Genomic DNA, 115,343 nt, shown 5'->3' with positions numbered 1-115,343 from the left:
CCGGCCGCCCTGTGACCGCATCGGCGGAAGACCTCACTCCGCCCGACGTGGCGTGACACTTTAGGCACGCACCAAGATCACGTCACAAGGTCCCGATCAGTACCTGACCGAAAGATGACCAAGGAGGATCAGTGAAGGAGGTGTGTTAATCCTGTGGGTACCTGCGGCGGGACTGTGGCGACTCTCTGGACTCGATCGCTGGAGGTTGACCGGAACATGCGCCCTCATCCCTCCCATCCTGTTCCGCTCCGCCGGCGCCGCACTCCGCGCGATGTGTCGAGGAGGCCTCACTGTGCAAAAGCGTGAGCATCCTGGGGCCAACTGTCTCCATGCCGCTCAACTGAGCGCCTGGATGACGTTTGCGTGTCCTCTGCTCAGAGTTTGGGGGAATGGGGGGGCCGAGCGGGGCGCGCCTGCTACCGCAGGCCGTCGACGAACGCCTGCCAGGCGTGGGTGCCGACCGTGACGACCGGGCCGGACGGGTTCTTGCTGTCGCGCACCGGGACGGCACCGGCGGGGCAGCCGTCGGCGACCTCGACGCAGTCACCGCCGGTGTTTCCGCTGTAGCTGGACTTACGCCACTGGGTATTCCTCAGGCTCGGAACCGTGTCCATAGCGTTCCTCCATCACGCGGATGATCAGTTCCGCCGAATCCTCCACGGAGAGGGCGGCGGCCTGCAAGCGAGCGTAACGGAGTGCTGCCTCCCTGATGGTCTCGGGATTGGCCGTCATATGGCCGGAGATGAGGTCTTCCGTGTAGACGATGTCCGGGGCATCGTCGAAGCGGAGGAAGTTGAACGAACCAGCGAGGCTCGCGTGGGCTCCCACCTCGTTCGGCAGCACCTGCACGTGCATCCAGCGGTGGCCGGCGAACTCCAACAGCCGGGCCAGTTGTCGCCGCATGACCTCGGGGCCGCCGATCGGTCGGTGCAGTACCGCCTCGTCCAGCACCACCCAGGCCAGCGGCGGCTGTTCGCGCTCCAGGACGCGCTGGCGCTCCATCCGGGCAGCCACCAGGCCTTCCAGGTCGTCCGGCATTCCGGTGGCGAGCACCGCCCGCGCATACTCCTCCGTCTGCAGCAGCCCGTACACCAACTGCGCCTGATACGTGGAGATGTACGCCGCCTTCGCCTCCATCTCCGCGTACGGCTGGAACCACGTGGGGAGTTGGCTGCGCAGGACCAGGCCGATCAGGCGGGAGAAGAGGCCGTCCGTGCCGAGCGCGGCATCCACGCGCTCGGAGAAGTCGCGGGTCGGGACCTTCTTCGTGGTCTCGATCTGGCCGACGAGGGAGCCGGTGCAGAAGATGATGTCGCCGAGCTGGCCCTGCTTCAGACCGTGGGCCTCGCGCTGGCGGCGCAGTTCCCAGCCGTAGTAGTCGAGCGGGGACGCGGTCGGGTCGAGGGACTGGATGTTGGCCACGGCGGCACCTCACTCCGGACTACGGTCGGCAACGTCTCGCGACGTTCGTTTCTGTGCGTAGTCGAGCGTATGCAGGGCGTCGCAGCATTGTGGTGTGAATCACGCAACTGGTCCGCAGGTGACGGACATCGAGAGTCAGTACCACGCCGAGTTCGCCATGGGCGCGCACTCGGCCCGGCATCTGCGCCGCGTCCTGCGGCTGTACCTCGTCCGCTCGGGCCTGTCCGACGTGACCGACGCCGCCGAGCTGGCGCTCACGGAGCTGGTCGCCAACGTCGTACGGCACGTGCCGGGGCGGCGGTGCCGTGTCTGCTTCCTCATTCAGCCCGGCGGAGTGCGGGTGGAGGTCACCGACGGCTGTCCGGAGCTGCCGGCCCGGGCAGCCGCCGACGCGCTGAGCGACGGCGGGCGCGGGCTGGTGATCGTCGCGGCAGTGACCGACCGCTGGGGCGTCGTCCCGCACGCCGGTGGACAGGGCAAGACCGTGTGGTTCGAGTGCCTCAGCCGCGCGGCTCCGCGAGCACCGCGTCCGTGAAGGGCGGCCACGCCTCGGTCGCCCACGGTCCGAAGGCCCGGTCGGTCAGGGCCACGCAGGCCACACCCGCGTCGGGGTCGATCCACAGGAACGTGCCCGACTGGCCGAAGTGGCCGAAGGTGCGGGGCGAGGACGCGGCGCCCGTCCAGTGCGGGGCCTTTGCGTCCCGGATCTCGAAGCCGAGGCCCCAGTCGTTCGGGTTCTGATGGCCGTAGCCCGGCAGGACGCCCTTCGTGCCCGGGTACTGGACCGTCATCGCCTCGGCGACCGTGCGCGGGTCCAGCAGCCGCGGTGCCTGCACCTCGGCGGCGAAGCGGAGCAGGTCCTCGACCGTGGAGACGCCGTCCTTCGCCGGGGAGCCCTCGAGGGTGGTGGCCGTCATCCCCAGCGGCTCCAGGACCGCCTGCCGCGCGTACTCGGCGAACGGGATGTCCGCCGCCTTCGCGATGTGATCGCCGAGCTGCTCGAAACCGGCGTTGGAGTACAGCCGGCGCTCCCCGGGCGGGGCGGTCACCCGGTGCTCGTCGAAGGCCAGCCCCGAGGTGTGCGCGAGCAGGTGGCGGACCGTCGAGCCGGGCGGCCCGGCGGGTTCGTCCAGCTCGATCGCGCCCTCCTCGTACGCGACGAGCGCTGCGTACGCCGCGAGCGGCTTGGTGACCGAGGCGAGGGGGAAGCGGTGTCCGACCGGGCCGTGGGTGCCCAGGATCGTGCCGTCGGCGCGTACGACGCCCGCCGCGGCGGTGGGAACCGGCCAGTTCTCGATCAACGCGAGGCTCTTCAACGACATGCCGTCGAGCCTAAGCGCTCACAACGTCAGCTCCAGCAACGGGTCCGGCTTGGGCCGGAAGCCCAGCGAGGCGTACAGCGGCTCGGCCTGCGTGGACGCGGTGAGGCGGACCCGCCGGGCGCCGTGCTCGCGGAACCACTCCAGCAGGGCATCCATGCAGGCGCGCGCGTACCCGCGGCGGCGCGCGTCCGGGTCGGTGGCGACACTGAACACGTAGCCGTCGACGCCGAGCGGATTGTGCGCACCGCCGATGCGGTAGTCCAGCGTGCCGACCACCAGCGCCGCAAGCGCCCCCGGACGCTCCGGATGGTCCACGACGAACGCGGCGAAGGTGCCGTCCGGCTCGGCCAGCCGGCCGCGGAGCACGGGCAGGGACTCGGCGTGCCACTCGGTGGACGAGTCGGAGCGGGCCAGCGAATCGATCATCACCTGACGCAGACGCAGCACTTCCTCCGCGTCCTCGGGCAGCGCACGGCGTACGTGGGTCATGCCGGGCATGCTAATCGGCCGGGGTGCCTGCCCTCCCGCCGTTTTCCCGCCGCGCACGCTTGCCTGGAGTGCACTCCAAGGTCATAGCGTGGGGGGCATGACGGTGATGCAGACCACGGCCGGGACCCTTCGGCCGAACGCCACCAGAACAGACATCTGCTCCGCCCCGCCCCCGCGCCACCCGCGCCCCGACGGGCAGGACCGCTACACCATCAGCGAGGTCGTCGCCCTCACCGGACTGACGGCCCACACGCTGCGCTGGTACGAGCGCATCGGCCTGATGTCCCACATCGACCGCTCGCACACCGGGCAGCGCCGCTACAGCAACCGCGACCTGGACTGGCTCGACTTCGTCGGCAGGCTGCGCATGACCGGCATGCCCGTCGCCGACATGGTCCGGTACGCGGAGCTGGTGCGCGAGGGCGAGAGCACTTATCCCGACCGGCGGGAACTCCTGGAGTCCACGCGCCGCGACGTGCTGACGCGGATCGCCGAGCTCCAGGACACCCTCGCCGTGCTCGACCGGAAGATCAGCTTCTACGGGGACGCCGGACGCGCCCGTGAAGGGGAGAGGACCCGATGACGGACAGGACGACCGACGGCAGGCTCCCGGCGACGCGGCTCGGCGACGGCGGCCCGGAGGTGGGTGTCCAGGGCCTCGGCTGCATGGGCATGAGCTTCGGATACGGCCCGTCCGACGCCGACGCGTCGCGGGCGACCCTGGAACGGGCGCTGGAGCTGGGCGTCACGCTCTACGACACGGCCGACGCGTACGGCGCCGGTGAGAACGAGCGGTTCCTCGCGCCCTTCTTCAAGGCCCACCGCGACGAGGTCGTCATCGCGACCAAGTTCGCCCTGTCCATCCCGCCGGACGACCCGACGAAGCGGATCATCCGCAACGACCCGCCCTACATCCGCCAGGCGGTCGAGGCGAGCCTGCGCCGCCTGGACGTCGACGTGATCGACCTCTACTACATGCACCGGCGCGACGTGAACGTGCCGATCGAGGAGACCGTCGCCGTCATGGCCGGCCTCGTCCGCGAGGGCAAGGTCAAGCACCTGGGGCTGAGCGAGGTGACGGGGGAGGAGCTGCGGGCCGCGCAGGCGGTGCATCCGATCGCCGCCGTGCAGTCGGAGTGGTCGCTGTTCAGCCGGGACATCGAGACGGGCGTGGTGCCGGCGGCGCGCGAGCTGGGCGTGGCCCTGGTGCCGTACTCGCCGCTCGGCAGGGGCTTCCTCACCGGCGCCTTCGTCAACGCCGACCAGGACCTCACGGCCGGTGACTTCCGCCGTCAGCAGCCCCGCTTCACCGGCGACAACGCGGCGGCCAACGCGGCCCTCCTCGCCCCGGTCCGCACGGTCGCCGAGGCCCACGGTGCCACACTCGGCCAGATCGCCCTGGCCTGGACCCAGCAGCGGGCGCAGGTGCACGGTCTGCCCGTCGTGCCCATCCCGGGTACGCGAAGGCCGGCGCGGGTGGAGGAGAACACGGCCGCGACGGGGATCGTCCTGACGGAGGACCAACTCGCCCTGCTGGAGCCGATCGCGGGAAAGGTGGCGGGCGACCGTTACGCGGACATGACGTTCACTTCCGCCGGACGGGAGTAGGGGGGCGCCCCGGGAACCGGCTCGGCGGACGCGTCACAGCTCCGCCAGCAGCTCCGCCTTCTTCGAGGAGAACTCCTCGTCCGTCACCAGCCCCTGCTGGTGCAGTTCCCCCAGGTGCCGGATCCGCTCGGCGATGTCCGCGGGATCCCGCCGCGGTGCCGGCACCGGCACGGGCACCGCGGAGCCGGCACCGCGGCCCCGCACCGCCGCCAGCACCGCCGCCGCGAACGGCAGTGACTCGTGCACGGGCCCGTACCCGAGCCCGAACACGACCGCCGCCGGATCCTGGTCGGCCTGCGGAGCGACGGGCGCCCCGACCCGGGGGAGCAGCCTCAGGTACCCCTCGAACGCCTCGGGGGACCGCCACTCGACGCCGCCGAGATCGGCGACCGGGAAACTCTGGTCGCCGGCCTTCCACTTCGCGGACGACGCCCCCGTCCAGAACCACCGGAAGGTCACCGACGTGCCGTCGAAGGACGCCTTCCCGTCGTACGCCTTGAACTGCAGCGGCGCCTCGGGTGCCGCCACCAGGAACCGCTCGGTCCTGCCGGACTCGCCGAGCAGCCCCCGCAGCTCGTCGGCGTAGTACTCGGCGAGCGTCTCCCGCTCGGCGGGCAGCACCAGCCGGTACGGGTCGCCGCCCTCCTTCAGCTGCCCGGCGGCCGCTTCCATCAGCGGATCGGCGCCCGGGCGCGGTTCGACGCGCAGCACGACGGTGCCCCGCTTCCCGGGCGTGAGCGTCACCCCGGCGATGGCTTCCAGGGGCACCCGGCGTTCCCCCAGGGCCTGGAAAAGCTTGGGTGTCCGAATCCCCCGTTCGTAGCGGATGAGCACGGAGTCGGACTCGAACTCCCAGGCGGCATGAAATCCGGCCAGTACGTCACCCATGCGGCTCATCGTATGCGGCACGAGCTCTTCCGTCCCCTCCCCGCGCAAACCGGAGTTTCTGCTCCTCTACGCGCGTCCGACCGTCGCCGTGCCGGGCAAACCCACCCGGCATGTGTCGTTCTCGTCGGCGCAGGCGACCGTGTGGTATGCGCCAACGCCGATCTCCGCGAAGTTCCGCAGGCTCTCGGTGCCCGGTACGAAGTAGCCGGCGTGTCCTTCGGCGCCCCGCGCCGACAGCACCCGTGCCCCGAAGGCCGCGGACACCGGGTCGGCGCCGTGCCCGAGCCCGCCCACCTCCAGGTTCGGTACGTCCTGGATCCAGTCGTCGGCGTCCCGCATCGCCCACACGCGGGCGGAGGTGTCCAGGCGGGAGGCGTTCTCCGCCCGCATGCCGGGGCTGCCGGCCACCGCTATGTCGGTCACCCGGCCGGGCAGCGTGTCGGCGGCGAGGCCGCACACCACCGAGCCGTAGCTGTGGCAGAACAGGGAGACGGGGGCCCGGCCGGGCAGCGCCCGCACCAGCGCGTTCAGCCGGACGGCGCCGCGTTCGGCGCGGGTCGCGGTGGCCGCCTCCATGCCGAGGCCGCTGGGAGAGGTGTAGTCGGCCCAGGCGATCACGGCCGTGCGGGTGCCCGGGCTCACCGCGCGTTCGGCCGCGTACAGCGACTTGGCCATGCCGACCGGTGCCGTGTACGCGCGTTCGGTGCGCTGGAAGGTGAGCAGCTCGGTGTCCACGCCGGGCACGACGACGGACACGCGCTCGGCGCGGTCCAGGTTCCCGAACACCTCGGCGACCCTGCCCGAGCCCGCCGGGTCGAAGGCGAGGATGCGGCGGTCGGGGTCGAGCAGGGACTCGTAGCGGTGCATGCGGCGGCCCGCCTCGCGCTGCCCGGACAGGGACAGACGCTTGTCGTGCATGCGCTGCCGTTCGACCGTGCGCGCCGTGCGGAGCGCGGCGCGGTTGGCGACGTAGCGCAGCTCGACGGGGGCGCCGTTCATGTTGCCGACGGCGAGGGGGTAGCGGCGGGCGAGGCTCGTGCGCTGCCGTTCGGTGAGCGAGGCGAAGAAGCGGGCCAGCCGGGCGGGGGCCGCCTGCGCGTCCGGCAGCCGGCGCCCGTCGATCCGGCCGTGCTCCCAGGCCGCGACCGACGCTTCGAGGGCCGTGGGACCCCGCTGGTTGCGCAGGGCGGTCCAGCCGGTGGTCGCCAGCATCACGAACACCACGGCCAGGGCGAGCAGGGCGCGCCAGGCGTTGAGCTGTGGGGAGGTGTCGAAGGAAGTCACTGGGAGGACACACTAGGAGAACGGGACGGTCTCGCGTGAACCAAGTGACACGGATCACGTTTTGGTCAGGCGTTGCGGGGTTCTTTCCGCCCGGCCGGTCCCGGCGTGTCGCTCCGCCAGTTCCCGGTGAGCGCGGGTTCCACCTGGTCGAGGTAGGCGGCGGTCAGGTCGCGCAGCGCCCCGAGAGTGGCGTCGTCCCGTGCCGACCAGATGCGTTCCGTCACCCGCATCACCGCGCCGAAGACGGCCACGACCACCCGGGGCCGCGGATCCGCGTTCACGTCGAGGCCCTCCCGGTCGGCGACGACGCGGGCGATCTCCTCCTCCAGCTCCGTCGCGCGCCGCAGGTGGGCGGCGAGCAGCGCGGGCGTCGACTCGATGACCCGGTAGAAGCGCATGTGCAGCTCGAGCGGGATCAGCTGCTCGATGGTCTCGCCTATGGTGCTCCAGCTCTCCACGAGGGCCTGGCGCAGCGCGTCCAGCGGTGCCTCGCCGGGCGGACGGCGGCGTACCGCCTCGACGAAGCGCAACTCCGCGAGCCGCGCCACGAAGAACGCCGCCTCCTCCTTGCTGGCGAAGTAGCGGAAGAAGGTGCGCTGCGAGACATCGGCCGCCTCGGCGATGTCGTCGACGGTCGTCTCCTCGTAGCCCCGCTCGGCGAAGAGTTCGAGGGCCGAACGCAGCAGCGTGTCCCGGGTGCGCTGTTTTTTGCGTTCGCGCAGCCCCGGCGGGGGAGCGGTGTCCGCCGACTTCAACAGATTGCTCCTCGCGTGTCGCCCCGTCGTCGTTCGTTTTCGCAGCTCAGGCTATAGGGAGATGTCGTGTCAGTGACTGACTCGTGAATTGGTTTGTCAACTGTCAGTGACTGTCATTAGCCTCGAACGCATGACTAGTCAGACCACCATCGACAAGACGGGGTCCGGCGACGGGGGCGTACCGTCCGGCCCGTCCGGCTCCGCGCCGGCCACCGGGCTGCGCGGCCATCCGTGGCTCACCCTGATCACCGTTGCCGTGGGAGTCATGATGGTGGCCCTCGACGGCACCATCGTGGCCATCGCCAACCCGGCGATCGCGGAGGACCTGAAGGCCAGCTTCGCCGACGTCCAGTGGATCACCAACGCCTACTTCCTCGCCCTCGCGGTCTCCCTGATCACCGCGGGCAAGCTCGGTGACCGCTTCGGGCACCGGCAGACCTTCCTCATCGGTGTGGTCGGCTTCGCCGCCGCCTCCGGGGCCATCGGCCTGTCCGACAGCATCCCGCTGGTCGTCAGCTTCCGTGTGCTCCAGGGTCTGTTCGGCGCGCTGCTGATGCCGGCCGCGCTCGGCCTGCTGCGGGCCACCTTCCCGGCCGAGAAGCTCAACATGGCCATCGGTATCTGGGGCATGGTCATCGGCGCCTCCACCGCGGGTGGCCCGATCCTCGGTGGTGTGCTCGTCGAGCACGTCAACTGGCAGTCCGTCTTCTTCATCAACGTGCCGGTGGGCGTCATCGCCGTCGTCCTCGGTGTCATGATCCTGCTGGACCACCGCGCCGAGAACGCCCCGCGCTCCTTCGACCTCCTGGGCATCGCGCTGCTGTCCACCGCCATGTTCTGCCTGGTCTGGGCGCTGATCAAGGCCCCCGAGTGGGGCTGGGGCGACGGCACGACGTGGCTGTTCCTCGTGGCGTCCGTCGTGGGCTTCGCCCTGTTCGCCTTCTGGGAGACGAAGGTGGCGGAGCCGCTGATCCCGCTGGGGCTGTTCCGTTCCGTCGCACTGTCCGCGGGTGTCGTCCTCATGGTCCTGATGGCGATCGCCTTCCTGGGCGGGCTGTTCTTCGTGACGTTCTACCTCCAGAACGTGCACGGCTTGAGCCCGATCGACGCCGGCCTGCACCTGCTGCCGCTCACCGGCATGATGATCGTCGGCTCGCCGCTCGCCGGCGCGGTGATCACCAAGGTCGGCCCGCGCATCCCGCTCGCGGGCGGCATGGCGTTCACCGCGCTCGCCATGTACGGCATGTCCACGCTGGAGAAGGACACCGGCAGCGGCATCATGTCGGTCTGGTTCGCCCTGCTGGGCCTCGGCCTCGCGCCCGTCATGGTCGGCGCCACCGAGGTCATCGTCGGCAACGCGCCGATGGAGCTGTCGGGTGTCGCCGGTGGCCTCCAGCAGTCGGCGATGCAGATCGGCGGAAGCCTCGGCACGGCCGTGCTGGGCGCCGTGATGGCCTCCAAGGTCGACAACGACCTGCCCGGCAACTGGGCCGACGCCGGCCTTCCGAAGCTGCCCCCGGAGCAGCTGGGCCAGGCCTCCGAGGCGGTCCAGGTCGGTGTCGCGCCGGTGGCCAAGGGCACGCCCGAGACGCTGGCCGCGAAGATCACGGACGTCGCGCACGACACCTTCATCTCCGGCATGAGTCTGGCGTCGCTGGTCGCCGCCGGCGTCGCGGCCGTGGCCGTGCTGGTCGCCTTCCTCACCAAGCGCGGTGAGAACGCGGAGGCCGGCGCCGGCATGGGGCACGTCTGACCGGGCCCCCGGCCCTGTTCGCCTATCAGGGTGACAGAGTCGGGGAACCCCTCCCTCCGGCGGACATCTCAGGTCACAGTGGGTCAAGTCCTCCGCAGGGCACGGGGGTGAGGCGCTGCGGCGCGCTGCTGGAGGGGGGCAGCGCGCAGGCAGTGCGTGTACGGCAGGCATAGGAGCCTGCGCGGGGGTACCCGAACTCCATGAGGAGTTCCGGGAGTTGATGATGGCGAGCTTCGGACGGGGATCGCGCGGGCACCCCCGCTCACGTGGCCGGACGTGGTCACGGACCGGGCCGGACCGCGCGACGCTCGCGGTCGTCGGAGTCGTCTGCGCGGTCGCCGGGTTCCTGGTGCTGGGGATCATCCTCGGCCCCGTGGCGATCGTCTGCGGGTGGCTCGCCATGGGCCGTACCTGGGCGGGCCCCCGCCCGGTACCGGCCGTGGTCGCCCTCACCCTGGGCGCCGTCGACACCCTCCTGGCCGTCATCCGGCTCACCGGAGCACCTCCGGCCCACGGCCTGTTCTGACCGCCCCGGTCCACGGCCTGTTCTGACCGTCCTGGCCCACGGCCTGTTCTGACCGTCCTGGCCCACGGCCTGTTCTGACCGCCCTGGCCCACGGCCTGTTCTGACCGTCCTGGCCCACGGCCTGCTCAGACCGTCCCCGGCCGGCTCCGCGCGCGAACCGCGGGCTTGGTTGCCTCCCCGGCGCCTGAAGGGCCGACCTGGAAGGTACCTCCAAGGGCGGCAAGGGCGGCAAGGGCGGACACCGGACACGGGCGCTGCGGCGGCCCTCTCGGCGCCGGGCCGCGCCCTCATCCCGCCGAGCCCTGACGCGCTCCGTGTCTTGGGTGGTGTCCTGTCGCCGCGTGGGCGGGGTCCCCCTCTCCGACGAGCCCCGCCGCTTCCGCTCCTCCCCGTGCACCGCGCCCCGCGGCCCGCCGTCGTCGTCGTGAACGGTCACCGCACCGCGTCACCCGACGCCCGGATGTTCGCCCGAGCCACCGTAAGAGGTGGACCGGGAACCGGCAGCGGAGGCAGGGCCCCGGGAAACGGCAGGGGCGGTGGGGGCCCCGGCCCCCACCGCCCCTCGGTGATCGCACCCGCTCCCGGGTCGGCCCGCCGCACGCCGCGGACATCGCCTGCCGCCTGGCCCGGCGATGTCCGCGGCACACGGCCACGCGTACGCGCTACGCGTCCCCGCCCGCGACACCGGGATCCGCCGCCGCCACGTCCAGCAGCCGGTACCGGTCGATGGCCTGCTTCAGCACCGACCGGTCGACCTTGCCCTCGCGGGCCAGCTCGCTCAGCACCGCGACCACGATCGACTCCGCGTCGATGTGGAAGAACCGCCGTGCGGCACCCCGCGTGTCCGCGAAGCCCCACCCGTCGGCCCCCAGCGACTGGTACGTCCCCGGCACCCACCGCGCGATCTGGTCCGGAACCGACCGCATCCAGTCGGACACCGCGACGAACGGCCCCTGCGCGCCGGCCAGCTTCCGGGTCACGTACGGCACCTGCTGCTCCTCCTCGGGGTGCAGCAGGTTGTGCTCCTCGCACGCCACGGCCTCGCGCCGCAGCTCGTTCCAGGAGGTCGCCGACCAGACGTCGGCCCGTACGTTCCACTCCTCGGCGAGGATCCGCTGCGCCTGGACCGCCCACGGCACCGCGACCCCGGACGCCAAGATCTGCGCCGGGATCGAGCCGCCCGTGCCCTCGCTGAAGCGGTGGACGCCCTTGAGGATGCCCTCGACGTCCACGTTCTCCGGCTCGGCGGGGTGCCGGATCGGCTCGTTGTAGACGGTGAGGTAGTAGAAGACGTCCTCGCCGTGCGGGTGCCGCTCGTCCCCGCCGTACATCCGGCGCAGGCCGTCCTGGACGATGTGCGCGATCTCGAAGCCGAACGCGGGGTCGTACGCCACGCACGCCGGGTTCGTCGAGGCCAGCAACTGCGAGTGGCCGTCCGCGTGCTGAAGGCCCTCCCCGGTCAGCGTCGTACGGCCCGCGGTCGCGCCCAGCACGAATCCGCGCGCCAACTGGTCGCCCATCTGCCAGAACTGGTCACCGGTGCGCTGGAAACCGAACATCGAGTAGAAGACGTAGACCGGGATGAGCGGCTCGCCGTGCGTGGCGTACGCCGAGCCGGCCGCGACCAGCGACGCCGTGCAGCCGGCCTCGGAGATGCCGTCGTGCAGCATCTGCCCGGTCGGCGCCTCCTTGTAGGCGAGCAGCAGATCCCGGTCCACGGACTCGTACTGCTGACCGAGCGGATTGTAGATCTTCGCGCTCGGGAAGAACGAGTCCATGCCGAACGTGCGGTACTCGTCCGGCGCGATCAATACGAACCGCCTGCCGATCTCCTTGTCCCGCATGAGGTCCTTCAGCAGCCGCACAAAAGCCATCGTCGTCGCGATGGACTGCTGACCCGACCCCTTCTTCACGGTCGCGTACGCCTTGTCGTCAGGCAGTGCGAGCGGCTTCGACCGCACGACGCGGGTCGGGACGTAGCCGCCGAGACCGAGGCGGCGGTCGTGCATGTACTGCATCTCCTCGGTGTCCCGGCCGGGGTGGTAGTACGGCGGCGGGCCGGACTCCAGCTCCTTGTCGGAGATCGGCAGGTGCAGCCGGTCGCGGAAGCGCTTGAGGTCGTCGACCGTCAGCTTCTTCATCTGGTGCGTGGCGTTGCGGCCCTCGAAGTTCGGGCCCAGCGTCCAGCCCTTGACGGTCTTGGCGAGGATGACCGTCGGCTGGCCCTTGTGCTCCAGGGCCGCCTTGTACGCCGCGTAGATCTTCCGGTGGTCGTGACCGCCACGGCCCAGGTGCAGGATCTGGTCGTCGGTCATGTTCTCGACCATCGCGCGCAGCCGGTGGTCGTCGCCGAAGAAGTGCTCGCGGATGTAGGCGCCGGACTCGGTGGCGTACGTCTGGAACTGGCCGTCCGGCGTGGTGTTCATCCGGTTGACGAGCACGCCGTCGCGGTCCTGGGCGAGCAGCGGGTCCCAGGTGCGGTCCCACACCAGCTTGATGACGTTCCAGCCGGCGCCCCGGAAGACCGACTCCAGCTCCTGGATGATCTTCCCGTTGCCGCGCACCGGGCCGTCGAGGCGCTGGAGGTTGCAGTTGACCACGAAGGTCAGGTTGTCCAGGCCCTCGCGGGCCGCGATGGACAGCTGGCCCAGCGACTCCGGCTCGTCCATCTCGCCGTCGCCGAGGTAGGCCCACACGTGCGAGCGCGACGTGTCCGCGATACCGCGCGCGTGCATGTAGCGGTTCATCCGCGCCTGGTAGATCGCGCCGATCGGGCCGAGGCCCATCGAGACCGTCGGGAACTCCCAGAAACCCGGCATCGACCGCGGGTGCGGATACGACGACAGGGCGTAGGGCGCCTTCGACTTCTCCTGCCGGAACCCGTCCAGGTGCTCCTCGCTGAGCCGGTCCAGCAGGTACGCGCGCGCGTAGATGCCCGGTGAGGCGTGCCCCTGGAAGAAGACCTGGTCGCCGCCGTCGCCCTCGTCCTTGCCGCGGAAGAAGTGGTTGAAGCCCACGTCGTACAGCGAGGCGGAGGAGGCGAAGGTCGCGATGTGGCCGCCGACGCCGATGCCGGGCCGCTGCGCGCGTGAGACCATCACGGCGGCGTTCCAGCGCGTGGCGTTGAGGATCTTGCGCTCGATCTCCTCGTTGCCGGGGAAGAACGGCTCGCTCTTGGTCGGGATGGTGTTGACGTAGTCCGTGCTGCGCATCTCGGGAACGGCCACGCGCTTCTCGCGAGCCCGCTCGATCAGCCGCAGCATCAGGTAGCGGGCACGCTCCCGGCCGCGCTCGTCGACGGCGGCGTCGAGGGAGTCGAGCCACTCCTGGGTTTCCTCGGGGTCGAAGTCAGGAACCTGACTCGGAAGGCCGCCAATGATGATCGGATTGCGATCGGATGCGGAAGCCACGCTGTTCCTTCGCTGTCAGAGGGCTGATTTGTCCGGGTGTCTGCGCCGATTCCCCATCGTGTACCTCGCGGGGGCAAACGTCATCTGTACCGTGGGGTAACCGGTTCCTCCGTAGGGGCCGGGGGCACGTTCATTCGGATCTCGTACCCACGCATGGTTCCCAAATACGCAAACGGGGCAGAAAGGTGTGGTGTACGTCACCTTGGGTCCGGACGGCATGGCTGGAGTTGCGGCGACACCGCCCGGATCGTCACCGTTTCGACGGTCCCGGCCGCCGGGTACTTGCGCGATCCGTCCCGCCCGTGTGGACTACGGCCAGGCTTCGCGCACGCGCGTGGCTGAGACTCCCCAGGCCCTGGACGGGTCCGGGGGCACCCCCCATTCCAAGACACGATCAGGAGGCAACCCGTGAGCGCGACCGCGGACCACGCGGAGGAGCGGACGAACCCTGCCGCCAGGCTGGGTTTCCAGCCCGGGCAGGTGGTCCAGGAGATCGGCTACGACGACGACGTCGACCAGGAGCTCCGCGAGGCCATTGAGAGCGCCGTCGAGGGCGAGCTGGTGGACGAGGACTACGAGGACGTGGCCGACGCCGTCGTGCTCTGGTTCCGTGACGACGACGGCGACCTGACGGATGCGCTGGTGGATGCCACCACGTACATCGAAGAGGGCGGGGCGATCCTGCTCCTCACGCCGAAGACCGGCCGTCCGGGGTACGTCGAGGCCAGCGACATTTCGGAAGCCTCGACGACGGCGGGGCTGACGGCGGCCAAGAGCGTCAGCGTCGGGAAGGACTGGAGCGGCAGCCGGCTGGCGACGCCCAAGGCCGCCAAGTCCAAGCGGTAGCCGACAGGCTCCGTACCATCCGGACCTCGGACGGACCGACCGCCGTCGGCCCGTCCGGGGCTCCGTGACGGCCCCTGCGTAGGGTGTTTCCAGCGAACCACCTGCGAAGGGACGAACAGGACATGACGATCCAGGTCGGCGACACGGCACCCGACTTCGCACTCAAGGACAACCACGGCGCGACCGTCCGGCTGTCCGACTTCCGCGGGCGGAAGAACGTCGTGCTGCTCTTCTACCCGTTCGCCTTCACCGGCGTGTGCACCGGCGAGCTGTGCGAGGTGCGCGACAACCTGCCCCAGTTCGCCGACCGCGACACCCAGGTGCTCGCCGTCTCCAACGACTCCATCCACACCCTGCGCGTCTTCGCCGAGCAGGAGGGCCTGGAGTACCCGCTGCTCTCCGACTTCTGGCCGCACGGCAACGTCTCGCGCGCCTACGGCGTCTTCGACGAGGACAAGGGCTGCGCCGTCCGCGGCACCTTCATCATCGACCAGGAGGGCGTCGTGCGCTGGACCGTCGTCAACGGCCTGCCGGACGCCCGCGACCTGACCGAGTACGTGAAGGCGCTCGACACCCTGTGAGGTGTCGGCCGCAGGGCCTGCGGGGGGCGGGAACCCGTCACTAGGATCGAATCGTTGATCCGACATCCGCGCACTACGGGGCATCCCGCCCCCGGACACCAATGGAGGACTCGTGGGAGTCAGCCTCAGCAAGGGCGGCAACGTTTCGCTGACCAAGGAGGCCCCCGGCCTGACCGCGGTCATCGTCGGTCTGGGGTGGGACGTCCGCACCACGACCGGTACCGACTTCGACCTCGACGCCAGCGCGCTGCTGCTGAACAGCAGCGGCAAGGTCGCCAGCGACGCGCACTTCATCTTCTTCAACAACCTGAAGAGCCCGGACGGCTCGGTCGAGCACACCGGCGACAACCTCACCGGTGAGGGCGAGGGCGACGACGAGCAGCTCAAGATCAACCTCGCCGGCGTCCCCGCCGACGTCGAGAAGATCGTCTTCCCGGTCTCGATCTACGACGCCGAGAACCGCCAGCAGTCCTTCGGCCAGGTGCGCAACGCTTTCATCCGCGTCGTCAACCAGGCCGGCGGCGCCGAGATCGCCCGTTACGACCTGAGCGAGGACGCCTCCACGGAGACGGCCATGGTCTTCGGCGAGCTGTACCGGCACGGCGCCGAGTGGAAGTTCCGCGCCATCGGCCAGGGCTACGCCTCCGGCCTGCGCGGCATCGCCCAGGACTTCGGCGTGAACGTCTGAGTCGTCAAAGCTCCCGAGGCCGCGGCCTCGATCGTCCGGCGCCGCACGGTTTACGTGCGGCGCCGGACGCGCAGGAAACCCAGGGACCATCACCGGGGAGGACCATCACCATGGGCGTCACGCTTGCCAAGGGAGGAAACGTCTCCCTGTCCAAGGCCGCACCGAACCTCACACAGGTACTGGTCGGACTCGGCTGGGACGCGCGTTCCACGACCGGAGCACCCTTCGACCTGGACGCCAGCGCGCTGGTGTGCAGCGGCGGCCGGGTGCTCGGCGACGATTGGTTCGTCTTCTACAACCAGCTCACGAGCCCGGACGGCTCCGTCGAGCACACCGGCGACAACCTCACGGGCGAGGGCGACGGTGACGACGAGTCGCTGCTGGTCGACCTCTCCAAGGTGCCTGCTCACTGCGACAAGATCGTCTTTCCGGTCTCCATCCACATGGCCGACGAGCGCGGGCAGACGTTCGGGCAGGTCAGCAACGCCTTCATCCGCGTCGTGAACCAGGCCGACGGCCAGGAACTCGCCCGTTACGACCTCAGCGAAGACGCCTCCACCGAGACGGCGATGATCTTCGGTGAGCTCTACCGCTACCAGGGCGAGTGGAAGTTCCGTGCGGTGGGGCAGGGGTACGCGTCGGGGCTCCGGGGCATCGCTCTAGACTTCGGAGTCAACGTTTCGTAAAGCCGAGTACGGCGCGGGGGAGCCCCGTACACACACGATTGGGTAGCCAGTGCTTCTGAAAACCTTCGGCTGGTCGTTCGCGGTCACCGCGCTCGGCCTGGTCGCGGCGGTCTTCTACGGGGGGTGGAGCGCCTTCGGCCTCGTGGCGATCCTCTCCATCATGGAGATCTCGCTGTCCTTCGACAACGCGGTGGTCAACGCCGGGATCCTGAAGAAGATGAATGCCTTCTGGCAGAAGATCTTCCTCACCATCGGCATTCTCATCGCCGTCTTCGGTATGCGCCTGGTGTTCCCGGTCGTGATCGTGGCGATCAGCGCCCAGCTCGGACCGATCGAGGCCGTCGACCTCGCGCTCACCGACAAGGACCGCTATCAGGAGCTGGTGACGGACGCCCACCCGTCGATCGCCGCCTTCGGTGGCATGTTCCTCCTGATGATCTTCCTCGACTTCATCTTCGAGGACCGGGACATCAAGTGGCTGGGCTGGCTGGAGCGTCCGCTGGCCAAGCTCGGCAAGGTCGACATGCTGTCGGTCTGCATCGCCCTGATCGTGCTGCTCGTCTCCGCGATGACCTTCGCCACGCAGGCCCACCTGCACGCCGGTCATGCCGACAAGGCCGAGACGGTCCTGATCGCCGGCGTCGCGGGTCTGATCACGTACTTGATCGTCGGCGGTCTCTCCGGCTACTTCGAGGACAAGCTCGAAGAGGAGGAGGAACGCGAGCACGAGGCGGAGGAGAAGGCCGAACGCGAGGGCAAGCCCAAGTCGGCGATCGCGCTGGCCGGCAAGGCCGCGTTCTTCATGTTCCTCTACCTGGAGGTCCTGGACGCGTCGTTCTCCTTCGACGGCGTCATCGGCGCCTTCGCCATCACCAACGACATCGTCCTGATGGCCCTCGGCCTCGGCATCGGCGCCATGTACGTCCGGTCCCTGACCGTCTACCTGGTCCGCGAGGGCACCCTGGACGACTACGTCTACCTGGAGCACGGCGCCCACTACGCCATCGGCGCCCTCGCCGTGATCCTCCTCGTCACCATCCGGTACGAGATCAACGAGTTCATCACCGGCCTCATCGGTGTGTTCCTGATCGGCTGGTCCTTCTGGTCCTCCGTGCGCCGCAACAAGCGACTCGCCGCGGCCGGGGGACCGGGCGACGGAGAGAAGGCGGAGGTCTCCTCCGGGGTGTGAGACCCTGATGATCCCGGGCCGGTGCGCCCCCGGTGCGCCTGCGCCACCGGTGTGAACCGGCCCCAGGTGAGGGAACGCTCTGTGCGGGGCGGCCGACGAGGACGACTCCTCGGGGCCGCCCCGTCGGCGGTGACGGGAACGTGGGGGCGGGAATGGGTTTCTTGGACGGGCTGTGGCGCGGCCGGGAGAGCGAGTTCGACTCGGGCAGCGCGGCCACCAACTCCATCCAGCTGACCAAACGGCACAGCCAGGTGTCCCTGACCAAGCAGGGCGCGGCCACCGGTCACCTGCGGGTCAACCTCAGCTGGCGGATGCGGACCTCGGACATCATGGGCACGCAGCGGGAGAGCCTGCTGCGTCACCCCTTCAAGGCGCTCAAGCCCCCCGAGGTCATGGGCCACAGCCAGAGCATGGTCAACGTCGACCTCGACCTCGGCTGCCTCTACGAACTCCAGGACGGCACCCGCGGCGTCGTCCAGCCGCTCGGCGGCTTCCTGGGCGACGTCAACGGCCCGCCGTACGTCAAGCTCAGCGGTGACGACCGGTTCGGCTCGGCCTCCGGTGAGACGATCTACGTCAACCTCGACCACCGGGACGCCATCAAACGCCTGCTGCTCTTCGCCTACATCTACGACCAGACCCCCGCCTTCGACCGGACGCACGCCATCGTGACGCTCTACCCGAGCAACGGCCCCCGCATCGAGATAGGCCTCGACGAGCGCCATCCGCAGGCCCGGTCCTGCGCCGTGGTGATGATCGAGAACATCAAGGGCGAGATCTTCGTCCGCCGCGAGGTGAAGTTCGTGTACGGCTTCCAGGGCGAGCTGGACCGGCTCTACGGGTGGGGCCTGCAGTGGGGCCGGGGGCACAAGAGCAAGGCGGAGCGCTGAGGCCCCGCCCCGTGCCGCCGAGAGCGTGTCCGTGCCGCTGAGTGCGTGCCCGTGCCGCCGAGAGCGTGTCCGTGCCCCTGAGTGCGTGCCCGTACTGTCGAGACCGTGCCCGTGCCGTCGGGGCGCCTACCGCCCGATGAACTGCGGCCCCTGCGGCGGCAGCCGGAAGTCCGGGTCGGGTGCCCCGGTGACCAGCTGCGGATAGCCGTAGCCGGACTGGCCGCCGGTGACCCCCGCGGCGGCCGGCGCCTGCGGATACCCGTCCGCGGGCCGGCCGGCGGGCTGCGGATAGCCGTAGGCGGGCTGGTTCGTCGGCGGCTGCTGCGGATAGCCGTACGCGGGCTGTGCCGGTACCCCCGTCGGCTGTTCCGGCGGCAGCGGGCGGGAGGCCTCCGGCGGGAGGGGCTGGACGGTCGTCGGCTGTTCCGGGTCGACCGTCGGCGGGGAGGACACGAACTGCGCGGACGTGGGCGGGGACGGCTGGGGCCGAGGGGTCGCCAAGGGATCGTCCGCCCCCTCGGACTCGTCCACCGAGATGCCGAAGTCGGTCGCCAGGCCCTTCAGCCCGTTCGAGTAGCCCTCGCCCAGCGCCCGGAACTTCCAGCCCTCCCCGCGCCGGTACAGCTCACCGCAGATCAGCGCCGTCTCCTGGCCCGTTTCGGGCTTGACGTCGAAGTACGCCAGCGGTTCCGCGTCGGCGGCCGCGGCGTCGTGCAGCAGGATGCGCAGCGACCGGACCCGGTCGAAGGTGACGCCGTCCGCCGACGCGACCAGCAGGATCCGGCCCACCGAGGCCTCGACCCCGGAGAGGTCTGTCTGGATCGTGTCGGTCAGATCCTCGGCGACCCGCTTCTTCCCGAGCCGCCAGACCTGCCCCGAGGGGTGGCGGGGCTGGTTGTAGAAGACGAAATCCTCGTCGGAACGCACACGGTCGTCCGGTCCCAGCAGTAGCGCGGAGGCGTCGACGTCGGGTACCCCCTGCCCGGGTGTCCAGCGCAGCACGGCGCGTACCGTGGTGGCTTGCAGCGGGACGTTCGACCCCTTCAGCATCGCGTGCGTCATGCCGTCATCCTGCCTTCTCGGTCCTGGTCACGACAACGCGGGGGCGGGTACTCGGGCCGTCTCCGCTCACCCCGGGTCGCCGCCGCCGACACGGCCGGGTTACCTGGAATTCATGCCCGGTGGGAACCTCCGACATGGATGCGTACGTACTATTACCGGCCACCTTTGGACAGCTCACAGGTCGCCCAGATACCACGGGGGAGTTTGAATGCGTCATTTCGGGCAGATCGCTGCCGACGTGCGGAAGCGCCTCTTCCACCAGGAACCCTGCGTCTTCACGGCGGACTCCCCGGCCAGACTGCTGTCCGCGGCCCTGGGCGCCACGCTCTACAGCCCGGCCACCCGGCCGAGACTCGCCGACGACATCCTCAAGCAGGGCGCGCGTGGTGTGGTGTCGATGGTGCTCTGCCTGGAGGACTCGATCGACGACGCCGACGTGCCGGCCGGCGAGGAGAACCTCGTCCGCCGGCTCACGGAGCTGACGGAACGTTCCGGCGTCGATGTCCCCCTGCTGTTCGTCCGGGTCCGCACCCCCGAGCAGATACCCGACCTCGTACGGCGCCTCGGTCCCGCCGTGCGGCTGCTGTCCGGGTTCGTGCTGCCGAAGTTCACCGAGGAACGCGGCATGCCCTTCCTGGAGGCGCTCGCCGCCGCCGAGGCCACCAGCGGCCGCAGGCTCTTCGCCATGCCCGTGCTGGAGTCGCCGGAACTGCTGTACCGGGAGTCCCGCGTGCAGACGCTGGAGGGCATCTTCCGGGCGGTGGACAAGTACCGCGACCGTGTGCTCGCCCTGCGCCTCGGCGTGACGGACTTCTGTTCCTCCTACGGGCTGCGCAGGGGCCCCGACATGACGGCGTACGACGTCCAGATCGTCGCCTCCGTGATCGCCGACGTGGTGAACATGCTCGCCCGCGCCGACGGCACCGGCTTCACGGTGACCGGACCGGTGTGGGAGTACTTCCGCGTCCAGGAGCGGATGTTCAAACCGCAACTGCGGCAGAGCCCCTTCCTGGAAGGGCAGGCCGTCGAACTGCGCCAGAAACTGATCGAGCACTCGATGGACGGACTGCTGCGGGAGATCTCCCTGGACCGCGCCAACGGCCTGCTGGGCAAGACCTGCATCCACCCCTCCCACGTGCTCCCCGTGCACGCGCTGTCCGTGGTCAGCCACGAGGAGTTCAGCGACGCCCAGGACATCCTGCGGCCCGAACGCGGCGGCGGGGGTGTGCTGAGGTCGGCGTACACCAACAAGATGAACGAAGTGAAGCCGCACCGCGCCTGGGCCGAGCGGACGCTGCTGCGCGCCGAGGTCTTCGGCGTGGCGAACGAGGACGTCGGCTTCGTGGAACTGCTCGCCGCCGGCCTGTCCGACTGAACGCAAGGAATCCATGACCGACGCAAGGGCCCACGCCGTGGTGGACAACGGAAGGCACGAGTACATGACCGAGAGGGCGCACGCCGAAGGGCGCGCCGGAGTCTGGTCCGGCAGCTGGGTCGCCGAGCGGCTCGGTGTCGAACTCGTCGGCGACGAGACGCTGACCGGCCTGCTGGGGCTCGCCCTGCGCCGCAACCCCAAGCGGGCGCACCTGCTCGTCTCCAACGTGCTCGGCAAGCACGTCCCGCAGTCGCCCTCCGTCGTGTACGGCCACGGCGTCGCCCTCGGCCGCCGCGTCCGCGACCTGCTGGGCGCCGACGCGGCCGAGAACGCGGTCGTCCTCGGCTACGCGGAGACGGCCACCGGCCTCGGCCACTCGGTCGCCGACGGCCTGGGCCCCGCCCCCTACCTGCACTCCACCCGCCGTCCGGTCGCCGGGGTCGCCCGGGCGGGCGGCTTCGAGGAGTCCCACTCGCACGCCACTTCCCACCTCCTGCTGCCCGAGGACCCGGAGCTGCTGGCCGGCGAGGGACCGCTGGTCCTCGTCGACGACGAGTTCTCCACCGGCAACACGGTGCTCAACACCGTCCGCGCCCTGCACGAGCGCTACCCCCGCAAACGGTACGTCGTGGTGGCCCTGGTCGACATGCGCTCGCCCGCCGACGCCGGCCGGCTGGAGGACTTCGCCCGGGAGATCGGCGCCCGCGTGGACCTGGTGACGGCCGCCTCGGGCACGGTCCGACTGCCGGAGGGCGTACTGGAGAAGGGGCAGGAACTGGTCGCCCGGTACGAGGCGCGTGCCGCTGAGCCGGGCCGGGAAGGTGCGGGTGCGGGTGCGGGTGTCGACGTGGGTGCGGGTGCGGGTGCCGTTGCCGGCGTCGGTGCTGGTGCCCACGGTTCCGGCGGCGTGGTGGCCGGGCCCGCGGGGGGCGCGGGGGGTGCCGCCGGTGTGCGGGGTGGCGTCCACGTGGCTGGCTCTGAGGGCGCGGCCGACGTGCCGGGTGCCGTCCATGCTCCCGGCTCCGGTGGCGCTGCCGTCGGCGCCACCGCGCCTGCGCCGGAGCGCCCGGGGGCGCTCGAGCGGGATGCCGCCGGTCCCGAAGTGCCCGTCGCGACCACCCCCGGCTCCGTCCGGCGCGTCGGCCTGGACTGGCCGGACGGAGTTCCCGACGGCGGACGGCACGGGTTCACGGCCGCGCAGCGGGAGCGCCTGGAGCGCGCCCTGCCCGGCATGGCAGGGCGGATCGCCGCGGCGCTGCCCGTGGGTGCCCGCCGGGTACTCGTCCTCGGCTTCGAGGAACTGATGTACGCCCCACTGCGCCTGGCCCACGCGCTCGAGCAGACCGTCGGCGCCGACGTGCGCTACTCCACCACCACCCGCTCGCCCGTCCTCGCGGTCGACGACCCCGGCTACGCGATACGCACCCGCCTGGTCTTCCCCGCGCACGACGACCCGGCCGACGGCCCCGGCGAGCGCTACGCCTACAACGTCGCCGGCGCCGGATTCGACACCGTCGTCGCCGTCGTCGACTCGGCCGCCGACACCCCAGCCCTGCACACGCCCGGCGGACTGATGGACCAGCTCACCGCGCACGTCCCGCACGTCCTGCTCGCGGTCGTCCCGTCGTACGTGCCCGGGCCTCCCGGGTCCCCGCACGCCCCCGAAAGGCCCCCGATGCTGCCCGAGCCCCTGCGCGGTCCCACCTTCTCCTCGTACGCCCCCGACGAGGTCGGATGGCTGCTCCAGGACCTCTCGGAGGTGACGCTCGAGGCGCCGACCGAGGAGCGCGAGGAGGCGATCCAGAGCGGCGGCGCGCACTACGCCGAGTCGCTGCCCGTGGAGTACCAGCCCAGCGAGCAGTACCAGGAGCTGTTCCACGCCGCGCTGGAGACGTCCGCCGCCCGGCTGGCCCGCGCCGTCGGCGCCGTCACCGAGATCGTGCTCACCGAACGGTCGCCGCGTCCCGTCCTGGTCTCCCTCGCCCGCGCGGGCACTCCCGTCGGCATCCTGATGCGCCGCTGGGCGCAGTTCCGTCATGGCCTCGAACTCCCTCACTACGCGGTGTCGATCGTCCGGGGCCGCGGCATCGACGCCAACGCGCTGCGCTGGCTGGCCGACCACCACGACCCCGCCGACGTCGTCTTCGTCGACGGCTGGACCGGCAAGGGCGCCATCACCCGTGAACTCGCCGCCGCGCTGCGCGACTTCGAGGCCTCCGACGGCGTCACCGGCTTCGACCCGGAGATCGCCGTACTGGCCGACCCGGGCTCCTGCGTACGTACCTATGGCACCCGCGACGACTTCCTCATCCCCTCCGCCTGCCTCAACTCCACCGTCTCCGGCCTGATATCGCGCACCGTGCTCCGCGCCGACCTGGTCGGCCCGCACGACTTCCACGGCGCGAAGTTCTACCGCGAACTCGCCGGCTCCGACCTCTCCCCGGCCTTCCTCGACGCCGTCGCCGCCCGCTTCCCGGAGGTCACCGACACGGTCGACGCCCAGGCCGAAGAGCTCCTGGCCGCCGATCGCACCCCCACCTGGGAGGGCTGGGCCGCCGTCGAGCGCATCAGCGAGGAGTACGGCATCCACGACGTGAACCTCGTCAAACCCGGCGTCGGCGAGACGACCCGCGTGATGCTGCGCCGCGTCCCGTGGAAGGTGCTGGCCCGGGCCGGCGCGGGCGCCGACCTCGACCACGTACGCCTGCTGGCCGAACAGCGGGGCGTACCCGTCGAGGAAGTCGCGGACCTGCCCTACACCTGCGTCGGGCTGATCCACCCCCAGTACACGCGGGGCGCGACCGGCGCCGACGGCAAGGCGGTGGCGCCGTGATGCCGGTGCTCGTCGCGAGCGACCTCGATCGCACGCTCATCTACTCCGCCGCCGCCCTCGGACTGACCATGCCCGACGCGCAGGCCCCCCGGCTGCTGTGCGTGGAGGTCTACGAGAGCAGACCCCTCTCCTACATGACGGAGACGGCAGCCGGGCTGCTGACGGACCTCGGCGACTCCGCGGTCTTCGTACCGACCACCACCCGGACCCGCGAGCAGTACCAGCGCATCAACCTCCCCGGCCCGCCCCCGAAGTACGCGATCTGCGCCAACGGTGGCCACCTGCTGGTGGACGGTGTATCCGATCCCGACTGGCACGCACGGGTGACCGCCCGACTGGCCGACGAGTGCGCCTCGCTGGCCGAGGTCCGCGACCACCTGGCGCGGACCGCCGACCCACTGTGGGTGCGCAAGCACCGGGTCGCCGAGGACCTCTTCGCCTACCTCGTGGTCGAGCGCGAACTGCTGCCCGAGGACTGGGTGAAGGAACTCGCGGTGTGGGCCGAGAACCGCGGCTGGACCGTGTCCCTCCAGGGCCGCAAGATCTACGCCGTCCCCAAGCCGCTCACCAAGAGCGCCGCGGTGTACGAGGTGGCCCGCCGCACCGGCGCGGACCTCACCCTCGCCGCCGGTGACTCCCTCCTCGACGCCGACCTGCTGCTCGCCGCCCACCGGGGCTGGCGCCCCGGCCACGGCGAACTTGCCGACTCCGGCTGGACGGCGCCCGCGATCAGCGCCTTGTCCGAGCGCGGCGTGCTGGCGGGTGAGCGGATCCTGCGAGAGTTCCTGCGTGCGGTGAATCCGGCTCGCTGACCCCGCCGTCGTCCGGATCCCCGGCACCGCCACCGGTGCCGGGACGGCCGTCGTCGTCACCGGCCGGCGGCTGTATGCCCAGCTCCCCGTCGCGTCGGCGGCCCCGCCTGCGATGGCCGGCTCCCGGCCGCAGCAGACGCATCCCGATGAAGACGAGCAGCGCCAGGGCGGCAAGCGCGAGAACCACCTTCGAATAGGCGGAGACTATGTGGGAGACCTCGGACCAGTTGTCCCCCAGCGCGTAGCCCGCGACTACGAACGCGGTGTTCCAGATCGCGCTGCCCAGCGTGGTCAGGGCGAGGAAGACGGGCAGCCGCATCCGTTCGACACCCGCCGGTACGGAGATCAGGCTGCGGAAGATCGGGATCATCCGGCCGAAGAACACGGCCTTGGTCCCGTGCTTGAGGAACCACGCCTCCGTCTTCTCTATGTCGGACACCTTCACCAGCGGCAGTCTCGCCGCTATCGCCACCGTGCGGTCCCGGCCGAGCAGGGCGCCGACCCCGTACAGGGCGAGCGCGCCGATCACCGAACCCGCCGTCGTCCACAGCAGGACGGCGATCAGGTCCATCCGGCCGGAGCTCGCCGCGAACCCGGCGAGCGGCAGGATCACCTCGCTCGGCAGTGGAGGAAACAGGTTCTCCAGAGCGATGGCGAGGCCGGCGCCGGGTGCGCCGAGCGTGTCCATGAGGTCGTTGATCCACTGCGGTGCCGCACCGCTGTCCGCGGCAGGCTGCGCTGCGATGGCTGTCATGACGACCACGCTAGAAAATCGCAGCTGAAGAGGCCCTGAGGAAGACCGCACGTCCGACTGCGGTGTCCCGCAGGCCACAATTGCGGTTTTCCGCAGTGTGTGCCGCCGCCGCTCCCGACTAGCCTCGCGATCATGCGAGACATGGCGCGACGCGTAGTGCGGTGCGGGGTGGGCCTGATCATGGGGACCGCCACGGCCGCCGTCGAGCTGCTCTTCGTCCTGCTGGCCGGTGTGGCCCTGCTGCCGGTGGCGGCCTGGCCGTCCGGACGCCGTGCCGTACTGCGCCCGGTCCTCGCGGGGGCGCGGATACTGGCGGAGCTGGAGCGGGGCCGGCTGGGGATGTGGCTCGGCCTTCGTGTCCCGCCCGCGTACGAGGACGCGCGGGCGCTGCGGTACGTGGTCTGCCACTGGGCCCTGGGCGTCCTGGGCGGCGTGGTGATGCTGACGGCCGCGATCGGCCTGGGATACGGCACCTTCGGGATATACGGCTGGCTCCTGCTGGAGGACATACGTGACCCCGGTTCGTTCGTCCTGGGCAGTCTGGGCGGCTTCTTCCTCGTGTTCCTCGCCGTGCAGGGAATATTCGGCGTGGTCGGACTGGAGGGGCAGCTGGTGCGTCATTTCCTCGGCCCTCGCCATCAGGAGGAGCTGGAGCGGCGGATCGCCGAGTTGGCCGCCAGCCGCGCGGCGGTGGTCGACGCGGTGAACGACGAACGGCGACGCATCGAGCGGGACCTGCACGACGGTGTGCAGCAGCGTCTCGTCGCCCTCGGCATGCTGCTCGGCCGGGCCCGCCGCAGTCAGGACGCCGACCGCCGGGACCGGCTGCTGGGCCAGGCCCATGACGAGAGCCGCCGTGCCCTGGACGAACTGCGCGAGGTGGCCTGGCGGATCTATCCGACGACGCTGGACGAGGCGGGGCTGCGCGCGGCGCTGGAGACCGTGGCCGAGCGGGCGTCCGTGCCGGTCGGAGTGGAGTACGACCTTGCCGAGGAACCCGACCAGGCCGTCGCGACCGTCGCGTACTTCGTGGTCTGCGAGGCGGTCACGAACGCGGTCAAGCACGCGGCGCCGACCCGTATAAGCGTCGCCGTCAGAGCGGAGGAAGAACGAATGTATGTGAGCGTCCAGGACGACGGCTGCGGCGGGGCGAATCCCGCCGGCAGCGGACTGTTCGGGCTCGCCCGACGCGTCGCCGCCCTCGACGGCAGCCTCAGCGTGGTCAGTCCGCCGGGCGGGCCCACCCTCGTGGCCGCGGAGCTGCCATGCGGGTGATCCTCGCCGAGGACTCGACCCTGTTGAGGGAGGGGCTGGTGCGGCTGCTGGCGGAGGAGGGCCACGACGTGCTCGCGGCCGTCGGCAACGGGGAGCTGCTGCTGAAGGCGGTCGCCGAAGACCAGCCGGACGTGGTCGTCGCAGATGTCCGGATGCCGCCCACACACACGGACGAGGGGCTGCGCGCGGCCCTGGAGATACGCGAGCGCTGGCCGGAGGTCGGGGTGCTGGTGCTCTCGCAGTACGTCGAGAAGCGGTACGCGACCGAGCTGCTCACCGGGGAGACGGAAGGCGTCGGGTATCTGCTCAAGGACCGGGTGGTCCAGGTCGACGAGTTCCTGGATGCGCTGGAGCGGGTGGCCGCCGGACGCGCCGCATTCGACCCGGAGGTCGTCCGTCAGCTGCTCGGCCGTACGACGCACACCGACCTGCTCGCCCGGCTCACCGTCCGGGAGCAGGACGTGCTGGCGGAGATGGCGCAGGGCCACACCAACGCGGCGATCGCGCGCCGGCTGCACATCTCGCAGAGCGCGGTGGAGAAACACACCAACGCGATCTTCGACAAGCTGGAACTGACCGGAGGTGAGGGCTATTCACGCAGAGTGCTGGCGGTGCTGCGCTACCTGGGCAGTTGACGGGAGCTGAAGGAACCGAGCAGGGCACCGGGTACCCCGGCGCTCCCGCACCGGGCCTCGCCTCCGCACGGGGCAGTGCTTCCGCACCGGGCCGTGCTTCCGCACCGGGCCGTGCTCCCGTGCCGGGCAAGGTTTCCGCGCCGGGCTGTGCCCCTGCGCTGGCCAGTGCCCCTGCGCTGGTCAGTGCTCACGCTCGCGTGGGGCCGCGTCCCCCACCCGGCCGCGTCCTCGCACGTCGTCAGGGTCGGCCGCAGCGAGGCCGGCGGCAGCGTCTCAGCCGCAGCAGCCCCCGCCGCAACAACCGCCCCCGCCACCGCCGCCCGGCGAAGGAGCCGGGGCGGAGGCCGAGCCGCCGACGGCGACCGTCGACAGCAGCTTCACCGTGTCGTCGTGGCCCACCGGACAGGCGGCGGGAGCGGAGGACTCGGCCATGGGCCGACTCAGTTCGAAGGTGTCGCCGCAGCTCCGGCAGCGGTACTCGTAGCGAGGCATGCCCACAGGTTAACCGGCACGGTCGCCGATGGGCCCGGCCGCGGCGAACCCGTTGCCCTCGGCGCCGCCCCTTCCGCCCCTGCTGATCAGGGCATCGATCCGGTGATCAGCGGACTCCTGATCAGCGAACCCGGTGGCCGGCGGAGCCCGTGGTCAGCGATCTCGGTGGCCGGCGGAACCCGTGGTCAGCGGACCCTGTGATCAGCGGGCCCGTTGATCAGCGGGCCCGTTGATCAGTGACCGGCCCCGCGTTCCTCACGGATGCGGGTGACCACGTGGTTCACCGTCTGCCGGACCGCGTCCGTCTCCGTCAGGAAGTGCCAGTAGTCGGGGTGCCGGCCCTCCAGCGTGGTGATCGCCCGTTCCAGCCGGGCCACGGCGTCGTCCAGTGGGCGGGCGTGCCGCGGGTCGGGGGTGTTGCGGCCGGCCATGGCCAGGCGCTGGGCGTCGCGGATCGCAAAGCGAGTCCGCTCGATCTCCTGCTGAGGGTCCTTCTGCACGGCGTTCAGCCGGTGCAGCCTGTCGCCGGCGCCGGAGACGGCCTCGTCGGTGGCGTTCAGCAGTGCTCGTACCGTCGAGAGGAGGGCGGTGGCGTCGGGCCAGCGCTGTTCGTCGCGGGCGGTCCGTGCCTCGGCCAGCTTCCGCTCGGCCTGCCGGACCGAGTCGGCGGCCTGCTCCGGCACCTGCTGGAGATCCTGCCAGCAGGCGGCCGTGAACCGCCGCCGCAGCTCGCTCAGCACCGGTTCGACCTGCTCGGTACGGGTGGTCAGGGCCTGGGCGCGGGTGCGCAGGGAGACCAGGCGGCGGTCGATCTCGGTGGCGCGTTCCGGCAGCCGTTCGGCCTCGGCACGGACCGACTCGGCCTCGCGGGTGACCCGTTCGGCCCGCTCCAGGGTCTGGGGCACACCGTGCTGTCCGGCGCCCTGGTTCAGCCGGGTCAGCTCCGGACCGAGGGCGGCGAGCCGGGCGGCGAGGTCGTCCGCCTTCAGCCCGGCCCCCCGCGCGACGTCCAGGGCGTTGGAGGCGGCGAGCAGGGTCTGCCGGGCGCGTTCGACGGCGGGCGCCAGCCGGGCCAGCTGGGTCTCGGCCTTGCCGAGCAGGGGGCCGAGGCCTTCGGCGAAGCGGTCCAGTTCCCGCTTGACCCGGCCCAGCTCGTCCTTCGCGGCGGTCAGTTCGGTGCGGGCGCGGGAGGCGGCCGACGCCTCCAGATCGTCCCGGTCCAGGTCATGGGCGTCGACGGCGCCGATGTACTGGTGGCTGACCTCGTCGATGCGCCGGCCGAGCGCCTCGAAGTCGGTGACCGCGCGCCGGGCGGCGGGGGAGGCGTCGACAGCCGCGATCGTCTCGATCGAGATCCGCAGGTCCCGCTGGGCGGTGTCCAGCTCGTAGAAGGCGGCCGCCGCGTCGTCCTTCGCGGCCTGTGCCTCCGCCCGCTGGCTCTCGGCCCGCCCGCCGAACCAGCGCCGGGTGCCACCCCCGGCGAACGCGGCGGGCAGCGCGAACGCGGCCAGCAGCGGCAGGCCCACGAGGGTGAGCGCGTCACGGACCGCGCCGGACGGGCGGCGGCGGTGGGACCGGTGCGCCATGCGCTGCGCGCGCGGCACCATCGGCGAGTACGGCTGCGATGGTGTCGCCGTCACATCCCTCTCCCGTGTCGTCCGTCCTGCCCGGGTTCATTCTCCCACCCGTAAGGGACGAACACACGGGCCGATCAGTTCGCGGTTCGGACCGTGACTTTGCCGTCGCCGGTCCGGGCGTTCACCACGTGGGCGCTGCTGTCGTCCCGCGGCACCGACACGTCGACCGCGCCGTCACCGGTACTGGTCGCCACCTTGTAGGTGGCCCGGGGCAGCGTGATGCTGACGGAGCCGTCACCGCTGCGGGACTCCACCAGGTCGGGGACGGTGCCGAGTTCGAGCCTGACCGAGCCGTCGTTGGTGTGCGCGCTCACCCGGCGCGAGGAGACCTCCGCGCGCACGGAACCGTCGGCGGTGCGCAGCTCCAGCGGCCCGGTGGAGTCGGTGACGCGCACGGATCCGTCGCGGGTACGGATGTCCAACGCGTCCCGGAACCCCCGCGCCCGTACGCTGCCGTCCCCGTCCCTGACCTTGACGGCCACGCCCCGCGGCACCTCGACGCGGTGTCTGGCCGCGCAGTCGGCGACGACGCCGGAGCAGTCCATCCGCAGCACCAGCCGGTCGTCCTCCATCTTCCAGGTCACCTCGGGCTCCGAGCCGACGACGACCGAGCCCTTGAACCACCGGGTGACCTGGACCTTGCCCGACGTGTGCTCGTCCGCGGCGACGATCTCCAGGGCGGAGTCGTCGGAGTCGACGGTGAGCGTGCGCCCGTCGAGGGCGAAGGACCGGTGCTCGGGTGCCTTGTCGTCCGACGCGGAGGCACAGGCGCTGAGCCCCGCGACGAGGACGGCGACGACGCCGGCGGCGGCGAAGGCGCGGACGGGGACGGTACGGGCGGCCATGGAGATCTCCCCTGGAACGGACGACGAGGCTCTCCGACCGTACGGAGCAGCGGCCCGCGCGGGGATCCGGGCCACTACCGGATCGAAGGTGGGGTTAACCCCCGGTGCGGGCGCTGCGCGGCAACTCGTTTGCCGGGCAGTGCCCCCGGCCATGTAGGCTGTCCACTCGTCCTGGGTGCGTAGCTCAGGGGTAGAGCGCCTGCCTTACAAGCAGGATGTCGGCGGTTCGAAACCGTCCGCGCCCACCAGGACCGGTGCCGTCGGCATCGGTGCGAGAGGCCCCCGGAGAATCTCCGGGGGCCTCTCGCGTGCGGTCGTCCGGGATCTCCCTAGGATGAGGTCCGTGAGAAGTCCCGAGCCGCACGTCCAGCGACCGCCCGCGCGGTTGCGGTGGGCCGTGTGCGTGCTCGGGCTGGTGGCCGGGCTGGTGGGCATGCACGGGTTGGCACCCGGAGGGGGGCTCCCGGAGTCCTCCGCCCATCACTCCCACGCGACGTCCGCGTCATCGGCGCCGTCCGCGTCATCGGCGCCGTCCGCGCCGTCCGCGCCGTCCGCGCCGGTGGCGGCCGACACGGCGCACGCCGGGTGCCCGCGGGACGACGGTTCCTGCGGTGGCGGACACCTCCAGCACGCCGACGGAGTGTGCGCGTCCGGTGCGGTGAGCGACGGGCCGGTGCTGCCCGCGCTCGTTGCCGACCCGGTCCCCACCGTCGTGTGCGACGGCGTCGGGCGCGCGTACGCGGCCGCCGCACCGGACGGTGCGCGGGCGCCGCCCTCCCTGGCCGAACTCCAGCTCCTGCGGATATAGACACCGCCCCCGCGCCGCGCTGCCCGAGCGTGACGCGGTGCACCGGCATGTCGATCACCCCCCTCGGAGCAGGAGTTCACGCATGAACAGCATTCGTACCCTGGCACGCCGTTCCGCCCTGGTGGCGGCGACGGTCACCGCCGCGTTCGTCCTCGCCGCCTGCGGCGGCGACGGCGGGAGCGGTCACGAGGGCCCGCACAGCTCGGCGCCCGCGAGCGCCGCTGCGGGCCAGGTGACGCACAACGCCCAGGACGTCGCCTTCGCGCAGGGCATGATCCCGCACCACCGGCAGGCGGTGGAGATGGCGCGCCTGGTCGCCGGACGGTCCGCTTCGGCCGAGGTCGAGGACCTGGCCGCACGCATCGAGAAGGCGCAGGACCCGGAGATCACCACCATGACCGGCTGGCTGAAGGCCTGGGGCGAGGAGGTGCCGGAGTCGATGCCCGGCATGGACCACTCGGCGCACTCCGGCATGCCCGGGATGATGGACGGCCAGGACATGACGGAGCTGGAGAAGGCATCCGGCACGGCGTTCGACAGGATGTTCCTGACCATGATGGTCGAGCACCACGAGGGCGCCGTGGAGATGGCCGGGACCGAGAAGGCCAAGGGCCGCTACGCCCCCGCCAAGGCACTGGCCGACGACATCGTCACCGGGCAGAGGGCCGAGATCAGCGAGATGAACAAGCTCCTCGGCAAGGACTGACCCGCCTCACCGGTCCGCACGGACCCTGCCCGGGTGACGCCCCTCAGGCATCCTCGGGCGGGGTCTCCCCGGCCGGGGCCTCATGGGCGTGTTTCAGTGCCGAGCGGGCGTCCACCTGGTCGGGACCGGTCATCCGCGACCAGTAGCGATGGGTGCTGACGAACACGGCGAGCTCGCGCTCGCGCTGCCGGAGCTTCTCCACCTCGGCCTGCTCGTCCGCCGACCAGCCGGGCGAGGCCGGGCGCTCGACCTTGCGCCAGCCGTTGTCGTCGCTGAATCCGTCGAGTGGCTCGACGGACCAGGGAAGCCTCTTCAGCAGGGCCGACAACTCGGCCCGGACCTGATGCAGTTCCTCCTGACCGGCGAGGAGATCACTGGGAAAATCATAGGTCGTAGCCACGCCTCAATGATACGCCTGTTCGATTTTGAGGCGCGCGTTCCCCGAGGGGTTCACGCGAAAGGGTGGCTCCGCCGCCGGGGTCGACCGTCAGACCCCTGGCCTACCGTGAACAGCATGGACGGAGTGGACGTGCGGGCCGGCCGGGGCGGGGAGCGGGTGCGCCCGGTGCCCCGGGCGGACGGGGGTCCACGGTCCTTGCACAGGGCCGACGGCAGGGCCGACTGCCCCGGGACGGCCTTCGAACATCCGAAGGGCCGCCGGCTGCGAACGAGCGCTTGGCGGGTGGACCTGGAGAGGGGAGACTGACGTCATGTGCCGCAGCATCAAGACACTGCGCCCGCCGGTGCTGGCCGAGGAGGTCACCGAGGACGAGATCAGGGCCGCCGCCCTGCAGTACGTGCGCAAGGTGTCCGGCTTCCGTGCGCCCGCCGCGCACAACCGGGAGGTCTTCGAGCAGGCCGTGGAGGCCGTCGCCGGAGCCACCGCCGACCTGCTGGCCGGCCTGGAGATACGGGGAGGCGCCGGCGCCCGCCGGGCCTCGTGACACCCGACGGGGCGACGTGCGCCGACGTGGTGCCGGAGTACGCCGCCCTCGGCGGGACGAGCTGCGCGACCGTGTCGCCGTGGCCGTGCGCACCCCGTTCGCCGCGTTGGCCGAGCCGGTCATGAGGGGTGCTTCTCGCCTGTTCAGAGACTGCGGGCGGTGACGTCGCCGTAGGCGGTGGTCGCGTGGATGGTCAGGTCGGCGTCGGCACCGTCGGCGTTCTTGAGGGCGTTGTGGATCCGGCCGTAGGTGGTGCCGGCGTCCAGGGAGGCGGAGACTCCGCGGGCGGCGCCCACCGAGATCTCGCCGGACTCGGTGCGCAGCGTGACCGCGCCGCGCACGGCCTCGGTGATGCGGAGGTCGCCCTTCTGGGTGCTGATCTCCGCGGGACCGCCCAGGCGGCCGACCGAGATGTCCCCGGCCTGGAGGGCGAGGCGGGCGCTCGCGGCCTCGTCGAGCTTGACCGAGCCGTGCGCGCCCTCGAAGGTGACATCGCCGAGCCGTCCGACGCCCCGGATCTCGGCGTCGGCCGTCTTCGCCTCGACGTGGGAGCCGGCGGGCAGCTGGACGGTCACCTCGACGGATCCGGAGGGACCGAAGGCCTGGTTCTTCGCCGCCGGGGTGTCGATCCGCAGGACGCCGTCGGCGTACACGGCCCTGGTCTGCTCCGCCGCCTTCACGTCGCGGCTCTTCGAGGCGTTCGCCGGGAGGATCTCCACCACGGTGTCGGCCCGGTCGGCGGCGATGAACCGGATGCGTCCCGCGGGGATGTCGAGGACGGCGGAGACCGGGGCGGGGGTGTCGAACTTCTGCATCGTGCTCTCCTTCGGGCCGTTGTTTCTGACATGGGAAACGCTACGTTGCGTTCAACTGGCTGACAACATGCTTGTTGCGTATTGCTGGCATCAATGCAGGTCATAGCGATTAAAGTGTTGCAATGGAGTGCGGTTTAATGCAACGACTCCCGCCTCGTGCATTGCAATGAGCTGTAGGTGAACGCTATGCTGGACCGCCATTGACCATGAAGGAGGCCGCGATGCCGGGCGGCAGGCTCACCCAGCAGGAACGCCAGCAGATCGCACTCGGGCTGGCCGACGGCCTCGCCTACGCGGAGATCGCCCGCCGGCTCGACCGTCCGACCTCGACTATCACCCGTGAGGTGATGCGCAACGGCGGCCCCACCGCCTACCGGGCCGACCTGGCCCACCGCGCCACCGAACGCCGCACCCAGCGGCGCGTGCAGACCGCGCGCCAGGGGGCGCAGGCGTCCCCGCAGCCCCATGGGCGCGATGCGGAGGCCGTGCGCGAGTACGAGGAGGCGTTCACCACCGTCTTCATGCAGGCGGGCACGCCCAAGATGATGTCCCGGGTGCTGGCCTGCCTCTACACCACCGACGCGGGCAGCCTCACCGCGTCCGAGCTCGTCCAGCGCCTCCAGGTCAGCCCGGCGTCGATCTCCAAGGCGGTCGCGTTCCTCGAGAGCCAGGGCCTCGTCCGCCGGGAGCGCGACGAACGCCGCCGCGACCGCTACGTCGTCGACGACGACGTCTGGTACCAGTCGATGATGGCCAGCGCCCGGTCCCTCGCCCAGGTCATCGAGACCGCACGGCAGGGCGTCGGCATCCTCGGCCCCGACACCCCGGCCGCCGCCCGCCTCGAGAACATCGCCCGTTTCCTGGACTTCGTCACCGAGAGCACCGTCCGCGCCGCGGAGCAGGGCCGCGAGGTCCTCCACACGAAACTCGCGGCGGTCCCGGGCGGCACTGTCGCCCCCCGTTCGGACTGAGCCGCCGCCGGCGCGGCCGACGGGCGTGTGCGCACACCGCGAAGGCCTCTGCGATGCCCACGACATGCCCCCGCGAAGCCCACGCCCCGCCTCTACGAAGCCGCCGCCCCGCCTCTACGAAGCCGCCGACAGACCCAGCGGAGCCCCGACTGGGGGACCGTACGAAGCCTCCGACAACCCCCTGTGAAACCCTCGACAGGCTCTCCGGAAACCCCCGACAGGCTTTCCGGAACCCCCGACAGGCTCCACGACGCCTCCGACAGGCCCTACGAAGCCTCCGTGGTCCGCGGCTGGCGGCGCATCAGGTACGCCGCCACCGTCCCGGCGCCGAACAGCGCCACCAGCGATACCGCCGACGCCAGCCAGGTCGCGCCCAGCCACTGGCCGCCGAAGTAGCCGAGGGCGACGCTGTAGGCGGCCCAGGCCAGTCCGGCGAGGGCCGACCAGGGAAGGAACTCGCGGACCCGGCGGTGGGCGGCGCCGGCGACGAGGGAGACGACCGACCGGCCGGCCGGGGCGAAACGGGCGAGCACGACGAGGGCGCCGCCGCCACGCGCCAGGGCGCCGCCGAGACGTTCCTGCGCCGTGGTCAGCCGGCGGGAACGGGCGATCGCGCGGTCCAGGCGGGGCCCGCCGCGCCAGGCGAGGCGGTAGACCGCCAGGTCGCCGAGGACGGACGCGGTCGCCGCGCACAGTGTCAGCACCAGGATGTCGGGGACGTCCTGCGGGACCCGCCCGGCAGCCGCCGCGCCGGAGCCCGCTGCCGCCGCGGTGGCGGCCGTGATCACCAGGACGCCGCTCGGCAGCACCGGCAGGAAGATGTCGAGGAGGACCGAGACGGCCACCAGTACATAGATCCACGGACTGCTGACCAGGGAGCCGATGCTCCCGAGACCCTCTCCCACCACAACTCCCCGTTACTCCCCCGTGGGCCGGGCCTTGCCGCGAGACGCGGGGACGGCAGGAGCGGCCGGTGACAGCCATACAGCGTACGCCTGGGGTGTGACAGAGGGTTCACAGGGGGCTCGAGTGCTCGGTACGCGGTGTTCACCCGGACAGCGGTGCCCCTCCCCGGGCGGAGGGGCACCGCTGTCCGGGGGAGGGGCACCGCTGTCGGTGGGAGAGGCGCCGCTGTCAGGGAGGAGCGGGGCGCCGCCGCGGTCGGCTCAGGCCGCGACCGGCGTCTGCCGTTCCGCGGCGGTCTTCTCCTGCTCGGACGCGCGCCGGGCGAACAGGCGGTCCAGGCCGAAGGCGCCGGAGCCGGTGAAGGCCAGCAGCAGGAAGGCCCAGCAGAACATCGCGGAGGCCTCGCCACCGTTCTCCATCGGCCACAGGGCCTCCGGCTGGTGCACCTTGAAGTACGCGTAGGCCATGGAGCCCGAGGAGATGACCGCGGCGGCGCGGGTGCCGAGGCCCAGCATGACGAGGCTGCCGCCGACCAACTGGATCACGGCCGCGTACCAGCCCGGCCAGGTGCCCGCGTCGATCGTGCCGCCGCTACCGGAGGCGCCTCCGAGGACGCCGAAGAGGGAGGCGGCGCCGTGGCAGGCGAAGAGCAGGCCGACGACTATGCGGAACAGGCCGAGGGCGTAGGGCTGGGCGCTGTCGAGGCGTCCGGACATGTGGGGGGTGCTCCTTCGGTCGGACCGGCCGGCGGGCCGGTGGGGACGGGAACCGAGTGGGGTGCCCACGTTAGGTGAGCCTAACGATTGCTTGCAAGTTCAACATTTGGCCATGGCGTGGCGCGTGGTAGCTCGCCTCCTGTGGCCGCTGCCACAGGTGGGAGCGCTCCCATGCCCGGCCGGAGGCCCTTGAACGTGACTCAATTCATACTCGGGCCGTTCGGCCGCTTACGCCAGCTCCCGGTCCGTGATCATCCGCAGCACGGTCGTGCCGTCGCGGTCCGCCCGCGCCTGCTCCAGGCGCAGCCGGGCCGAGCGCCCCCGCAGGGTCAGCGTCATGATCTGGTTGCCGAACCAGGGGCCTCCGGTCTTGCGCCAGCGGACCGGCGGTGGCGCACAGCGTCCGTGCCGGGCGATGCGCCGCCCGAGGGCACGCGCGGGGGCGCTCCAGCCGAAGCGGAAGCCGAGGCGGATCGAGAGCGGCACCGAGTTGTGGACGGGGGAGCAGGTGAGCTGCGCCACCCGGGCGTCGGGCGCGCGGCCCGGCCAGGACGGCTCGGCCACGTAGGCGTGGTGGACGTCGCCCGACAGCACGCTCACCGTGGCGGGCGCCCCGGGCCCCGTACCGGCCTCGGCGATCAGGCCGGCGAGGGCGTCGAAGGAGGACGGGAAGGCGGACCAGTGCTCCAGGTCGGCCCGCTGCCTGATCCGCTCCCCGAGCCGGGCCCAGCGCGCGCCCCGTTCGCCGCCGCACAGCGCGGCGTTCCACGTCTCGACGTCGTGCACCAGGTGGGGCAGCAGCCAGGGCAGGGAGGTACCGATGAGCAGGTGGTCGTAGGAGTCCCGCCCCTCCAGGATCTGCTCGCGCAGCCAGGCGGCCTCGCCCGGGTCGAGCATCGCGCGGCGGTCCTCGTCCAGAACGCGCGCCGCGCGGGAGTCCACCATCAGCAGCCGTACGCGGCCGAAGTCGCGGCGGTAGCTCCAGCGGACGGCGGCCGGGTCGGCGTCCGCCCGCGCGGCGAACGCACGCAGCGCGTCGGTGCCGTCGGGGGTCTCGCGGACGGCGGCGTAGAGGGGGTCGGCGGCCAGCTCGTCCGGGGAGAGGTTGCCCAGTTGCTGGTACACCCAGTAGGACATCAGCCCGCTCAGCAGCCGTTCCCGCCACCAGGGCGTGGCCCGCATGCCGGCCAGCCAGGCGGCGGAGGTGTTCCAGTCGTCGATGACGTCGTGGTCGTCGAAGATCATGCAGCTGGGCACGGTGGACAGCAGCCAGCGCACCTCGGGGTCGAGCCAGGACTCGTAGTAGAGGCGGGTGTACTCCTCGTAGTCGGCGACCTGGTCGCCGGGAGGTTCCTTCAGGTCGCGGCGGCCGGCGATCCAGTGGCGCGTGGCGTCGGAGGTCTCGTCGGCGTACACCTGGTCGCCGAGCAGGAGCAGCACGTCGGGGCGCGCGCCCCGCGGGTTGGCCGCGATGCGTGCGGAGAGGGTGTCCAGCGCGTCCGGGCCCACCCGGTCCTTCCCGCCGGCGGGCGGCGCGGCCCAGCGGCAGGAGCCGAAGGCGACGCGCACGCCCTCGTGCTCCGGGCGTGTGGCGATCACCGAGGGCGGGAAGCGCGAATCGGGCGGCGGCCACACACGGGTGCCGTCGAGGAGCACCTCGTACTCCGTGGCCGTGCCGGGTGTCAGGCCGCTCACCGGGACCAGGGCGTAGTGGTGGCCCGCGATGTGGAAGGTGCGGGTCGTGCCGCGGCTGCCGTCGGCACAGCGCACCTCGGCGGCGCAGGGCCGGTCCGTCTCGACCCAGACGGTCGCGCGGGAGCCGTCGGTGTACCTCAGCAGTGGTCCCAGGCGCAGTCCGGCCATGGTGATCCCCTCCTCCGTCGCCCCGTACGGTACGGAACGACGGAGGCCGGCGGGGAGGCTCCGCGCCGAACGCGTGCGGGGCGGGGCGTCAGCAGCTCGCGAGGTGGTTCTGCAGCGCCGACTTCTCGGCGGAGTCGACGGAGAGGCCGTAGTAGTACTTCACCTGGACCCAGGCGCGGACGTACGTGCAGCGGTAGGCGGTGCGCGAGGGCATCCAGGTGGCCGGGTCCTGGTCGCCCTTGGCCTGGTTGACGTTGTCGGTGACCGCGATGAGCTGGGGGCGGGTCAGGTCGTTGGCGAAGGCCTGGCGCCGCGAGGTCGTCCAGGAGCCGGCGCCGGAGTCCCAGGCCTCGGCGAGCGGGACGAGGTGGTCGATGTCGACGTCGGAGGCGGCGGACCAGGTGGCGCCGTCGTAGGGGGAGTACCAGCTGCCGCTGGTGGCGGCGCAGGAGGAGTCGGTGACGACGCCGGAGCCGTCGCGCTTGAGGACGGTCTCGCGGGTGTTGCAGGAGCCCGACTGCGTGATCCAGTGCGGGAAGAGGTCGCGGTCGTAGCCGGTGCGGTTCTCGGTGGCCACGGTGAGGGAGGCGAGGTAGGTGCGGGCGGTGGCGGCGCTGACCGGGGTGGGGAGGGCGGCGGAGGCGGCCGGGCCGTTGAGGAGCCCGGCGGAGGCTATGAGTCCGGTGAACGCGGCGAGGAAACCGAGCCGTCGACGCGCGTAGAACTTCGGCATGCGAACTCCCGTTGGCTGTGGGGGTGTTGGGACGCGGGCAGGGGAATGCTCGCGACGCCGCATGGCGTACAGGTGTGCGGCCGGTAAGAAGTTAGTGACGTGTGCATGGCACGTCTACAGGTGTGACCGCAAGTGCGACGGGGCGTTCGTCCCTCGGTGCCGTCCGGGGGTTCGCGTACTATGGACGGCGCAGAAGGGGAGTAGCTCTTCGCCGGACCGTCGACATACTGCTCAGCTCGTCTGAGCCGGCGCCCGGAGGCAGGCCTCGCACGCGGGGCCGGCCAGCGAGACCTTCGGCAAGCAGTGCACGCCCGCGCCCTACGGCGGGGGCGACCGTGTGCTGCCGTGCCGAGGTGTCCGCAGCGCAGGACCAGCACTCTCGGCGGGGCGGCCCCGACCGATAGAGGAACCCTTGATCAGCCTGACCGTGACGGCAGTCGTCTTCGGCGTCGTCTTCCTCGCCGAACTGCCGGACAAGACCGCGCTCGCCGGCCTCGTCCTCGGCACCCGTTACCGGGCCTCGTACGTCTTCGCCGGCGTGGCCGCCGCGTTCGCGCTGCACGTCGTGCTCGCGGTCGCGGCCGGCAGTGTGCTGACGCTGCTGCCGCAGCAGATCGTGCACGCGCTCACCGGTGTGCTGTTCCTGGGCGGCGCCGCCGTGCTGCTCATGAAGAAGGACGACGAGGACGAGGAGATCCGCAAGCCGGAGGACCAGTCCTTCTGGAAGGTCTCCGGGGCGGGCTTCATGCTCATCCTGGTCGCCGAGTTCGGTGACCTGACGCAGATCATGACGGCCAACCTCGCGGCCCGCTACGACGATCCGCTCTCCGTCGGCCTGGGCGCGGTGCTCGCGCTGTGGGCGGTGGCCGGGCTCGGCATCGTCGGCGGCAAGGCCCTGATGAAGCGGGTGCCGCTGCGGCTGATCACGAAGGTCGCGGCACTGCTCATGCTGGGCCTCGGCGTGTGGAGTCTGTGGGAGGCGGTCGCCGGCTGAGCGGCGCGGCCGGCGCGTCCGCCGCGCGGGCCGGGCGGTGGGCGGACCGGACCGTGGGTGAGCCGGACCGTGGGTGAGCCGAACGGTTCGTGAACGTTCGGGTGGGGCGGTGGCGCGATGCCCCTTCTGTTTTGTACCGTGGATGAACAAAGTGGCCCCCGCCCGTTCTCCCTGACCGGCGGGCGGGGCCGCCTTGTTCCCTCCCGCGTCTTGGAGTCTGCCGATGACGGCCACCACCGTTCTCACCGCCCGTGCCCTGCTGCTCGACATGGACGGCACCCTCGTCAACTCGGACGCCGCCGTCGAGCGCGTCTGGCGGCGCTGGGCCGGCCGGCACGGGCTGGACGGCGACGAGGTCATGAAGGTCGTCCACGGGCGGCAGGGGTACGCCTCGATGGCGCTGCTGCTGCCGGACCGGCCCATGGAGCAGAACCACGCCGACAACGCGCGCATGCTCGCCGAGGAGACCGCCGACACCGAGGGCGTCGTCGCGATCCCCGGGGCGCCGGAGTTCCTCGCCTCGCTGCGTGGGCTGCCGCACGCCCTGGTGACCTCGGCCGACGTCCCGCTGTCCACCGCGCGGATGGCCGCCGCCGGTCTCGCCCTGCCCGACGTCCGCGTCACCGCCGAGTCCGTCGGCGCCAGCAAGCCCGATCCCGAGGGCTTCCTCAAGGGCGCCGCCGAACTGGGCGTCGCCCCGGCCGACTGCATCGCCTTCGAGGACTCCGGCGCCGGCATCACGGCCGCGCGCGCCGCCGGGATGCGCGTCGTGGGGATCGGCCCGCGAGCCGGTGAGCACGGGCCGGACGTGGTCGTCGAGGACCTGACACGGGTCCGCGTGGAAGCCGGCGCGGACGGAGCGCTGCGGCTGCACATCGGCTGACGGGGGCCGGAGCCGGGGGCGAACCCGCCGGCGGCTGCCGTAGCGGGGGCGAGCCCGCCGACGGCTGCCCTGGTCGGGGGTGAGCCCCGTCGGCGCCCGCCGTGCGCGTGGCCGCTCCTGCCCTGTGGGGCCTGGCGCGGCGCGCCTCCGCGCCGACGGCGCCGGTGTGCGTGCCCCGGGGAGCCGCGCCTCCGGCGGCCGGGCCCGGGACCGTGGCCCTCCTGCCCTCTCCTGCCCGGGCCCTCGGTCCACGGCATCGGCGCCCGCGCCCTGCCTACGACCCCCGTGTCTCCGACTCCAGTTGGCGGCGGGTGGCCGGGCCGTACACGCCGAGTTCGTCCGAGCTGATGCCGCGGGACCACTGGTAGGTGCGGACCGACTCCTCGACCTGGTGGGTGTAGGTGCCGTCGATGGCGCCGTTGTAGAGCCACACCCTGGCCAGGCGCTGCTGGAGGTCGGCGACCGCGGGTCCGCGGTCGCCGCGTTGCAGCGCGGCGCCGTCGTCGGGGCCGAGGTCCTCCCCGTCGGTCTCCTCCGCCGGGTCGGTGGTCGGTGTCGTCGTCGGGCTCTGCGTCGGCTCGGCCGACCGGGACGGCGTGGGCGACGCGTTCGACGCCGACGGGGACGGCGAGGCCGACGGACTCGCACTGGGGGACGCGGAAGCGGAGGCGGAGCCGGAGGCGGACGGCGACGCGGAGGTCGGCGGGGCGGACGTAGGGCTCGGCGTGGGTGACGTCGAGGTCTTGGTGGCCGACGGGTCCGGCACGCTCGCCCTGACCTCGTCCGGCAGCGCCCCGTCCCGCGACGGGGACTCGTAGGAGAACAGACCGCTCGCGAATCCGGCCACGCCCACCACGACCACGACCGCCCCCGCGGCACTGAGCAGTACACCCCGGCGCCGTCCGCGCGGCGGACGCCCGCCGCCACCGTCCGGGCCGGGTCCCCCGGGCGTGGCCGGTCCCACGGGGCCGGAGGAGGTGGCGGCCGAGGTCTCGAACAGGCGCAGGTCGTGCGCGCTGGGCGGGCCCGCCGAGGGCGCCAGGGGCGTGGGCAGCACCGTGGTGGCCTCCGTGGCGACGGGCAGCACCGTGGTGGCCTCCGTGGCGGCGGGCAGCACCGTGGTCGCTTCCGTGGCGGCACCGTCGGGCGGCTCGGCGCCGACGGCGCGCAGGGTCATGGTGGCGTCCGGGTCGGGTGTGGGCGCGGACGCCGGGGCGCCGGACGTCGGGGCGCCGGACGTCGGTGTGCCGGGCGCCGGCGACGCGGACGGTGGGGTACCGGGCTCGCCGGTCCCGTCCAGCTCCACGTACGGTCGTATGCGCAGCGGGTCGAAGTCCTCCGCCGCGGCCGCCTGTGCCGTGCGCGCGTCGCGCAGGGCCTCGGACGCCCGTGCGCCACAGGCGCAGGAGGGCGTGTTGTCCGCCCCCCTGGCCGTTCCGCACTCCGGGCACGGGTGCCCCGGGGCCGCCCCTTGCGGCTCCTGCGACGGCTCCTTCTGCTGCTCCACGCGTTCGTCCCTCCCCTCGCGACGCCTCGCGACTCCCCTCGCGAACTCCAGAGATTATGCAGATTTTCTCCATACTCCCGCGCGTACGCCCCCGGAACACCGGCTTCCTCCAGGACTGAACGGGCCATATCCGGACACACCCACCAAGGTGGAGAGGTGTGCGACGGCACTGCTGAGACACCGTGGGAGGTTTCGATGGCACCACGCGAGACGACGGAGCCGGCGCGGCCCGCGGAGCAGGGACGCAGGGGCGAGGGACAGGAGCAGGTCGCCGGTGGAGTGCTCGTCTCGATCGGAGCCCTGCTCCTCGGCATGCTGCTCGCCGCCCTCGACCAGACCATCGTGTCGACGGCGCTGCCCACCATCGTCAGCGACCTGGGCGGCCTGGAGCACCTGTCCTGGGTGGTCACCGCGTACCTGCTGGCCGCGACCGCCGCGACCCCGCTGTGGGGCAAGCTCGGCGACCAGTACGGGCGCAAGAAGCTGTTCCAGGCGGCCATCGGGATCTTCCTGGTCGGCTCGGCGCTGTGCGGCGTGGCACAGAGCATGCCCGGGCTGATCGCCTTCCGCGCCCTGCAGGGCCTGGGCGGCGGTGGCCTCATGGTGCTGTCGATGGCGATCGTCGGCGACCTGGTCCCACCCCGTGAACGCGGTCGGTACCAAGGGCTGTTCGGCGCGGTCTTCGGCGCGACCAGCGTGCTCGGGCCGCTGCTCGGCGGAGTCTTCACCGAGCATCTGAGCTGGCGCTGGGTCTTCTACGTCAACCTGCCCGTCGGTGTCGTCGCCCTCGCCGTGATCGCCGCGGTCCTGCACATCCCGCGCCGGGCCACCCGGCACACCATCGACTACCTCGGCACCCTCCTCATCGCCTCCGTCGCCACCTGCCTGGTGCTGGTGGCCTCGCTCGGCGGCACGACCTGGGCCTGGGGTTCACCGCAGATCATCGGCCTGGCGGCGCTGGGGGGCGTCCTCGCCGTCGTGTTCGTGGCCGTCGAGCGCCGGGCCGCGGAGCCCGTCCTGCCCCTCAAGCTCTTCCGCGTCCGCACCTTCACGCTCTCCGCCGTCATCAGTTTCATCGTCGGCTTCGCGATGTTCGGCGCGCTGACCTACCTGCCGACGTACCTCCAGGTCGTGCAGGGTGTCAGCCCGACCCTGTCCGGTGTGCACATGCTGCCGATGGTGGTCGGCGTGCTGCTGGCGTCGACCGGCTCCGGGCAGATCGTCAGCCGCACCGGCCGCTGGAAGGTGTTCCCCGTCCTGGGGACCGCCGTCACCGCGCTGGGCCTGCTCCTGCTGCACCGGCTCGACGAGAACAGCTCGACCGCCGAGACGAGCGCGTACTTCTTCGTCTTCGGCCTGGGCCTCGGCCTGGTGATGCAGGTCCTCGTCCTCATCGTGCAGAACGCGGTCCCGTACGAGGACCTCGGCGTCGCCACCTCCGGCGCGACCTTCTTCCGCTCCATCGGCGCGGCCTTCGGCGTCGCCGTCTTCGGCACGGTCTTCGCGGGCCGCCTCGGCGACCGGCTCGCCGACGCGCTGCGGGGCGAACGGCTCCCGCCCGGCGTCTCCGCCGAGACCCTGAAGGCCGACCCGGGCGGCATCGGAGCCCTGCCGCCCGCGCTGCGCCCCGAGGCGCTGCACGCCTACGCCACCTCCATCACCGACGTCTTCCTGTACGGCGCCCCGGTCGTCCTCCTCGGCTTCGTGCTGGCCTGGTTCCTCAAGGAGGACCGGCTGCGCGGCTCCGTCACGGCACCGGACGGCACGCAGACCCTCGCCAGCAACCCGGTGGAGCGCTCCTCGCACGACGAGGTGTGCCGCGCGCTGTCCGTGCTGGGCACCCGCGAGGGCCGCCGGGAGATCTACCGGCGGATCACCGCGCGGGCGGGCTACGACCTGCTGCCGGCGTCGAGCTGGATGCTGCTGCGGGTCCGGAGGTACGGCCGGGTCGAGCCGGCCGTCCTCGCCGAGCGCGGTCCGGTCCCGCTGACCACCCTCATGGCCGCCGCCCGCCAGGTGGAGGAACGGCAGCTCGCCGTCCGTGAGGGCCCCGACCTGGTCCTGACCGACCGGGGGCGGGAGGTCGCCGAGCGGCTGGCGCGGGCCCGGGAGGACTCCCTGGCCGAGCTGCTGGGCGACTGGTGGGGTCCGGACCGCCCGACCGACCTGACGCGGCTCGTGAAGGAGCTCACCGGCGAGCTGTGCGGCTCGGAGCGGGAGCGCCCGCGCGATCAGCGCGCACCGGTACGGGTCTGAGCCCCGCCGGACTCGCCCCAGCCGGATCCCTCCGTCGGACCCGCCTCAGCTGGATCCCTCCGTCGGACCCGCCTCAGCCGGTCCCCCCTCCGGACCCGCCTCAGCCGGTCCCCTCGCCGGACCCGCACGACCAGCCGCGTCCCGCCGGACCCGCCCGAGCCGGTCCCCCGCCGGACCCGCGCGACCAGCCGCGTCCCGCCGGACGCGCCGGGCCCGCCCGGGCCAGGGAGTCAGGCGGCGCGCGTGAGCGGCCTCACGAACCAGTGCTCGGCGTAGGGGGCCTCCTTGTACGCCTCGGTCTCCGTGTAACCGAGGCGCGCGTACAGGGCGCGGGCCTCGACGAGGTCGCCGCGCGTGTCGAGGACCATCCGCGAGGCCCCGAGCGCCCGTGCCGCGTCCTCGGCGGCCCGCACGAGCAGCGCGGCGCCGCCCCGGCCGCGCATCCCCGGGTCCAGGAACACCCGGGTGAGCTCGGCGGTGGTGGCGTCCAGCAGCCGCACGCCCGCAGTGCCGGCAGGTTCGGCGCCGTAGCGGGCGACCAGCAACTGTCCCCGGGGCGGCACGAGGTCGGCGCCGGAGTGGGCGGCGATCTCCCGCTCCAGCTCGTCCGGGTCGGTGGACCGCCCCTCGTGCAGCAGGTACCAGCGGTCGCTGACCTCCGTGTAGTACGCGCGCCAGAGGGCGGCGGCGACGGGGGAGTCGTACGGTTCCGGGGCGACGGTCCAGGTCATGACGGGCATTGTCGGGACGGACCGGCCCGGTGCGCGAGCGTATTTTCCCATCGCTGTGCCGCCGGTGCGCGCCGCGCGCCGTTTGAGGGCGGACTCCGGGGCAACCCGAACGGCGAACCGGCCCGCTCGGAAAGCCGGCAGGCCGAGAACCCGGAAGGCACTCATGTCCACTGGCGTGATCATCGCTTTGATCGTGGTCGTGGCGGTCGTGCTCGTCGTCGCGGCCGTCCTCGCCCTGCGCGCACGGGGCTCCCAGCACGGCGGAAACCTGAAACGGCGCTTCGGGCCCGAGTACGACCGGGCCGTGGCCCGGCACGACGGCGACACCAAGGCCGCCGAGCGCGAGCTGGCCGGGCGTGTGGAGCGGCACGGGGCGCTGCGCGAGAGGCCACTGGAACCGGCCGAGCGCGAGCGTTTCGAGGCGCGCTGGACCGCGGCCCAGGAGCGCTTCGTCGACTCCCCGCGGGAGGCGGTCGGCGAGGCGGACCGGCTGCTCGCGGAGCTGGCCGCCGCCCGGGGCTTCCCGGACGGCGCGCAGTACGAGGAGCAGCTCGCGGCGCTGTCCGTGCACCACGCCCACCACGTCGAGGGCTACCGGCGCGTGCACCGCGTGACCCACGCGCGCGTGGACGGGGCACAGGACAGCGGCGCGGGGACGGAGGAGATGCGCGCGTCCATGGTGGAGGCCCGCGCGCTGTTCGAGGACCTGGTGCGTCCGGACCGCCATGACGGCGGCCGGCACCGTGCCGGGACGCACGGCGCCGGTCCGGCGCCGGCCCGCGCGCACCACACGTGGTCGTTCCACAAGAGCCGGCCGAAGGAGAGTTGAGGCAGATGTCCGAGGCGAACCGGCAGCCCGGCGGCATCCCCGTCGAGCGAGAGGGGCAGACACCGGACGCCCGCGGCGAGACGGCCCTGGGCACCGGCCCGGGTCCGGCGGGCGGCGCGGACCATGCGTCCCGTGCGGGCGGCGCGGCACGTGCGCCCGGGACGGGCGGCGAGACGGCGGCGGGCGCGGGCGCGGCGCCGGGCATCGGCCAGTGGGCCGGCACCGGCCCGACGGGCGGCACCGGCACGGGCCCGGCGCCCGGCACGGCCCCGGCGGGCGGCGCGGGATGGGCGCCCGGTACGGGCGGCGGGACGGCACCGGGCACCGGCCCGGCAGCCGCTCCGGGCCCGGCGGGGGCTCCGCACCCGGCGCCCGGCACGGCCCCGGCGGGCGGCGCGGGACGGGCGCCCGGTACGGGCGGCGAGACATCGGTGGGCGGGGGCCCGGCACCGGGAACCGGCCAAGGAGCCGGTACAGGCCCGACGGGCGGCACCGGCCCCGCACCCGGCGCGGAGCCGGCGCGCGGTGCAGGACCCGGGGCCGGCGGCAAGCCGGTGTCCGGGGAGCGGGACGGGGCGGCGGTGGGCGCCGGGACGCTTCTCCCGAGTGAGGAGTGCGGCGAGCTGGGGCAGCGGCTGCAGCACGCGGTGGTGGGGTTCGTCGACGCGCCCCGGGCCTCCGTCGAGGAGGCCGACCGTGTCCTGGAGGAGATCACCACCCGCTTCACGGACGCCGTGACGCGCCGACGCCGCGACCTGCGCACGTCCTGGCAGAACACCGGCGACGACAACCGGGCGACCAGCACCGACACCGAACAACTCCGCCTCGCCCTGCGGGACTACCGCGAGCTGGCGGACCGTCTGATGCGCCTGTGACGCGCGGACGTCACCGATCCGCCCGGCGCTCCCGCCACTGCCGTACGACCTCTTCGACGTCGTAGGGCTTCAGACCCAGCGGGGGGCCGGGCGGCGGCTTGAACATGACGTCGCGGATCTTGACGTTGATCTCCTCGACGATCCTGCGGACGATCCGCTCCGACGGAGCCTTCGCCGCCGCCTCCAGGGCGTCCTCCGCCTCCTTGCGCAGCGCCAGCGTGGGCGGCAGCACGGAGAAGCCCTCGCGGGCCATCTTCCGCTTGATCCACCACAGCTCGTCGTACGTGCTGTCCACCTCGCTCGGGAGGGGCTTGCCCGCGCCGGGCAACTGGTCGAACTCGCCGCGCGCGTCCGCATCGCGGATCTGCTTGTCGACCCAGGACTCGAAGTCGACGCCGGGTGGCTTTCGCTCGGTCATGGACCCATTGTGCCGGACATCACCGCACCGCCCGATCTATCATGCGGCGGCGGTATGCCGACGAGGGACGTCTCTGAAGGAGCGCACGTGCTCGAACTCACCATGGCCGCCGTCACCGCGGCGGACGCGGGCGCCACGGCCGGCATGCAGATGGCCGAGGCGCCCAGCGAGCCGGGCGCGGCGGTGCGGGTGGGCCGGGACAGGTCCGTGTGCCGGCTGGTGACGCCGGACGACTGGCTGTTCGTCTCCCGGGTCCACCTGGAGTTCCGGTGCGGCCCCGACGGCACGTGGCAGGTGACGTGGTTGCGGGGCTCGCAGCCGGACCCGGCCTCCGACGTGCGGCTCGTGACGGGCGCGCACGCGCGGTCCCTGCCCTACGGCGGCATCACGCCGCTGCCGAGGGGCGGCAGCGGCGAGATCGTGGTGCAGGACCGCACGGGGCCGCGCAGCGTCAACGTCGGCTTCCACCACGAGGTGTGAGACGCGGGGGCCGGGACGCGCGCCGTCACGGACGGGGGCCGGTCAGGCCAGCACCCGCGCCGTCACGGACGGGGGCCGGTCAGGCCAGCACCCGCGCCGTCACGGACGGGGGCCGGTCAGGCCAGCACCCGCGCCAGCGCGAACCCGTCGTACCCCTTGCCGCCGACCGTCTGTACGGCCGTACCGCTGAGCCGGGGGTGGCTGCCGATCAGCTCGATGGCGGCGCGGGTGCCCCGCACGTCGTCCTCGGCGCTGTCGGGGTCGGCCACCCGGCCGCCGCGGACCACGTTGTCGATGACGATGAGGCTGCCGGTGCTGGTGAGTTTCAGGGCCCACTCGATGTAGTGCGGGTTGTTGACCTTGTCGGCGTCGATGAAGACCAGGTCGAACGGCGGTGGGTTCTCGTCGGCGAGCTCCGGCAGCGTCTCCAGGGCAGGGCCCACGCGTACGTCGACGAGGGTGTCGAGTCCGGCGCGGGCGATGTTGCGGGTGGCGACCTCGGCGTGCCGGACGCTGTGTTCCAGCGTGACCAGGCGGCCGTCGGCGGGCAGGGCACGGGCCAGCCAGATGGTGCTGTAACCGCCGAGGGTGCCGATCTCCAGGATGGTGCGGGCGCCCTGGACCTGGGCGAGGAGCTGGAGGAGTTTGCCCTGGTTGGCGGTGACGTTCACCCGTGGCAGCCCGGCGGCGTCACTGTCCCGCAGGGCGGCCTCCAGCGGGTCGTCGTTCGGGCTGAGGTGGCTGATGAGATAGGCGTCGACGTCGTCCCAGAGCCGCGACTCGCTCATGCCGGGGGCCTCCCGTGTGCGTCGTTAGGTTTTCTAAGTAGATGCGCTAACGAAGATAGCCCCGGGGCGGTGACGTGTCAGTGGATCCGAGGGGTGTGTTGGTGTGTCCCCCGCCGAAGGGGGCGGCGGGGGACACCGTTCGGATCCACGGGCACCGTCCGCTCGGCCGGGAGGCGGCGTCCGTCCTCAGGCCTCCACGGCCGGAGCGGAGCCCGGCAGCGGCCGGCCCGCGGACTCGCTCATGAACCACACCGCCACGCCGCCGACCACGGCCGCGGCCATCATGTAGTAGGCGGGCATCATCATGTCGCCCGTCGCCCCGATCAGCGCCGTCACCACCAGCGGCGTCGTCCCGCCGAACAGCGACACCGACACGTTGAAGCCGATCGACAGCGACCCGTAGCGCACCCGTGTCGGGAACAGCGCCGGCAGCGCGGACGGCATCGACGCCGTGAAGCAGACCAGCAGCAGCCCCAGCGCCGCCATGCCCAGCGCCACCGCCACCAGGCTGCCCTGGCGGATCAGCAGCAGCGCCGGGACGGACAGCAGCAGGAAGCCCGCGCAGCCAGCCGCGATCACCGGCCGCCGTCCGACCCGGTCGGTCAGCGCGCCGGCGAACGGCTGCACGATCATCATCAGCGCCATCACGGCCAGCACGACCAGCAGCCCGTGCGTCTCGTCGTACTTCAGCTCGCTCGTCAGATAGCTCGGCATGTACGACAGCAGCATGTAGTCGGTGACGTTGAAGACCAGCACCAGGCCGACGCAGAGCAGCAGCGTCTTCCACTGTCCGGCGACCATCTCGCGCAGCGGCACCTTCGGCCGGTCCGCCTCCGCCTTCTCGACCTCGGCCGCGAACGCCGGCGTCTCCTCCAGGCGCATCCGCAGGTACAGCCCGATGATGCCCATCGGTCCCGCGATCAGGAACGGGATCCGCCACCCCCACGACGTCAGGTCGCCGTCGGACAGCAGCGCCGTCATCAGGGTCACCAGTCCGGCGCCGCCGATGTAGCCGGCCAGCGTGCCGAACTCGAGCCAGCTCCCGAGGAAACCGCGCCGCTTGTCCGGCGCGTACTCGGCGATGAAGGTGGACGCGCCCGCGTACTCACCACCGGTGGAGAAGCCCTGCACCAGTCGCGCGACCAGCAGCAGGACCGGCGCCCAGACGCCGATCGTCGCGTACGAGGGGATCAGCCCGATGGCGAACGTACCCGCCGCCATCATGATCATCGTGAGGGCGAGGACCTTCTGCCGGCCGACGCGGTCGCCCAGCGGACCGAAGACCATGCCGCCGAGCGGCCGGACCAGGAACGCCGCGGCGAAGGCGCCGAACGTGGACAGGAGCTGGGCGGTCGGGTTGCCCGAGGGGAAGAAGACCTTGCCCAGCGTCACGGCGATGTAGCTGTAGACGCCGAAGTCGAACCACTCCATCGCGTTGCCCAGCGCCGCGGCCTTCACGGCACGCTTGACGAGCGCGGGGTCGGTGGCGGTGGGAGCGGCGCCGGACGCGGCCGAGGGGGCCGGTGCCGGAGACGGCGACCGGTTCGTGCGGGACGGGTGAGCGGCGACGGGGGCAGCCGACAAAACTTCGCTCGCCTACTTTCGACGGGGGCAGGGACACCACGACCCGCACGGCGGCACTGTCGCCGGGCCGGAAAAAGACCCGCGACACACGCCGCAGGCCGAAAAGCGACCATAGGCGCTGATGCGCCGCTTACGCCCGGTACGCCTGTCGTCGCACAGTGCACCAAAACGGCGCGCACGCAGGGACGTCTGCGGGTCGCGGTGCGCGTTTTCCGGCCATGACCTGTGATCCTTCTCGCTCCCACGGGAGGCGCCCGGACGGCTCCCGCACTATCGTCGTCCGAACGACCGTCGAACGGATGCCGAACGAATAGTCGAACGTATGGTCGAGTGAAGGGCCGGCCGGGCGGCCTGGCGGTCGGAAAATACGGGGCAAAGCGGGCGCCGGTCAGGTGGAACGAGGGTTGCCTGCGTCTGCCTCCGGGGGTGGTGCGAGCCTCGTAGGGTTCGCAAGGACAGCACTCCGCGTACACCGGCGCGGGACGAGCGGGGCGGGAGGCCGACGAGGCGTGGCGAATGCGGAGCACAGTGGGCGACCGGCGGAGGCTTTCGGAGCCCCCGCCGTCGATGCGACCAGAGCGCGGCTGCGCCTCACGCGGCTCGGCCTGTGGGCGGTCGCCGCCATCCTCGGCGTGCGGCAGCTGGCCACGGTCCTCGGCACCCCGAGCGGGGAACGGCTGACGGACCTGGAGACCTGGGTCGGGGAACACGGCGTCCTGCACGTGGAGGGGTCCCTGTACGACTCCACGCAGTTCACCGGCACCCCGTTCGTCGGCCTGGTCCTCAAACCCTTCACCCGCGCCGCCGAGCACGCCCTCGGCTGGGGCTGGACCTTCGGCTCACTGCTGCTGGTCGTCGCCCTCGGCCTGGTGGCCGCCCGCGCCCTGCCCCGGCCGGTGGGACGCCGTACCGCGCTGCTGGCGGCGCCCGTGGCCGTCAGCCTGCTCATGCTGTCGCTGCCGGTGCGCAACGCGCTGTGGCTCGGCCAGACCAGCATCATCCCGGTGCTCCTCGTCCTGCTGGGCTGCTTCGCCGTACGCGGTGCGCACAGGGACCGGATCGGGGGCGCGCTGATCGGCGTCGCCGCCGCGTTCCAGCCGACCGTGCTCCTCTTCGTCCCCCTGCTGTGGTTCACCGACCGCCGGCGGGCCGCCGTGTCCACGGGCGTCACGTTCCTCGCCTGCACCGCCCTCGCCTGGGCGGCCATGGCACAGGACTCCTACACCTACTGGGTCCACCACATGGCCGGCGTGGGCCTGGGCGGCGAGGCCGACGACCTCGCCAACCAGTCGCTGCACGGCGCCCTGCTGCGGATCGGCCTCTCCGGCCCCCTGGAGACCGCGCTCTTCCTCGTCCTCGGCACGGCCGTCGCGGTGCTCGCCCTGCGCCGCGCCGTGCGCTACGCCCGCGACGGCCAGCTGCTGCTCGCGGTCGCCGTCACCGGCTGCGCGGCCGTCGTGGTGTCGCCGGCCACCTGGCAGCACCAGCTGCTGTGGGTGCTGCCCGCCGTGGTCGGCCGGGTCGGCAAGCGCGCCTCCGACCGGTACGTGTGGCCGGTCGCCGTCGTCCTGGTGATGACGCTGCCCGCGAAGATGATGCTGCCGGACATGGCGTCCCTCTACCCGCTGCGCGACAACGTCGTGCTGCTCGCGGCGCTGGCCGCCGCCGTGGCGGTGCCCTTCCTGCCCCGGACCTCGCCGTACTTCGACACCCCGGTCCCCACGAGCTACGCGGCCCCGGTCCCGGCCCGCTTCAAGCGCGTCCCGCTGCTGCCCTTCCTGCGCCGGGTCCTCACCCGCCCCAACCTCCTCCTCGAGCTCCTGCTCATCCGGGTCACCTACGCCGCCTACTCCCAGGTTCGCCTGGCGGCGACCGGCGGCAGCAACTCGGCCGGGCGGGCCCGGGCCGAGGAGCACGGCCGGCAGATCCTCGACATCGAGCGCTTCCTGCACATCGACATCGAGCACGCGATCAACCACGCGGTGGTCGGGGTCGGCTGGCTGCGGGGCTTCTTCGACTTCTACTACACGTCGTTCCACTTCGCCGTCCCGCTGACGGTCCTCGGCATCCTGTACTGGCGCCGCCCGGTCGACTACCGCTGGGCCCGCGCGTCCCTCGGCTTCGCCACGCTGCTGGCCCTGGTCGGGTTCTGGCTGTACCCGCTGGCCCCGCCGCGGCTGATGCCGGGGCTCGGGATCATCGACACGGTGCACGGAGTGCAGGACTTCTCGAAGCCGGACTACGGCACGCTGACGCACCTGACCAACCAGTACGCGGCGATGCCGTCGCTGCACTTCGGCTGGTCGCTGTGGTGCGGGCTGGCGATCGCGATCATCGCGCCGAAGGTGTGGATGAAGGCCCTGGGCCTCCTCCACCCCCTCTTCACCGTCGCGGCGATCGTGGCGACCGGCAACCACTGGGTGCTGGACGCGGTGGGGGGCGCGGCCGTGGTCGTGGCGGGCTTCGGCCTCACCTACCTGTTCCAGGGCCCAAGGGCCCGGACGACGACCGCGGCGACCGCGGCCCCCGGCACGGCGGAGGGCGCGGCGGAAACCCCGGCCGGGGCGGCCAGGACAGGCCACTCCGTGGCCGGGGCCCCGGGTGGGGTGGTCAGGGTTCCGGCGTCGTCGGCCGGTGCTTCGGCCCGGTCGTCGGCCGACGGGGCCGGGTCCGGGGCGGATGCGACGGGGACGCCGGCCGGGGCGGTCCCGCGCCCGGGCGACGTGGCCCAGGGCCCGGCCGGGGCGGCCCGGGGCCAAGCCTCCGGGGCGCAGGGCCCGGTCGGGGAGGTCAGGAAGGGGCGGCCGTTGGCCAAGCCTCCGGCCCAGGCGGCCAGGAACCGGGCCGGGGCGGCCGAGGCGTCGGCCAGGACCCCCGCCGAGGTCCCCGCCGAGGTCACGGACCAGGCCCCGTCCGGGGGCACGCCCGCCGCCCCGGGAGCGGACGTCAGCAGTGATCCCGCGCCGTCGGCGAAGGGCCGTACCGGGAGCTGATCCGGTACTCGCCCGGCGCCGGGACGGTCAGCCGTGTGAACTCGCCGTCGCGGGTGAGGCACCCGCCGTCGGTGCGCAGCCACGGCGACCAGGCGACCCGCACGGTCACCGGTCCGGGCCGGTCCGCGCGCAGGACCAGGTCGGTGCTGGTGGTCGTCACGACGGTGCCGGGCGCGGAGACGAGCGGTACGGCGTCCCGCACCCGGTACACCTGCCAGTGCTCGTCCTGCCAGACGGGCTCCAGCCAGTCGGGCCGCAGGTCCGGGTCCCGCACGAGCGCCGCCTCCTCCTCGGCGGGGCCGTCCGGCCTGCCGAGGGGCAGGACGACGAAGCCGACCGCCCAGCGGTCCAGCCAGGCCCGGTACGTGGCCGCGGAGAAGGTGCCGTCGTAGAAGAGGCGCCCGCGTTCCACGTCGAGCTGCCGGTTCCAGCCGCGGGCCATGTTGACGTGCGGGGCGAGCCCGACGGCCTCCCGGTGGTTGCGGGCGGGCACGACCTCCACCCGCGTGCGATCGGCACCGAGTCCGTCCAGCGCCCGCACGACACCCTCCGTCTCGGCGGCCCAGGCGGGCACGACGGTGGACACCCTCAGATCGTCGACGGTCTTCTTCCCCACCCACCCGACGGAGTACACGAGCGCGACGACCAGCAGACCGCACACGAGCCGCCGCAGCCGGGGCGCCGTGAGCCAGGACGGTGCGAACCGGGGCAGCGGGGGGTGGGGCCCGGTGAGCCCGGGAGCGCCGAGCAGCGCCGCGAGCAGCACGGCGGGCGCGAACAGCTCCGCGAACCGCTCGACGTTCGTGCCGACCGGCGAGGCAATGAGGTACGTCAGCACGGTCCCGACGGCGTAGACGGCCCCGCTCCACCGGGCGATCCGCCATGTGCGCGGCGCCAGCACGGCGACGGCGAGGCCCAGCAGGGCCGGCGGCCATATTCGGTCCGCCGCCATGGGCTGCTCCCCGGTGAAGGGGAACAGCAGCGTGGTCAGCCCGACGACGGCGGCGGGCGGTACGAGGAGCACGAGGGCGCGCCCCCAGTCCCGTACGAGCAGGAACGCGGCCCCGACGACGGCCAGGAACAGTCCGGCGACCGGCGAGGCCATGGTGGCGAGCGCGGAGTAGGCGGCGGCGAGGAACAGCCGCCTCTCGCGGGTGAGCAGCACGCAGGCGGCCAGGGCGAAGGCGACGCCGAGCGCGAAGGTCGTGCGCCCCGAGGCGACGTTGCACCACAGGGCGAGGGAGGCGAGCAGCGCGGGCCACAGCGGTGTGCGCACGCCGGCCCGCACGGTCAGCACGGCCGCCAGCCAGGAGGCGGCCAGCCCGGACACCACGGTGACCGTGCGCACGCCGAGCGCGGCCATGAGGTACGGCGAGATCACGCTGTAGTTGGCGGTGTGCATCCCGCCGTACCAGAACAGCCCGTAGGCCGAGGAGCCGTGCCGGGAGGCGAAGTGCGCCCACGCGTCCTGCGCGGCGAGATCACCGCCACCGGTGGCGAGAAACGCCCACCACACCGCGTACAGCGGCACGGTGGGCAGCGTGGCGAGCAGGGGCACGCGATACCGGTGCCCGAAGGCACGCAGGGCGTCGCTCGGCCGTCTGTCCGTACGCCGTTCTGGCCGGGGGACGGTGACTTCGGCAGGGACCACGGTCGGGGCTTCCGTTCGGGTTCGTAGGGCGTGCCCGGCGTGGACACACGTGCGAAGACGATAGAACGAACGGAAACGTTGACCGTGGCCGGCCGTCGCTCAGCCGCCGAGGAGGCCCGGCCGAGGAGGTCCGGCCGAGGAGGTCCGGCCGAGGAGGTCCGGCCGAGGAGGGACGTGACGGCGCCGAGGTCGAGAACGCGCTCACTTACGATGGCGGGGATGACCGCGGGGTGGACCACCCTCCGCCGCAGGGAAGGGGCGGGAGCCGATGAGCCTTCGTCAGTACGAGTACGCCCTGGCCGTTGCCGAGGCGGGCTCGGTGACCGCGGCGGCGGAGCTGCTGCACGTCGCCCAGCCGTCGGTGTCCCAGCAGATTCGCGGCCTGGAGCGGGAACTCGGCGTGCAGCTGTTCGCCCGTACCCCGACGGGACTGGTGCCCACCGTGGTCGGCCGTGCGTTCCTGCGGGAGGCGGAGGTCGCGGTGAACGCGGCGCGGAGGGCGAGGGCGACGGCGCGGGCCGGTGCCGACGAGCTGGTGGGCGAGCTGGTGGTCGCGGTGCAGATGGGCTTCGGCACCCAGCAGCTTCCGGGCGCGCTGGGCGCGCTGCGTCGCCGCTTCCCGCGGCTGGAGGTCACCGTCTTCGAGGAGCCGAGCTCCGCCGAGCTGGACCGGCTGTGCCGCCGGGGTGTGCTGGACCTCGCCCTGATGGCGGCGTGCGAGCAGAGTCCGGACCACGCCCACCACCTCGGCGACGAGGAGTTCGGTGTGGTGCTGGGCGCCGGGCACCGGCAGCTCGCCGCGGACCGGGTCGCGCTGGGCGACCTGGCGGGGGAGCCGTGGGTGAGGTTCGACCGCGACAGCGCGCTCGACAGCGTGCTGCTGCACGTGCTGCGGGAGGGCGCTCTGTCCCCGACGACGGCCGGCCGGGTGTCCCAGACGGCGACGGCCGTGCGCTGGGCCGCCCAGGGGCTGGGGGTGACGCTCGTACCGGCCTCCGCGGTGCCCCACGGGTACGAGCACCTCGTTCGCCCGGTGTTCCCGGCCGTGTCCCAGCCCGTCATCGCCGTGGTCCGGCAGGGCGCGGGCCCGGCGGAGACGGCCCTGCTCGAACTCCTGCGCAAGGAGACCTGGTCCCGGCCCGCCTCCTTCTCGCCGGTTTCCTGACGGACGGGAAGGAGCCGGGTGCCGCCGCCGGGTCAGAGCTGGGTGGCGCCGCCGTCCACGGGGAGCTCGACGCCGGTGGTGTAGGTCGCGTCGAAGGCGAGGAAGGCGGCGGCCCCGGCGATCTCGTCGGGGGTGCCGAAACGCCGCATGGGATTGTCCGCGATCCGCTCCGCCTTGAACTGCTCGGCGGCCTCCGCCGTCATCGTCTGCTCCAGAGCGCCCGTGTCGACGGGGCCGGGGCTGACCGCGTTGACGCGGATGCCGCGCGGAAGCAGCTCGCGGGAGAAACTGCGGGCCATCGAGCGCAGCGCCGCCTTGCCCGCCGCGTAGACACTGGTCTCCAGCATGCCGACGACGTTGGCGATCGAGGTGGTGAAGACCACGCCGGCGCCCGTGCTCAGCAGCGGGGCGAGCGTCTGGACGGTGAAAAAGGCCCCCTTGACGTTGATCGCGAACAGTTCGTCGTACTCCGCCTCGGTCGTCGACCCGAACGGCGTGAGGGCCGCGATGCCGGCGTTGACGAACAGGGCGTCGATCGTGCCCAGCTCGTCCCGCACGCGGTCGGCCAGGGCGTCCAGGTCGGACAGTGAGGCCACGTCGCCCTGGACGGCCACCGCGTTCTCGCCGAGCCGCTCCCGGGCGGCGTCCAGCACGGCCTGGGAACGGCCGGTGATCACCACGCGGGCTCCGCCGTCCACCAGGAGCCGCGCCATCGCGAGCCCTATGCCGTTGCTGCCACCCGTGATCACCACGTTCTTGCCGCTGTACTTACCCATGCCGGACATTTCCTTCGTTCATTCTCGCGGGGATTCGGGGATTCAGGGATTCAGGGATTCGAGGATTCGGGGACTGGCCGGTGGACCGCCGTCGGCGTCAGCCCCTGGGGAATTCGCCGCCGTCCACGACGAGATTGCTGCCGGTCAGCCAGCCCGCCCGGTCGGACACGAGGAACAGCACCGCGTGGGCGAGGTCGTCGGGCCGGCCGTCGCGTCCCAGTGGCGCGGTGTCGTCGGCATTGGTCTCGCCCGGCGCCGCGTCCAGACGCGCCCACAGCTCCCGCGTCGCCTCACCGCCGGGGGTGGCGACCCGGCCGGGGCTCACGGTGTTGACCCGCACTCCGAACGGGGCCAGCTCCAGGGCCAGTCCCCGGCTGTAGTTCTCCAGCGCCGCCTTCGCCGCCGTGTAGTGCAGGAACGGCGGCGCCGAGGTGGGGACCGCGGCCGAGGAGACGTGCACGATCGTTCCCGAACGCCGTTCCCGCATCCCCGGCACCAGCAGAGAGTCCAGCCGCACCGACGCCAGGAGGTTCAGGTCCAGGGCGTCCTGCCACTCCTCGTCGGGGATGTCCGAGGCGCTCTTGTGCGGTCGCGCCCCGCCCGCGTTGTGGACCAGGACGTCCACCCCGCCGAGCACCTCCCGCGCGGCCGTGGCGAGCGCCTCCGCGCCGGCCCGTGTCCGCACGTCGGCCTGGACGAAGGCGGCCCCTTCCGGCACCGTGCTCGTCGCCGACCTGGCGGTCGTGAGCACCTCGGCGCCCGCGTCCAGGAGCCCGCGCACGACGGCCGCTCCGATGCCACGGGAGCCACCCGTCACCAGAGCCCGCTTGCCCGAGAGTTCCCGCGTTCTCGATTCGCTCCCGTTCCCGTTCCCATTTCCCTTTCCGGTTCCGCCGCCGTTTTCTTTTTCGTCCGTGGCCATGTGACCGGTCCTCTCATGAATTCCTGCCGGAAATCTCGGTGATCATCTCGGCGAGTTGTTTCACGGTAGATCGGGGGAATGGAGAGAGGCAAAGACGAAATGTCAGCAGGGGGTATAGGGGATTCCTATGGCACCCCCGTCGCAACCGGGCGGACGAAGGCGGACCCGGCGAAGGCGACATGGCGATGGCGGGCACGGCGAAGGCGGCGGCCCCGGGGATCAGGGGGCCGCCGCCTTCGGTATGGGGGAGCGGGGGTGGGCCGGGTGTCAGTACCAGCCGTTGGACTGCCAGAAGCTCCACGCGCCGCAGGCGCTGCCGTAGCGGTCCTTCATGTAGTCCAGGCCCCACTCGATCTGGGTGGCGGCGTTGGTCTTCCAGTCGGCGCCGGCCGAGGCCATCTTCGAGCCCGGCAGGGCCTGGACCAGGCCGTAGGCACCGCTGGAGGCGTTGGTGGCGTTGACGTTCCAGTCGCTCTCGTGATCGACGATCTTGGCGAAGCACTGGTACTCGGCCGAGTTGCCGATCATCTTCTTCGCGGTCGCCTGGGCCGAGGAGGCCGGCGTCGCGGCCTGGGCGGGCGCGGCGGCGATCAGGGTGCCGCAGGTGGCCGCGGCGACGGCGGCACCGGCGAGGGCCTTCTTCGGGGTGGCGACGGTGCGGAGGAGGGAGGCGGCGGTCAACAGGGGGCCTTTCTTCGGGGACGGGGGCGTCGGCGCACACGGCCCGGTCCGCACGGTGTGCGGGGTGCGCGTCCGCACGGGGTGCGGGGTGCGCGGCGGGGCGTGCGTCGGCGCCGCGGCCCGTGGGGGCGTTGGCGCCTGGCGACTGCTTCAGAGAAACAGGCCGGTCCCCCGTCCGCAATCACCCCTTTTGCTAGGGGTGGTCGTAGGTGGGGGAGTGCGCGGCCGGGTGAGGGGCCCGGCGCTCGGCCCGTCGCCTACGGCCCGGCTTCGTAGGTGAACCGGGTCACGTGGGGCGGCTCACCTCGTCGGCCCCCTCGAAGGTGACCGGGGTCTCGAACGCCGCCCGTCGTGTGGCCCGGCGCAGTGCCTTCAGGACCGGGGTGCCGAGCACGAGGGTCAGTACGACGGTCACGGCGGCGCGACCGCCGTCCCAGCCGAGGGACGTGGCCAGGCAGTAGGCGACGAAGCGGGCCAGGTTGGCGGGGACCGACGCGTCCGGGTCGAAGGAGATGTTCGAGGCCAGGGTGTTCATGAAGGTCCAGCCCGCGAGGTTCATCACCGTGCCGTAGGCGAAGGCGGCCAGGAAGCCGTACGCGGCGAGCATAAGCAGCTCCGCACGGCCGCGCAGGCGGTCCGGGAAGGGCAGCAGACCCGCGCCCATCGTGAACCAGCCCATCGACAGCATCTGGAACGGCATCCACGGCCCCACCCCGCCCGTGAGCAGCGCGGACGCGAACATCGTGACCGAGCCGAGCACGAAGCCGAAACCGGGGCCGAGCACCCGTCCGCTGAGGACCATGAGGAAGAACATCGGCTCCAGGCCCGCGGTCCCTGCGCCGATGGGGCGCAGCGCCGCGCCCGTCGCTGCCAGGACGCCGAGCATCGCCACGGCCTTGGGGCCGAGGCCCGACTCCGAGATCGTCGCCGCCACCACGGCGACCAGCAGCACCAGCACGCCCGCGAACAGCCACGGCGCGTCCTGCGCGTGGGCGTTCAGCGAGGCCTCGGGGGGAGACAGGAAGGGCCAGCCGAAACCCGCCACGCCCACCGCGCTGACCAGGACCAGGGCGGCGACCGAGCGGGGGCCCAGGCGCACGGCGCGGGCCTGGCGGTCACGCCGTGTGCGGGGAGCGTCGCCGGTCGTGCGGGGAGTGCCGCCGGTCGTGCGGGGAGTGTCGCCGGTTGTGCCGGGAGTGCCGCCGGTCGTGCCGGGAGTGCCGCCCGTCGTGCCGGGAGTGTCGCCCGTCAGGTCAGAGGTGCCGTCGGTCATGCCAGGGCCTCCCGCACCTGGGCCACCGTCAGCCACTTCCGCGGCGCGAGCACCTTGGCGACCTGCGGCGCGAACGACGGGGAGGCCACCACCACGTCCGCCGCCGGACCGTCGGCGATCACCTCGCCCTCGGCGAGCAGCACGACCCGGTGGGCCAGCTCGGCGGCCAGCTCCACGTCGTGCGTGGCGAGCACGATCGCGTGGCCGTCGGTGGCCAGCGCGCGCAGGACGCCGGCCAGCCGGGCCTTCGCCGCGTAGTCCAGGCCGCGCGTCGGCTCGTCCAGGAGGAGCAGGGGCGGGCGGGCCGTGAGGACGACGGACAGGGCGAGGGTCAGGCGCTGGCCCTCGGAGAGGTCGCGGGGGTGCGTGTCGTCGGTGACGCCGGGGAGCAGCCCGGACAGCAGGGCGCGGCAGGTGCCGGGCGCCGCGCCCGCGTCCCGGTCGGCGGCGCGGCACTCGGCGGCGACCGTGTCGGCGTACAGCAGGTCGCGCGGCTCCTGCGGGACCAGGCCGACGCGGCGCACGAGGTCGCGGGGGGCGGTGCGGTGCGGTACGGCGTCGCCGGCGCGGACCGTGCCGGCGGACGGTTCGACGAGGCCGACGAGGGCGGAGAGCAGGGTGGACTTCCCGGCGCCGTTGCGGCCCATCAGGGCGACGGTCTCGCCGGGGGAGACGGTGAGGTCGACGTGGCGCAGGGCCTGGACGCCGTCGCGCCGGACGGCGAGGGAACGGATCTCGGCGGCGTACGGGGTGGGCGGCGCGACGGCCCCGGAGGGCTTCCGGCGTGGCAGCAGGCGTCGGAGGGCGGCGGAGCCGGCGGGCCGGGGCGCGGGGAGGGCCGGGCGCGCGGGGGCCGACGGGACGTGGGCCGACGGCGCGTGGTCCGCGATCTCCCGGCCGGCCAGCCGTTCCCGCAGCGGGGCCGCGCGGCGGCGGGCGTCCCGGATCGTCAGCGGCAGCGGGGACCAGCCCGCCAGCCTGCCGAGGCCCACCACCGGCGGGTACACCGGGGACACGGCCATCACGTCCGCCGGGGGCCCGAGGAGCGGCGCCGCGCCGGGGGCCGGGAGCAGGACGACCTGGTCGGCGTACTGGATGACGCGCTCCAGGCGGTGCTCGGCCATCAGGACCGTCGTACCGAGGTCGTGGACGAGGCGCTGGAGGACGGCCAGGACCTCCTCGGCGGCGACGGGGTCCAGGGCGGAGGTCGGCTCGTCCAGGACCAGCACGTCGGGGTGCGGGGTGAGGACCGAGCCGATCGCCACCCGCTGCTGCTGGCCGCCGGAGAGCGTGGCGATGGGGCGGGCGCGCAGGTCGGACAGGCCCAGCAGGTCGAGGGTCTCCTCGACCCGGCGGCGCATCACGTCCGGGGCCAGGCCCAGCGACTCCATGCCGTAGGCGAGCTCGTCCTCGACGGTGTCCGTCACGAAGTGGGAGAGCGGGTCCTGGCCGACCGTGCCGACCGCGTCGGCGAGTTCGCGCGGCCTGTGGGTGCGGGTGTCGCGGCCGGCCACCGTGACCCGGCCCCTGAGGGTGCCGCCGGTGAAGTGCGGCACGAGGCCGCTGACCGCGCCGAGCACGGTCGACTTGCCGACCCCCGACGGGCCGGCGAGCAGCACGAGCTCGCCCTCGGGGACCTCGAAGTCCACGCCCCGGACGGTGGGCCCGGCCGCTCCGTCGTACGTCACGGACACGTCCTCGAAGCGGATCACGACGGCTCCCTGGCGGGTACGGGGTGGGGGGCGGGGGTGACGAACGCCGGGAGCAGGCCGACGAGTACGGCCGCCGCCGGCCAGAGCGGCAGGGTGGGGGCCACCAGCGGGACCACGCCCGGGTGCAGCGCCGCCGGGTCGCGGTCGGCGGCGAGGAACAGCAGGGCCGCGACCGCCGCGCCGGAGGCGGTGACCAGCCAGGCGCGGGCGTCCCAGCGGTCCGGGCGGTAGCGGGTGCGGACCGACCGGCGACCGCCGAGCCACAGGCCCCCGAGCGCGGCGGCGACGCCGACGAGGAGGACGGGCACGCCGTACGTGCCGCCCGCGGCGGTCAGCAGCCCGTACGTCCCCGCGCAGACGCCGAGCAGTCCACCCAGGGTGAGGACGGCGGTGGTACGGCGCACGGGGGCGGGGACCTGGGCGGTACGGCCGTAACCGCGGGCGTCCATCGCGGCGGCGAGGGCGACGGAACGCTCCAGGGCGCCCTCCAGCACCGGCAGCCCGACCTGGAGCAGGCCGCGTACGCCGGTGTCCGGGCGGCCCCGCAGGCGGCGGGCGGCGCGCAGGCGCTGGACGTCGGCGATGAGGTTCGGGGCGAAGGTGAGGGCGACGACGACAGCCACGCCCATCTCGTACAGGGCACCGGGGAGGGACTTGAGGAGGCGGGCGGGGTTGGCGAGGGCGTTCGCGGCGCCCACGCAGATGAGGAGGGTGGCCAGCTTCATCGCGTCGTACAGCGCGAAGGTGAGTCCCTCCGCGGTGACCCGGCCGCCGAGGCGGATGCCCTGGGCCCAGTCGGGGAGGGGGACTTCCGGGAGGGTGACGAGGGTGTGGGTGCCGGGGATGGGGGAGCCGAGGACCGTGGTGAACAGGAGGCGGATGAGCAGGACGGCGAGGGCGAGCTTGACGAAGGCGCCGTAGGAGCGGGACCAGGGGGCGTGGGTACGGCGGACGGTGACGACGTAGGCGGAGACGGCGACGAGGAGGGCGAGGAGGAGGGGGTTGGTGGTGCGGGTCGCGGCGGTGCCGAGGGAGAGGGCCCAGAGCCACCAGGCGCCGGGGTGGAGTGCGGTGCCTCGCTGGTGCCGGGGGAGGGGCACGTCGGCCGGCGCGGGCGGGGCGCCGCCCGCGCCCGTCCTCCCTCGCCCTCGGCTTCGCCCGAACGGGGGGACCCCGATCGCCCCGGCGGCACGACCGTCCGCAGGCCGGGCTGCCCGCGCGGTACGACTGTCCGCAGGCCGGGCTGCTCCGGTGGCACGACTGTCCGCAGGGTCAGTCGGTGGCATTCCTGCGCCGCCTTGCCTGCCAGGCCCCTGCCGCGCCCAGGGCGGCGATGACCGCGATGCCCGCGACGAGGCCGACCGACGGGCCGTCGTCGTCCGACGTGCTCTTCTGGTCCGGGGACTGCTCCGGGGCCGCGGTGGACGTCGCGTCCCCCTTCCGCGACACCTGCTCCCCGCACCCCGACTCCGGGTAGCCCGCGATGGCGCACAGCAGGGCGTTGGTGTCGTAGCGGAGCGGGCCCGCGACGGCGGCCAGGGCGTCGGCGGTCGTCGCGTCGGGGGAGACCTGGGCGCAGGCCGTACGGCCCTTCGGCGGGGTCTCGCCGGACGGGGCGTCGGACGCCGTACCGAAGTCGAGGACGAGGGCGACGCGCTTGCGGCCCTCCTCGGCGGGCGTCCTCGCGCAGATCGTCGCGAAGTCCGCCGTGCCGCGCGGCCGGGCCGCGTCGGCGGAGTTCTCGCTCACCGCGAAGCGGAAGCCCTGGACGTCGCCGTCGGAGGGGCGGGCGAGGGACGGGCCCTGGGTCGCGTAGGCCCACTGGCCGCCGTCGCGGTCCCAGAAGGACCAGTACCGGTAGCCGGCGGCCTGCGCCTGGCCCGCGCCCGCGAGCAGCACGATCGCGGCCAGCAGCAGAGGGGCGAGGCGGCGGCTCACGGCTGCTGCCGCTTCTTCTTGTTGCGGCCGCTGAGCAGGAAGCCGACGCAGACGCCGATGCCGAGGACGAGGCAGACGCCGACGAACCACCAGACGCCGACGGAGGAGTCGTCCTTCTTCTCGTCCTTGGCGCCGTCCTCCTCGCTCACGGTCGCGGTGTCCGTCACGCGGGCGCCCGTGGTGGCCGGCCCCGTGGCGCCCAGCCGCTCCACCAGGTCCGTGCCGCCGAAGTCGCGCGGGTCGGTGCCCGTGGCGTGGGCGGCGAAGATCAGCTGGGCGTAGGCGGCGGGGCCGCTCTCCTCGGCCCACTTCGCGGCGTTCTTCTGCAGCCAGGCCAGCGGCTTGGCCGCCTTGTCCGCGCCGCCCTGCGCGGCGAGGGCGACGACGGCGTCGGCGGTGTTGCCGTAGTCGGGCTGGTCGGCGGAGCCGCCGAGCGCCGAGGTGAGGTGGCCGTCCTCGGCGACGGCGTCGGCGAGGTACGCGGCGCCGCTCGCGGCGGCCTGGTCCCGGGTCGGCTTCCCCGTGTGGGCGCAGGTGGCGGCGCCGGTCTTCTCGCCGGCCTCGGTGACCAGGCCCTTGCCGAGCGCGCCCAGGACACCGGCGGCGGTGGCGTCCGCGTTGGCGAGCAGCTTGCCGTCCTCGTCCGGCTGGAAGGCGAAGGCGCCCGCGCCCTTGTCCTTCGCGCAGGGCAGGGCGAACGTCAGCAGGGCGTCGTACGGGGTCCTGCCGTCCTTGACGACCTGCTCGGGGTCGGATTCCGTGGCGGTCAGCGCGCCGATGACGAGGGAGGTGGAGTTGGCGTCGCTGGGGCCGCCGGGGCTGTAGCCCCAGCCGCCGTCCTTGTTCTGGACGGACTTCAGCCAGGTGAGGGCGTCCTCGACGGCGTCACCGCGCCCGCCGACGGCCCACAGCGCCTGAACGGCGGCGGCCGTGTTGTTGGTGTCGGCCATGGTCTTGGCGTCGCACGCCTTGGTGGTGTCGGCGCGGTACGGGGCGAAGGCGCCGTTGTCGCACTGCTGGCCCGTGAGCCACTCCACGGCCTTCGACGAAGGGACCAGGCCCACGGTCTTCTGCGCGAGCAGCGCGAGGGACTGGCGCCAGACGCCGTCGTACTGGGGGTCCGCGGTGCCGTACAGCCCGGAGGACCCGGACGCGGGTGCGGACGGGGAGGGCGACGGACCGGCGGCGACCGCGGGCGCGGCTGCGGCGCCGATCACGGCTATGGCGGCCAGGGCCGCGGCGCTGCTGCGACGGCGGACGTTCATGAGCGGCGGGTGCCTTTCCCTGCGCGGGGCCGGGCGGCACGGGACACCCCGGGCGGCTCGGCCCCGTATGCCTCGACGGTGCCCGTGCTCCGGCGGGCGCCGGGCACGTGAGCCGGTCACGTCCGCGCGGGGCATTCCGGCTCACCGCCCGAGGAGATCTCCGAGGGGCCTCGGCGGGCGGCTCACGGTTGCGGGTCAGCGCCGGAATTGCACCGGCTTCCCCCCGTACGGGTGTGATGACGACGCGGCCACTTTACCCGGAGGCAAGAGGGCCGGGCCGGGCCGCCCGTCCGCTCGCCCCGGCCCGCGTCAGCTCGATCAGCCGGCACACCGTCTCGATGTCGACCTTGACCTGGGCGAGGGACGCGCGGCCGGAGAGCCAGGTGATCAGGGCCGAGTGCCAGGTGTGCTCGATGACACGGACCGCGGAGAGCTGCTCGGGGGTCGGGTCCTCCAGGCCGCCCATCGCGTCCAGGATGATCGCCGTGGTCCGGCGGGAGACCTGGTCGACCTCCGCGGAGACGCTGCGGTCGGCGAAGGTCAGGGCACGGGCCATCGCCTCGGCCAGCCGGGGTTCGCGTTGCAGCGCGCCGAAGGCCCGCATCAGGGTCAGCGCCACCCGGTCCGCCGCGGTCTCACCGGCCGGCGGACTCTTGCGCAGGGTGCCGTGCAACCGCTCCAGCTGGTCCTGCATGGTGGCGACCAGCAGGTGCACCTTGGACGGGAAGTAGCGGTACAGCGTGCCGAGGGCGACCTGCGAGGACTCCGCGACCTCACGCATCTGCACCGCCTCGAAACCGCCCCGGCAGGCCAGCCGGGCGGTCGCGTGCAGGATGCGGCGGCGGCGTGCCTCCTGCCGCTCGGTGAGGGGAGGGGCGGCGGAGCGCTGCGCGGGACCGGCCCCCTCCGCAGCGTGCTTGTCCACCTCGGTCACCTTCTCCCCGTGGTCCGCCCGGCCGTCCGCCGCGCCGTGGCGTGAATCACCTGATCCACTCGTCACAGCATTCCTACCTGCCGGTAGATTCGGATCCTCCGACGATCAAGCCGGCGATCAAGCTGACGATCAAGTCTGAAACTTGTTCTAGATTATCGTCCGACGTAGTGTCGCGGGACAGCGCAGTGAGGAGGGGGTCCGGAGTGACCGCTGAGGCCAGTCAGGAGGGTCCCCGCCCGGAGCCCGCCGCCGACGGATCGCGACCGCTCCGCATCGCACTGCTCACCTACAAGGGGAACCCGTTCTGCGGCGGCCAGGGCGTCTACGTCCGCCACCTCTCGCGCGAACTGGCCCGCCTGGGCCACCGGGTCGAGGTCATCGGGGCCCAGCCCTATCCCGTGCTCGACGAGGGCCTGGAGGACCGGCTGTCCCTCACCGAGCTGCCCAGCCTCGACCTCTACCGCCAGCCCGATCCCTTCCGCACCCCCAGACGCGACGAGTACCGCGACTGGATCGACGCGCTCGAGGTCGGCACGATGTGGACCGGCGGCTTCCCCGAACCGCTGACGTTCTCCCTGCGCGCCCGCCGCCATCTGCGTGCCCGCCGCGGGGACTTCGACGTCGTCCACGACAACCAGACCCTCGGGTACGGGCTCCTCGGTGACGTCGGCGCCCCCCTCGTCACGACCATCCACCACCCCATCACCGTCGACCGGCAGTTGGAGCTCGACGCCGCCGGCTCCCGCAAGCGCCGGTACTCCGTGCGCCGTTGGTACGCCTTCACGCGCATGCAGAAGCGCGTCGCGCGCCGGCTGCCGTCCGTGCTCACCGTCTCCGGCACCTCCCGCCAGGAGATCATCGACCACCTCGGCGTACGGGACGACCGCATCCACGTCGTCCACATCGGGGCCGACACCGACCTCTTCTCGCCCGATCCGTCGGTGCCGCGGGTGCCGGGCCGCATCGTGACCACGTCCAGCGCCGACGTACCGCTCAAGGGCCTGGTCTTCCTCGTCGAGGCGCTGGCCAAGGCGCGCACCGAGCATCCCGGGGCCCACCTCGTCGTCGTCGGCAAGCGGCCCGCCGAGGGCCCCGTCGCCCAGGCGATCGAGCGGTACGGGCTCGCCGGCGCCGTCGAGTTCGTCAAGGGCATCCCGGACGCCGAGCTGGTCGACCTCGTGCGGTCGGCCGAGGTCGCGTGCGTGCCCTCGCTGTACGAGGGGTTCTCGCTGCCGGCCGCCGAGGCCATGGCGACGGGAACGGCGCTGCTCGCCACGACCGGCGGAGCCGTCCCCGAGGTCGCCGGACGCGACGGGGAGACCTGCCTCGCGGTGCCGCCGGGCGACGCGGGCGCGCTGGCCGCCGGACTGAACCGGCTGCTCGGCGACCGGGAACTGCGGGCCCGGCTCGGCGCGGCCGGACGCGAACGCGTCCTGCGGCACTTCACCTGGGCCCGCGCCGCCGAGGGCACGGTCGCCCGCTACCGCGAGGCCCTCGGCGCCTCCTCCACGACCGGTCCGAGGATCGTGCCCGCGACCCCGGCCACCAGTGATACCGGCGTCTACCCCGAAAGCAGGGCCACGTGCTGACCGTCGACTTCTCCCGGTTCCCGCTCGCCCCGGGCGACCGCGTCCTGGACCTCGGCTGCGGCGCCGGCCGGCACGCGTTCGAGTGCTACCGGCGCGGCGCCCGCGTCGTGGCGCTGGACCGGAACGGCGAGGAGATCCGCGAGGTCGCCAAGTGGTTCGCGGCGATGAAGGAGGCCGGCGAGGCCCCGGCCGGCGCCACCGCCACGGCGATGGAGGGCGACGCGCTGGCCCTGCCCTTCCCGGACGCGTCCTTCGACGTCGTCATCATCTCCGAGGTGATGGAGCACATCCCCGACGACAAGGGCGTCCTCGCCGAGATGGTCCGCGTCCTCAAGCCCGGCGGGCGCATCGCCGTCACCGTGCCGCGCTACGGCCCCGAGAAGGTCTGCTGGACGCTGTCCGACGCCTACCACGAGGTCGAGGGCGGCCACATCCGCATCTACAAGGCCGACCAGCTCCTCGCCCGCATCCGCGAGGCGGGCCTCAGGCCGTACGGCACCCACCACGCGCACGCGCTGCACTCGCCGTACTGGTGGCTGAAGTGCGCCTTCGGCGTCGACAACGACAAGGCGCTGCCGGTGCGGGCGTACCACAAGCTGCTGGTCTGGGACATCATGAAGAAGCCCCTGGCCACCCGGGTCGCCGAGCAGGCGCTGAACCCGCTGATCGGCAAGAGCTTCGTGGCCTACGCGACCAAGCCGCACCTGCCGCCGGTGGACGCCGCGTGACCTCTTCCCGCACTCCCGGCACGCCCCGCACTCCTCGCACCGAACACCTCGTCCTGCCCGGAGTCCTCACCGAGGCCGAGGCCGCCGCGACCGTCCGGGGCATCCTCGCCGTCCAGCGCGAGGACGGCGCCATCCCGTGGTTCCGCGGCCACCACCTCGACCCGTGGGACCACATCGAGGCGGCGATGGCCCTGGACGCGGCCGACGAGCACGAGGCCGCCGAGCGGGCGTACGCATGGCTGGCCCGGCACCAGAACCCCGACGGTTCCTGGTACGCGGCGTACGCCGACGGCGACTTCGCCGACGTCACGGACCGCGGCCGGGAGACCAACTTCGTCGCCTACGTCGCCGTGGGCGTCTGGCACCACTACCTCGCCACCGGCGACGACACCTTCCTGGACCGGATGTGGCCCGTCGTCGTCGGCGCGGTCGAGTTCGTGCTGCGCCTGCAGCAGCCCGGCGGGCAGATCGGCTGGCGACGCGACGACGACGGCACGGACACGCCGGACGCGCTGCTGACCGGCAGCTCCTCCGTCCATCACGCGCTGCGCTGCGCGCTCGCCATCGCGGAGCAGCGCGAAGAGCCGCAGCCCGACTGGGAGTTGGCGGCGGGCGCCCTGCGGCACGCCATCCGCCGCCACCCGGAGCGGTTCCTGGACAAGGGCCGGTACTCGATGGACTGGTACTACCCGGTGCTGGGCGGCGCGCTGACCGGTACGGAGGCCAGGTCCCGCATCGCGGAGAGCTGGGACCGTTTCGTGGTCCCGGGCCTCGGCGTGCGCTGCGTCGTCCCCAACCCGTGGGTGACGGGCGGCGAGTCGGCCGAACTCGCGCTCGCCCTCTGGGCGGTGGGCGAGTCCGACCGCGCCCTGGAGATCCTCCAGTCGATCCAGCACCTGCGCGACCCCGACAGCGGCCTGTACTGGACCGGCTACGTCTTCGAGGACGACGCCGTGTGGCCGCGCGAACTGACCACCTGGACGGCCGGCTCCCTGCTCCTCGCCGTCGCCGCCCTCGGCGGCCACGAGGCCACCTGCCAGGTCTTCTCCGGCGACCGTCTGCCGAGGGGCCTCGACCCGGACTGCTGCGTCTGACCGCCGCGCGGCCTCAGCGCCGGTGGAGGCGGTTGGCGATGGCGTGGCCGACGAAGAGGTAGACGACCGCGGCCAGCCCGTAGCCGGCGACCACGCGGGCCCAGGCCTCGTCGAAGGTGAAGAGGTCTCGTGACCAGCCGGCGAGCCAGTTGGCCGCGTCATGGACGAACTGAACCAGGTCGTTGGCCCGGTTGGCGTCCAGCAGGTACATCAGAATCCACAGTCCGAGGATGACGGCCATGATGTCCGCGATCACCGCGACGGCCGTCCCGGCGGAGTTGGAACCAGTGCGATATCGAGGGGACATGTCTTCCGTCTGACCCCGGATGCTCCGGGGAAACCCACGGCCCCCCGCCCGGGAGTTCCGGTGCGAGGGGCCGTCGGGGTGGAGCGGGCGGACAGGTGCCGGTCAGCCGCGCTGGATGCCCGAGGTGTCCTGCAGGACACCCCGGCGGCCGTCCTGCGTCTGGGCGACCAGGTTGGCGCCGCGCTGCTCGACGGCCAGGTACCAGGTGCCCGGCGCCAGCTCGGCGATCGGCGTGGGGGAGCCGTCCTCCGCGAACAGCGGACGCGGCACCGGCACGGCGAACCAGAACGGCGAGAAGTCCGCGGCCGGCTGCGCCTGCGCCGGCTGCGGGGCGTGCGGCTGCGGGGTGTGCGGCTGCGGCTGACCCGGCTGCGGCTGGCCGCCGAAGGACTGGCCCGGCTGGCCCGGCTGACCGGGCTGCCCCGGCTGGGCGCCGTACGGCTGCTGCTGCGCGCCCGGGTAGCCGTAACCACCCTGGGGCTGGCCGCCGTAGGGCTGGGGGGCGGCCGGACGGGGGGCCGGGACGAGGGAGCCCTTGAGGGCGGGGACCAGCGGGGTGGCCACGGCGGCGGCGGCCATGACCAGCGTGGCGACGAGGGCGAGGATCAGACCCGTACCGGCACCGAGGCCGTCGGTGAGGCCCCCGTCGCCGTCGAAGGCACCCGCCGGGTCGAAGATGTTGCCGAGCGCGCACCAGGCGGCGAAGACCGTGAACGCGACGCCGAACTGGCCGAGGTCGAGGCCCGCCACCTTCCTGGGCTGCGGCAGGGCACGGGCCACGATGACGAGCGCGGCACCGAGGACGCCCGCCAGGACGACACCGAGCACGACCGGCCCACTGCCCCACAGGCTGGGAATGTCGGCGCTGTCCGAGGCGCCTTCGATCGAGTAGATGTCGAGGAACGACGCGATGAACAGCAACACCGCTGCTCCGATCACCACGCCGTCGCCTCGAGTGAGGGAGCGGATATTCACTTCAGGTCCTTCGTAGGTCGTCTCGTCGTCGGTAGAGGCGTCGCTGTCACGATGTCGCCGAAAGGTTCCGGTGTGAAGCGCGGGGGTGGCCCCTCATCGTACGGACGACACTATCGTCCGCACCTTGCGGCTGTCCGCAGGGATCGGGGCGGTGATCGCTACCCGCGCAGGAAACCCACGATTCCCTCAGACATCCCCCGTGCCGCCTTCTGCCGCCAGTCGCCGCTGGTCAGCAGGGCCGCGTCCGTGCTGTCCCGCATGTTGCCGCACTCGATGAACACCTTGGGAACCGTTGACAGATTGAGACCGCCCAGGTCCGTGCGCGTGACGAGACCGGTGCCGTCTCCGACGTAGTTGGAGGGCGCGCTGCCCGTGGCGCGCACGAAGTTGCCCGCGATGCGCTGCCCGAGTTCGGCGGAGGGCGCGACGATGGCGCGGGTGTCGGCGGCGCCGTCGTGCACCGGGCCCGGCAGGATGACGTGGAAGCCGCGGTCACCGGCCCCCGATCCGTCGGCGTGGATCGAGATCGCGGCGTCCGCGTGCGCCTCGTTGCCGATCCGGGCCCGCTCGTCCACGCAGGGCCCGTAGGAACGGTCGCCGTCCTGCGTCAGTTTCACCGTGGCGCCCTGCTCCTCCAGCAGCGTGCGCAGCCGGTGGGCCACGTCGAGGGTGAACTTCGCCTCCGGCCAGCCCGCGTCGGTGGCCGTGCCCGTGGTGTCGCACTCCTTCCGGTGCGTGCCGATGTCCACCTTGCGGTTGATCTCGGTGGTGTGGCGGAAGTTGCCCGGGTTGTGCCCCGGGTCGATGACGACGACCTTCCCTTCGAGGGGGCCGGAGGCCGCCGCGGGCGCGGACCTCGACGCGGTCGCCGACGGCTTCCCGGACGCCGGGACGGACGGGGAACCCGTGGGTGTCCCGGCGCCCCCGGCCGAGGACGCGGGACCACCGGAGGACGGCGCCGGTGACGTCCGTACGCCGTGCGCGCGGTCCGTGCCGCCCGCGTCGTCCGGGCCGCCGACCGCCGCGTACACCCCCCAGCCGAGCAGCGCCCCGGGCACCAGCGCGGCGACCGCCACCGTCAGCGGACGGCGCAGCGGGGAGCGGCGGGGCCGGGGAGGTTCGAAGTCCGGGCCTGTGTACGACACGTCGGCGACTCTAACCGCGCCCTCGGGTCCCCGCGCCCGTTCGCCGCAGCACGCGCAGCGAGTCGGTCACCGAGACCTCGGTGAACGCGCCGGACGCCAGAGCCCTGAGGTAGACGCGGTACGGGGCCTGGCCGGTGAACTCGTCGGCCGGGTCCGGGAAGACGTCGTGGATGACCAGCAGGCCGCCGTCGGCCACGTGCGGCGCCCAGCCCTCGTAGTCGGCGCTCGCGTGCTCGTCGGTGTGGCCGCCGTCGATGAAGACCAGACCGAGAGGGGAGTTCCAGACCGACGCCACCTGGGGCGAACGGCCGACGAGGGCGACCACGTGCTCCTCCAGGCCGGCCCGGTGGAGCGTGCGGCGGAAGGTGGGGAGCGTGTCCATCACGCCGAGTTCGGGGTCGACCGTCTCCGGGTCGTGGTAGTCCCAGCCGGGCTGCTGCTCCTCGCTGCCCCGGTGGTGGTCGACGGTGAGCGCGCTCACCCCGGCCCGGCGGGCCGCGTCGGCGAGCAGCAGGGTGGAGCGCCCGCAGTAGGTGCCGACCTCCAGCAGCGGCAGCCCGAGCCCGCCCGCCTCCACGGCCGCCGCGTACAGAGCGAGGCCCTCGTGCGCGGGCATGAACCCTTTGGCGGCCTCGAAGGCGGCCAGGATCTCGGGGCTGGGTGCTGCCGCGGGCATCGGCTTCCTCTCAGTGGTGCGTACGTGCCGACGGCCCATGCTGCCGTACCCCCTGCCGGGCGTGCGGCAGGGGGTGCGGCGAGGGGGCGGGGGTGCGGGTCAGGCGGAGACGGTCTCGCCCGGCAGGAACAGGTCCAGGTCGACCGGCCGGTCGCCGCCCGTGTGGGTCGCCGCGTGGGCGAGCGGGCCGTGGCCCGTGGCGCGGGCGGCCAGGACGTACGGGCCCTCGGCGGGGACGGCGAGGGCGTAGCCGCCGTCCTCGGCGGAGAGGGTCGCGCCCGCCTGGCGGCCGTGCCGGTCGATCAGGGTGACCTTGGCGCGGGCGACGGGGGCGCCGTCGGCGGCCAGCACCCGGCCGCGGAATCCGCGCAGCGGCTCCCCGGCCACCGGCTTCCCGGCCAGGGCCTGTTCGGCGCGGGACAGGTTCGCGTCCTCCTCGCTGCTCGCGCGCAGTCGCGTGGTGGGCGCCGGGCTGCGGCGGGGGAGGAAGAAGGCCAGCGCCAGCCCGACGGCTACCGCGGCGGTCGCGATCAGGAAGGAGACGCGGAAGCCGTGCATGGTGGGCACGGCGACGCCGCCGACGTCGTTCGCCGTGTCGGCGAGCACCATGCCGATGACGGCGCTCGACACCGACGTACCGATGGACCGCATCAGGGTGTTGAGGCCGTTGGCCGCGCCCGTCTCCGAGGCCGGGACCGCGCCGATGATCAGCGCGGGCAGCGAGGAGTACGCGAGACCGATGCCGGCGCCGAGCAGCACCGAGGTGACGACGGTCTGCCAGGCGGCGCTCATCAGGCCGAGGCCGCCGGCGTAACCGATCGCGATGACCAGCAGGCCGGTGATCAGGGTCGTCCGGGGGCCGTAGCGGGCGGACAGGCGGGCGTACACCGGCGCGGTGAACATCATCGTCAGGCCCAGCGGGGCCACGCACAGGCCCGCGACGACCATCGACTGGCCGAGGCCGTAGCCGGTCGAGGAGGGAAGCTGGAGGAGCTGGGGCAGCACGAGGGAGACGACGTAGAAGGAGACGCCGACCATGATCGAGGCGAGGTTGGTGAGCAGGACCTCGCGGCGGACCGTGGTGCGCAGGTCGACCAGCGGGGCCGCGACGCGCAGCTCCATCAGGCCCCACAGGAACAGGACCACGGCGGCGGCGGCGAACAGGCCGAGCGTGGTGGCGGACGACCAGCCCCAGTCGCTGCCCTTGGTGATCGGCAGGAGGAAGAGGACCAGGCCGACGGAGAGGCCGAGCGCGCCCGGCAGGTCGAAGGAGCCCTTCGCGCGCAGCGGGGACTCGGGGACGACGAGCAGGGTCAGGGCGATGGAGACGACGCCGAGGCCGGCGGCGCCGTAGAACAGGGCGTGCCAGTCGGCGTGCTGGGCGACCAGCGCCGCGGCGGGCAGCGCCAGGCCGCCGCCGACGCCGATCGAGGAGCTCATCAGCGCCATGGCCGAGCCGAGGCGCTCACGGGGCAGCATGTCGCGCATCAGGCCGATGCCGAGGGGTATCGCGCCCATCGCGAAGCCCTGGAGCGTACGGCCGACGATCATCGGGAGCAGGGCGTCGGTGAAGGCGCTGACCAGCGCGCCGACCACCATCACGGACAGGCTGGCGATCAGCATGCGCCGCTTGCCGTAGAGGTCGCCGAGGCGCCCCATGATCGGGGTGGCCACGGCTCCGGACAGGAGGGTCGAGGTCAGGACCCAGGTGGCGTTGCTGGGCGAGGTGTCCAGGAGTTGGGGCAGGTCCTTGATGACCGGGACGAGCAGGGTCTGCATCACCGCGACGACGATGCCCGCGAAGGCGAGCACCGGGACGGTGGCCCCGCTCGCTTTCCGGGCGGGCTCGTCGGTCGTCGTGTGGGACATGGGGTGAGGCCTCCAGGCCGGTGTCGGCGAACGCGACGCGTGATCGGTGGTCTGCGATGTGTGCAGAATGAACCTCGTGCGCCCGGGCAACTATTCCGTTGCTTCGAACCCCTAACGAATTCTTGACCTTCTCTTGTAAGTCCCTCCGGTCAAGTCCCTCCGGTGCGCGCCTTCGTCAGCGGCCCGAAGCCGGGTCCGAATACCGATGCAAGGGGTGCACCCGGGTTGAGACCATGACGTCCATGCCCGAATCCACCGGTACCTCCGCCGCAGCTTCCTCCGCCTCCTCTGCTTCCTCCGCCTCCTCTGCTTCCGCGGCCTCCTCTGCCTCCGCAGCCTCCGCGGCCTCCTCTGCCTCCGCGTCGTCCGCCGCCGTCCCCGGCGCCCGGATATCCCCGCGCCGCACGCCCCCGACCTGGCTGGTCGTGGCGCTCGCGTGCGCCGGACAGTTCCTCGTCGTGCTCGACGTGTCCGTCGTCAACGTCGCCCTGCCGTCGATGCGCACCGACCTCGGGCTGAGCGCGCAGGGGCTGCAGTGGGTGGTCAACGCCTACGCCATCGCCTTCGCCGGCTTCATGCTGCTCGGCGGCCGGGCCGGGGACCTGTACGGGCGCAAGCGGATGTTCCTGGTCGGGCTCGGACTGTTCACGCTGGCCTCGCTGGGCGGCGGACTCGCCCAGGAGAGCTGGCAGTTGCTGGTCGCGCGGGCCGTGCAGGGGCTGGGGGCGGCCGTGCTGGCGCCCTCGACGCTGACGATCCTGACCGCGGCGGTGCCGGAGGGGGCCGCGCGGGCGCGGGCGATCGCGACGTGGACCGCCGTGGGCGCGGGCGGCGGCGCGGCGGGCGGCCTGGTGGGCGGCGCCCTCGTCGACGGGCTGTCGTGGCGCTGGGTGCTGCTGATCAACGTGCCGGTGGGCGCGGTGGTGCTGGCCGGCTCCGTGCTGTGGCTGACGGAGGGCCGGGCCGGCGAGCGGCGGCGCCTCGACCTGTCCGGCGCGCTGCTGGTGACCGTGGGTCTGGCCACGCTCGCCTACGGCATCTCGCAGACCGAGACCGAGGGCTGGACGGCGTCGGCGACGCTGGCGCCGCTGCTGGCCGGGCTCGCGCTGCTCGCGCTGTTCCTCCTCGTCGAGGCGCGGACGGCGGCGCCGCTGATGCCGCTGGGGCTGCTGCGGCTGCGGTCGGTGGCGTCGGCCAACGTGGCGATGCTGGTGTGCGGTTCGGCGATGTTCTCGATGTGGTTCTTCATGACGCTGTACGCGCAGAACGTGCTGGGCTACTCCCCGCTCGAGGCCGGGCTCGCCCTGGTGCCGAGCTCACTGGCGGTGGTCCTCGGGTCGAAGGCGGCGCCGCGGTTCATGCCGGCGCTCGGGGCGCGGAACGTGGCCGTGCTGGGCACGGTCGTGGCGGCGGCCGGGTTCGGATGGCAGTCCACGATGACCGCGGACGGCGGGTACGCGACCGCGATCATGATCCCCGGGGTGCTGATGATGCTGGGCGCGGGGCTGGCCGCGACCCCGTTGGCGTCCCTGGCCATCTCCGGGGCGGCGGCCGGGGACGCGGGACTGGTCTCCGGACTGGTCAACACGTCCCGCACGATGGGCGGTTCGCTGGGCCTCGCCGTGATGTCGACGATCGCGGCGGCCCGTTCCGGCGGCGAGGACGCGGGGCCGGTGGCGCTGACGGACGGGTACGCGCTGGTGTTCCGCACGGGGGCGGTGGTGCTGGTCGCGGGTGCGGCGCTGATGTGGGCGTGGCTGCCGGCCGGGGAGCGCGGGAAGCACGAGGCACGGGGCTAGCGGGGGCGACGGCTCGGGGCCCCGGGCCCGGGGCCGCTGCCGGCGAGTCCCGTCGCCAGACGGTGCGGGGGAGCGTTTCGTCCCGGCGTGACGCCTCCCGCACGCCGTTTCGCCGGGACGCACGCTCCCCTCGTGCCGCCGCGACAGAGCCCTCGCGTGATCCCGTACGGTCGTGCCTGTCCGTGGTGACGGTGGCACCGGGACGACCGGTGCCGGGGTGACAGGAGGGCCATGCCCATCGACGCGGCCGAGGCGCTCGCCGCCCGCCCCCGGGTGCGCGAGATCGCCTGGGGCCACAAGGACGTCCAGCTCTACCACCTCGGCATCGGCGCCGGCGTCCCCGCCACCGACCCCCGCGAGCTGCGCTACACCCTGGAGTCCCGGCTGCACGTGCTGCCGAGCTTCGCCACCGTCGCGGGCGGCGGACCGCCCGGCGTGATCGGCGGGCTGTCCACGCCCGGCGTCGACGTCGACCTCGCCCGCGTCCTGCACGGCGGGCAGCGCCTGCGCCTGCACCGGCCGGTCCCGGTGCGCGGCCGGGCGCGAGCCGCCTCGCGCGTCGTCGCCGTGCACGACAAGGGCACGGCGGCCGTGCTCGTCCTGCGCACCGAGGTCACCGACGCGGACGGGCCGCTGTGGAGCGACGAGGCCGAGATCTTCGTACGGGGAGAAGGCGGATGGGGCGGTGGGCGGGGGCCGTCCGGGCGTCCGTCGCCGCCGCCCGCCGGGGCACCCGACCGCGTGGTCGAGCGGCCCGTGCGCGAGGACCAGGCCCTGCTCTACCGGCTCTGCGGCGACTGGAACCCCCTGCACGCCGACCCGGAGTTCGCGGCGCGTGCCGGCTTCGACCGCCCCGTCCTGCACGGACTGTGCACCTACGGCGGCACGCTCAAGTCGGTCGTCGACACGCTGCTCGACGGTGACGTGACCCGGGTGCGGGCGTACCGCACGCGGTTCGCCGGGGTCGTGTACCCGGGAGAGACGCTCAGGGTGCGCATGTGGGGGTCGGAGGCGACGGCCGGGGGCGGGACCGTGCGGGTCGCCGTGAGTGTGCCGGAGCGGAACGACGTCCCCGTCCTCGCCGACACGGTCGTCCGGTACGCGTGAGGACCGTCCGGTACGCGTGAGGACCGTCCGGTACGCGTGAGGACCGTCCGGTACGCGTGAGGACGGCGGTCCGTCCGGCGGACGGGAACGGCCCAGGCGTCGGACGGGACGCGAATGGCCCAGCCGTCGGACGGGACGCGAATGGCCCAGGCGTCGGACCGGACGCGAACGGCCCCGTCCGTCGGAGGTGACGAACGGGGCCGGGGTTGCTTGCCGCGTGTGCTTGTCCGCGCCGTCAGGCGGCGGTCTCGGACTCCTCGGCGGGCTTGCGGTGGCGGCCCCGCGGAGTCGCCGCGCCGTCCTGGCTGGAGACCGGTCCCCGGTGCTTGCCGTGCCCGGAGTCGGTCTCGGAAACGTCGGCACCGTCGGCCTGCATCGGCTGGGTCGTGCTGGCGTCGTTCATCGGAAGGATTTCACCCCGTCAACATGATCTTTCCTACAGCCGGGCGAGTGTAACCGGCACACCTCGGCCCGGATCCAGGCAGTCACGCCAACCGGCACTGGTTCGTTACAAGCCGCGCCAGCGGGGCCTGTTGCAGCGGCATCGGACGCGGCGGGGCGGGGGCCGGGGCGTCCGTCCCACCGGGACCGTCCGCGGCCGTGCCCTCCGGTGTTCCCGCGCGCTCCGCCCCCTCGTCGTCGGTCCAGGGCACGGTCAGCCGCGCCACGCCGCACGGCAACTCCGGTGTGGCGCAGGGAAGTCGGAGCTCCCCGCCCGCCGTCCACACCCCGGCGCCCGCCAACCACCCCTGGGGTGCGGGGAGATGGCGCACCCGCCGCTCGACGGGCCGCCACAGCCCGACCCAGGTGCCGAACGCGCCGTCCATGCGCAGCGCCACCGCGCAGCGCTCCGGCGTCAGCACCTGGCCGGGCTGGACCGCGAACGGCGTGACGACGCAGTCCGGCAGCCGCAGGCACTCCGGGAAGCGCACCGGCAGCGTGCTGCCCAGCACCCCCCAGCCCAGCCGGCTCTGTCCCGGCGAGGGCGCGTCCGAGCGGATCACCACCAGTCCGCTGTCCGGGTCGGCCAGCAGTATCCGGTCGTCGCTGTCCGCGGCGATCTGCAGCAGCGGCGACACCTCGCCGCCCCGCTCCAGGTCCACCACGACCGCCTTGGTGCGCCCGTCGGTCTCCCGGTCCACGGACAGCAGCCGGCCCGTGCGGTCCAGCCACACCCCGCCCGAGCAGCGACCGGGGATCTCGGCCAGCCGCTCCGGTCCGAAGGCGTCGCCCGCGACCTGCCACAGCACCGACGTCCGCGGTCCGGTCGCCAGGGCGTAGGCCCGCTCGCCGTCCGGGGCCGGCGGCAGCAGCCGCAGTCCGATGGTGTCGTCGGGGCACTCGACCGCGCCGAGCGGCAGTTCGCCGGTGCCGGGGCCGGTCGGGTACAGCAACGAGAAGACGTGCCGTCCGGCCGCGACGCGGTGGACCAGGACCCGTCCGTCGCCCATCGGCTGCACCTCGGTGCCGGGCTCCTCCGGCTGGTTGCCGGGCAGCGGCACCGCGTACGGCTCGGGGCCGTCCAGGGTCCAGCGCTCCGGGTACCAGGAGTCGCCGCTGAGGGCGAGACGCGCGGCGTAGCCGCCCTCCGCGGTGATGGTGCAGCCCGCACGCGGCGTCCCGTCGTTCCCGGGGTCCGCCGAAGGCTCGATCGCACAGACCGTCATTATTCGGTCACCTCCGGCGAAGAAGCTAGTTTTCGTACGCACGGCCGGGGGCCGGTGGCCGCCCTCATCACACGTACGTGTGGCACAGGAACGATTCGCCTGAGGAGGGGGAGAGGAGTGTGCTGTGCCGGAGCGGGGCGCCCGCGGGGGCACGCTGCGGGTACAGCGGCGCAGAACAGCCAGGTAGCCTTGCCCATGTGCCCCGTCTGTCAGAAGTCATCGCCGCGCTGGAGAGTCTGTGGCCCCCCGAGCGGGCCGAGTCCTGGGACGCGGTCGGCACCGTCGTGGGCGACCCCGGCCAGGAGGTCTCCCGGGTCCTGTTCGCCGTCGACCCCGTCCAGGAGATCGCCGACGAGGCGGTGAAGCTGGGCGCCGGCCTGCTCGTCACCCACCACCCGCTGTACCTGCGGGGCACGACGACGGTCGCGGCCTCCACCTTCAAGGGCCGTGTCGTGCACACGCTCATCAAGAACGACGTCGCCCTGCACGTCGCCCACACCAACGCCGACACCGCCGACCCGGGCGTCTCCGACGCGCTGGCCGGCGCGCTCGACCTGCGCGTCGTACGGCCCCTGGTGCCGGACCCGACCGACCCCGAGGGCCGCCGCGGCCTGGGCCGGGTGTGCGAACTCGAGCACCCGCTGACCGTCCGCGAGCTCGCCGCCCACGCCGCCGGGCGGCTGCCCGCCACGGCGCAGGGCATCCGCGTCGCCGGTGACCCGGAGGCGGTCGTCCGCACGGTCGCCGTCAGCGGCGGCTCCGGTGACAGCCTCTTCGACCACGTGCGGGCGGCCGGCGTCGACGCCTTCCTCACCGCGGACCTGCGCCACCACCCGGTGTCCGAGTTCACCGAGGATCGCGCCCGCAGTCCCCTCGCGCTGCTCGACGCGGCGCACTGGGCCACCGAGTGGCCCTGGTGCGAGCTGGCCGCAGCCCAGCTCGACGAGATCTCCGACCGGAACGGATGGGACCTGAGGGTCCACGTCTCGAAGACGGTCACCGACCCCTGGACCGCCCACGCGGCGTCCACCCCGACCTCTAGCGCACTGGGAGCCCCCAACTGAAAGCCGCGCCCGCCGACCAGATCCGACTCCTCGACGTCCAGGGCCTCGACGTCCGTCTCCAGCAGCTCGCGCACAAGCGCCGGTCCCTGCCCGAGCACGCCGAGATCGAGTCGCTGACCAAGGACCTCACGCAGCTGCGCGACCTGCTCGTGGCCGCGCAGACCGAGGAGAGCGACTGCGCCCGCGAGCAGACCAAGGCCGAGCAGGACGTGGACCAGGTGCGCCAGCGCGCCACCCGCGACCAGCAGCGCCTGGACTCGGGGGCCATCACCTCCCCGAAGGACCTGGAGAACCTCCAGCGCGAGATCGCCTCCCTCGCCAAGCGGCAGGGCGACCTCGAGGACGTCGTCCTGGAGGTGATGGAGCGCCGTGAGTCCGCGCAGGAGCGGGTCGCCGAGCTGACCGAGCGGGTCGGCGCCGTGCAGGGCAAGATCGACGACGCCACCGGGCGCCGGGACGCGGCCGTCGAGGAACTGGACGGCGAGGCCGCCTCGGTGACCAAGGAGCGCGAGGTCGTCGCGGCCTCGGTCCCCGCGGACCTGCTGGGGCTCTACGAGAAGCTGCGCGAGCAGCAGGGCGGCGTCGGCGCGGCCAAGCTGTACCAGCGCGGCTGCCAGGGGTGCCGCCAGGAGCTGGCGATCACCGAGCTGAGCGAGATCCGCTCGGCTGCGCCCGACACGGTCGTACGCTGCGAGAACTGCCGCCGCATCCTGGTGCGTACGGCCGACTCCGGGCTGTAGGGGCGCGTCCCGTGGCGGATCGGGCGTTCGTCGTCGAGGCCGACGGCGGGTCGCGGGGAAACCCGGGGCCCGCCGGGTACGGGGCCGTGGTGCTGGACGCGGCCACGGGGGAGACCCTGGCCGAGGCCGCGGAGTACCTCGGCGTCGCCACGAACAACGTGGCCGAGTACCGGGGTCTGCTCGCCGGCCTGCGCGCGGCCAGGGAGCTGGACCCGGACGCGACCGTCCACGTCCGGATGGACTCCAAGCTCGTCGTCGAGCAGATGACGGGCCGCTGGAAGATCAAGCACCCCGCCATGAAGCCGCTGGCGGCCGAGGCGGCCCGCGTCTTCCCGCCGGAGCGGGTGACGTACGAGTGGATCCCCCGCGCGAGCAACAAGCACGCCGACCGCCTGGCCAACGAGGCGATGGACGCGGGGGCGCGCGGTGAGCGGTGGTCGCCGTCCACGTCGACGGCGGAGCTGGACGCCCGTGCCGCCGCGGACGCGGACGCGACCGCTGTCGCGGACGCTCCGGCCGCGGACGTCACCGTCACCGCCGTCTCGGAGGCTCCGGCCGACGCCGACGCCGACGCCGACGACGTGCGGGCCGCGAGGACCGTGGCCTCGCCCGGCTGGGGTCCGCCCGACATGGGCGCCCCCGCCACCTTCGTCCTGCTCCGGCACGGCGAGACGCCCCTCACCCCGCAGAAGCGGTTCTCCGGAAGCGGCGGCAGCGACCCGTCCCTGTCGTCCGTCGGCCGGGAGCAGGCCGAGAAGGTCGCCGCGAGCCTCGCCCGGCGCGGCACGATCCAGGCGGTCGTCGCCTCACCCCTGGCCCGCACGCGCGAGACCGCCGGCATCGTCGCCGCCCGCCTCGGCCTGGAGGTGACGGTCGAGGAGGGGCTGCGGGAGACCGACTTCGGCGCGTGGGAGGGGCTCACCTTCGCCGAGGTGCGCGAGCGCCACCCCGACGACCTGAACGCCTGGCTGACCTCCCCGGACGCCGAGCCGACCGGCGGCGGGGAGAGCTTCGCGGCGACCGGCGCCCGGGTCGCGGCCACCCGCGACAGGCTGGTCGCCGCCTACGCCGGCCGCACGGTCCTCCTGGTCTCCCACGTGACGCCGATCAAGACGTTCGTACGGCTCGCGCTCGGCGCCCCGCCCGAGTCCCTGTTCCGCATGGAACTGTCGGCGGCCTCCCTGTCGGCGGTGGCGTACTACGCGGACGGCGGCGCCAGCGTCCGCCTGTTCAACGACACGTCCCACCTGTGCTGAGCGCCGCCGCCGCACGGGCCAGCGCCTCGACCCGGCCCCAGTCGCGCTCGGCGACCGCGTCCTTCGGCAGCATCCAACTGCCCCCGACGCAGCCGACGTTGGGCAGCGCCAGGTACTCCGGTGCCGAGGCCGGCCCGATGCCGCCGGTCGGGCAGAAACGGGCCTGCGGCAGGGGAGCGGCGAGGGCCCTGAGGTAGGCGGTGCCGCCCGCGGCCTCGGCCGGGAAGAACTTCATCTCCCGCACCCCGCGCTCCAGCAGCGCCACCACCTCCGACGTGGTCGACACCCCCGGCAGGAACGGCACCCCGGAAGCCCGCATCGCCGCCAGCAGTACGTCCGTCCACCCCGGGCTGACCAGGAACCGCGCCCCGGCCGCCACCACCTCACCGACCTGCTCCGGCGTGATGACCGTGCCCGCACCGACGACCGCACCCGGCACCTCACCGGCGATGGCGCGGATCGCGTCGACCGCGACCGGCGTCCGCAGCGTCACCTCGATCGCGGGCAGCCCGCCGGCGACGAGCGCCCGGGCGAGCGGCACCGCGTCGGCGAGGTCGTCGACGACCACGACGGGCACGACGGGGGCGAGATCCAGGACGGACGGCGTCGCGACGTGCGGAGAGGAGGGCAGCGGTGAGGTCATGCCCTCATCGTGCCGCCGAGGGCCAATGCGCGCAACGAACGTTGCACTCTGTGCAACACCCTCTGTCCGGCAGTCTCAGTGGACCTCCGCCACCAGCACATCCAGCGACCACGGCTTCCCGGCCTTCCCCGGCGCCTCCGCCTCCACCTCGTACCCGAGGTCCCGCAGCGCCTCCACCAGCTCGGCAGGCCCCGCGGGCGCGCTCCCGGACGACAGCAGACTCCGCACGATCCGCCCCTTGGTCGCCTTGTTGAAGTGGCTGACCACCTTCCGGGTCGGCGCGTGCAGCACCCGCACCGTCGCCGTCCGCCCGGCGACCTCACCCTTCGGCTTCCAGGCCGCCGCGTACGCCGACGAGCGCAGGTCCAGCACCAGCCCGTCCCCGGCCGCCTCGGGCAGCACCTCGGCCATCGGCGCCCGCCAGAACGCGCCCAGCGCCCCGAGCCCGGGCAGCTTCACGCCCATCGAGCAGCGGTAGGAAGGAATCCGGTCGGTCACCCGCACCGCGCCCCACAGCCCCGAGAACACCAGCAGCGAACGGGCGGCCCGCCTCTTCGCGGCCGGGTCCAGCGAGGCCAGGTCCAGCGCGTCGTAGAGCACGCCGGTGTAGACCTCCCCGGCCGGCCGCGCCCCCGCCGTCCGCAGCCCGGCGTTCTTGGCGACCTCGCCGCGCAGCCCCTCGCTCAGCCCCAGCACCTCGCGCGCCTTCCCCTCGTCACCGGCGCACAGCTCGACCAGCTCACCGAGGACGGCCTCCCGGGCCGGGGCCAGCCCCGGCAGGGACAGCGACTCCGGCTTCAGCGGGGCACCCCGGCCGGACGCGGCCTTCCCCTCGGACGGCGGCAGCAGGACAAGCACACGTACTCCTTCACTCCGAGCCCCACGGCTCCCGGTGGGCTCCCGGTCAGGGTACGGCGTGCCCCTGCCGTGCCCGCTCGACGGCCCGTACCAGGCCACCGGGGTCATCGGCGTGACAGCGCACGACGCGCACCTCGCGCCGCCGGCCGAGGAAGGTGACGTGGGTGACGGGCGCGGCGAGCTCGACGGTGACGGAGGTCTGCGCGCCCACGGGGAGATCGAGCTCACCGTCCGTACGCTCGTGCGTCGTCCGCAGCTCACGCCGGACCACGGCGATCCGGTCCAGCGGTATCCGTAGGTCGAGGTGCACGGCCTGGCGAACGCGCAGCGTGCCGCCGTCCGGATCCAGTACGTGCGGGCGGACCACGGACGCGGCGTGCAGCCCGACGACGAGGACGACGGTGTACACGTCCAGGACCAGGACCACGTGGTGCACGGCGGGCCAGTCCCGCAGCAGCAGGGACATCCCCACCGTCTCGACGACGCACACGAACGCGAGCCCGGCCGTCATCGCGCCCTGCCCCCGCGCGTACCCGAAGGCGTGTCCGCCGCCCTTCGTCCCGTGGGTCCGCCGGACCGCCCACAGCCACAGGCTCACCAGCAGCCGCAGCTCGTGCCGGACGAGGAGCCCGGGGACCCTCATGACCGCCGCCCCCGCGAGGCGATGTCCATGGCCTGCCGGATCGCCTCGGCCTGGGCCGGGGCGAAGTCGGCGTAGAAGGCACGCAGAAAGCTGTGCCCGGAGTCGAGGACGACCTCTTCCCCGGGTTCCCCGGGTTCCCCGGGTCCCCCGGGCAGCATCTCCTCGGGCAGACAGCCGGCCAGCGCGCGGGCCGCCTCGCCGACGCGCGGATCGTCCGGGCGGGCGTCGACGAGGTCGTCGAGCAGCGCGTAGGCCTGGTGGGCCCGTGCGACCGCCTCCGGCGAACCCAGCGCACCGCGCAACGTCTCCAGCAGCTGCTCCCGGTCCTCCGGGGCCACCGTGGTCTCCAGCAGCGCCAGCATCTCCCGGTCCCGGGCGGCCATGGACGAGTCGCCGGGGGCCTGCGGGAGGTCGGCGAGCAGCGTGGCCAGCTCCGGCGAGACCGGCCCCTCGGCCGGCAGTCCGCCCTCCGCCTCCAGCAGCACCCGCAGCCGCGCCCGCCGCTCCCGGATCGCCGCCTCCTGCTGCGCCAGATCCGCGTCCAGCTCCTCCAGCACCTCGGCCAGATCCTTCCCGGCCTCGTCCGCGAGCACGTCCCGCACCTCCGCCAGCCCGAGCCCCAGCTCGGTCAGCCGCCGGATCCGGGCCAGTACGACGAGGTGCCGCAGGGTGTACGTCCGGTAGCCGTTGGTCAGCCGCTCCGGTTCGGGCAGCAGGCCCTGGTGGTGGTAGTGCCGCACGGTCCGCGTGGTGACGCCGACGGCGTCGGCGAGTTCTCCGATTCGCATGGCTTCAGTAGAGACGTTGACGTTGCGGCAGGGTCAAGCGGCTACTGGCTCGGCAAACGTTCCCGACCTCTCGGACAGGTGATCAGCCGATGTCCCAGTCTGGCGAGCGACCGGAGGAGGGGCGTGACCTGACTGCCATGCCTCGGGCTGACCACGAGGCCGAACGCCGCCGCTGTGCCGACGGCGGCATCCCCCTCTACTTGCTCGTCGACCGACAGGCGTCCTCGATCACGCTGTTCAGCAGCCCGGTGAAGACCGGCCACCGCGACGACCACCGTGAACACCGCACTCGCCACCCCCCTCGGCACACCGCTGGCTCTTCCGGAGCCCTACGCCTTCGAACCCGGCGACGTGTTCGCCGCCCTCGCCGGCCTGGGCGTGATCCGCACGGCGATCGCCTTCGTCGCGTTCTTTGAGCTGATCAAGGAGGTCTTCCTGGACGATTCCCTGACGCCCGGCGTGCTCGTCGCCTTCACCCTCATCCTCACCGGCTCGGTGCTGGCGACCGCGGCCACGGGAGCGAGCCGGCGCGCACGCCCGGTACCATGGTCGATACGGCAGACGAGCCGGGCGGACGGCCGCGTGGAGTCCCTTGCGGGACTTCCCGAGGAACGTCCGGGCTCCACAGGGCAGGGTGATGGCTAACGGCCACCCGGGGTGACCCGCGGGAAAGTGCCACAGAAAGCAGACCGCCCGGCGCTTCGGCGCCGGGTAAGGGTGAAACGGTGGTGTAAGAGACCACCAGTGCCCAGGGCGACCTGGGCAGCTAGGTAAACCCCACCCGGAGCAAGGTCAAGAGGGGACGCCTCCTCGCAAGAAGGGGCGGCCCTGCGCGGACGTTCGAGGGCTGCCCGCCCGAGTCCGCGGGTAGACCGCTGGAGGCCGGTGGCAACGCCGGTCCTAGATGGATGGCCGTCGCCCGGGGCTCCGCGAGGACCCCCGGGAACAGAACCCGGCGTACAGCCCGACTCGTCTGCCCCTCAGGGCCTCTGACCAGCGAAAGCGCAGGTCAGAGCCTCTTTTTCGTGGCGGACCGACTGGAGCCTCACCCCGGTGCGTATCGGTTCAAACCGGACGTCATCGATATGAAGGTAGCCACGAAGGTAGCCACGCCGGGCGGCTCGGCGGGAGAGCGGTTCGTCGTCCGTGCCCGGAGGGGAGCGGATCAGGTGAGCCGGTGCTCCCAGCGCAGCGAGGGGGCCCGGTCGATCCAGTACTGGTGGGAGGCGGGCGTCACACGGAGCCGTACGGAGTCGATCTCCGGCGCCCCGGCGCCCTGCCAGGCGACCAGGGAACGTTCCACGTCGTCCCACAGGGCCACCGGACCGCCTTGGCGGACGGTCCAGTTCTCGCCGTCGGCGAGGAACTCGGCGAACGACTCCCTCTCCGGATCGAACAGGTACCGCAAGGGCGAGCCGTCGCCATCCGTCGCACGGACGAACTGAGCGCCGGGCGCCGCCAACTGCGCAAGGAAGGCGGGCATCCACTCCTCGAGGACAAGGGGTGACACCTGAGCGCGCCGCTCACTGTCCGCGTACGCGGTCCGGGCGGAGAGATCGCCAGCCACGGGGGCCACTGCCTGGGCCCGCGCCTGCATGAAGGAGGGTGCCACCCCGCGTCCTCATCAACGGCCGAAGATCGCAGGGCTGTTGGGAGTGACCCTCCCCGAGCTGGAAGCCCTTCTCTCCGACGAACAGCCGGCCGAGACAGCCGGGCTCTCCGCTGCTCCACCCCTCCTCCATGGTGATGATGACGACATGAAGCGCCGCGAAGTCCTGGGTCTGCTCGCCGTTACGGGTGCGCTGGTCGCACTTCCCGATCCCGGTGATGCCGCCCGAGGGCGCGCGGCGTCGACGCTCTTGGAGACGGGGGACGCCCTGCATCGCGGCCTCTGGCAGGTCTACGCGCTATCGGACGCCAAACAGGTCGTCTTCCCTGTGGTGCGCGCACAGCTCGATGTGATGGCGAAGGGACTGGCCGAGACCCGTACTGCTGTGGATCGGTCCCGATTGTGTCGGATGACGGCCGACCTCTACCAGCTCGTCGGCGAGCTGTTCTTCGACGCCAACCGGTACACCGACGCCGCGCAGTGCTACACACTGGCCGCCAACGCGGCCTACGCCGGTGGCGACCACGACCTGTGGGCCTGTGCCATGACCCGCCACGCGTACGTCGAGCTGTACGCGCGCCGCGCGCACGCTGCCCAGCCCCTGCTCGCGGCAGCTTTCCGCATCGCCCGGCGGGGTGACGGCACTCTCTCCACCCGTCACTGGGTCGCGGCCGTCCAGGCGCAGGCTTACGCGGCCGTGGGCGATCTCGACGCGTGCAACCGGGCTCTTGACGAAGCTGAGAAAGTGCAAGCCCTCGACAGCGCTCACTCCCACAACGGCGGCTGGCTCCGCTTCGACGGCTCCCGCCTGGCAGAGGAGAGAGGGGCCTGCTACCTCCAACTGGGTCGCCCTGATCTCGCCGATGAAGCGCTCACAGCGGCCCTTGCCCAGCCTCTGTCCCTGCGTCGTCGCGCTGCCGTCCTGAGCGACCTCGCCGTGCTCGGGGCGCACAGACGGGACATCGACCAGGTCGTGTACTACACGGAGCAAGCACTCGGACTGGCCGACCGGTCGAATTCGGGATTCATCGGCAAGAAGCTGGACGGGCTTCGGGGGCGTCTTGCCCCGCTCATGTCCGATGACCGAGTCTCGACTCTTGATCACCGAATCGCGGCGCTTCCGCGCACCGCATGACGAGAGGGACACGCGCATGAATGACGGCCGGATCTTCCGCGAGGCGTGGATCGACGGTGTGAACAAGCATTACCCCGGCGAGCCCAAGCCTGGCTACGTCACGCCGTGGGACGACACGCCCGCGTGGGAGCGCGAAGCGGCCGCCGCCGTGTACGGGCAGGTGCGCGACTTCATCGAGGTCAGCGGCGGGCATGCGGCGAGGCTCACACGCGAGCAGAAGGGCCGATTCGTCGCGATCTGCTGGACCGCCCAGATGTTCAGGCACTTCGAAGACCCGAAGCCCGGATATGTTGCCGACTGGTCCGACCTGCCAGACTGGCAGCGGGAGACGGACGCGGACATCTTCGAACGCATCGAAGGGACCGTCTGAATCTCAGGAGCGACGACGTCCCCGTCCGGGCCGATCCGGGCGGGGATGTCTTGTCACGTAGCCATCAAAGTAGCCACGGAAGCACCATTCCTGCGCGTTTGTGCAGGTCATAGCGTTGTGCCGACAGTCCCCGGCGTACAGCCCGACTCGTCTGGCGGCCCGGCTCCCCGGCAGGCCGTGGTCAGACCTGCGGATCCATCGAACGCAACAGCTCCAGCAGGCCCTGAGCCGGAACCAACTGGTCGTCGGTCACCGGGTCCGGACTGAAGTGCATGAGGTCGTTGCGGAAGGTGCGGCACGTCTCCAGCGCCGTCAGGAAGTGCTCCTGGTCGATGCCCCATCCCAGAGCGGCCCAGTTGTCCGGGACCTTGAGCAGGTGTTTGTACGCTCCGAATGTCAGGTCGGCGGCAGAGCGCACCCTGGCGGCGCGTTTGGGCGACGGGATGACGGCTCTGATGCGGTCGAGTGGGATGCACCGGTCCACCACGCGGCGCAGGCGCTGCTCGATCTCCTCGACCAGGACGAAGGGGCGCACGCGTGTGCCGAACTGTCCGGTGAGGTCGGACGCCGTGATCAGACCGCAGACCTTGTGGTCGTGATCGCGGACGACGACGTAACCGTGCTGCTGAATGGCCCCGATCCAGTTCAGGAGGTCGTCCGAGCCGTCTGCCTCCTGCCCGCGTACCGTCGCGGCAGGCAGACCGGCTGTCGGGTCCGCCATGCGCGCGCGCCCGATCGACTCCCAGCTCACGACGCCGCGCAGCCGTCCGTCCGCGTCCAGCACGGGGAGCTGGCTGTAGCCGCGCAACACCATGAGCGTGATGGCGCTTTCGATGGTGTCCCCGACACGCACGCACTCGGGCATGCGGTTCGCGGAGTCGAGGTTGCTCACCAGGTAGGCGACGGTTTCGGCCTCGGACTCCTCGTCCGGCAGGTGACCGGCGAGCATGGTCGAGAAGCGGGAGGCCATGTCCGCGAAGACGTCGTCGGCGGCACTGTCCGCGGCTTCCTGAAGCCGGGCCCCCAGACGGCTGCCACCCGACATCCTGGTCACCGCGCTCGCTCCCGACTCGTCCGGCTCGGCGCCGCCTGCCAGTACCGCGATCCGGCTGTCCAGCGTGCCCTCCGTGAACGGCGGAACAGTCACCAGGCCCCGGGCCTCGAGGTCGTCCTTGATCTGTGCGGTGGTCGCCGGGTAGCGCCGCTGGACACCCCATACGGCGAGGAAGTCCCGGATGGACAGGGTGAGCGGCTCCTCGTCGCCGCGCCTGCGCACCTCCTCGTACAGTTTCGCCGGCTCGGTCAGGGTCGCGGCGAACTCGTCGGCGTCGGGTCGGCCGGGGTCGGGCTTGCCCTCGGCCAGCGCTGCCACGCGTTCGGCCGCTCCGAACCTGCTGAGCTCGAAGACGGTCAGCAGGGAGCCCAGGCTGTCCAGCAGGTCGGACTGGATCTCCTGCCGGTCCAGGTCCGTGACCAGCCACTCCACCCGCCGGACATGCCGCAGTCCTTCCGCGGCCTGAGCCCGGTACTCATAGGCGCCCACCACCCGCCCGATGGCGACGCGTAGGGACTTCAGAGGCAGCACGACGAGGTCGTCGGGCTGGATCTCGTGCACGAAGCGGTAGAGCTGTCCGGTCCAGTTGCCGATCGTGTAGGAACCTTCGTCGGGGTAGGCGGCGGCGACCGCTGCCCGGATGTCGGAACGGGTGGCGGCGCCGGCGAGGTCGCCCATCGCGAGCCTGTCCCATCCGACGACGAGAACGCCTTCTTCGAGGGCGACTCGCTCCCGCTCCCCGTTCTCTCCCGCACGCACAACCCAGGCTCGCATTTCGCCCCTCCCCGTAAGCACAAGGCACATGATCAACCTCGCTGACCTTAGGACACCCACGACGTCGATGGGTAGGACAGCATCGCTGCACGTCTCGCAGGGGGGCGCTTTCCAGTCGTCCGTGTGTGTTCCACCACAGCCCGTAGACTGACCTGCGTCAACCTGGCCGAGGGGAAGGCCGTGACCGGGACGTGGGGGTACGAGAGCGCCGATGAAGCCGCTGGACACCGATGCCGACCCGCGTGTGGTGGGGCCGTTCGAACTTCTCGCCAGGCTCGGCGCGGGCGGCATGGGCGTCGCCTACCTGGCCCGCAGGATCCCGCTGGACAACCTCCCGGACGAGATGGCCGCGGGTTACCGTCTGGTCGACTCCGGCCCTGAGGAGGAGAGTGCCCCGGCGCAACTCGTCGTCGTCAAGATGATCCAGCCGAACCTGCTGGACCATCCGCAGGCACGTGAGCGGTTCGCACGCGAGATCGACGCCGTCCGGGCCGTCGTCAGCGACCGGGTTCCGGCCCTGCGCGCCGCTGATCCGGAGGCCGCCGAACCGTGGTTCGCCATGGACTACATCGCGGGCCCCTCCCTGCACACGCTGGTGAAGGAGTCGGGTCCCTTCGACGTGGGACCGTACGCGGCGCTCGGCCTCGCCCTCGTGGACGCCCTGCGCGCCATCCACGGTACGAAGCTGCTGCATCGCGACCTGAAGCCCAGCAATGTCGTGCTCGGTCCGGACGGGCCGGTGGTGCTGGACTTCGGTCTGGCGGTGCTGTCCGAGCGGCAGTCCAGCCAGGCGCTCACCAACACCGGGGACCAGATGGGCACGGCCCCCTACATGCCCGTGGAGCAGTTGAGGGACACCAAGCACGTCGAGGAACCGGCGGACGTGTACGCCTTGGGTGCCACTCTCTTCTTCGCGTTGACAGGCAGACCGCCCTACCCCTTCATGCCCCTGATGTCACCGCCGAAGTGGGAAGGTGTCGCGGCTTCCTTCCTCCCGCTGCTGGCTCAGATACTCGTTGCCAGCCCTTCCCAGCGGCCGGATCTCGATGGTGTGCAGGAGAGCCTGTACACGTTGCTGGCCGATGCCGGGATGACGCCGGAAGCCGCTGCGGCGCACCTACGGGACCATGTCGTCGGCGCGAGCCTGGCCCCCCAGCTGCCCCCGCAGGCCCTCGCCGATGATCCGGACCCTGCCGTTCAGGAACTGGCCCAGCGGGCCGTCAACAGGGGAGACGCACCGGACGCGCCCTGGGCGGAGGACGATCCCGGTTTCTACGGCATCGACACGGACGACATCGAGTGGGTGGCCGACGCCTCGGACGGGCCGGGCACACCTGGCGCCTACACGCCCACGCTCGCCGACCCGGAACCGGCCCCGCCCGCGGCCCCGGCTCCGGCGGCCGAGCCCGCCGACGCCCCGGGACCGGTGCCCACGAGCTATCCGCTCCCGCCGCCCAGCCCCCACGACGATTCGGCGAAGGCCGCCGTCACAACCGACAGCAGCCCGCGGACGCCTCCCCGGGCGGCGCAGAACGTCGCCGCCGACCTCCGTGAGCGCTACGCACACCGCAGGGACCTGTAACCGACGGCCGGCCGAGCCGGGCACGTGGTAGGCAGGGCCGTCGCACGAACGCGACCGGTCCTGCCCGGCCGCCCGCGGCGGCCCGTCCCGCCCCTTCCCGCCGTCCCGGCGCTACCCTCGACCACGCCTCGTACTACCCGAAAGGACCACTCCATGCCTGCACCCGACGGCCCTCCGCCCGCCGGCACGGTGATCGAGGTGCGGGACGAGGAGTGGATGGTCCGCAACAGCAAGCAGGTGCGCCCCGGTGAGTACCTGATCGAGGCCGTCGGCGCCTCCGATCTCGTGCGCGGTCAGGAGGCACGCTTCCTCGCCCCCACCATGGACCGGCCCCGCGTCCTGCGACCCGAGCACACCCGGCTCATCCCCGACGACTCGCCGCACTTCCGCCGCAGCCGCCTCTTCCTGGAGGCCGTGCTGCGCAAGACACCATTGCCGCAGCGGGAGCGGCGCCTGGCGCTGACCGACGGCTTCCTGCTGGACCGCATGGACTACCAGCTCAGGCCCGCCGAGAAGGCACTCGCGAACCCGCTGCGTCCCCGGCTGCTGATCGGTGACGTGGTCGGCCTGGGCAAGACCCTGGAGATCGGTGTGCTGCTCGGCGAGCTGATCCGCCGCGGACGTGGCGAGCGCATCCTCGTCGTCACACCGGCGCCCGTCCTGGAGCAGTTCCAGCACGAGTTGTGGACGCGTTTCTCGCTGCCGCTGGTCCGGCTCGACAGCGCGGGCATCGCCCGCATCGAGCGGAAGATCCCCGCGGGCCGCAACCCGTTCACGTACTACAAGCGCGTGATCATCTCCATGGACACGCTCAAGAACCCACGGCGCTACCGCCCGTGGCTGGAGCACATCCGCTGGGACGCGGTCGTCATCGACGAGAGCCACAACCTCATCAACCAGGGCAGCGACCGCCGCGCCCTCGCCGATCTTCTCGCCGAACGCACCGACGCGCTCATCCTGGCGAGCGCGACCCCGCACAACGGTGAGATGCCCGCCTTCACCAGCCTGATCCGCCTCCTCGACCCCATGGCCGTCAAGGACCCGAGCCGTCCGAAGGCCGAGGAGCTGGAACACCTCATGCTGCGCCGCACCAAGGTCAGTGCCGAGGTGGCCGAGCAGCTCAAGGGCCATTGGGCGCCGCGCGGCGGTTCCCACCCCGTGCGGTGCCGGGCGAACGCCCTGGAGGAGAAGGTCTTCCAGGAGCTTGCCGAGCACTGGCTGAAACAGTCCGGGCAGCAGGCCGCGGCGGAGGACCGGCTCTTCCCGTACGTCCTGCTCAAGTCATTCCTGTCCTCGCACCGCGCCCTGTTCGTCACCGCCCGCCAGCGGCTCACCAGGACCGGTCACGTGCTGCCCGAGCGGCACCGGATCACCGACGAACCGCTCTCCGGCATCACCGCGAGCACCCCCGAGGCCGCCTCCCTCCTGCGCCTGCTGGAGCTGGCCCGCGCCATCGAGGGCGCGGGGGCCGCAGGCGGCGAGCCCTCCGCCGCCTCCAAGCTGGCCGGACTCGTCGACGAGCTGCGCCGCATCGGTGTGAAGGCGGGCAGCCCCACCCGCGCGGTCGTCTTCTCCGAACGCCGTGAAACCCTCGACTGGCTCGGCGAGGTGCTTCCGCCGCTGCTCGGCTGGACGACGGAGGCCGACGCCAGGGCCGCCGTCAAGGTCATGTACAGCGGCGCCGGGATCTCCGACCGGGTGCAGATGGAGTACGTCGACGAGTTCGCCCGCGCGGGCAGCGACGTACGGTTGCTGCTCACCGGCGACGGCGCCTCCGAGGGTGTGAACCTGCATCGCCAGTGCCACCACCTCATTCACTGGGACCTTCCCTGGAGCCTGATCCGGGTCGAGCAGCGCAACGGCCGCATCGACCGGTACGGGCAGACCAGGCCGCCGGAGTTCCGCGCGATGATCCTTGAGACGGCGGTCGAAGGTGCGCTGGACGACACGGACATCGCCGAGAAGGTCCTTGCGCGTGAGCAGCGGGTTCACGAGATCCTCGGCGCCGTGGAGGCGGCGACGAAGGACAACGACGGCGACAAGGAGGAGCGGCGCGTCATGGAGGCCCTCTTCCGGGGAGAGGCACCGCAACTGGCCGTCGACGAGCTGCAGACCGTTTCGCAGGAGTCCCTCGACTCGCTGGAGGACGGTGAGATGCCCGCCGACCTGACCGTGGCCCAGCAGCTGAACGCCGAGTTCGGCACCGGCACCGACCCGTTCGAGGACGCGGAGGCGGACTTCGGCTTCGACTTCGGCTTCGACGCCGAGGACGACGCGGATGACAGGGGTGCCCCGGATGCTCCGGGCGGCGGTTCCGCGGCCGGGCCCGAGTCCGTTGCCGCCGGTCACGCGCCCGTCCGCGTCGTCGAGGAACTGCGCCTGTTCACGGACCGGCGCGACTACGTCCTCACCGGCCTGGAGGAGCTGGCCGACCTGGAGGCTTTCCGCCTCGACACGACCGTGCACGGCAACGACCTCAGCTTCGACACCCCGGAAGACCTCGCCGACCGGCTCGACGTCCTGCCGGCCACCTACCTGCGCGACCACGGCATCACCCAGCGCATGAAGCTCACCTTCAGCCGCGAGGACGCCGCCGACGCTCTGCGCCGGGCCCGGGAGGACGCCGATTCGCGGTCGCTGTGGCCGGACGCCCACTACGTAGGCGAGCTGCACCCGGTCATGGAGTGGATCACCGACAAGGTGCTGGTCCAGCTGGGCCGCCAGCAGGCCCTCGTGATCCAGGTCGACCGTGCCCGCGTGCCGGAGCCCGTCTTCCTCACCCAGGGCGTGTGGTCCAACCAGGACGGCCGTCCGACGGTCGTGGCCTGGCTCGCCGTCGACGGCCTGGGAGGGGAACCTCGGGTGCGGGAGCTGACCCGGTCCCTCCTCGCCGACCTCGGCCTGGGCCCGGACATGCCGGACCACTTCGCCGCCGGCGACCCCCAAGCGCTCCAGCGGCATGTCGAGGCCGCCGTCACCGCCACCCGCCGCGAGATGGACCGGCTGCGCGCGGAGGCGGAGGAGCACATCGACCGCCCGCTGCGGGAGTACGAGTCGAAGGTCGGCCACTGGCTGGAGCAGAAGCTGCCCGGCTTCAGCGGCGGGCACACCGCGCGTGAGCGGGCCGCCGAGAACCTGGAGAAGGCGGCGAGCCGGCTGCGCACGACCGGCGATCCGATGGTGCGGGTCCTGGCCGTCCTGGAGCCGAGCTCATGACCGTTCGGCCCCTCCCACCCGTGCATGACGTCACCGAAGCGATCCGGCAGGAGCAGCAAGCGTGAAGTTCGACGCTCTGATCAACGAGGGTGAGTACTTCCCGTCCTTCTTTCTGGACGAGATCCTGCCCAAGCAATTGAAGACGGGCCGCCTGAAGGAGTGGGCGGCCGAGGAGCGCCAGGGCCGGCCCACACCCCGGCAGGGACTGCGCGACCTCACCGGCCCCTACCTCGACGTGCGGCTCCGCGTCGGCGGCGAGGCGGAGAAGTACAACGTCCTGCCGGACGCGGTCGCCGTGGCCGCCCAGCAGGCGGCGGCCGAGGCACTGAAGGACCGCACCGGCACCGACGAGCAGCCCCCCGCCTTCCAGCCGGCGTCCGCGCCACGCGTGTCCGGCGACAGCCCGGAGGAGGAGTGGCGAGCCGGTCTGCACGCCTGGCACACGCGGGTCCTGCAGGCCCTGGGCTTCACCCCCTGCCCCGGACACCTCACCGTCCACGGTGCCGCTGGTCCCGTCGCGGTGCCCGTCGCCCACAGCGAGCCCGGCGTCGCCGTCCTGGCCGGCGGGTTCGCCGCCGACATCGCCGACACCCGCGGTGACGGCCCGGCCAACCGGCTGCCCGCGCCGGTCCGCGTGACCTCCGGAAAGACCCTCACCACGGTCACCGACCTCGCCGCCTGGCTGCTCGCCGCCGACGGCGCGCCCCGCTACGCCCTGCTGCTGTTCGGCGGGGTCCTCGTCCTCGCCGATCGCGAGAGCTTCGCGAGGGGCCGTCACCTCACGGTCAGCCTCGAGGTCGCGCTGCCCCGCAAGGGAGTCAAGGGCGCGAGCGCGGGGGAACTGGAAGTGATCGCCGCTCTCTTCGGCGCGCAGTCCCTGCGCCCGGCCCAGGACGGCGGGGACGACGACATCGCCCGCCTGGTCGCCGAGTCCCGCGACCACTCCGTGGGCGTCACCAGCGACCTGCGCGAGGGCCTGAAGGCATCGGTCCAACTGATCGCCAACGAGGTCCTCGAACGGGCGAAGCAGCAGGGCGCCGACCACGAGGACCTCCCCGAGTGGCTGCCGGGTCCGCTCGCCGAGCGCGGCGCGCTCCCGGGCCTGCTCACCAAGGAGTCCCTGCGCTACCTCTACCGCATCCTCTTCCTCCTCTACGCCGAGGCCCGGCCCGAGCTGGACATCCTCCCGATGAAGAGCGAGGAGTACGTCCACGGCTACAGCGTGGCCCGCCTGCGCGAACTGGCCGTCCAGGAGAAGCTGTCCAGTACCTCCCGCGACCGCTACCACTTCCACGACTCCCTGGCCCTGCTCTTCGAGAAGGTGTTCACCGGCCACCCCGTGGCGGACACGATCACCTCACGCGAGGCGGCGGGAGCGCGAGCGAGCGACACCGCCCCGGACGCGGAGACGCCTGAGCTGCCCGACCTGTCCGAGGACGACGGCTACGAGGGTGTACGCATCGAGGCCCTGAAATCCCGCCTCTTCGACCCGACATCGATAAAGCTTGTCGACCAGGAGATCACGCACCCGGACGACATCGCGCCCGACGGCACGGTCCGCGAAGGTGCCCGCCGCCTGGACCTGCGCCTGCGCAACAAGGTCCTGCACCAGGTGCTGCGCAACCTGACCGTCGTGGAGGGCCGCGGACGCGGCGGACGCGGCGGCTTCATCTCGTACGCCAACCTCAGCATCAACCACCTCGGCGCGGTGTACGAGGGCCTGATGTCCTACACCGGCTTCATTGCCGACGAGCCGCTGTACGAGGTCGCCAAGGGCGGTGACCCGAGCGGCGGCTCCTGGCTGATCAAGGCGAGCCAGGTGCGCTCGGGCCGCTACCCGGACGGCCCGGACGACAGCGTGTTCGTCGCCACGGAGATCAACCCCCAGACCAACGAGCGCGTACCTGTCCCGCGCAAGGTCGGCACCTACGTGTACCGCCTGGCCGGCCGAGACCGCCAGACCAGCGCGTCCTACTACACGCCGGAGTCCCTCACCCAGGCCACAGTCGAGCAGACCCTGCGCTTCCGCCTGAACGAGAAGGGCGAGGTCGACCCGAAGGAGCCCGAGGCGGCCTGGGTCAACGCGGCGGACGTGCTGCGCTGGCGCGTGTGCGAACCGGCCCTCGGCTCCGGCGCGTTCCTCAACGAGGCCGTCAACCAGCTCGCCGAGCTGTACCTGCGGCTCGCCCAGCGCGAGCGGGGCGTGGAGATCGACCCCGAGGAGTACCAGCGCGAGCTGCAGAAGGTGAAGGCGTACATCGCCCTGCACAACGCGTACGGCGTGGACCTGAACGAGACGGCCGTCGAGCTGGCGGAGATCTCGTTGTGGCTGAACACCATGTACCGGGGCATGAAGGCCCCCTGGTACGGCCTCCACCTGCACCGGGGCAACTCGCTCGTCGGAGCCTCCCGCAAGGTGTATCCCGGCAACAGCCTGCGCGACGGCGGCTGGCTGACGACGAAGGCTCCGCAGAAGCCCCGGCACGTCCCGCTGGACGAGCGGCTCAAGGGGCGCGAGGTGCACCAGTTCCTGTTGCCCGCGATGGGCTGGGGCTCGATCGGTGAGAAGGTCGGCCTGCGCACCCTGAAGAAGGGCACGGCGGAGGAGACCGTGAAGGCCGTGGTCGACGGCGACGTCGTCGACTGGCTGGAGCCCGAGCTGGTCGAGGCGATGCGCAAGTGGCGCTCCGCGATGCGGCGCAAGCCCAAGGGGGAGACGAAGCGGACGCCGCCGAAGCCGAAGGCCGCGCCGACGGCGGAGCAGCTGGCGGTGGAGACGGACGACGCCGGGCTGGGGCAGGGGGCGTTCGACCTCGGGCTGGAGATCTGGGAGCAGCCGTCGCTGGGCCTGCCGGGCGGTGCGGCGGCTCCGGCCGCGACTGCTGGTGGCGGGAGTGCGTCGGTTCGGGGATCCGCCCCGGTGGCCGAGGACGAGGACCGGGAGCCCGGGGAGGCGACCGAGACCGGGCGGCTGATCCGGCTCGCCCGCCGCGTGGAGTACCTGTGGGACCTCGTCGTCATGCGGCTGACGCTGTCCGAACGGGAGATCTCCCGGCACGTCGACGTGTGGGGCGCCGCGATCCCCCGGGACGGGCAGGCCGCCGGGAGTACGGGGCCGATGGACCGGGACGCGGTCCTGGAGGCCCTGCACCGCAAGGGCACGCCCTACTGGCGGCTCAAGCAGCTCATGGACGCCTGGTGCGCGCTGTGGTTCTGGCCGCTGGAGGAGATCGGGTTGCTCGACGGCTCGGACGAGTTCGAGTACCGGCCGGACGGCGAGGACCGCACGCTGTTGAAGAAGGGCGACCCCAGGCGCAGGGTGGCTCTGAAGTCCCTCAAGGACTGGCTCGAGTTCGCCGAGGCCGTCGTCGGGCGGGTGGACGTGGACACGGGCGAGGGGCAGCAGACCTCGCTGCTGTCCTTCGAGGGCGTCAGGAGTCTGGACGAGCTCGACGCCAAGGAGCGCGAACTCGACCAGAAGATGACCGAGGCCACGGCGTGGTCCAAGCCGGCGGATCTCGGCTACACGTTCCCCTGGTACGAGACGGTGCAGCGGATCGCCGGGGAGCGGGGGTTCTTCCACTGGGAGCTGGACTTCGCGCATGTATTTGCCGAGGGTGGCTTCGACCTGATGGTGGGGAATCCGCCGTGGGTCAAGCAGGAGTGGAAGGAGAGCGGCGTACTCGCCGAGTTCGAGCCGTGGTTCGAGCTCGCCGACAAGCCGAGCAACGAGGCCTGGGACGAGCGCAAGGCCGAGGTGATGGGTTGGCCCGGGGTTCGGCCGACATTCCTGGGCGAACTGGCGGACCATGCGGCGGTGTCCGGTTTCCTGGCCTCGGTCGACACCTATCCCGAGCTGGTCGGGACGCAGCCGGATCTGTACCGGGCGTTCATGTTGCTGGGTTGGAGGGCCATCGGCGAACGGGGGACGGCCGGGCTGATTCATCCGTCCACGCATCTGACGGGGGCGAAGGAAGGGGCGCTGCGTAAGGCGGCCTATCGGCACTTGCGGTTGCATGCAGACTTCGTGAACCAGCTCTACTTGTTCGCCAAACCTGTGGGTCACAGTAGCCACTTCAGCGTCAATGTGTATGGCTGTGATCAGGATGTCCACTTTCAACACATGAGCTGGCTGCTCCATCCCAGCGTGCTCACTAGGTCCTTGCGGCACGATGGTGAGGGACCAGTTCCGGGGGTGAAGGAAGGGGGTAAATGGGACCTGCGCCCGCATCGCGACAGGATCGTCACGGTCAACGAGGAGCGGCTTCGGGAGTGGCGCGCGCTGGCTGGAGGGGAGAACCCGCCGCCCGTCGGGCAGGCCAAGCTCTTGTACCCGGTCACGCGGGCGGAGGAGTCGGCCATCCGGGCACTGGCGAAGTGGCCGCACCGGCTTGCGGCGTGGGGACCGCGTATCAGCCGTGGGTTTGATGAGAAGAACGACCGCACTGCGGGCTACTTCACTTGGGTTTCCGGTCCGGCGAGTTCTTGGAACGACGTCATCTTGCAAGGGCCGTTCATCGGAGTAGGAACTGCGTTCTTCAAACGGCCGATTGAGGGAGCGCGGAGCTCGCTGCAAGTGGAGCCTTGGGATCACTTGAACCTGTCGGTGGACGAGGTACCGCGCACGAACTACCGACGCGCCGCAACGTGTTCAGCTATCGATTACTACAACGCAACCGCCCGGCGCACCTGGACTGACTGGGAACTGTTCAACATGCTGCGGGACGACGGACGAGTGTTGGACGCTCTCCAGATGTTGACCGATGATGAGAGCGAGCAGGAGGAGACGCTCCGCGATTGGTCTGCCCGCCCGTACTCCCGTTTCTTCCGTCTTGCGTGGCGAAGGCAGATCGCTTCGGATACCGAGCGGTCGCTGTACGCCGCTCTGGTCCCACCTGGTCCGGCTCACGTGCACATGGTGCACAGTGCTGTGCTGCCAACGACACGGAAGACCGCGCTGACTGCAGGCTTCTGGGCTTCGTTGCCGCTGGACTACTTCCTGCGTGCCACGGGCCGCTCAGACCTTCAAAAGGGCGAGGCCGAGGTCATGCCAGCGCCGACAGCAGACCATCCGCTTGAACAGGCCCTTCTCCTCCGCACCCTCCGTCTCAACTGCCAGACCAACGCCTACGCCCCCCTCTGGGAGGATCTATACGACCCGGCCTGGCAGCAGGACACCTGGGCCGCCTCGGCAGTCTGGCCCGACGGCACGCCTCCGCTTGCCGGGGGAGTGGCCGCCACTTGGACCCGGGACACCCCCCTCCGCACGGAGTTCACGCGCCGTGCGGCCCTCGTCGAGATCGACGCTCTCGTCGCTGTCTGGCTCGGCATCAGCGCCGACGAGTTGGTGGCCATGTACGACGCCAGGTTCCCCGTACTCCAGCAGTACGAGGAGAACATGTGGTTCGACGTCACGGGGCGCCGGATCGCCAAGGCGCACCAGCAGTACGGGTACGGGCAGCCCAAGAAGGCATGGAAGCAGCTGAGCAAGCCGGAGGGCTTCCCGGAGGAGTACGCGGTCCCGGACGGCTACACCGGCCCCCTGTACCGGGCCGACCGAAAGGCCGAGATGCGCGCCGCCCATGCTGAGTTCAAGCGCCGGATGGGCTGACCTGGCACCTCACCCGAGTGAGAGCCCTGCCGCCCCATGGCGAGCAGCAGGGCTCTCGCGGGCCTACGTGTGTCAGACGTTCCGACTCGCCGAGGCCAGCCCGACGAACCCGACCCACGCATCGGGCGACACCGTGACGATGGGCCCGCTGACGGCCTTGGAGTCCCGAACGTGCACAACTGCCGTACCGGCCGCGACCTCTACACAATCGCCACCCTCGGTTCCGCTGTAGCTGCTCTTGAACCAAGCGAGGCCGGAGGCGACGGACGAGGACTCAGCGTTGTTCATAGCGATCCCAGCACCCCTTCGATGAAGCTCAGCGACTCTCGCGGACTGAGAGCCTGAGATCGGATGATCCCACAGCGCGCAGCGGCGAGGGTCGCCAGTTCTGGGTCGGTCTGCAGAGAGCCGATTCCTTGCGCTTCCGCGTACACGAACGTCTTGCCGTCCTTGCGCGTGACGACGGTAAACGGACCGTTCACGCCCGCGTTATCTTCTCGGTCGATCGGCATGATCTGGATCTGTACGTTGCGCTGCTGGCCGATCAACAGCAGATGCTCCAACTGCCCGCGTAGCACTGCCTTCCCTCCGTACGGACGATGCAGGATCGACTCGTCGAGCACGAAGCATAGGAACGGGGCTGGGCTGCGGTCGAAGATGGCTCGTCGAGCCAACCGCGACGCCACCCGCTGTTCGATCGTTCCGTCGTCCAGGAGGGGACGTCTCATGCCGAGGAGTGCCCGCATGTACTCCTCGGTCTGAAGCAATCCCTTGACCAGGATCGTGTCGTACGAGACCAGCTCGATGGCCTCCTTCTCCAGCGCCGCCATCCCCTGAAAGAACACCGGATACTGAGCCCGCTCCACCTCCTCCTTCCACAGGCACAGCAACCCGCCCGCCCCCAACACCTCGTCCGCCCGCTCGATGGTCCTCGGTGACGGAATCCTCCGTCCCTGCTCGAACGACGCGACGGTTGCCGCCGAGTACCCGATCCGGTTCCCGAACTCCCCCCGGTCCAGCCCTTCCCGCAGCCGCAGCTTCTTCATGGTCTGCCCGAACGCGGCGACCACGCCCTTCGCCGCACCGTCCTCCGGACGCCGGCCACTCCCGCCGCCACCCCCGTCGTCGCTCTCCCACCCGTCCCCGAGACTCACGACCGCACCACCGCCGTCCCCGCCGCCCGCGAGGGCACCCGCACCCGCGTCCGCTTCGGCACTCTCCGTCATCGACCACCGCTTCCTCGGCTCAACGCCCCCGCAGGGAACGCCGTCACGCCGCGCGCTTCGTACCCGTAGAGGCACCGCGCGTACAGCCGGTCCGCGTCGGTGCGTCACCACTGGTCACGCTACGCCACCAACGGCACCGTGATCGGCATGACGAGTAATCCCGCCGACCTCACCAGCGCCACTCAACTCGCGCCCCTCGCGCCGCACATGGCTCCCCCCTTCGAGATGCGCTTCACCTCCACTCCGCGCGGAGCCCGCCTCGCCCGTCGGCTGGCAGCCCAGCGCCTCGACGTCTGGGGCGTCCCGTACGGAACCGACGCCCACGACGCGATCGTGCTGATCGTGGCCGAGCTGACCGCGAACGCCGTGCTGCACGGCCACGTGCCCGGCCGGGACTTCCACCTCCGCCTCCACATGACCGCCGACGCCCGCGCCGCGACGGCCCGCGTCGAGGTCACCGACACGCGCGGAGAGCGCGTCCCGCCACGACCGGAGGCGGTGGCCGCCGGCCAGGCCCCCGATGTCAACGAGACGGGCCGTGGGCTCCTCCTCGTCGCGACGCTCGCCACCCGATGGGGCTGGCATCCACGGTCCGACGGCCCGGGCAAGACGGTCTGGGCGGAGTACGTGGCCCACTCCGGACCGGCGATGGTTCAGTGACCGTGCAGGGCACGGATGGACGGGTACGTACCCGTACCCGTATCCTGATGGCCCCCGACGAGGAGGCACCGTGTCCGACGCCAACGTCCGTATCCCCGCCGAAGCCCGTGACAGGCTCGCCCGGATAGCGTCGTCGGAGGGCATGTCCCTGCGGGGCTACCTCTCCCATCTCGCCGAGACGCTGCTCACCCCGGAGGAGCGTGCCGAGCGTGCCGCCCAGGCCCGTGCCGTTCTGCGCGAGTGGAACGGCTACGACCCGAGCGCGGGCGAGCAGGCTGCGCTCGACGCCGAGCTCGACCGGCGGATGAGTGAGGCGGGCATCAGGTGACCGAGCCCCTGCACATCGTCCTGGACGGCACGGCGATGATCGCGGCAGGCAAGGGCAACGTGCTCGCTTCCCGGCTGATCCACCGGGCGCACGCGGAGGCCGGATGGTTCCTCTACGCCCCGGTCTGTGCCCTCGTCGAGGCCGACCGCGTGCGGCCGGGCACGGCCGAGCACCTCGCCGCGCTCCCCGGTGTCACCGTCCTCGAACTGGACCTGTCCGCCGCCCTCGCCGTGGCCCGTGAGCACTCCTGGGGCCCCGCCCACACCCGCCACGCGGCCGAGCCGACGGCCGAGCGGCCGAACGGCGCGGTGGTGGCCACCACCGACGCCGAGGCCTGGCGGGGGCAGCCCGTACGCGTCATCGACCTCGGCCCCTGATCGCGCCCGACCGCCCCGCACCTGCCTGAATGCCCTGCCGCCGGGCTGACTTTCCCGCACCCGGGCAGGGCTGTCGTACCTCACCCGTAGAGTAGAACGTGATCGATTCCGATCGCCCTGGTCCGCCGTCCCGTGCAGATCGGTGCGGTCGGTTCGCGGGACGGATCACGGCATACGGGGGCGGCAGAGCGTCATGAGACCCACACTCGCCGCGCAGACTCTGCGCGAGACCACGGTCGAGTACCTGACGACGACGTTCGCGCTGGCCGAACCCGACACCCAGGAGTCGCTGGAGGACTTCCTCACCGACCCGGCCGACGGCCTCTTCCGGGGGCCGTACCTGCGGATCAGGCGTCCCTTCCGGCCGGCGGCCAAGGGCTGGGAGCGCCATGTGGACTGGTACCCGGCGGACTTCCCACCGCCGTACGCCCACCAGGCGGAGGCGTTCGCACGGCTGACCAGCAAGGACGGGCACCGGCCCGAGCCCACCCTGGTCACCACGGGCACCGGTTCGGGAAAGACGGAGTCCTTCCTCATTCCCGTACTCGACCACTGCCGCCGGGCAAAGGACGCCGGGAAGCCGGGTATCAAGGCGATCCTGCTGTACCCGATGAACGCGCTCGCCGGCGACCAGGCCGACCGTCTCGGCGACCTGCTGGAGGATCCCCGGCTGCGGGAGGTGACGGCCGGGCTGTACATCGGTGAGGCGTCCTCGCGCGGCACCGCGCCGTACAAGCGGGTCATGATCGACCGCGCGGAGATCCGCCGCAATCCGCCGGACGTCCTGATCACGAACTACAAGATGCTGGACCTGCTTCTGCAGCGGCAGCAGGACGCTCCCCTGTGGCGGGACGCCGACCTGGCGTACGTGGTGATCGACGAGTTCCACACGTACGACGGCGCGCAGGGCACCGACGTGGCGATGCTGCTGCGGCGGCTCGCCGCCGTCGCCGGAGCCTCGGAGGAGGGCCGGCCGCTGGGGTCCGTCTGCCCGGTGGCCACCTCCGCGACCCTCGGCTCCGGCGGCGGGACGGGTGGGCCGGAGGGCATGCTGCACGTGGCCTCGCAGGTCTTCGGGACCCGGTTCCCGGCCACCGCGGTGGTGGGTGAGGACCGCCGGGACGCCGAGGAGTTCCTGTCCGCCGTCGACCACTCGCTGCCCCTGCCGTCACCCGCCGAGCTGTCCGAGCTGCCCGATCCCGCGCGGACGCCCGGCGGCATGGACGCGGTCGCCCGTGCGGTCCTGGGGTGCGACGCGACCGACCCGAGAGAGTTGGGGCGGCGACTGCTCGCCCACCCCTTCACCCACGCGGTGCTCTCCGCCGGGGACGGGCCGCTCACCTCCGCCGCCGTGCTGGCGGCGTTCCCCGCCGTGCTGGGGGCATCCCCCGCCGCGTCGGCGTGGCGGGCGGCGGCCGTCCAGGACCCGGAGCGGGCCGCTGTCGCGCTCGCCCGTTTCGCGGCCCTGATCTCGGTCGCCCGCGATCCCGAGGCGCCCGTCGGCAAGGAGCGGCCGCTGCTGCTGGTGGAGGCCCACCTGTGGATGCGGTCGCTCTCGCGGGTTCTGCGTTTCGTGGCACCGCAGCCGGTGTTCTCCTGGCCCGACGACGACCAGGCCACACTCACCGGAACCGGCACGGGAACCGGTCCTGCCGCACGATCCGGTCCGGACGCGGAACGGCAGGCCCTGGCCGTCGCCGCGCAGACCGAGCGGCGACGGCACGTCCAGCGTTCAGGACGCCTGCCCGCCGCCTACTGCCGGCACTGCGGACGCTCCGGCTGGGCGGCGATCTGCCCCGACCGCAACCCGCAGAACCTCGTCCACGCGCCGGACGAGATCTACCGCGCCAGTGTGACCGGTGGAGCCGCCAAGGGCCGGGTGCGGGCGATGATCGCCGCCACTCCGGCCGAGGCCGCCGAGCAGGCCAGGGCCACCCGGGCCCGCCGTGCCGCCCGACACGCCCGGCGCGGCGCCGCGCACGACGCGACCCTGCTGGTCCTGGAGGACAACGGCAAGGCACTGCGCCGACTCGACCCGGACGAGGTCCTGCTCGACGACGGTGACCGCGTCGCCCCGGCGCCCGAGAACGGCGTGTACGTGTGGACCTGGTTCGACAACCAGGAACAGGCCGACTACGCCAAGCAGGACCGCTGCCCGGCCTGCGGCCAGACCCAGGGCATCCGCTACCTCGGTGCCGGCGTCGCCCCGCTCGCCTCCGTCGTCGTCACTCAGCTGTTCACCGGCGGTGAGCTGCCGAGCGAGGACGAGCACAAGCGCGACCGGCGCAAGACCCTGATCTTCAACGACTCGGTGCAGGACGCCGCCCACCGCGCCGGCTTCGTCGCCAGCCGTTCCTGGAAGTTCTCGCTGCGTTCCCTCCTGCACGAGCAGCTGACGGAACACGTCCGCACCAGTCCGGAGTTCGCCGCCGACGGCGTCCCGCTCAACGAGCTGATCGCCTCCATGGTCAGTCGGGCCGCGGTCCCCGGACAGCGGCTCCTCGCCTCCGTCGTACCACCGGACCTGCACGACGTGGACCCGGTCAAGCGGCTGCTCGCAGGCAAGAAAGGCATTCCCAAGTCCACCTGGGAGCTGGTCGGCGAGCGCCTCGCCCTCAACACCCTGCTGGAGTTCGGCCTGCGCTCCCGCCTGGGCCGCACCCTCGAACTCACCCGCACGGTCGCCGCCGAGGTCCACCTGCCCGATCCGGACGCCGCGGCCAAGGCCGCGGAGTCCCTCTTCCGGGTCCACCTGGAGAAGCTGCTGCCGATGGCGGCCGTGCCCCAGGAACAGGACGAGGGAGGCCGTGCCGACGGGGCGGCGAGCCCCGAGCCCGTCGTCCCGGAGGAGGGTAGTCCGGAACGCCTGCGCCACTTCGAGGGGTATGTGCGCGGCCTCCTGGAACACGTCCGTCAGATCGGCGGCATCCACCACAGCTGGCTGGACCAGTACATAGACGGGGAGGGCCGTAGCCGGCACTACGTGTCCACCGGTCGTGCCCCCGGCATGCCGTCGTTCGGGTACGACTCGGAGGTACCGGCCTTCGTCCTCGTCGGTGCCCGCACCGGGCGTACCGACTTCGAACGCGTGGACACCCGCGACAGCTGGTACGTCGACTTCACGCAGCGCTGCCTCGGCCTGGACCGGGAGACGGCGGGAGGGTACCTGGCGGACCTGTTCGCCGAGCTGGCGGGTGAACGGATCGGCGCACTCGCCCGCCGCCGCACCACCCCGGCCGACAAGCAGCAGAACCACGGTGTGTACGGGCTGACTCCCGGCCACATCAGGGTCCGGCCGCTCGACGACGACCAGACCGCACAGGCCGCACTCACCTGCCCCAAGTGCGGCTGGACCCAGACGGTGCCGCCGGAACGGGCCGCGGTCTGGCAGGGCACCCGCTGCCCGCTCAAGCGCTGCGAGGGATCCCTCGCCCGGCCTTCCCGAGAGGCGGGCGGACGCGCGGCGCGCGACTACCGCTCCGACTACTACCGGCGCCTGTACCGGGAAGCGGACCCCTACAGCGTCGTGGCGGCCGAGCACACCGGCGTCCTCACACGCAAGGAACGCGAAGCGGTGGAGAAGGGGTTCCGGCTCGGACTCCAGCACACCGACCCCAACGTCCTGTCGTGCACCCCCACCCTCGAACTCGGCATCGACATCGGTCAGCTGGAGGCGGTCGTCCTGGCCTCCCTCCCGCCGTCCACGGCCGGCTACGTCCAGCGCGTCGGCCGCGCGGGCCGCGCCACCGGAAACGCGTTCATGGTCACCCTCGCCGACACCAGCCCCAGGGCGCTCTACCACCTGGCCGAACCCGAGAACCTCATCGCCGGCCCCATCCTGCCCCCCGGATGCTTCCTCTCGGCCGGTGAGCTGCTGTGCCGGCAGTACACCGCCTACCTGATCGACCGGGCGGCCCGTGGCACCCTTGACGGCGTGCCGCCCCTGCCGGAGCGGGTGACCCAGCTCGTGGGCCGCACCGGCTGGCTGACGCAGTTCCACAAGGCGGCGGCGGGCCGGACCGACCTCGCGGACGAGTTCCTGGGCCTGTTCCCGGAGATCGACGGTGTCCCGGGTTCCGGTGTGTCCCGCGACGCCCGCAAGACCCTGCGGCGCTACGCCGAGCACAAGCTGGCCGACGACCTGGAGCGCGCCAAGCGGGCCTGGGACGCCGAACGCGCCGAACTCCTCAGGCGCCGCGCCCTCATTTACGACGCGGCCGACGCGCTCCAGGAGGCCGTGGACGACGAGGCACGCGAGAAGCGCAACCTGATGCGTGAGGCGGCCGGTGTCTCCGCGCTCCTCCAGACGATGGGCCAGGCCGACGCACAGGGCTTCCTCGTCGAACACGGCCTGCTGCCCAACTACAGCCTCGTCGAGAACGGCGTGCGCCTGGAGGCCCAGCTCACCTACAAGGAAACGGTGCGCAGGACACGCTCGTCGGGCGAGGAGAACGCCGAGGACGCCAAGGGCAAGGACAAGCGGCCCAAGACGCGGTGGAGCAACGAGCCGCGCTCCTACGACCGGCCCGCCGAGGCCGCCCTCACCGAACTCGCCCCCGGCAACGCCTACTACGTACGCGGCTACCGGCACGTCGTCGACGGACTCGACCTCGGCCCCACCCCGCAGGACGCCGCCGACGGCATGCCCGCGGGGCTGCGGACCTGGCGGGTGTGCAAGGAGTGCGGCCACGTCCGCACCGGTGAGCACGCCGAGCAAGACACCTCGCCCTGCCCCCGCTGTGGCGGCGCGGGCATCGGCGGGCGAGGCGCCCTGCACCGGGTCGTCGTCCCCCGCAAGGTCACCGCGCACGACAAACGGGACGACGCGCGGATCGTCGACGACCACGACAACCGCACCCGGACGCCGTACACGACCGTCACCGCGGTCGACATCGACCCGGCCGACATCAAGCAGACCTGGCGGCACCAGAAGACCACCTTCGGTGTGGACCACGTCCGCGAGGCGGTCATCCGCCGCTTCAACCTCGGCAAGAGCCGCCACGGCAGGCGCAACGACACCAACTTCGCCGGCGCCGAGGTCGCCATCACCGGATTCACCGTGTGCCCGCGCTGCGGCGGCGCCACCGACCGCGAGCCCGGTCACGGACCCGCCCAGGACACCCTCAGCCAGTCCCTGCTCGGCCGTGCCGAACTGGCCCACCACCGGCCGTGGTGCCCCACCCGGCGCCGTGACAAGCAGGCGAAGCCGGAGGACGTACAGGTCATCACGGCCACCGAACACCGGACCGAGGCCCTGCGCATCCTGCTGCCCGCCGCCACCCTGAACGTCCCCGAACGCCTCGCCTCCTTCTCCGCCGCCCTCCACCTGGGCCTCGCCAAACGCTACGGCGGCGACCCCGCCCACATCCGGTCCGCCGCCGCCACCGAGCCCGACCGCGACACCGACCTCACCCGCAACTACCTCGTCCTCTACGACGCGCTGCCCGGCGGCACCGGCTACCTGCAACGGCTCGTCGACCGCGAGGGCGAGGAGTTCAGGGCCGTACTCGCCGCCGCCCAGAAGGAACTGCGGGACTGTCCCTGCGAGGGGACCCCGCGCCGGGCCTGCCACCGCTGCCTGCTCGGCTACGCCCCGGAACGGGACTACCAGCACCTCGACCGGCAGGAAGCCCTGTGGATGCTCGACGGCCTCCTGGGCGCTGACGGAAGCAGCGGCTGGGACGTGCGCAAGGACGCGGTCGACGCCGAACTCCGCTTCGTCGACCAGGCGGAGAGCGACCTGGAACGTCGCTTCATCGAATGCCTCGATCGCTGGCTCCAGACCCCGGGCAACGCGACCGCCGCCGACCACGCCTCGACACCCACCGGGCGCAACGGCAAGCAGTTCACCCTCACCCGGCCCGACGGCACGCCCGTCCACTGGGAAGTCGTCGCGCAGAAGGACCTGCACGGCTACCGCACCAGGCCTGACCTGTTGTTCCGCCCGGTCGCCGGTGACACGTCCAGTGACGGGGCGCCCCCCCTGCCGATCGCCGTCTATCTGGACGGTTATCGCTGGCACGCGTCCTCCCGCACCAACCGCATCGCCGCCGACGCGGCCAAGCGCGCCCGGCTGCGCGCCGACGGGATACTCGTCTGGCAGATCACCTGGGACGACGTCGCGGCCTGGGACCGGAGGCTCAAGGACGAGCCGGAGCGGGACCCCGACGCCCCGGCCGACCCGCTCGACGCCGTCGTCGCGGGCCGCGCCGCCGACGCCGCCTGGCCCCCGTACGACGTCACGTCCGGCGCGGGCCCCGGCGCCCTGGTCCGCGAGCAGTGGCGGAAGGCCAGGCAGGATCCCTCGGAAGTGGACACGCTGCTGTTCGAGGGAGCCATCCCCTCACTCCTCGGCTTCCTGCGCGACCCACGCCTGAACCGTTGGCAGCAGCTCGCCCAGCTCGCCGTCAGCGCGCCCGCCGCCCTGCGCAGGAGGGAACTCGTCGACGCGGATCCCGCGTCCGCCGTCGACTGGATCAACGCCGCCGTGCGCGGCGAGCCCACACCGGCGGCTTCGGGGCAGGGGCTCAAGCTTCTGACGTTCCAGGACGGATCCGGGCTGCCACTCGTCGTCGCGGGTGCCCGGCGCGCCGACGGCAAGGCGCTCCGGTGGAGTGCCCTCGCCGTGCTCGACGACCGGCTAGAGGCGGTCCAAGGCGACCGGGACGACCACCGGCGCCGCTGGAAGGCGTGGCTGTGCTGGGGCAACATCATCCAGTTCCTCGACCCCACGGGAGGCGGCCGGGCCGACGGGCTCGCCCTCGCCCGCACCACGCTCGACACCTTCGACGCCGCCCTGCTCGCCGCCACGGCCGGCCCGGCGGAGGGATTGCTCCCCGCACTGCGGGACGACGTCCAAGGAACCGGGCTCGTGCTCGCCGAGGACGACGAGGACCGTCCACAGGACGAGCCGCGACGGACCGGGGACGCCCCCGTCGGCGGCCCGGACACTCCGGCCCCGGAGGCCGACATGACTCCCGTGGAGCGCACCGCCTGGGAACTGACCCTCGGTGAACTCTCGAAGTGGGGCGACCCGGACGTCGCCGGACTCGCCGCCCGCCTCGCCGCTCGCGGCGACGTCCCGGCGGCCAGGGCCACCTGGGACGTCGACGGCGTGACGCGTACGGTCGAACTCGCCTGGCCCGGCCCTAGGATCGGAGTCGTCCTGGCCGAGGACGCCGAGGACACGGAGTACATGGCGCAGTGCGCTTCGGCCGGCTGGCAGGTGCGCGCGCCGGAACAGTGGGACGTGGACGAGCTCGCCCGCCTGCTGGGCGAGGAGGGGGTCGTGCGATGAACTACGGGGCGGGGCGGCCGGGAAACCGGGTCAGGACCCGGGTACGGGTGGAGCCTCAGGCGCACGGTGACCTGGAGCGCCGGGACGGGGCCGTGGCCGACGCGGTGGCGGACTTCGTCCGCCGGCTGCGCGCCGACCGCACCAACCGGGCCCTGCGTCTGTCCCCACTCCGCAAAGCGGGAATCGACGCGGACCTGTGTCTGGCCCAGCCCGACCCCCGCTGCATGGTTCTCGTCCTGGTGACGGACGGAGGAGACGAGATGAGCGTCCTCGCGGTCCGTGACGGAACGCGGGCGCGCGAGGAGCTGGCCCGCCTCACCGTCGAGATCAACCCCGTCTCGGGCGCCGTCGAGGTCGTCGACCAGACCGAGGCCGACGCCACCGTGGTCTCCCTGCGCGGCCGGGCCGCCCCCCTCTTCGCCTCGTACGACGACCAGACCCTCCTCGACCTCGGTGTCGTCCGGTCCCTGCTTCCTTCCCTCCGCGAGATCACCTCGGACGAGCAATTCCGGAGGCTTCTCACCCACAACCTCCCGGAACTCACCCGTGACGTCCTCCTGGCTCTGCGCGAGGGCGTACCCGCTGAGGACGTACGGCGGCACATCACGGACACGTGGCGCGCCGACGAGGAGGTCGACCCCCGCGACTGGGCACGGGCGGCGCGACGAGCGGTCTCCCGGGCGGAGACCGACGACGACGCCGTACTCGGCGCGCTGGGCCGCAGCTTCGACGCCTGGCGGCTCTTCCTCCATCCCGAGCAGCAACGGCTGGCCACGGGAGACTTCAAGGGCTCGGCGAAGGTGACTGGAGGACCCGGCACCGGAAAGACGGTCGTCGCGCTGCACCGAGTACGCCATCTCGTCGACCGCCTGCCGCCCGGCCACTCTCGCCCTGTACTCCTCACCACGTACAACACCAACCTCGCCCTGGAACTCACCGAGCGCCTGCGGCAGCTGGGCGGCGACGAACTGCTGCGCCGGGTCGACGTCCGGTCCGTCGACGCCCTCGCCCTCGCGATCGTCGAGGAGTCCCGCAGCGAGGTCGGCCGGCCACTTGATGACGACGCGGCGATGGAGCTGTGGCACACCGTGCGCTTCGAGACCGATCTGCTGGACTACGACGCCGACTTCCTGGACGCCGAGTTCAAGCACGTCGTCCTCGCGAACCGGTGCGGCACCTGGGACGCCTACCGCCGCGTGGGCCGCTCGGGACGCCCGCGCATCAGCACCGCCCAGCGCCACGACGTGTGGCAGCTCGTCGAGGCGTACCGGGCCCAGCTGGACGGCACACCGCGCCGGACCACCTACGCCCTCATCGCTGACCGGGCGGCGGAGCTCGAACAGCGCCGTATGACCCGTATCGAGGAGCAGGCCCGTTACAAGGAGAAGGAACAGCAGGGCCGCGACCTCGTCCACCGGGAGGCGGGCAGTGGCATGTGGCTCACGCCGCGCTACCGGCACATCGTGGTCGACGAGGCGCAGGACCTGTCCGCCTCGCACTGGCGCATGCTGCGCGCGATGGTCCGCAGGGGCCCGAACGACATCTTCCTCGCCGGGGACGCCCACCAGCGCATCTACGGCAGCCGGGTCGTCCTCGGCCACCAGGGCATCGAGATCCGAGGCCGGGCGTCCCGACGCCTCACCCTCAACTACCGCACCACTCGCCAGATCCTCGGCAGCGCCAACCGGCTGATCGAGGGAGCCACGTTCGACGACCTCGACACGGGAACCGACTCCCTCGACGGGTACCGTTCCGTGCTGACCGGACTGGCACCACAGTTCTGGCGCGCGCCCGACCGGCTGACCGAGATGCGGGCGGTGGCGACCCTCATCAAGGAGCGTCGCGATCTGCACGGCACGGCGTACTCGGCGATGGCCGTGAGCGTTCCGGACGGAGCCGCGGCACAGGAGTTCGCCAACGTTCTCCTCAGAGAGTTCGGACTGCCTGTCGTGGAACTCGGCCGACGCGGGGTGCCGTCCGACGAGGACGCGGTGCGCATCGGCACCATGCACCGTTTCAAGGGACTGGAGTTCCAGCGTGTCTTCCTGACGTCCGTCGGTGAGGGCCAGGTGCCCCACCAGCGCATCGAGCTGTATCGGGACACCAACCCGGACCGTTACCGCCAGGAGGAGCAGCGGGCCCGATCCCTCATGTTCGTGGCCGCCACTCGCGCCCGCGACGAGCTCGTCATCACCTGGAGCGGTCGGGCCAGCCGCTTCCTGCCACCCGACGCGGACACGACCGCCCACCAAGCCACAGACCTGCTCAGGCAGGACGGTCCACCGTCCGGATCATCGAGATCCGCCGCCTGACGACCGTTGCCCCTTACTCGAACGCCGGCATGATGTGCTCGGCGATGAGCCGCAGCTGCGTGTCCACGTCTGCCGCAGCCGCGAGGTCGCGGCCCGTGAAGGCCTTCACCAGAGCGCGGTCGGTGATCGCGCAGATCATGTGGTTCACGCCGCTGGGGGCGATGTCCCGTTCGATCTTCTCCCGGCACTCCTCGGGCGTGCCCGCGACGGAGAGGCGTTCGGCGATCTCCGGGCTGGTCAGTTCGATGCCGCGGGCCAGGTCGCCGGCGCCGATCGCGTCGATGACCGGCTTCAGGTCGGCCGGGTCCACGCCGTTGCGGCGCAGTTGTTCCTCCGGCATCGAGGACGCGTAGATGCCGACCATGCTGCGCGCCGCCTCCTTGGCGACCGCCGAGTCGGGGCCGGTCGCGAAGACCACCCAGGCCCCGATGTCCAGGGAACGCCAGTCCTTGCCGGCGCGCTCCGCGCCCGCCCGGATGTGGTGCACGGCGTAATCGTAGGCCTCGCGGGTGTAGCTGAGGGCGTGGTGACAGCCGTCGGACAACTCGCCCGCCGCCTCGAAGGACTTCGGCCCCCGCATCGCACCGAGCTTCAGCGGCAGCCGGTCCTGCACGGGCCGGGCGAACGTGAACAGGCCGTCGTACGAGAAGAACTCGCCGTCGTACGTGATCGCGCCCTCGTCGAGGAACGTGCGCATCACGCGCAGGGCTTCCTTGACCCGGGAGAGCGGCCTGGTGCGGGCCCAGTCGATGCGGTACTGCGCGAGCAGGCCGAAGTTGCCGCTGGACAGGACGCCTTCGGCGCGGCCGCCGGAGAGTTCGTCGAGTGTGGCGAGGGCCTGCGCGATGAGGGTCGGCTCGCGCAGCGTCACCGGGGAGACGCTCGGGCCGAGGCGGATCCGGCTGGTGCGGCCCGCCGCCGCGGCGAACAGGAGCCACAGGTCCTTGTGCCAGGTCTCGTCGGCGGCGTAACAGGCGTGGAAGCCGAGCTCGTCGGCGAGCCGGATCGACTCCAGGGACTCGGCCAGGGGGTAGTCGGGGAGCATGGCGTAACTGAACTTCACGAGCGCCACCTTCCGGTGCCGGGAACGGCGTGCGGGTGCGTTGTGCTCTGCCTCCCCGAGGATGTGAGCCGGCGCTCGCGCTGTCCAGAGGCCGTGTGGGCGACAACCGGGGTGCCACCCTCCAGGCCGACGGCGACTGGACCTGTCCCGCCGTCTCCTGCGGCGCGGGCTGACGCGCGCTTTAAAGACGTGCGGGCGTTCGAGCCGGTGGGATATGTTCCTGCCTGTTCGAAGGGGGACCGAAGTGGCGAAGCTCAACCAGATCATCGCTGTCGAGAAGGGTGTCAAGAGCAAGTCGCTCCAGGACATCACTGCCGCGCACGCCAAGGTGCAGAAGCCCGCGCTGCTGGCCGGCATCTCGCGTACGTACCAGCCGAAGGACGAGGAGGGCGAGCAGTTGCCGCCCGAGTCCACGCGGGTGCAGGTGCAGGCCGAGGACGTGCTGCGCGAGATGAGTACGTCGCTGACCCGGCTGTTCGACGTGACCGCCACCAAGGACTGGGCGAACTGCACGGCCCGCGCGGACGTCACGGTCGACGGGCGGACGATCGTCGCCGACGTTCCGGTCAGCTATCTGCTGTTCCTGGAGAAGCAGCTCGCCGACCTGCACGCCTTCGTCAAGAAGCTTCCCACGCTCGACGCCGCCGAGTCGTGGTCCCAGGACCCGTCCACGGACTGGTGGAAGACCGACCCGGTCCGCACGATCCGTACCAAGAAGGTGCCGCGCAACCACGTCAAGGCCGAGGCGACCGACAAGCACCCGGCGCAGGTCGAGGTGTACTACGAGGACGTGCCGATCGGGTACTGGACGACGGTGAAGTTCTCCGGGGCGCTTCCGGCGCGGCGGGTGAACGAGCTGCTGGAGCGGGTCGAGAAGCTCCAGCAGGCCGTGAAGTTCGCCCGCGAGGAGGCCAATGGTGCCGAGGTCACCGACCAGCGGGTCGGCGACGCGGTGTTCGGCTACCTGTTCGGCTGACGCCGGCACGGGTAGCCTCCACGATCGCCCCCGCGTGCGAGCGCGGGGGTGCGCTACAGGCGCGGGCCGGATTGAGGACCGGTCCGCGCGATGAGCGCAAGCTGAAACTGAAGTTCAGCCTGAAGGCGCGGGCACACCACCCGGGCCGTCAATCTCAGACTCTCGCTCCAGCTTCAGCATCGCCGCCGATCGCCGGATCGACCGAGGCCGGACGAACGCCGTCGGATGCGAGTTCGACTCTCGCCTGCACCTCTTGCACGGTGCGGTAGTTCAAAGGAAGAACACGACGGCATGATGACTGATCCGTCCTCTTAAACGCCGCCGGCGTGCGCAATTGGGTGGCATCCCCAGGGGCCCGGGAGCTGGATACGACTCCCGGGCCCCGCCACGTCCCGGTGGACGTGCTCCCGGAGCCGTCCGGCAGGCCGGGCTCCAGGCCGCGCGGGCGTGTCCGGCTAGGGCCTTTCCAGCGACCGCCCCGCCACCCGGCGCAGATGCCGCCCGAACACCTCCCGCGCCTCGGGCGTCAGCGTCCGCAGCGCCACCATGGCCGTGATCACCACGTCGCACAGCTCCGCCTCGACGTCGTCCCACGTGTGCGTGACGCCCTTGCGCGGGTTCTGGCCGGTCGCGCCGATCACCGCCTCCGCGACCTCGCCGACCTCCTCGGACAGTTTCAGCATGCGCAGCAGCAGGCCCTCCCTGCCGCCGACGGGCTGGTCCGCCTCCAGCCACTTCCACAGGGCGTCGATGGTGGTCCAGAGGTCTTCGGGGACTTCCCCGCAGTCGTCGCTCATGGCGCGCAGCCTGCCACGGGCGGCGCGCGGAGCGGTACGTCAGAGGAGTGGTACGTCAGTCGAACAGCGGGTCCTGCTGTCCCTCCGCCGCCCTGCGCACCCGCCTGTTGCGGGCGCCCACGACGACCGCCGTGGCCGCGGACGTCACCGCGAAGGCGGCCGGGACCATCCAGTTCCGGTTGACCGCGTGGCCCAGCACCTGGTCCAGGGAGAGGCGGCCAGGGCCGGTGACCGCGAGGCCCGCGGCCGTCAGGCCGAGGGAGACCGCGTACTCGTAGCCGCCGGCCTGGGCGAAGAAGCCGTTCGGGGCGTGCACCGCCGCGGCACCGGCCATCGCGCCGGCCGCCGCAGCGCCCGCGGCCGGGGTGGCCAGGCCCAGCGCCAGCAACGTGCCGCCGCCGGCCTCGGCGAGGCCCGCCGCGGTGGCGCTGGCCCGGCCCGGCGCGTAGCCCATGGCCTCCATGGCCTGGCCGGTGCCCGTGATCCCGCCGCCGCCGAACCAGCCGAGCAGCTTCTGCGCGCCGTGCGCGGCCAGGACGCCGCCGGTACCGAGTCGCAGCAGCAGCAGACCCAGATCACGCCGGTCATAACAGTTCACGTCGACTCCCTCGCGGACGACAGCGGCTCGCGACAGCGGCTCACCTCCCCACGTTCCACCCAGGACGCCGCGCGGGCCCGCCGTGGACGCCGTTCGGGTGGTGAAGCGGTGTGGGGCGGTGATGGAGCGGTGGTGGGCCGGGGCGGTGGCCCGGTCAGGGGCGGGGCGGGGTCCGGCCGATGGTCCGGTCGGGCTCCGGCCGGTGGCCCGGGGCGGGCTGGGGGGTGGAACTGGGG

At 72.3% G+C, this 115,343-nt stretch carries 98 protein-coding genes, 1 tRNA gene, 1 other RNA gene, 2 pseudogenes and 1 riboswitch; of the genes and pseudogenes, 50 read left to right on the top strand and 52 right to left on the bottom strand.

Annotated elements, in window-relative coordinates; all coding sequences use genetic code 11:
• Positions 1–416: 416 nt before the first annotated feature.
• Entirely contained in the window at positions 417–614 is a 198-nt protein-coding gene (locus tag KUM32_RS16320; RefSeq protein WP_217142616.1) for a DUF397 domain-containing protein, read from the bottom strand.
• Positions 574–1,422, bottom strand: a complete 849-nt coding sequence (locus KUM32_RS16315; protein ID WP_217142615.1) for a helix-turn-helix transcriptional regulator — start codon at positions 1,420–1,422, stop codon at positions 574–576. Before KUM32_RS16315 ends, KUM32_RS16320 begins: the two co-directional genes overlap by 41 nt.
• Before the next feature lie 94 nt (positions 1,423–1,516).
• Between KUM32_RS16315 and KUM32_RS16310 the strand changes: the two genes are divergently transcribed.
• Positions 1,517–1,957, top strand: a complete 441-nt coding sequence (locus KUM32_RS16310) for an ATP-binding protein (RefSeq protein ID WP_374227522.1) — start codon at positions 1,517–1,519, stop codon at positions 1,955–1,957.
• On the opposite strand, the gene KUM32_RS16305 is transcribed toward KUM32_RS16310, so the two are convergent.
• Positions 1,923–2,744, bottom strand: coding sequence for a serine hydrolase (locus tag KUM32_RS16305; RefSeq protein WP_217142614.1), 822 nt, complete (start codon positions 2,742–2,744; stop codon positions 1,923–1,925). The two genes, KUM32_RS16310 and KUM32_RS16305, sit on opposite strands and share 35 nt — an antisense overlap.
• 18 nt (positions 2,745–2,762) lie before the next feature.
• Positions 2,763–3,233: a GNAT family N-acetyltransferase gene (locus tag KUM32_RS16300; RefSeq protein ID WP_217142613.1), complete on the bottom strand. Its 471-nt coding sequence runs from the start codon at positions 3,231–3,233 to the stop codon at positions 2,763–2,765.
• Positions 3,234–3,330: 97 nt separating this feature from the next.
• On the opposite strand from KUM32_RS16300, the gene KUM32_RS16295 reads away from it, so the two are divergent.
• Together KUM32_RS16295 and KUM32_RS16290 are read left to right on the top strand one after the other, a co-directional pair.
• On the top strand, positions 3,331–3,816 hold the full coding sequence (locus KUM32_RS16295) for a MerR family transcriptional regulator (RefSeq protein WP_217142612.1): 486 nt from the start codon (positions 3,331–3,333) through the stop codon (positions 3,814–3,816).
• On the top strand, positions 3,813–4,841 hold the full coding sequence (locus tag KUM32_RS16290) for an aldo/keto reductase (protein WP_217142611.1): 1,029 nt from the start codon (positions 3,813–3,815) through the stop codon (positions 4,839–4,841). The genes KUM32_RS16295 and KUM32_RS16290 overlap by 4 nt, the downstream gene beginning before the upstream one ends.
• Positions 4,842–4,874: 33 nt before the next feature.
• Here KUM32_RS16290 and KUM32_RS16285 read toward each other — a convergent pair whose 3' ends face one another.
• The 3 genes from KUM32_RS16285 to KUM32_RS16275 all read right to left on the bottom strand — a co-directional run bounded on the left by KUM32_RS16285 (position 4,875) and on the right by KUM32_RS16275 (position 7,768).
• Positions 4,875–5,729, bottom strand: coding sequence for a DUF4429 domain-containing protein (locus tag KUM32_RS16285; RefSeq protein ID WP_217142610.1), 855 nt, complete (start codon positions 5,727–5,729; stop codon positions 4,875–4,877).
• 66 nt (positions 5,730–5,795) lie between these two features.
• Entirely contained in the window at positions 5,796–7,013 is a 1,218-nt protein-coding gene (locus KUM32_RS16280; protein ID WP_217142609.1) for an alpha/beta hydrolase family protein, read from the bottom strand.
• A 65-nt stretch (positions 7,014–7,078) separates the two neighbouring features.
• Positions 7,079–7,768: a TetR family transcriptional regulator gene (locus KUM32_RS16275; protein WP_254405642.1), complete on the bottom strand. Its 690-nt coding sequence runs from the start codon at positions 7,766–7,768 to the stop codon at positions 7,079–7,081.
• 130 nt (positions 7,769–7,898) lie between these two features.
• On the opposite strand from KUM32_RS16275, the gene KUM32_RS16270 reads away from it, so the two are divergent.
• On the top strand, positions 7,899–9,521 hold the full coding sequence (locus tag KUM32_RS16270; protein WP_217142608.1) for an MFS transporter: 1,623 nt from the start codon (positions 7,899–7,901) through the stop codon (positions 9,519–9,521).
• A gap of 220 nt (positions 9,522–9,741) precedes the next feature.
• Complete coding sequence (locus tag KUM32_RS16265) at positions 9,742–10,047, top strand: small hydrophobic protein (protein ID WP_217142607.1); 306 nt, start codon at positions 9,742–9,744, stop codon at positions 10,045–10,047.
• A 662-nt stretch (positions 10,048–10,709) separates the two neighbouring features.
• Here the strand turns inward: KUM32_RS16265 and aceE are convergent.
• Entirely contained in the window at positions 10,710–13,457 is a 2,748-nt protein-coding gene (gene aceE, locus KUM32_RS16260) for a pyruvate dehydrogenase (acetyl-transferring), homodimeric type (RefSeq protein WP_217142606.1), read from the bottom strand.
• A 408-nt stretch (positions 13,458–13,865) separates the two neighbouring features.
• Here aceE and KUM32_RS16255 point away from each other — a divergent pair, with 408 nt between their 5' ends.
• From KUM32_RS16255 to KUM32_RS16230, 6 genes are all read left to right on the top strand, one after another.
• Positions 13,866–14,303, top strand: a complete 438-nt coding sequence (locus KUM32_RS16255; RefSeq protein ID WP_217142605.1) for a DUF3052 domain-containing protein — start codon at positions 13,866–13,868, stop codon at positions 14,301–14,303.
• 122 nt (positions 14,304–14,425) lie between these two features.
• Positions 14,426–14,884 (top strand): peroxiredoxin, encoded by a 459-nt coding sequence (locus tag KUM32_RS16250; protein ID WP_217142604.1) that lies wholly within the window; start codon positions 14,426–14,428, stop codon positions 14,882–14,884.
• Positions 14,885–14,996: 112 nt separating this feature from the next.
• Positions 14,997–15,572 (top strand): calcium homeostasis/redox stress adaptation protein, encoded by a 576-nt coding sequence (locus KUM32_RS16245; RefSeq protein ID WP_217142603.1) that lies wholly within the window; start codon positions 14,997–14,999, stop codon positions 15,570–15,572.
• 110 nt (positions 15,573–15,682) lie between these two features.
• Positions 15,683–16,258 carry a TerD family protein gene (locus KUM32_RS16240; protein ID WP_217142602.1) on the top strand — a complete coding sequence of 192 codons (576 nt, stop codon included), beginning with the start codon at positions 15,683–15,685 and terminating at the stop codon, positions 16,256–16,258.
• A 49-nt stretch (positions 16,259–16,307) separates the two neighbouring features.
• Positions 16,308–17,447 (top strand): DUF475 domain-containing protein, encoded by a 1,140-nt coding sequence (locus tag KUM32_RS16235; RefSeq protein WP_217142601.1) that lies wholly within the window; start codon positions 16,308–16,310, stop codon positions 17,445–17,447.
• Positions 17,448–17,599: 152 nt separating this feature from the next.
• A complete protein-coding gene (locus tag KUM32_RS16230) occupies positions 17,600–18,337 on the top strand; it encodes a Tellurium resistance (RefSeq protein ID WP_217142600.1) in 738 nt (245 codons plus the stop codon).
• Between the two features lie 126 nt (positions 18,338–18,463).
• Here the strand turns inward: KUM32_RS16230 and KUM32_RS16225 are convergent, their stop codons facing one another.
• On the bottom strand, positions 18,464–19,399 hold the full coding sequence (locus tag KUM32_RS16225) for a TerD family protein (RefSeq protein WP_217142599.1): 936 nt from the start codon (positions 19,397–19,399) through the stop codon (positions 18,464–18,466).
• Between the two features lie 208 nt (positions 19,400–19,607).
• Between KUM32_RS16225 and KUM32_RS16220 the strand changes: the two genes are divergently transcribed.
• From KUM32_RS16220 to KUM32_RS16210, 3 genes are all read left to right on the top strand, one after another.
• On the top strand, positions 19,608–20,774 hold the full coding sequence (locus KUM32_RS16220; RefSeq protein WP_217142598.1) for an HpcH/HpaI aldolase/citrate lyase family protein: 1,167 nt from the start codon (positions 19,608–19,610) through the stop codon (positions 20,772–20,774).
• Positions 20,775–20,838: 64 nt separating this feature from the next.
• Positions 20,839–23,607: a phosphoribosyltransferase gene (locus tag KUM32_RS16215; protein ID WP_217142637.1), complete on the top strand. Its 2,769-nt coding sequence runs from the start codon at positions 20,839–20,841 to the stop codon at positions 23,605–23,607.
• Complete coding sequence (locus KUM32_RS16210; protein ID WP_217142597.1) at positions 23,607–24,419, top strand: HAD family hydrolase; 813 nt, start codon at positions 23,607–23,609, stop codon at positions 24,417–24,419. Before KUM32_RS16215 ends, KUM32_RS16210 begins: the two co-directional genes overlap by 1 nt.
• Here KUM32_RS16210 and KUM32_RS16205 read toward each other — a convergent pair.
• Positions 24,337–25,173: a DedA family protein gene (locus KUM32_RS16205; protein ID WP_217142596.1), complete on the bottom strand. Its 837-nt coding sequence runs from the start codon at positions 25,171–25,173 to the stop codon at positions 24,337–24,339. The genes KUM32_RS16210 and KUM32_RS16205 overlap by 83 nt on opposite strands.
• Before the next feature lie 132 nt (positions 25,174–25,305).
• Between KUM32_RS16205 and KUM32_RS16200 the strand changes: the two genes are divergently transcribed.
• Together KUM32_RS16200 and KUM32_RS16195 are read left to right on the top strand one after the other, a co-directional pair.
• On the top strand, positions 25,306–26,448 hold the full coding sequence (locus KUM32_RS16200) for a sensor histidine kinase (protein WP_217142595.1): 1,143 nt from the start codon (positions 25,306–25,308) through the stop codon (positions 26,446–26,448).
• On the top strand, positions 26,439–27,083 hold the full coding sequence (locus tag KUM32_RS16195) for a response regulator transcription factor (protein WP_217142594.1): 645 nt from the start codon (positions 26,439–26,441) through the stop codon (positions 27,081–27,083). The genes KUM32_RS16200 and KUM32_RS16195 overlap by 10 nt, the downstream gene beginning before the upstream one ends.
• A 273-nt stretch (positions 27,084–27,356) precedes the next feature.
• Here the strand turns inward: KUM32_RS16195 and KUM32_RS16190 are convergent, their stop codons facing one another.
• The 3 genes from KUM32_RS16190 to KUM32_RS16180 all read right to left on the bottom strand — a co-directional run bounded on the left by KUM32_RS16190 (position 27,357) and on the right by KUM32_RS16180 (position 30,057).
• Positions 27,357–27,575 carry a zinc ribbon domain-containing protein gene (locus KUM32_RS16190; RefSeq protein WP_217142593.1) on the bottom strand — a complete coding sequence of 73 codons (219 nt, stop codon included), beginning with the start codon at positions 27,573–27,575 and terminating at the stop codon, positions 27,357–27,359.
• 233 nt (positions 27,576–27,808) lie between these two features.
• The gene (locus KUM32_RS16185) at positions 27,809–29,215 is read right to left on the bottom strand and encodes a hypothetical protein (RefSeq protein ID WP_217142592.1); all 1,407 of its coding nucleotides are present in this window, start codon (positions 29,213–29,215) and stop codon (positions 27,809–27,811) included.
• A 71-nt stretch (positions 29,216–29,286) separates the two neighbouring features.
• On the bottom strand, positions 29,287–30,057 hold the full coding sequence (locus KUM32_RS16180) for a DUF4097 family beta strand repeat-containing protein (protein WP_217142591.1): 771 nt from the start codon (positions 30,055–30,057) through the stop codon (positions 29,287–29,289).
• 173 nt (positions 30,058–30,230) lie between these two features.
• Between KUM32_RS16180 and KUM32_RS16175 the strand changes: the two genes are divergently transcribed.
• From KUM32_RS16175 to KUM32_RS16165, 3 genes are all read left to right on the top strand, one after another.
• Positions 30,231–30,305, top strand: a tRNA-Val gene (locus tag KUM32_RS16175).
• Positions 30,306–30,400: 95 nt separating this feature from the next.
• Positions 30,401–30,865, top strand: a complete 465-nt coding sequence (locus tag KUM32_RS16170; RefSeq protein ID WP_374227521.1) for a DUF6153 family protein — start codon at positions 30,401–30,403, stop codon at positions 30,863–30,865.
• An 82-nt stretch (positions 30,866–30,947) separates the two neighbouring features.
• Positions 30,948–31,571: a DUF305 domain-containing protein gene (locus KUM32_RS16165; protein ID WP_217142589.1), complete on the top strand. Its 624-nt coding sequence runs from the start codon at positions 30,948–30,950 to the stop codon at positions 31,569–31,571.
• A 43-nt stretch (positions 31,572–31,614) separates the two neighbouring features.
• On the opposite strand, the gene KUM32_RS16160 is transcribed toward KUM32_RS16165, so the two are convergent.
• A complete protein-coding gene (locus KUM32_RS16160) occupies positions 31,615–31,971 on the bottom strand; it encodes a hypothetical protein (RefSeq protein WP_217142588.1) in 357 nt (118 codons plus the stop codon).
• 310 nt (positions 31,972–32,281) lie between these two features.
• Between KUM32_RS16160 and KUM32_RS16155 the strand changes: the two genes are divergently transcribed.
• Entirely contained in the window at positions 32,282–32,515 is a 234-nt protein-coding gene (locus KUM32_RS16155; RefSeq protein ID WP_217142587.1) for a DUF2277 domain-containing protein, read from the top strand.
• A 143-nt stretch (positions 32,516–32,658) separates the two neighbouring features.
• On the opposite strand, the gene KUM32_RS16150 is transcribed toward KUM32_RS16155, so the two are convergent.
• Positions 32,659–33,330, bottom strand: coding sequence for a DUF4097 family beta strand repeat-containing protein (locus KUM32_RS16150; protein ID WP_217142586.1), 672 nt, complete (start codon positions 33,328–33,330; stop codon positions 32,659–32,661).
• Positions 33,331–33,551: 221 nt separating this feature from the next.
• On the opposite strand from KUM32_RS16150, the gene KUM32_RS16145 reads away from it, so the two are divergent.
• Entirely contained in the window at positions 33,552–34,301 is a 750-nt protein-coding gene (locus tag KUM32_RS16145) for a helix-turn-helix domain-containing protein (protein WP_217142585.1), read from the top strand.
• A gap of 266 nt (positions 34,302–34,567) precedes the next feature.
• On the opposite strand, the gene KUM32_RS16140 is transcribed toward KUM32_RS16145, so the two are convergent.
• The 4 genes from KUM32_RS16140 to KUM32_RS16125 all read right to left on the bottom strand — a co-directional run bounded on the left by KUM32_RS16140 (position 34,568) and on the right by KUM32_RS16125 (position 38,519).
• Positions 34,568–35,206, bottom strand: coding sequence for a DedA family protein (locus KUM32_RS16140; protein WP_217142584.1), 639 nt, complete (start codon positions 35,204–35,206; stop codon positions 34,568–34,570).
• A gap of 261 nt (positions 35,207–35,467) precedes the next feature.
• Entirely contained in the window at positions 35,468–35,923 is a 456-nt protein-coding gene (locus tag KUM32_RS16135) for a DoxX family protein (protein WP_217142583.1), read from the bottom strand.
• A 228-nt stretch (positions 35,924–36,151) separates the two neighbouring features.
• On the bottom strand, positions 36,152–37,786 hold the full coding sequence (locus KUM32_RS16130) for an alkaline phosphatase D family protein (RefSeq protein ID WP_217142582.1): 1,635 nt from the start codon (positions 37,784–37,786) through the stop codon (positions 36,152–36,154).
• Positions 37,787–37,874: 88 nt separating this feature from the next.
• Positions 37,875–38,519: an HNH endonuclease family protein gene (locus KUM32_RS16125; RefSeq protein WP_217142581.1), complete on the bottom strand. Its 645-nt coding sequence runs from the start codon at positions 38,517–38,519 to the stop codon at positions 37,875–37,877.
• 412 nt (positions 38,520–38,931) lie between these two features.
• Between KUM32_RS16125 and KUM32_RS16120 the strand changes: the two genes are divergently transcribed.
• Both KUM32_RS16120 and KUM32_RS16115 read left to right on the top strand, forming a co-directional pair.
• Positions 38,932–39,513, top strand: a complete 582-nt coding sequence (locus KUM32_RS16120) for a TMEM165/GDT1 family protein (RefSeq protein ID WP_217142580.1) — start codon at positions 38,932–38,934, stop codon at positions 39,511–39,513.
• Positions 39,514–39,736: 223 nt separating this feature from the next.
• A complete protein-coding gene (locus KUM32_RS16115) occupies positions 39,737–40,396 on the top strand; it encodes an HAD family hydrolase (RefSeq protein ID WP_217142579.1) in 660 nt (219 codons plus the stop codon).
• A 274-nt stretch (positions 40,397–40,670) separates the two neighbouring features.
• On the opposite strand, the gene KUM32_RS16110 is transcribed toward KUM32_RS16115, so the two are convergent.
• Positions 40,671–41,903, bottom strand: coding sequence for a peptidoglycan-binding protein (locus KUM32_RS16110; protein WP_217142578.1), 1,233 nt, complete (start codon positions 41,901–41,903; stop codon positions 40,671–40,673).
• A gap of 195 nt (positions 41,904–42,098) precedes the next feature.
• Between KUM32_RS16110 and KUM32_RS16105 the strand changes: the two genes are divergently transcribed.
• Complete coding sequence (locus KUM32_RS16105; protein ID WP_217142577.1) at positions 42,099–44,159, top strand: MDR family MFS transporter; 2,061 nt, start codon at positions 42,099–42,101, stop codon at positions 44,157–44,159.
• A 230-nt stretch (positions 44,160–44,389) separates the two neighbouring features.
• Here the strand turns inward: KUM32_RS16105 and KUM32_RS16100 are convergent, their stop codons facing one another.
• On the bottom strand, positions 44,390–44,890 hold the full coding sequence (locus KUM32_RS16100) for a GNAT family N-acetyltransferase (RefSeq protein WP_217142576.1): 501 nt from the start codon (positions 44,888–44,890) through the stop codon (positions 44,390–44,392).
• 163 nt (positions 44,891–45,053) lie between these two features.
• Here KUM32_RS16100 and KUM32_RS16095 point away from each other — a divergent pair, with 163 nt between their 5' ends.
• Together KUM32_RS16095 and KUM32_RS45295 are read left to right on the top strand one after the other, a co-directional pair.
• Complete coding sequence (locus KUM32_RS16095; protein WP_217142575.1) at positions 45,054–45,719, top strand: hypothetical protein; 666 nt, start codon at positions 45,054–45,056, stop codon at positions 45,717–45,719.
• A 5-nt stretch (positions 45,720–45,724) separates the two neighbouring features.
• Positions 45,725–46,594: a hypothetical protein gene (locus tag KUM32_RS45295; RefSeq protein ID WP_374227520.1), complete on the top strand. Its 870-nt coding sequence runs from the start codon at positions 45,725–45,727 to the stop codon at positions 46,592–46,594.
• 10 nt (positions 46,595–46,604) lie between these two features.
• Here KUM32_RS45295 and KUM32_RS16085 read toward each other — a convergent pair whose 3' ends face one another.
• Positions 46,605–47,012 carry a DUF1992 domain-containing protein gene (locus KUM32_RS16085; protein ID WP_217142574.1) on the bottom strand — a complete coding sequence of 136 codons (408 nt, stop codon included), beginning with the start codon at positions 47,010–47,012 and terminating at the stop codon, positions 46,605–46,607.
• An 87-nt stretch (positions 47,013–47,099) separates the two neighbouring features.
• On the opposite strand from KUM32_RS16085, the gene KUM32_RS16080 reads away from it, so the two are divergent.
• The gene (locus KUM32_RS16080; RefSeq protein WP_217142573.1) at positions 47,100–47,492 is read left to right on the top strand and encodes an FHA domain-containing protein; all 393 of its coding nucleotides are present in this window, start codon (positions 47,100–47,102) and stop codon (positions 47,490–47,492) included.
• 116 nt (positions 47,493–47,608) lie between these two features.
• On the opposite strand, the gene KUM32_RS16075 is transcribed toward KUM32_RS16080, so the two are convergent.
• Complete coding sequence (locus KUM32_RS16075; RefSeq protein WP_217142572.1) at positions 47,609–48,280, bottom strand: O-methyltransferase; 672 nt, start codon at positions 48,278–48,280, stop codon at positions 47,609–47,611.
• Between the two features lie 186 nt (positions 48,281–48,466).
• The gene (proP, locus tag KUM32_RS16070) at positions 48,467–49,864 is read right to left on the bottom strand and encodes a glycine betaine/L-proline transporter ProP (protein WP_217142571.1); all 1,398 of its coding nucleotides are present in this window, start codon (positions 49,862–49,864) and stop codon (positions 48,467–48,469) included.
• Between the two features lie 509 nt (positions 49,865–50,373).
• On the opposite strand from proP, the gene KUM32_RS16065 reads away from it, so the two are divergent.
• Positions 50,374–52,857: a phosphatase PAP2 family protein gene (locus tag KUM32_RS16065; RefSeq protein WP_308408668.1), complete on the top strand. Its 2,484-nt coding sequence runs from the start codon at positions 50,374–50,376 to the stop codon at positions 52,855–52,857.
• Here KUM32_RS16065 and KUM32_RS16060 read toward each other — a convergent pair.
• On the bottom strand, positions 52,811–54,508 hold the full coding sequence (locus KUM32_RS16060) for a glycosyltransferase family 87 protein (RefSeq protein WP_217142570.1): 1,698 nt from the start codon (positions 54,506–54,508) through the stop codon (positions 52,811–52,813). The two genes, KUM32_RS16065 and KUM32_RS16060, sit on opposite strands and share 47 nt — an antisense overlap.
• A gap of 268 nt (positions 54,509–54,776) precedes the next feature.
• Between KUM32_RS16060 and KUM32_RS16055 the strand changes: the two genes are divergently transcribed.
• Positions 54,777–55,673 (top strand): LysR family transcriptional regulator, encoded by an 897-nt coding sequence (locus tag KUM32_RS16055; RefSeq protein WP_217142569.1) that lies wholly within the window; start codon positions 54,777–54,779, stop codon positions 55,671–55,673.
• Positions 55,674–55,705: 32 nt separating this feature from the next.
• Here KUM32_RS16055 and KUM32_RS16050 read toward each other — a convergent pair whose 3' ends face one another.
• From KUM32_RS16050 to KUM32_RS16010, 9 genes are all read right to left on the bottom strand, one after another.
• Positions 55,706–56,449 (bottom strand): SDR family oxidoreductase, encoded by a 744-nt coding sequence (locus tag KUM32_RS16050; RefSeq protein ID WP_217142568.1) that lies wholly within the window; start codon positions 56,447–56,449, stop codon positions 55,706–55,708.
• Positions 56,450–56,546: 97 nt separating this feature from the next.
• Entirely contained in the window at positions 56,547–57,371 is an 825-nt protein-coding gene (locus tag KUM32_RS16045; protein WP_217142567.1) for an SDR family oxidoreductase, read from the bottom strand.
• Between the two features lie 267 nt (positions 57,372–57,638).
• Positions 57,639–58,052 (bottom strand): transglycosylase SLT domain-containing protein, encoded by a 414-nt coding sequence (locus tag KUM32_RS16040; protein WP_217142566.1) that lies wholly within the window; start codon positions 58,050–58,052, stop codon positions 57,639–57,641.
• A 286-nt stretch (positions 58,053–58,338) separates the two neighbouring features.
• Complete coding sequence (locus KUM32_RS16035) at positions 58,339–59,325, bottom strand: ECF transporter S component (RefSeq protein ID WP_254405640.1); 987 nt, start codon at positions 59,323–59,325, stop codon at positions 58,339–58,341.
• Positions 59,322–61,037, bottom strand: coding sequence for an ABC transporter ATP-binding protein (locus tag KUM32_RS16030; RefSeq protein WP_217142565.1), 1,716 nt, complete (start codon positions 61,035–61,037; stop codon positions 59,322–59,324). The genes KUM32_RS16035 and KUM32_RS16030 overlap by 4 nt, the downstream gene beginning before the upstream one ends.
• Positions 61,034–62,215, bottom strand: coding sequence for an energy-coupling factor transporter transmembrane component T (locus KUM32_RS16025; RefSeq protein ID WP_217142635.1), 1,182 nt, complete (start codon positions 62,213–62,215; stop codon positions 61,034–61,036). Before KUM32_RS16025 ends, KUM32_RS16030 begins: the two co-directional genes overlap by 4 nt.
• Before the next feature lie 94 nt (positions 62,216–62,309).
• Positions 62,310–62,975 carry an SCO2322 family protein gene (locus KUM32_RS16020; protein WP_217142564.1) on the bottom strand — a complete coding sequence of 222 codons (666 nt, stop codon included), beginning with the start codon at positions 62,973–62,975 and terminating at the stop codon, positions 62,310–62,312.
• Positions 62,972–64,240, bottom strand: a complete 1,269-nt coding sequence (locus KUM32_RS16015; protein WP_217142563.1) for a prenyltransferase/squalene oxidase repeat-containing protein — start codon at positions 64,238–64,240, stop codon at positions 62,972–62,974. Before KUM32_RS16015 ends, KUM32_RS16020 begins: the two co-directional genes overlap by 4 nt.
• A 107-nt stretch (positions 64,241–64,347) precedes the next feature.
• A riboswitch (cobalamin riboswitch) is annotated at positions 64,348–64,503 on the bottom strand.
• A complete protein-coding gene (locus KUM32_RS16010) occupies positions 64,494–65,174 on the bottom strand; it encodes a TetR family transcriptional regulator (protein ID WP_217142562.1) in 681 nt (226 codons plus the stop codon). It overlaps the preceding riboswitch by 10 nt.
• A gap of 203 nt (positions 65,175–65,377) precedes the next feature.
• Here KUM32_RS16010 and KUM32_RS16005 point away from each other — a divergent pair, with 203 nt between their 5' ends.
• The 3 genes from KUM32_RS16005 to KUM32_RS15995 are packed head-to-tail and all read left to right on the top strand — an operon-like array spanning position 65,378 to position 68,585.
• Positions 65,378–66,763 carry a glycosyltransferase family 4 protein gene (locus tag KUM32_RS16005; RefSeq protein ID WP_217142561.1) on the top strand — a complete coding sequence of 462 codons (1,386 nt, stop codon included), beginning with the start codon at positions 65,378–65,380 and terminating at the stop codon, positions 66,761–66,763.
• On the top strand, positions 66,757–67,491 hold the full coding sequence (locus KUM32_RS16000; protein ID WP_217142560.1) for a class I SAM-dependent methyltransferase: 735 nt from the start codon (positions 66,757–66,759) through the stop codon (positions 67,489–67,491). The genes KUM32_RS16005 and KUM32_RS16000 overlap by 7 nt, the downstream gene beginning before the upstream one ends.
• A complete protein-coding gene (locus tag KUM32_RS15995) occupies positions 67,488–68,585 on the top strand; it encodes a prenyltransferase/squalene oxidase repeat-containing protein (RefSeq protein ID WP_217142559.1) in 1,098 nt (365 codons plus the stop codon). The genes KUM32_RS16000 and KUM32_RS15995 overlap by 4 nt, the downstream gene beginning before the upstream one ends.
• 13 nt (positions 68,586–68,598) lie before the next feature.
• Here KUM32_RS15995 and KUM32_RS15990 read toward each other — a convergent pair whose 3' ends face one another.
• From KUM32_RS15990 to KUM32_RS15970, 5 genes are all read right to left on the bottom strand, one after another.
• Positions 68,599–68,892 (bottom strand): hypothetical protein, encoded by a 294-nt coding sequence (locus KUM32_RS15990; RefSeq protein ID WP_217142558.1) that lies wholly within the window; start codon positions 68,890–68,892, stop codon positions 68,599–68,601.
• A gap of 102 nt (positions 68,893–68,994) precedes the next feature.
• Positions 68,995–69,867 (bottom strand): DUF5336 domain-containing protein, encoded by an 873-nt coding sequence (locus KUM32_RS15985; RefSeq protein ID WP_217142557.1) that lies wholly within the window; start codon positions 69,865–69,867, stop codon positions 68,995–68,997.
• 158 nt (positions 69,868–70,025) lie between these two features.
• A complete protein-coding gene (locus tag KUM32_RS15980; RefSeq protein ID WP_217142556.1) occupies positions 70,026–71,012 on the bottom strand; it encodes an N-acetylmuramoyl-L-alanine amidase in 987 nt (328 codons plus the stop codon).
• A 10-nt stretch (positions 71,013–71,022) separates the two neighbouring features.
• Positions 71,023–71,688, bottom strand: coding sequence for a class I SAM-dependent methyltransferase (locus KUM32_RS15975; protein ID WP_217142555.1), 666 nt, complete (start codon positions 71,686–71,688; stop codon positions 71,023–71,025).
• 99 nt (positions 71,689–71,787) lie between these two features.
• Entirely contained in the window at positions 71,788–73,557 is a 1,770-nt protein-coding gene (locus KUM32_RS15970; protein WP_217142554.1) for an MFS transporter, read from the bottom strand.
• Between the two features lie 242 nt (positions 73,558–73,799).
• On the opposite strand from KUM32_RS15970, the gene KUM32_RS15965 reads away from it, so the two are divergent.
• Both KUM32_RS15965 and KUM32_RS15960 read left to right on the top strand, forming a co-directional pair.
• Positions 73,800–75,356, top strand: coding sequence for an MFS transporter (locus KUM32_RS15965; protein WP_254405639.1), 1,557 nt, complete (start codon positions 73,800–73,802; stop codon positions 75,354–75,356).
• Between the two features lie 231 nt (positions 75,357–75,587).
• The gene (locus KUM32_RS15960) at positions 75,588–76,463 is read left to right on the top strand and encodes a MaoC/PaaZ C-terminal domain-containing protein (RefSeq protein WP_217142553.1); all 876 of its coding nucleotides are present in this window, start codon (positions 75,588–75,590) and stop codon (positions 76,461–76,463) included.
• A 235-nt stretch (positions 76,464–76,698) separates the two neighbouring features.
• On the opposite strand, the gene KUM32_RS15955 is transcribed toward KUM32_RS15960, so the two are convergent.
• Both KUM32_RS15955 and KUM32_RS15950 read right to left on the bottom strand, forming a co-directional pair.
• Positions 76,699–76,866: a hypothetical protein gene (locus tag KUM32_RS15955; protein ID WP_217142552.1), complete on the bottom strand. Its 168-nt coding sequence runs from the start codon at positions 76,864–76,866 to the stop codon at positions 76,699–76,701.
• 82 nt (positions 76,867–76,948) lie between these two features.
• Positions 76,949–78,130 (bottom strand): hypothetical protein, encoded by a 1,182-nt coding sequence (locus tag KUM32_RS15950; RefSeq protein ID WP_217142551.1) that lies wholly within the window; start codon positions 78,128–78,130, stop codon positions 76,949–76,951.
• A 197-nt stretch (positions 78,131–78,327) separates the two neighbouring features.
• On the opposite strand from KUM32_RS15950, the gene KUM32_RS15945 reads away from it, so the two are divergent.
• The 3 genes from KUM32_RS15945 to KUM32_RS15935 are packed head-to-tail and all read left to right on the top strand — an operon-like array spanning position 78,328 to position 81,190.
• Positions 78,328–79,194, top strand: coding sequence for a Nif3-like dinuclear metal center hexameric protein (locus KUM32_RS15945; RefSeq protein ID WP_217142550.1), 867 nt, complete (start codon positions 78,328–78,330; stop codon positions 79,192–79,194).
• A complete protein-coding gene (locus KUM32_RS44985; RefSeq protein ID WP_217142633.1) occupies positions 79,191–79,934 on the top strand; it encodes a zinc ribbon domain-containing protein in 744 nt (247 codons plus the stop codon). Before KUM32_RS15945 ends, KUM32_RS44985 begins: the two co-directional genes overlap by 4 nt.
• A gap of 11 nt (positions 79,935–79,945) precedes the next feature.
• Positions 79,946–81,190, top strand: a complete 1,245-nt coding sequence (locus tag KUM32_RS15935) for a bifunctional RNase H/acid phosphatase (RefSeq protein WP_217142549.1) — start codon at positions 79,946–79,948, stop codon at positions 81,188–81,190.
• Here KUM32_RS15935 and eda read toward each other — a convergent pair.
• From eda to KUM32_RS15915, 4 genes are all read right to left on the bottom strand, one after another.
• Entirely contained in the window at positions 81,165–81,833 is a 669-nt protein-coding gene (eda, locus tag KUM32_RS15930; protein ID WP_217142548.1) for a bifunctional 4-hydroxy-2-oxoglutarate aldolase/2-dehydro-3-deoxy-phosphogluconate aldolase, read from the bottom strand. The genes KUM32_RS15935 and eda overlap by 26 nt on opposite strands.
• 75 nt (positions 81,834–81,908) lie before the next feature.
• Positions 81,909–82,691, bottom strand: a complete 783-nt coding sequence (yaaA, locus tag KUM32_RS15925; protein WP_217142547.1) for a peroxide stress protein YaaA — start codon at positions 82,689–82,691, stop codon at positions 81,909–81,911.
• Between the two features lie 46 nt (positions 82,692–82,737).
• A complete protein-coding gene (locus tag KUM32_RS15920; RefSeq protein WP_217142546.1) occupies positions 82,738–83,334 on the bottom strand; it encodes a hypothetical protein in 597 nt (198 codons plus the stop codon).
• A complete protein-coding gene (locus tag KUM32_RS15915; RefSeq protein ID WP_217142545.1) occupies positions 83,331–84,122 on the bottom strand; it encodes a MerR family transcriptional regulator in 792 nt (263 codons plus the stop codon). The genes KUM32_RS15920 and KUM32_RS15915 overlap by 4 nt, the downstream gene beginning before the upstream one ends.
• A 140-nt stretch (positions 84,123–84,262) precedes the next feature.
• Between KUM32_RS15915 and KUM32_RS43495 the strand changes: the two are divergent.
• Together KUM32_RS43495 and rnpB are read left to right on the top strand one after the other, a co-directional pair.
• A pseudogene (locus KUM32_RS43495) lies at positions 84,263–84,464 on the top strand (Uma2 family endonuclease); the annotation flags it as partial.
• Between the two features lie 220 nt (positions 84,465–84,684).
• Positions 84,685–85,098, top strand: an RNA gene (gene rnpB / locus KUM32_RS15910) — RNase P RNA component class A.
• Positions 85,099–85,287: 189 nt separating this feature from the next.
• On the opposite strand, the pseudogene KUM32_RS15905 reads toward rnpB, so the two are convergent.
• A pseudogene (locus tag KUM32_RS15905) lies at positions 85,288–85,725 on the bottom strand (methyltransferase); the annotation flags it as partial.
• 52 nt (positions 85,726–85,777) lie between these two features.
• Here KUM32_RS15905 and KUM32_RS15900 point away from each other — a divergent pair.
• Both KUM32_RS15900 and KUM32_RS15895 read left to right on the top strand, forming a co-directional pair.
• On the top strand, positions 85,778–86,866 hold the full coding sequence (locus KUM32_RS15900) for a transcriptional regulator (protein WP_308408666.1): 1,089 nt from the start codon (positions 85,778–85,780) through the stop codon (positions 86,864–86,866).
• 16 nt (positions 86,867–86,882) lie between these two features.
• Positions 86,883–87,236, top strand: coding sequence for a hypothetical protein (locus KUM32_RS15895; RefSeq protein WP_217142631.1), 354 nt, complete (start codon positions 86,883–86,885; stop codon positions 87,234–87,236).
• A 181-nt stretch (positions 87,237–87,417) separates the two neighbouring features.
• Here the strand turns inward: KUM32_RS15895 and KUM32_RS15890 are convergent, their stop codons facing one another.
• A complete protein-coding gene (locus tag KUM32_RS15890) occupies positions 87,418–89,064 on the bottom strand; it encodes a CBS domain-containing protein (protein WP_217142544.1) in 1,647 nt (548 codons plus the stop codon).
• Between the two features lie 211 nt (positions 89,065–89,275).
• Here KUM32_RS15890 and KUM32_RS15885 point away from each other — a divergent pair, with 211 nt between their 5' ends.
• From KUM32_RS15885 to KUM32_RS15875, 3 genes are all read left to right on the top strand, one after another.
• The gene (locus tag KUM32_RS15885; RefSeq protein WP_217142543.1) at positions 89,276–90,646 is read left to right on the top strand and encodes a serine/threonine-protein kinase; all 1,371 of its coding nucleotides are present in this window, start codon (positions 89,276–89,278) and stop codon (positions 90,644–90,646) included.
• Between the two features lie 153 nt (positions 90,647–90,799).
• Entirely contained in the window at positions 90,800–93,862 is a 3,063-nt protein-coding gene (locus KUM32_RS15880) for a DEAD/DEAH box helicase (protein WP_217142542.1), read from the top strand.
• 61 nt (positions 93,863–93,923) lie between these two features.
• Positions 93,924–99,473 carry an Eco57I restriction-modification methylase domain-containing protein gene (locus KUM32_RS15875; protein ID WP_217142541.1) on the top strand — a complete coding sequence of 1,850 codons (5,550 nt, stop codon included), beginning with the start codon at positions 93,924–93,926 and terminating at the stop codon, positions 99,471–99,473.
• Between the two features lie 72 nt (positions 99,474–99,545).
• Here KUM32_RS15875 and KUM32_RS15870 read toward each other — a convergent pair whose 3' ends face one another.
• Together KUM32_RS15870 and KUM32_RS15865 are read right to left on the bottom strand one after the other, a co-directional pair.
• Complete coding sequence (locus KUM32_RS15870; protein WP_217142540.1) at positions 99,546–99,761, bottom strand: DUF397 domain-containing protein; 216 nt, start codon at positions 99,759–99,761, stop codon at positions 99,546–99,548.
• Positions 99,758–100,699 carry a helix-turn-helix transcriptional regulator gene (locus KUM32_RS15865; protein WP_217142539.1) on the bottom strand — a complete coding sequence of 314 codons (942 nt, stop codon included), beginning with the start codon at positions 100,697–100,699 and terminating at the stop codon, positions 99,758–99,760. The genes KUM32_RS15870 and KUM32_RS15865 overlap by 4 nt, the downstream gene beginning before the upstream one ends.
• Positions 100,700–100,846: 147 nt before the next feature.
• Here KUM32_RS15865 and KUM32_RS15860 point away from each other — a divergent pair, with 147 nt between their 5' ends.
• The 5 genes from KUM32_RS15860 (at position 100,847) to KUM32_RS15840 (ending at position 111,673) form a co-directional block, all read left to right on the top strand.
• Positions 100,847–101,359 carry an ATP-binding protein gene (locus KUM32_RS15860; RefSeq protein ID WP_217142538.1) on the top strand — a complete coding sequence of 171 codons (513 nt, stop codon included), beginning with the start codon at positions 100,847–100,849 and terminating at the stop codon, positions 101,357–101,359.
• Between the two features lie 70 nt (positions 101,360–101,429).
• Positions 101,430–101,687 (top strand): hypothetical protein, encoded by a 258-nt coding sequence (locus KUM32_RS15855; protein ID WP_217142537.1) that lies wholly within the window; start codon positions 101,430–101,432, stop codon positions 101,685–101,687.
• The gene (locus KUM32_RS15850; RefSeq protein WP_217142536.1) at positions 101,684–102,064 is read left to right on the top strand and encodes a hypothetical protein; all 381 of its coding nucleotides are present in this window, start codon (positions 101,684–101,686) and stop codon (positions 102,062–102,064) included. Before KUM32_RS15855 ends, KUM32_RS15850 begins: the two co-directional genes overlap by 4 nt.
• 193 nt (positions 102,065–102,257) lie before the next feature.
• Positions 102,258–109,361: a DEAD/DEAH box helicase gene (locus tag KUM32_RS15845; protein WP_217142535.1), complete on the top strand. Its 7,104-nt coding sequence runs from the start codon at positions 102,258–102,260 to the stop codon at positions 109,359–109,361.
• Positions 109,358–111,673, top strand: a complete 2,316-nt coding sequence (locus tag KUM32_RS15840; protein WP_217142534.1) for a UvrD-helicase domain-containing protein — start codon at positions 109,358–109,360, stop codon at positions 111,671–111,673. Before KUM32_RS15845 ends, KUM32_RS15840 begins: the two co-directional genes overlap by 4 nt.
• Before the next feature lie 13 nt (positions 111,674–111,686).
• On the opposite strand, the gene KUM32_RS15835 is transcribed toward KUM32_RS15840, so the two are convergent.
• Complete coding sequence (locus tag KUM32_RS15835) at positions 111,687–112,736, bottom strand: LLM class flavin-dependent oxidoreductase (RefSeq protein ID WP_217142533.1); 1,050 nt, start codon at positions 112,734–112,736, stop codon at positions 111,687–111,689.
• A gap of 244 nt (positions 112,737–112,980) precedes the next feature.
• Between KUM32_RS15835 and KUM32_RS15830 the strand changes: the two genes are divergently transcribed.
• Positions 112,981–113,712, top strand: a complete 732-nt coding sequence (locus KUM32_RS15830) for a hypothetical protein (protein ID WP_217142532.1) — start codon at positions 112,981–112,983, stop codon at positions 113,710–113,712.
• A gap of 455 nt (positions 113,713–114,167) precedes the next feature.
• On the opposite strand, the gene KUM32_RS15825 is transcribed toward KUM32_RS15830, so the two are convergent.
• A complete protein-coding gene (locus tag KUM32_RS15825) occupies positions 114,168–114,509 on the bottom strand; it encodes a MazG-like family protein (protein ID WP_217142531.1) in 342 nt (113 codons plus the stop codon).
• A gap of 55 nt (positions 114,510–114,564) precedes the next feature.
• Positions 114,565–115,107 (bottom strand): DoxX family protein, encoded by a 543-nt coding sequence (locus KUM32_RS15820; RefSeq protein ID WP_217142530.1) that lies wholly within the window; start codon positions 115,105–115,107, stop codon positions 114,565–114,567.
• Positions 115,108–115,343: the final 236 nt, after the last annotated feature.

The organism is Streptomyces sp. AC627_RSS907 (assembly GCF_019049165.1).
The sequence above is the reverse complement of the archived record's forward strand: the minus strand, read 5'-3'. Positions and strand labels throughout refer to the sequence as shown.

Coding starts and splice junctions, on each gene's coding strand:
- KUM32_RS15825 (WP_217142531.1), bottom strand. CDS start 114,509: ATGAGCGACGACTGCGGGGAAGTCCCCGAAGACCTCTGGACCACCATC.
- KUM32_RS16095 (WP_217142575.1), top strand. CDS start 45,054: ATGTCCACTGGCGTGATCATCGCTTTGATCGTGGTCGTGGCGGTCGTG.
- KUM32_RS16195 (WP_217142594.1), top strand. CDS start 26,439: ATGCGGGTGATCCTCGCCGAGGACTCGACCCTGTTGAGGGAGGGGCTG.
- KUM32_RS15840 (WP_217142534.1), top strand. CDS start 109,358: ATGAACTACGGGGCGGGGCGGCCGGGAAACCGGGTCAGGACCCGGGTA.
- KUM32_RS16015 (WP_217142563.1), bottom strand. CDS start 64,240: ATGAACGTCCGCCGTCGCAGCAGCGCCGCGGCCCTGGCCGCCATAGCC.
- KUM32_RS16085 (WP_217142574.1), bottom strand. CDS start 47,012: ATGACCGAGCGAAAGCCACCCGGCGTCGACTTCGAGTCCTGGGTCGAC.
- KUM32_RS16135 (WP_217142583.1), bottom strand. CDS start 35,923: ATGTCCGGACGCCTCGACAGCGCCCAGCCCTACGCCCTCGGCCTGTTC.
- KUM32_RS16155 (WP_217142587.1), top strand. CDS start 32,282: ATGTGCCGCAGCATCAAGACACTGCGCCCGCCGGTGCTGGCCGAGGAG.
- KUM32_RS16035 (WP_254405640.1), bottom strand. CDS start 59,325: ATGACCGACGGCACCTCTGACCTGACGGGCGACACTCCCGGCACGACG.
- KUM32_RS15885 (WP_217142543.1), top strand. CDS start 89,276: ATGAAGCCGCTGGACACCGATGCCGACCCGCGTGTGGTGGGGCCGTTC.
- KUM32_RS16145 (WP_217142585.1), top strand. CDS start 33,552: ATGCCGGGCGGCAGGCTCACCCAGCAGGAACGCCAGCAGATCGCACTC.
- KUM32_RS16180 (WP_217142591.1), bottom strand. CDS start 30,057: ATGGCCGCCCGTACCGTCCCCGTCCGCGCCTTCGCCGCCGCCGGCGTC.
- KUM32_RS16165 (WP_217142589.1), top strand. CDS start 30,948: ATGAACAGCATTCGTACCCTGGCACGCCGTTCCGCCCTGGTGGCGGCG.
- KUM32_RS16215 (WP_217142637.1), top strand. CDS start 20,839: ATGACCGAGAGGGCGCACGCCGAAGGGCGCGCCGGAGTCTGGTCCGGC.
- KUM32_RS15920 (WP_217142546.1), bottom strand. CDS start 83,334: ATGAGGGTCCCCGGGCTCCTCGTCCGGCACGAGCTGCGGCTGCTGGTG.
- KUM32_RS15890 (WP_217142544.1), bottom strand. CDS start 89,064: ATGCGAGCCTGGGTTGTGCGTGCGGGAGAGAACGGGGAGCGGGAGCGA.
- KUM32_RS15960 (WP_217142553.1), top strand. CDS start 75,588: ATGCCCATCGACGCGGCCGAGGCGCTCGCCGCCCGCCCCCGGGTGCGC.
- KUM32_RS16265 (WP_217142607.1), top strand. CDS start 9,742: ATGATGGCGAGCTTCGGACGGGGATCGCGCGGGCACCCCCGCTCACGT.
- KUM32_RS16295 (WP_217142612.1), top strand. CDS start 3,331: ATGACGGTGATGCAGACCACGGCCGGGACCCTTCGGCCGAACGCCACC.
- KUM32_RS15895 (WP_217142631.1), top strand. CDS start 86,883: ATGAATGACGGCCGGATCTTCCGCGAGGCGTGGATCGACGGTGTGAAC.
- KUM32_RS16205 (WP_217142596.1), bottom strand. CDS start 25,173: ATGACAGCCATCGCAGCGCAGCCTGCCGCGGACAGCGGTGCGGCACCG.
- KUM32_RS16105 (WP_217142577.1), top strand. CDS start 42,099: ATGGCACCACGCGAGACGACGGAGCCGGCGCGGCCCGCGGAGCAGGGA.
- KUM32_RS16115 (WP_217142579.1), top strand. CDS start 39,737: ATGACGGCCACCACCGTTCTCACCGCCCGTGCCCTGCTGCTCGACATG.
- KUM32_RS45295 (WP_374227520.1), top strand. CDS start 45,725: ATGTCCGAGGCGAACCGGCAGCCCGGCGGCATCCCCGTCGAGCGAGAG.
- KUM32_RS16100 (WP_217142576.1), bottom strand. CDS start 44,890: ATGACCTGGACCGTCGCCCCGGAACCGTACGACTCCCCCGTCGCCGCC.
- KUM32_RS15915 (WP_217142545.1), bottom strand. CDS start 84,122: ATGCGAATCGGAGAACTCGCCGACGCCGTCGGCGTCACCACGCGGACC.
- eda (WP_217142548.1), bottom strand. CDS start 81,833: ATGACCTCACCGCTGCCCTCCTCTCCGCACGTCGCGACGCCGTCCGTC.
- KUM32_RS16200 (WP_217142595.1), top strand. CDS start 25,306: ATGCGAGACATGGCGCGACGCGTAGTGCGGTGCGGGGTGGGCCTGATC.
- KUM32_RS15955 (WP_217142552.1), bottom strand. CDS start 76,866: ATGAACGACGCCAGCACGACCCAGCCGATGCAGGCCGACGGTGCCGAC.
- KUM32_RS16150 (WP_217142586.1), bottom strand. CDS start 33,330: ATGCAGAAGTTCGACACCCCCGCCCCGGTCTCCGCCGTCCTCGACATC.
- KUM32_RS16210 (WP_217142597.1), top strand. CDS start 23,607: ATGCCGGTGCTCGTCGCGAGCGACCTCGATCGCACGCTCATCTACTCC.
- KUM32_RS15845 (WP_217142535.1), top strand. CDS start 102,258: ATGAGACCCACACTCGCCGCGCAGACTCTGCGCGAGACCACGGTCGAG.
- KUM32_RS16320 (WP_217142616.1), bottom strand. CDS start 614: ATGGACACGGTTCCGAGCCTGAGGAATACCCAGTGGCGTAAGTCCAGC.
- KUM32_RS15870 (WP_217142540.1), bottom strand. CDS start 99,761: ATGAACAACGCTGAGTCCTCGTCCGTCGCCTCCGGCCTCGCTTGGTTC.
- KUM32_RS15990 (WP_217142558.1), bottom strand. CDS start 68,892: ATGTCCCCTCGATATCGCACTGGTTCCAACTCCGCCGGGACGGCCGTC.
- KUM32_RS16220 (WP_217142598.1), top strand. CDS start 19,608: ATGCGTCATTTCGGGCAGATCGCTGCCGACGTGCGGAAGCGCCTCTTC.
- KUM32_RS15975 (WP_217142555.1), bottom strand. CDS start 71,688: ATGCCCGCGGCAGCACCCAGCCCCGAGATCCTGGCCGCCTTCGAGGCC.
- KUM32_RS16285 (WP_217142610.1), bottom strand. CDS start 5,729: ATGGGTGACGTACTGGCCGGATTTCATGCCGCCTGGGAGTTCGAGTCC.
- KUM32_RS16300 (WP_217142613.1), bottom strand. CDS start 3,233: ATGACCCACGTACGCCGTGCGCTGCCCGAGGACGCGGAGGAAGTGCTG.
- KUM32_RS16045 (WP_217142567.1), bottom strand. CDS start 57,371: ATGGCCACGGACGAAAAAGAAAACGGCGGCGGAACCGGAAAGGGAAAT.
- KUM32_RS16250 (WP_217142604.1), top strand. CDS start 14,426: ATGACGATCCAGGTCGGCGACACGGCACCCGACTTCGCACTCAAGGAC.
- KUM32_RS16230 (WP_217142600.1), top strand. CDS start 17,600: ATGGGTTTCTTGGACGGGCTGTGGCGCGGCCGGGAGAGCGAGTTCGAC.
- KUM32_RS16305 (WP_217142614.1), bottom strand. CDS start 2,744: ATGTCGTTGAAGAGCCTCGCGTTGATCGAGAACTGGCCGGTTCCCACC.
- KUM32_RS15970 (WP_217142554.1), bottom strand. CDS start 73,557: ATGTCCCACACGACGACCGACGAGCCCGCCCGGAAAGCGAGCGGGGCC.
- KUM32_RS16125 (WP_217142581.1), bottom strand. CDS start 38,519: ATGCCGAAGTTCTACGCGCGTCGACGGCTCGGTTTCCTCGCCGCGTTC.
- KUM32_RS15965 (WP_254405639.1), top strand. CDS start 73,800: ATGCCCGAATCCACCGGTACCTCCGCCGCAGCTTCCTCCGCCTCCTCT.
- KUM32_RS16130 (WP_217142582.1), bottom strand. CDS start 37,786: ATGGCCGGACTGCGCCTGGGACCACTGCTGAGGTACACCGACGGCTCC.
- KUM32_RS15860 (WP_217142538.1), top strand. CDS start 100,847: ATGACGAGTAATCCCGCCGACCTCACCAGCGCCACTCAACTCGCGCCC.
- KUM32_RS15950 (WP_217142551.1), bottom strand. CDS start 78,130: ATGACGGTCTGTGCGATCGAGCCTTCGGCGGACCCCGGGAACGACGGG.
- KUM32_RS16075 (WP_217142572.1), bottom strand. CDS start 48,280: ATGAGCGAGTCGCGGCTCTGGGACGACGTCGACGCCTATCTCATCAGC.
- KUM32_RS16270 (WP_217142608.1), top strand. CDS start 7,899: ATGACTAGTCAGACCACCATCGACAAGACGGGGTCCGGCGACGGGGGC.
- KUM32_RS16050 (WP_217142568.1), bottom strand. CDS start 56,449: ATGGGTAAGTACAGCGGCAAGAACGTGGTGATCACGGGTGGCAGCAAC.
- KUM32_RS16240 (WP_217142602.1), top strand. CDS start 15,683: ATGGGCGTCACGCTTGCCAAGGGAGGAAACGTCTCCCTGTCCAAGGCC.
- KUM32_RS16290 (WP_217142611.1), top strand. CDS start 3,813: ATGACGGACAGGACGACCGACGGCAGGCTCCCGGCGACGCGGCTCGGC.
- KUM32_RS16190 (WP_217142593.1), bottom strand. CDS start 27,575: ATGCCTCGCTACGAGTACCGCTGCCGGAGCTGCGGCGACACCTTCGAA.
- KUM32_RS15865 (WP_217142539.1), bottom strand. CDS start 100,699: ATGACGGAGAGTGCCGAAGCGGACGCGGGTGCGGGTGCCCTCGCGGGC.
- KUM32_RS16225 (WP_217142599.1), bottom strand. CDS start 19,399: ATGACGCACGCGATGCTGAAGGGGTCGAACGTCCCGCTGCAAGCCACC.
- KUM32_RS15880 (WP_217142542.1), top strand. CDS start 90,800: ATGCCTGCACCCGACGGCCCTCCGCCCGCCGGCACGGTGATCGAGGTG.
- KUM32_RS16055 (WP_217142569.1), top strand. CDS start 54,777: ATGAGCCTTCGTCAGTACGAGTACGCCCTGGCCGTTGCCGAGGCGGGC.